The organism is Luteimonas padinae (assembly GCF_014652935.1).
GTDB classification, from domain to species: domain Bacteria; phylum Pseudomonadota; class Gammaproteobacteria; order Xanthomonadales; family Xanthomonadaceae; genus Luteimonas; species Luteimonas padinae.
In genome coordinates, this window is record NZ_BMZT01000008.1 from 1 (window position 1) to 113,556 (window position 113,556).

The following is a 113,556-nucleotide window of genomic DNA, read 5'->3' on the forward strand; positions in this document are numbered from 1 at the left end:
ATCCGCAACCCCGCCCCCTACGATGGTGCCAAGCTCTTCGCCACCCTGCAGGCTTGACCGAGAACAGAGTGTCTACAGGGAGGGGAAGAAGGGGGGAGAGGGCGAGAAAGAGAAGGCCCCCGGTGGGGGGCGTTCTGGTGGCTCAGTCGAGCCCGCGGTGCTGCAGCAGTGGTTCGACGCTTGGTTCCTTGCCGCGGAACTCGCGGTGGGCCTTCGCCAGGTCCTGCGAATGCCCGATCGAGAGGATCTTCTCGCGGAACACTTGGCCGTTCTCCCGCGTCAGGCCGCCGTTCTCGCGGAACCACTGGAAGGCGTCGTGGTCCAGCACTTCCGCGCCGAAGTAGGCGTAGTAGCCGGCCGCATAGCCGCCGCCCCAGATGTGGCTGAAGTAGCTGGTGCGGTAGCGCGGCGGCACCGCGGCCAGGTCGACCCCGTACTTCGCCAGCGCCTGCTTTTCGAACGCGTCGACGTCCTTCTTCGCGTCGTCGGCCGGCAGCGTGTGCCAGGCCATGTCCAGCAGCGCCGCCGACAGGTACTCGGTGGTCGCATAGCCCTGGTTGAAGGTGCGGGCGCGCACGATCTTCTCCACCAGTTCCTGCGGCATCGGCTCGCCGGTCCGGTAGTGCTTCGCGTAGTTCGCGAACACCTTCGGGTCGAGCGCCCAGTGCTCGTTGAACTGCGAGGGGAACTCGACGAAGTCGCGCGGCACGTTGGTGCCGGCCAGGCTCGGATACGTCGTCTTCGAGAAGATGCCGTGCAGCGCGTGGCCGAACTCGTGGAACAGCGTGGTGGTGTCGTCGAAGCTCAGCAGCGCCGGCTGGCCTTCCGCGGGCTTCGTGTAGTTCTCGACGTTGTAGATCACCGGGATGTCGCCGGTCAGGCCGTTCTGCTCGACGAAGTTGCCCATCCAGGCGCCGCCCTGCTTGCTCTCGCGCTGGAACGGGTCGAGGTAGAACAGGGCGAGCTGGGTGCCGTCGGCGTCGAAGATGTCGAACACGCGCACGTCGGGGTGGTAGACCGGCAGGTCGGTGCGTTCCTTCGCGGTGATGCCGTACAGCTGTCCGGCGGCGAAGAACACGCCGTCCTTCAGCACCCGGTCGAGCTCGAAGTAGGGCTTGATGGCCTCCGCGTCGAGGTCGAACTCGGCCTTGCGCACCTGCTCGGCGTAGAAGTCCCAGTCGGCGGCGCCGGCGCTGAAGCCGCCGCCCTGGGCATCGACCACGGACTGGATCTTCGCCAGCTCCGCCTTCGCGCGCGCGGTGGCGGCGGGCACGGTGTCGGTCAGCAGCTTCAGCGCGACCTCGGGCGTGCCGGCCATCTGGTCGGCGATGCCGTAGGCGGCGTAGCTCGGATAGCCCAGCAGCTCGGCCTTGCGCGCGCGCAGCTCGGCCAGGCGCTGGATGGTGGCGCGGGTGTCGTTGCCGTCGCCCTGTTCGGCGCGCGCCATCGACGCGGCCAGCACCTGCTCGCGCAGCCCGCGGTCCTTCAGCGAGGCCAGCACCGGCTGCTGGGTGGTGTTCTGCAGCACCAGCATCCACTGGCCGTCGTGGCCGGCGTCTTTCGCGGCGGTCGCGGCGGCGGCGATCGTGGCCTCGTCCAGGCCGTCGAGCCTGGCGACGTCGTCCACCAGCACGCCGCCGGCCTTGGTCGCGGCCAGCAGCTTGTTGGAGAACGAGGTGGTGAGCGAGGACTCCTCGCTGTTGAGCTTGCGCAGCTCGGCCTGCTTCTCCGCGTCCAGCTCGGCGCCGGCGCGGACGAAGTTGTCGTAGGTCCGCTCGACCAGGACCACCTGCTCGGGCGTCAGGCCCAGGTCCGCGCGCTGCGCGTACAGCGCCTTCACGCGCGCGAACAGCTTCGGATCCAGATGGATGGCGTCGGCGTGTTCGGCCAGCTTCGGCGCCAGCGCCTGTTCGGCGGCCTGCAGCGCCTCGTTGGTGTGCGCCGATGTCATGGCGAAGAACACCGACGCCGCGCGGGTCAGCAGCGCGCCGCTGCGCTCCAGCGCCTCGATGGTGTTGGCGAAGGTCGGCGGCTCGGCGCTGTCGGCGATGGTCCGCACCTCGGCCAGGTGCTGGCGCATGCCTTCCTCGATCGCCGGCTGGTAGTGCGCGTCCTGGATCAGGTCGAAGCGCGGCGCCTGGAAGGCGAGGGTGCTGGCGACCAGCAGCGGATTTTCGGACTGTGCGGGTGCGGCGGGCGCGGCGGCGGTGTTCGGCATCGGGGACTCGGTGGCGCTGCGATCGCAGGCGCCCAGGGCGAGCGCGATCGCGGCGGACAGCAGGAGGGGACGCAGCATGGAATGGGGCTCCGGAAGGGCAAGGGCAAGGCTGACAGTTCAGGATGCATCCGATCACGGGGCCGCAAACGTGCCGTTCGGCACTCCGGCCGGGTTCAGCGATAGGGCCCGGGACCGGTCCAGACCGGCTGGCCGCGGCGGTAGACCTGGTACATGGCGATCACCTCGCGGGCATCGCCGATGCCGGCCAGCTCCGGATCGTCCGGCTCGACCAGGCGGCAGGGCCCGGAGTCGCGGCGCAGCGCGGTTTCGAGGGGGCAGACCATGAGCTGGCGCACGCCCGGCAGCGGCAGGAAGACCTCGGTCATGCCTGCGTCGCGCCAGCCGCGCAGCCGGGTCTCGGCCATGAGGTCGTAGACCACCTGGAAGCCGCCGGCCTCCAGCGCGGCGCCGCTGGCCGTGCCCCGGGGGCGGGAACCTCGGCTGATCGACGGGCTGGGGGCGGAGCCGGCGTCCACCACCGCGAGCTGCGCCGGCTGCGTGCCCGGCGGCTGACCCCAGGTGCGCTGGCTGGGATGCGGGCGCTGCGGCACGGGCGGCGTCGGCGCGGCCGCGGCCTCGGGGCGGGGTTGGGGCGGTTGCGGCAGCGGCGCGTCGCCCCGCTCGACCTCGACCACCTGCAGGCGCGAGGGGTCGGGGCGTTCTGCGGGGTCGGGCTCGACCGGCCTGCGCGCGCTGCGCGGGGCGGATGGCGGCGGCGGCGGCGAGGGAATGTCCTGCGGCTTGTCGATGAAGGTGACGTCGAGCCTGCCCCCGGCGGCGGCGCCCGCCGGGTCCGAGGACGGCTGCAAGGGCTCGGCGGTCAGCGCCAGCAGCACGAGCAGCACATGCAACAGCAGGGTGGCCGCGGCCGCGCCGATGCGCTGCAGGCGCTCGCCGCGCGAGCGATCGGCGCGCGATGCGGCGGGCATCGCGCCGGCCTCGTGCGCGCTCACGGGGCTCGCAGACGCAAGCACCCCGGCCGTGGCCGGGGTGCGGGGGGCGCGGGGTGGCGCAGGCGGCTCGCCACGGATGATCCGCGCGGTCCGTCAGTCCTTCAGGTCGTCGGGCACCTTGCCGCCGTTCTCGGCCAGCTTGCGCATCACCGCCTTGTGCAGGGCGATGTTCTGCTCGGCGCTGCCGTGCGCACCGGCGTTGACGCCGAGTTCGGCGGCCAGCTCCTTGCGCGCGTCGAGGCTGGAGTCGAGGTCGAGCAGCTTCAGCAGGTCGACGATCGAGCGGCGCCAGTCGCTCTGGCCGCCCTTCTCCGCGGCCATGGCGGCTAGCACGGCTTCGACGTCGACGGGTTCGGGCGCAGCCGCCGGCGCGGCGGCCACGGGCGGGGCGGGATGCAGCGCGGGCGGCGCGACCTTCGGGTCGTCCTTGCCGCCGTCGAAGATGACGGGCGCGGGCTTGGCGCCCTGCGTGGTCGCGGCGGGTGACGCCGCGGATTCGGTCTTGCGACCCAGGATGCGGTCGCGGATCTTCGAAAACAGGCCCATGGGAAAACTCCTTGAGGAAAGCTGCGATTCTGCAGCGGTGGGGATGGAATTGCTTGACCGGATGCGACAGACCCCGGCGTGGACCGGGGCCTGTCGCGGATGAGGCCCGCGGAGCCGTTCGTGCGCTCCGCTGCGGAAATCAGCCCGCGTTCTTCATCGCGATCTTGCGGTTGCGCATGATGTCGTGGCACTCGGTGACGCGCGGCAGGTACTTCTGCGCCGCGGCACGCGCGGCGGCCGGGGTGTCGCTGTCCTCGAGGGTGTCCTTGAAGGCGTCGAGCAGGCGGTCCTCGAGCTCTTCGAGCTCGGCCACGTACGCGTAGTTCGTGTCACCCAGCGCGGCGCGCGCCTTGGCGTAGGTCTGGCGCACCGAGCCGACGATGGTGCCGTGGTCGGCAGGATCGCCACCGGTGGCGGCCACGTCCGCGCTCAGGCCGGTCACGATCTCGCGCTTGTGCTCGCCCATGCGGCGGAACAGCGTGGCGAGTTCGGCGCTCTCCACCTTGCCGGCGGCCTCGGCGTAGAACTCGCTGCCGTCGCGGGCGATCTCGATCAGGTCGTTGAGGCTGTGCTGGATCTTCTTGTCGGTCATGGAGGATTGTCCTGGGGGAAGGGGCGTCCACTCTGACCGCGCGGCCATGAAGTCCACGTGGAACGCGGGTCCGCAGCTGCGCCGCGGACACCGCGCATTGGCGTTTGTCGACGCGGCGTCGTTCTCCACGACGCCCGCGTCGTCGCCTTCAGCCGGCCAGCAGCCGGTTCACGCGCTGCAGGAACGCCGCCGGATCCGGCAGCGGCGCACCGGCTGCAAGCTCGGCCTGCTCCAGCAGCAGGTGGGCGAGATCGGTGGCGCGGGCGTCGTCGGCCTCGCCCTGCAGGCGGCGCAGGAGTGCGTGCTGCGGGTTGATCTCGAGCGTGGGATTCTGCTCCGGCACGTCCTGGCCGGCATCGCGCAGCAGCTTCGCCAGGTGCGGCGCCATCTCCCACTCCGACATCGCCAGGCACGAGGGCGAGTCGGTCAGGCGCGCGGACACGCGCACGTCCTCCACGCGATCGCCGAGCAGGCGCTTGATGCGCTCCAGCAGCGGGGCCGCGGCGCCTGCGGCGTCGGCCAGCTTCTGCTTCTCCGCCTCGTCCAGCGGCAGTTCGCCCTTGGCGACGTGCCTCATCGGCTTGCCGGCGTATTCGCGCAGGTGGCCGAGCATCCACTCGTCGATGCGGTCGGACATCAGCAGCACTTCGATGCCGCGGGCCTTGAAGGCTTCCAGCTGCGGGCTGCCGGCCGCGGCGCGATGGCCGTCGGCGGTGACGTACCAGATCGCGTCCTGGCCGTCCTGCATGCGGCCGATGTAATCGTCGAGCGACACGTCGCGCGCCTCGCCTTCGCCCTTCGTCGAGCTGAAGCGCAGCAGCTTCGCGATCCGCTCGCGGTTGCCGGCATCCTCGACGATGCCTTCCTTGAGCGTATTGCCGAAGGCCTTGAGGAAGGCGGCGAACTTCTCCGGCTCGTCACGCGAGAGCTTTTCGATCAGGTCGAGCACGCGCTTCACGCAGGCGCCCTTGATGCGCTCGAGCTGGCGGTTGTGCTGCAGGATCTCGCGGCTGACGTTGAGCGGGAGGTCGTCGGCGTCCACCACGCCGCGCACGAAGCGCAGGTAGTTCGGCAGCAGCTCTTCGGCCGCGTCCATGATGAAGACGCGCTTGATGTAGAGCTTCAGGCCCTTGCGCTCGTCGCGGCCGCCCATCATCAGGTCGAACGGCGGCTGCGACGGCAGGTACAGCAGGGTGGTGAAACTCTGGCTGCCCTCGACGCGGTTGTGGGTCCAGGCGGCGGCGTCGTTGAAGTCGTGGCCGAGCGCCTTGTAGAAGTTCTGGTACTCCTCGTCGCCGATCTCCGCCTTCGGGCGGGTCCACAGCGCGGAGGCGTCGTTGACCGTCTCCCACGCGGGCGCCGCCGCCTGGGCGCCGGCTTCGCCATCGGTGCCGGCGTCCGCGTCCGCGCCTGCATCGCCGTCCCCCGCGTCCTTCGGCATCCGGATCGGGAAGGCGACGTGGTCGGAGTACTTCGTGATCAGCGAGCGCAGCGTCCACGGCTCGAGGAACTCGTCCTCGCCTTCCTTCAGGTGCAGGATGACAGTGGTGCCGCGCTCGGGCAGGTCCACGGCCTCCAGCGTGTACTCGCCGCGGCCGTCGCTTTCCCACTTCACGCCCTCGCCGGCGGGCGCGTCGGCGCGGCGGGTGAGCACGGTGACGCGGTCGGCGACCACGAAGGCGGAATAGAAGCCGACGCCGAACTGCCCGATCAGGCGCGCATCGGCCTTCTGCTCGCTGCCCATGGCCTCGAGGAAGCGGCGGGTGCCGGAGCTGGCGATGCTGCCGATGTTCTCCACCACCTCGTCGCGCGACATGCCGATGCCGGTGTCGCGGATGGTGACGGTGCGCGCCTCGCGGTCGGCGCTGACGTCGATGTGCAGCTCGCCGGCGCCTGCCAGCAGGTCGGGCTGGGCGATCGCCTCGAAGCGCAGCTTGTCGCAGGCGTCGGAGGCGTTGGAGACCAGCTCGCGCAGGAAGATCTCCTTGTGCGAGTACAGCGAGTGGGTGACCAGGTGCAGCACCTGGGCGACTTCGGCTTCGAACTTGCGCGTTTCGGGCGTCGTGGTCATGGAGGGATCCGGACATGGCCAGGGGGGTCGGCCCACGGATATGCGCGCGCCGCCGCGGTTTTCAAGCCGGCAGGCCCGCGAAGCCCGTCGACGCCGCGCTGTCGCGGCCGGTCCAGGAAGCGCCGGCAGATGTGCCGGTCGAGGCGGCCCCTTCGCCCTGGGCGGCCTGGCCGACCGGGACTTCTGTCCCGCGCGAAGGGGGTGAGGGCGCGACTATGGTCGACGGTTTGCACCTCCGGAACCCGCCGCATGACCCGAACCACGCTCGCCCTTGCCCTGGCTGCTGCGCTCGCCTCCGCGCCCGCGCTTGCCCAGGACCCGCCGCGCCCCGCGCCGTCGCCTGCGCCGCAGCCGGCGCCGCCGGTGCGGCAGGATCCGGACCGCCGCGACAACGTCGAACTCGAGCAGGAAGCGCTCGACCGATCCGGCCAGGACCCGGCCCGGGCGCCGCTCGAAAGCGCGCGCGGCCTGCGCCAGGACGCCAACGGGACGGAAGGCGAGGCGAAGTGGAACGTCGAATCCGTGCAGGGCCAGGCGAAGACGGTGCGCTTCGAGACCAGCGAAGGCACGTGGATGGACGTGGACGTGTCGCCCGACGGCCGCGAGGTGGTGTTCTCGCTGCTTGGCGACCTCTACCGCATGCCGGTCACCGGCGGCGCCGCCACCCGCATCACCTCCGGCCGCGCCTGGGACGTGCAGCCGCGCTGGTCGCCGGACGGCCGCCGCATCGCGTTCACTTCCGACCGCAACGGCGCCAACAACGTCTGGACCGTGGCCGCCGACGGTGGCGACGCGCGCCAGGTGACCGACGAGGACTTCCGCCTGCTCAACAACCCGACCTGGACGCCGGACGGGCAGTACCTCGTGGCGCGCAAGCATTTCACCTCGACGCGCTCGCTGGGCGCTGGCGAGCTCTGGCTGTACCACGCCGCCGGCACCACCGCCGGCATCCAGCTGGTGGAAAAGCCGAACGAGCAGCAGGACCTGGGCGAACCCAGCGTGTCGCCGGACGGGCGCCACGTGTACTTCTCGCAGGACGTCAGCCAGGGGCCCAGCTTCGAGTACAACCGCGACCCGCACGGCGTGATCTATGCGATCAAGCGCTTCGACCGCCAGACCGGCAGGACCGAGACCGTGGTCGCCACGCCCGGCGGCGCGGTGCGGCCGCAGGTGTCGCCCGACGGGAAGACGCTGGCCTTCGTCAAGCGCGTGCGCGACGCCAGCGTGCTGCACCGTATGGACATCGCCAGCGGCGAGGTGCGCCCGGTGTGGGACGGCCTGAGCCACGACCAGCAGGAGGCGTGGGCGATCTTCGGGCCGTACAGCGGCTTCGGCTGGACGCCGGATTCGAAGTCGGTGGTGGCGTGGGCGCAGGGCGGCCTGTGGCGCGTGGACATGGCCAGCGGCGCGGCGGCGAAGATCCCGTTCACCGCGCAGGTCGAGCAGGTGGTCTCGCAGCCGCTGCGCTTCGAACGGCCGTTGCCGGAGGGGCACTTCAATCCGCGCATGATCCGCGACGTGGCCACGTCGGCCGATGGCGGCACCCTGGTGTTCCACGCGCTCGGCCAGCTGTGGCGCAAGTCGCTGCCCGGCGGCGCGCCGTCGCGCCTGACCGCGAACCGCGACGTATACGAATACCAGCCGAGCTTCAGCGCCGACGGCCGCCAGCTGCTCTACACGACCTGGTCCGACGAGGGCCTGGGCGCGATCCACGTGCGCGGCGCCGGCGGCACCGCCGAGGGCCGCAGGCTCACCCAGGAGCCCGGCTTCTACTACCACCCGCGCTTCTCGCCCGACGGGAAGCAGGTGGTCTACAGCCGCAGCAGCGGCGGCGGCCTCACCGGCAGCCTGTGGTCGGGCGAGCGCGGCATCTACGTGGTGCCGGTGGCCGGCGGCACGCCCGTTCGCGTGGCCGAGACCGGCCAGTCACCGCAGTTCAGCCATGACGGCACGCGCGTGCTGTACCTGGCCGGCGGCGGCATGGAGAAGAAGCTGATGTCGGTGGGCCTGCACGGCGAGGAGCCGCGGGCGGTGTTCGACCTGAAGTACGTGGATTCGGTGCAGATCAGCCCCGACGGCAGGTGGGTGGCCTTCACCGAGCTGTTCAACGCCTACGTGGCGCCGATGCCGGAGACCGGCCGCACCATCACCCTCGACCGCAAGACGAAGGCGGTGCCGGTGAGCGCGGTCAGCGCCGACGTCGGCAGCTACCTGCACTGGGCGGCGGACTCGAAGTCGCTGCACTGGATGGTGGGCGACCGCTACCACTCGCGCCGGCTCGACCAGACCTTCGCCTTCCTGCCGGGTGCGCCGGCGGAGATCGCCGCGCCCGCCCCGGGCGGCGGCATCGCCGTGGGCCTGGACGCGGAGGTCTATGCGCCGCGCGACGTCGTGGCCTTCACCAACGCGCGCATCGTCACCATGCGCGACGCCGAGAACGCGCAGGACGTGATCGAGGGCGGCACGATCGTGGTCGACGGCAACACCATCGCCGCCATCGGCGCGGGCGGCTCGGTGCAGGTGCCTTCGGGCGCACGCGTCATCGACGTCGCCGGCAAGACCATCATCCCCGGCATCATCGACGTGCACGCGCATGCGTCGAACTTCGGCCAGGGCGTGGTGCCGCAGCAGAACTGGGCCTACTACGCCAACCTCGCCTTCGGCATCACCACGCTGCATGACCCCTCGGCCACCACCGAGTTCGTGTTCTCGCAGTCCGAGCTGCTGCAGGCCGGGCGCATGGTCGGCCCGCGCATGTTCTCCACCGGCACGATCCTCTACGGCGCCGACGGCGGCTTCAAGGCCGAGATCGACTCGCTCGACGACGCCCGCAGCCACCTGCGCCGGATGCAGGCGCACGGCGCGTTCTCGGTGAAGAGCTACAACCAGCCGCGGCGCGCGCAGCGCCAGCAGGTCGACCAGGCCGCGCGCGAGCTCGGCATGCTGGTGGTGGAGGAGGGCGGCTCCACCTTCCACCACAACATGACCATGATCCTGGACGGCGTCACCGGCATCGAGCACAACCTGCCGGTCGCGCCGCTGTACGCCGACGTGGTCAACCTGTGGAAGGAAACCGACGTGCGCAACACGCCGACGCTTGTCGTGAGCTACGGCGGCCTGTCGGGCGAGTACTGGTGGTACGCGCGTGACAACGTCTGGGAGGACGTCAAGCTCAACCGCTTCTTCCCCCGCGAGACGCTGGACGCGCGCTCGATCCGCCGCGAGGTCGCGCCGGACTGGGACTACCACCACATCGACGTGGCGAAGTCGCTGAAGGTGCTGCGCGACGCCGGGGTCAAGGTGCAGGTCGGCGGCCACGGCCAGCTGCAGGGCATGGCCACGCACTGGGAGACCTGGATGCTGACCCAGGGCGGCTTCACGAACTTCGAGGCGCTGCGCGCGGCGACCATCGACGGCGCCGACTATCTCGGCCTCGCCGGCCAGCTCGGCTCGCTCGAGGTCGGCAAGCGCGCCGACCTCGTGGTGCTGGACGGCAATCCGCTGGAGAACATCCGCCACACTGCCGACACGCGCTATGTGATGGTGGACGGGCGCCTGTTCGACGTTGACGCCGACATGGCGGAAGTCGGCAACCAGGCGGTGCCGGCGCCCACGTTCTACTGGCAGCACCACGGCCATGGGCAGGCGTTTGGCGAATCGTTCGGGCCGACGTCCGTGTGCCACGGGGTGCATTGACGTCGGATTTCCGCCCCGGATCCACGCGGATGCCGCTGCCCGGGTGGTGGGCCTGCAGGAGCGGCTACAGCCGCGACCAGCCTCGCGGCGATCCCGGTCGCGGCTGTAGCCGCTCCCACACAGGCCGGGTCGCGGCTGTAGCCGCTCCTACAGGTGTGAGGTAAAGGCGGGGCTGGGCGAGGCGGGCCGGGTATGGGCCCGCCTCGTTGCATCAGGCGCTCAGCCGGCCTTCTTCGACGCGATCCAGCGGTCCACGCGCTGCTCCAGCAGGTCCAGCGGCATCGCGCCGCCGCCGAGGATGGCGTCGTGGAAGCCGCGGATGTCGAAGGCGTCGCCCAGCTCGGCCTCGGCCTTCCGGCGCAACTCCTGCATGCGGATCATGCCGATCTTGTACGCGGTGGCCTGGCCCGGGAACACGAGGTAGCGCTGGATCTCCGAGCGGATCGCGGCGTCGGGCACCGAGCTGTTCTCGCGGAAGTAGGCCACCGCCTGCTCCTCGGTCCAGCCCTTGGCGTGCATGCCGGTGTCGACCACCAGGCGGATCGCGCGCCACATCTCCGACATCAGCCGGCCGTATTCCGAATACGGATCCTGGTAGGTGTCGGGCATCTCCTTGGCCAGCCACTCCGAATACAGGCCCCAGCCCTCGTTGTAGGCGGTGTCGAAGGTCTGCGTGCGGAAGGTCGGCACGCCGGTGAGCTCCTGCGCGATCGAGATCTGCATGTGGTGGCCCGGCAGGCCCTCGTGGTACGCGATCACCTCCAGCTCGGTCTTCGGCATGGCGTTCATGTCGGAGAGGTGCGCGTAGTACACGCCCGGGCGCGAGCCGTCGGGCGAAGCCGGGTTGTAGTGCTGGGCGGCGCCGTCCTGCTCGCGGAAGGCCTCGACGCGCTTCACCACCAGGTCGGCCTTGGGCAGCAGGCCGAAGTACTGCGGCAGGTGCTTCTTGATGTTGTCGATCGCCTTCGTGGCGTCGTCGATGTAGGCCTGGCGGCCGGCGTCGGTGTTCGGATACAGCCGCTTGGGATCGGCCTGGACATGCTTGAAGAACGCCTGCAGGTTGCCCTCGAAGCCGATCTGTTCCTGCACCGCCTCCAGCTCGCCGCGCAGGCGCGCGACCTCGGACAGGCCGAGCTCGTGGATCTGGTCGGCGGTCATGTCGGTCGAAGTGTTCTCGCGCAGCTGGTAGGCGTAGTACGCGGCGCCGTTGGGGTGCGTCTGGCCCACGCCCGTCGGATTCGCGGCGGACTTGGGCAGCTCCTCGGCGGCCAGCGCGAGGATGCGTTCGTAGGCGGGCTTCACCTCGTCGACCAGGGCCTTGCGAGCCTCTTCCTTCAGCTCGGCCGCGCGTTCGGCGGTGATCTTGCCGGCGGTGGCCAGGGCGTCCGCCTTGGCCTGGGCGTCGGCCCAGAGCGCGCTGTCGGCGCCGTCGTCGAAGGGCGCACCGGTGATGATCTTCCGCGACTGGTCGGCCACGCCTTCCCAGGCGAACTTCGGCGGCCGTATGCCCTGCGCCGCGGACGCGCGCGCGCGCTCGATCAGGATGTCGAACGTGGCCGGCAGCTTGCGCAGGCGCGACACGTAGGCCTGGTAGTCCGACTCCTCGTCGACCTTGTGGAAATTGATCATGAAGGTCGGGGCCATCGTGTGCATGCCGTTCATCTGGTCGAACGGATAGCCGTCGAGCAGGAAGGGCATGCCGTCGCGCGCGCTTTCGTACTGCTTCTTCCACAGGTCCCAGGACAGCTGCGCTTCGGGCTGCAGGCGGTCGTAGTCGAACTCGGCCTCCATCTCCTTTACCGAAGCCTCCATCCACGCCAGCTGCTTGCGGATGCCGGCTTCGGAGGCGTCGTCGATCTGGTCGTAGAGCTCCTTGCGGCCGAGGAAGGTCAGGCGGATCGGGCTGAACTGCAGCTGCTCCTCGTACTTCGCTTCGAACCAGGCGTTCAGGCGCGCGGTTTCGGCCTCGAGTTCGGCGGGCGTGGCCTCCGCGGCCGCGGCGCCGGCGGGTGCGGACTGGCCTGCGGGCGCATCGCCGGGCGTGCGGTCGCAGGCGGCAAGGCCGAGGGGCAGGGCCAGCGCGAGGGCGATGGCCAGGGGCGAGCGTGCGGAAGCGGTGCGCATCGGGGAACTCTCCGGACAGGATGGTGGACGGTCGGGGCAGGCGCGGACGCCGGACGGCGCCGACTGTCCCACGAATCGGCACCGCCGATGTGGCCCATTCGTCCTGCCCGTGCGCCTGACCGCCTCCACCGCGCGCGGTACCATGGCGTTTTTCGGCGACAGGACGCAGGGCCATGGCCAATCCGGACGAACAGCGCAACGGCGTGGCCCGCGACGAGGCCGAGGCCGCCGTGCGCACCCTGCTGCGCTGGGCCGGCGAGGACCCCTCGCGCGAAGGCCTGCTCGACACCCCCAAGCGCGTGGTCGACGCCTATGGCGACTGGTTCAGCGGCTACGGCGACGACCCGCGCGAGTACCTGGAGCGCACCTTCGAAGAGGTCGCCGGCTACGACGAGATGATCGTGCTGCGCGACATCCAGTTCGAAAGCCACTGCGAGCACCACATGGCGCCGATCATCGGCCGCGCCCACGTCGGCTACCTGCCCGACGGCAAGGTGGTGGGCATCAGCAAGCTCGCGCGCGTGGTCGAGGCCTATGCCCGCCGCTTCCAGGTGCAGGAGAAGATGACCGCGCAGATCGCGGCCGTGATCGAGGACGTGCTGAAGCCCCGCGGCGTGGGCGTGGTGGTCGAGGCCAGCCACGAGTGCATGACCACCCGCGGCGTGCACAAGCGCGGGGTGAGCATGGTGACCTCGAAGATGCTCGGCGGCTTCCGCGACGACGCCCGCACCCGCCAGGAATTCCTGCGCTTCATCGGCGACCCGCGCGGCTGAACGCGGGCCCCTCGGGTCCGCCCCGGGTAGTCCCCCGCGGCACGCTGTCCTAGCGTCGGGCCGGTACAGGTCAGGGAGGCCCGGTCATGAGCGATGGTGCAGGCGGCGTAGGCGGCAGCGACGGTGGTTCGGGCGGCAGCAGCGGCGCGGACAGCGCCGGCACCAGCGCCGCGGCCGACAGCCTGGGCAGTGTCGCGGAATCGGTCTCGGAGTCCGTGGCCGAGGCCGTAGGTTCGGCGCTGGGCGCGATGGCCGACGCGGTCGGACTGGACGAGGCGCTCGGCTCGGTCGCCGATGCGCTGGGCGTCGACGCGCAGGACCTGCAGGGGCTCGTGGGCGCGGCGCTGATGGGCGCGATCACCGGCGGGCTGCCGGGCGCGGTGGCCGCGGTGGCGAACGCGGTGATCGGCGGCACGGTCGCTTCGGCGGCCCACGATGCGGTGGATTCGATGCCGGCGCCGATGCAGTCCCTGGCCCACCAGGCGGTCGACGCGCTGCTCGGCAGCGTGCCCGGCGGGTTCGCGTCGGCCAGTCCGCAGGGCGTGCTGGGTTCGCTCGCCAGCGGTGCGCTGACCAACGGCGTCGGGCCGTCGATCGGCGACCTCGGCGAAGTGGCCCGGTCGATGACCGGGCTGGCCGATGCCGCGCGCGACGTCTTCGGCGGCGTGGCCGCAGGCAACTACGCCGATGCGGTCGAAGCGGCCTCTGCCTTCGAGGGTGTGCTTGGTGCACAGCTCGCACAGGGCCGCGGGATCGCCGCCCAGGTGTCGGATGCGTTCGGCGCCGGCCATGACCTCCACGCCGACGGGGGCCTGGGCGCGGTCGGCGACGCGATGGAGCAGCTCGCGGTGTCCGCGGCCCGCCTGATGGCGTCGCGCTGAGCGGATTGATCACTTCGCCGGGACCGGCCAAGCTTCCGGTTCACCGGAACCGGATGCCGCCCATGCGCCTGCCAGTGACCGCCTGTGTCTTCTCCGCCCTGCTGCTCGCTGGATGTGCCGGGACCAGCGACTATCGCGACACCAATGCCGCCGTGGACGCGAATCCGCTGTGCGCTTCCCGCCCGGATCGCCCCGGCGAGCCGGTGGCGCGCGACTGCGAGCGCCGCAGCGAGGGCAGTTTCAGCACGCAGCGCGAGAGCCGTCCGGTCGATTTCCGCAAGGGTCGCGACGACTGACCCGCGCAGGGCCGCGGCGCCGTGACTACGGCGTCGGCGGCACCGGATCGGCGTCGTCTTCCAGCGCCGGATCCACCGGCGGCGGGCGCGTGGCCTCGTCGATGGGCGGCACCGGATCCAGCGACGGGGGCACTTCCGGGTCCATGGGGTCCACCGGGTCCGTCGGTAGCGGCGCGGGATCCATGGGGTCGACGCGGTCCACGGGATCCGCGGTGGCGTCGTCGTCGATCGGGGTGGTGGGCGGCGGCGTCGTGGCGGGCGGTGCGGCGTCGGGCGGAGTCGCCGAGGGCAGCTGGTCCACCGGCGTGTAGGCCTCCGACGGATCGCTGCAGGCGGTGAGGGCGAGCGCGAGCGTCGCGGCGGCGGGCACAAGGAGTCTGTTCATCGCAAGGGTCCCACGGAATGGGCGTGGCCCGAGTATCCCCGTGCGCCCGTCGTGGTCACGTCGGCGTGGCGTGAACGCGGCTGTCGCGCTCAGGCGTCCGGCGACGCCAGCGGCAGGACCGCCCAGAACGGCACGCCTTGGCCGGCATGCGCGCGCGCGGCCTCGTCGAGGATCTCGAGCAGGGTGGCGAAGTCCGCGGGCGCGGCCTCGCGGAGGTCGGCGCAGTGGTCGAGCAGCAGCAGGTAGCCCGGCGCGGACAGCCAAGACAGGTCGCCCAGGCTGTCGGCCAGCGCGTCCCAGTTGGCGCCGAAGCCGCCCGGGAATTCCAGCGCGGCGGCGATCTCCCGCAGCAGCGCCGCCTTGTCGCCGGCGTTCTCGAGGTTGGCGGCGGCGACGTGGAAGTCCAGCGCGTTCGCGGCCTCGACCAGCGCGGCGCGGTCGCGCGCGTCGACGAAATAGGCGGCCGCCTGGCTGGCGTCGGCGAGCAGCGCGCCGAGTTCGACGTCGATCATCGGGCCTGGCTCCGTTCAAAGCGCCGGAAGCTGCGGTAGTGGTCGGCGGTGTAGTACCACTCGGCGGGCGGGTCGCCGCCGGTGACGATGCGCCGCGCGCCGCGATGGTCCAGCCCGGGCGTGTCGACGGTGTACTCGCGGTAGTGTCCGCGCGGCTGCCGCGGCAGCAGGCGCTCGCGGTTCTGGAACACGCTGCCGTCCTGGCGGTGCGGGAACGGGCCGCCGCGGTCGATCAGGGCGAGGGTGGCGTGCGCCTCGGCCGGCAGGAAGGCCAGCGCGGGGTCCTGCGGGGCGCCGCCTCCGCCCGTGCGCGGAGGCGATTGCGGCGCGGCATCGGGTACGCGGTGGGTGTCGGCCACCGGCGGCAGGCTCGTGCCGGCCTGGCGCTCGAGTAGCTGCCACATGCCGAGCAGGCACAGCGCGGCAACCAGCCAGATCCAGCTGCGCGGCGAGCCCGGCTTCCCCCTGTTTCCCCGTGCCATGGCGTCAGCCGCAGCTGGCCTTGACGATGCGGCCGGCGTCGTCGAGCTCGAGGTTCAGGCGCCCGGCGCGGTAGTCCATGGTCACCGCTATGCCGGGCCGGATGATGCGCACGCCGCGCGCGCCTGCGGCGGCCTTGGCCTGCTCGGCCACCTGTTCGCTGATCGCCTGGCCGACGTAGGCGCTGGCGGCCTTGGCGTCGCAGGTGCCGCCGAGGTTGCCGTCGGTGATCACCGGCGCTGGGGTCCCGCCGCCGCCACCGGGCGTGGTCGAGGAGCAGGCCGCCGCCATGCAGACGAGCGGTGCGGCCAGCAGGGCGGCGGCGGTACGGGCAGTGGGAAGGGTGGGCATGGCGATTCCTTGGCGGTCGTGGGAGGGATGATGCCGCAGCGGCGGCGCGGCGGCCGTGCTCAGCGCGGGTTGCGGGGCGAGTCCTGGGTGCCCATGCGCCGCTCCAGGCGCCGGAACACCGCCAGCACGACGACGCACAGCAGCGAGGCGCCGAGTGCGAGCAGGTAGTGGCCGAGGCCGGCGGCGATGCCGATGGCCGCGGCCATCAGCAGCGAGCTGGCGGTGGTCAGGCCCGAGACCTGCTGTTCGCCGCGCGCGCGCAGGATGGCGCCGGCACCGACGAAGCCGACCGCCGCCACCACGGCCTCGATCAGGCGGCCGGGATCGATGCGCAGCAGGTCGCGGTACTGCTCCTGGGTGAAGTGCTGCGCGACGACGTCGCCCAGGCCCACGATCAGCGCGGCGGCGCCGGCGATCAGCATGTGGGTGCGCAATCCGGCAGCGTGGCGCCCGAGCTCGCGCTCGATGCCGAGCACGCCGCCGAGCGCCATCGCGGCGGCGACGCGCGCCAGGATCCAGAGCTCGCCGTTCTGCAGTGCGTCCATCGCGTGTCTTCCGGTGGTGGACGGCCGATGACAGCGCAGTCAGGGTCTGGCGGCCGTGAAATCGTGACGCCTCGTGCATGCAGGGGCGTGCCTACAATCCGGGCGAACCGATCCGGAGCCTGCGATGCGCCTGCCGACCATGTCCCTCCTGCTGCTGGCCCTGCCGCTGGGCGTGGCGTGTGCGCAACAACCATCCCCGGCCGCGCGGCAGCCTGTAGCAGCGCCGGCCGCGACGCCGGCCCCCGCGCCGGCTCCGGCCTCGTCGCCGGTCGCGCCGCCGCCCGTCACCGCGGCGGCGCCGCCACCCGCGCCCAGCGACGGCGAACTGGCGACCTACCGCCAATGCATGGCGCGGCTGCGTGGCGCGGCGACCGGCAAGGGCGTCGACGGTCCCGCCTTCGACCGCCTGACGGCGGGGCTCGCGCCGGACATGACGGTGCTGCCGCTGCTCGACCAGCAGCCGGAGTTCACCACGCCGATCTGGGACTACCTCGCCGCGCTGGTCGACCGGCAGCGCGTGGACGACGGCCTGGCCATGCTGCGCGAACACGCCGCGACGCTGCAGCGCGTGCAGGTGGACTACGGCGTGGACCCCGCGACGGTGGTGGCGGTATGGGGCGTGGAGAGCGACTACGGGCGCAGCTTCGGCAAGCGGCCGCTGCTCACGTCGCTGTCGACGCTGTCGTGCTTCGGGCGGCGGCAGCCGTTCTTCCAGGGCGAGTTGATCGCCACGCTGCAGCTGCTGGCGCGCGGCGACCTGCGCGATGCCGGCATCACCGGGTCGTGGGCGGGCGCGTTCGGGCATACGCAGTTCATGCCGACGACGTACCAGCGGATCGCGGTGGATGTCGACGGTGACGGGCGGCGCGACCTGGTCGGCAGCATTCCGGATGCGCTGGGGTCGACGGCGAACTATCTGGAAAAGTCGGGCTGGCGCAGCGGCGAGCCCTGGGGGTACGAGGTGAAGCTGCCGGCGGGGTTCAATGCGTCGCAGGCGGGACGGACGAACCGGAAGCCGCTGTCGGAGTGGGTGGCGCAGGGCGTGCGGCGGGTGGATGGCACGGCGTTCGATGGCGTGGCGGCGGATGCGCGCGCCGCGGTGGTGCTGCCGGCGGGAGCGTCGGGGCCGGCGTTCGTTGTGTTCAAGAACTACGATGCGATCTATTCGTACAACGCGGCGGAAAGCTATGCGTTCGCGATCGCGCATCTGGCGGACCGGCTGCGCGGTGGCGGGGCGTTCGCGACGCCGTGGCCGACGGATGATCCGGGCATCGGGCGGGCGGAGCGGCGGGAGCTGCAGGCACTGCTGCTGGCGCGGGGACATGCGATCGGGGAGGCGGACGGGATGGTGGGGACGCTGACGCGGCGGGCGATCGCGGTGGAGCAGGGGCGGTTGGGGATTTCGCCGGCGGACGGGCGTGCGGGGTTGCGGATCCTCGAGGCGTTGCGGGCGGAGGCGGCCAGTACGCTGCCGCCCACACCCGCCTCGTCGCCCGCCTCCACTCCCGCCTCGTCGCCTGCCTCCACGCTGTAGGAGCGGCTACAGCCGCGACCAACGGTCTGTGGATGGTCGTCGGATGGAGACCACGCCGGACGCGTATGAGGTCGCAGCGGCGGCGCGCGGCCTCCGCGACAAGTCGCTCCACGTGATTCGCTTGGTTGTCGCGGAGGCCACGCGCCGCTGCGGATCACCTCGGGGGCGGGAGGGAAGGTCAAGGACTCGCGGGCCGTGGGCTGCGGCTGGGCTCGCCGGGCGCGACGTGCCCATTCGCAGCCTGTGCTCGGTGGGCACGTCGCGCCCGGCAAGCCTGCGAGGCGCTCTGGCGGGGGGATGGATTGGAGCGGGGCTGCGTGGGGCTGGTTGGTGGGGTGGATGGGGTGGTGGGGTCAGGGGAGGCGTGGATGCGGCGGTGTGTGTCCGTGGGGGCACAATCGTGGCTCTTTGTACGGGGGTGATGCTCATGGCGCGCGCGGCGGGTCGGGTGGTGGGGTTGTTGGCGGTGGCGTCGGTGCTGTCGCTTCTTGTGGTGGGCTGCAGTGCCCGGTCCGCGGTGGGGCAGGGGGTGCAGGGGGCGGGTTCGGCGGTGGATGCGATCAGTGGCGACAGGCTGGCGGAGCATCTGCGCGTGCTTGCTTCGGACGGGTTCGAGGGGCGGGCGCCGGCGACGGTGGGGGAGGAGAAGACGGTTGCGTACATCAGCGGGCAGTTCGCGGAGGCGGGGTTGCGGCCGGCGGGTGATGCCGGGGGCTGGACGCAGGCGGTGACGCTGGCGCGGACGGAGATCGCGGGGCCGGTGGCGGCGTCGTTCACGGTCGGGGACGGCGGGGCCTGGTCGCTGGTGAACGGGGAGGACATCGCGCTGGAGACGCTGCATCCGGAGGGCGACGTGTCGCTGCGCGGGGTGCCGGTGGTGTTCGCGGGCTTCGGGATCACGGCGGCGGCGACGTACCACCTGCCGGTGCGCGGATGGATGCAGCGGGCGACGGCCGAGCGCCTGTTCGCGGAGGCGGGGCTGTCGTTCGAGGCGGCAAGGCGGGAGGCGCAGCAGGCGGGCTTCCGGGGGCGCGCGCTGGAGGGCGTGGCGTTCTCGGCGGGGTTCGCGGTGAAGCGCAGCCGGATCACCAGCCACAACGTGCTGGGGCTGCTGCCGGGTGCCGGGCGCGCGGACGAGACGGTGATCGTGTCGGGGCACTGGGACAGCTTCGGCATCGGCGAGCCGGATGAAACCGGCGACGCGATCATCAACGGCGCGGTCGACAACGCCACCGCCATTGCGTCGATGCTCGAGATCGCGCGGGTGATGGCGGCGGGGCCGGCGCCGGCGCGCAGCGTGCTGTTCATCGCGCTGACGGCGGAGGAAAGCGGGCTGCTCGGGGCCACGCACTACGCCGCGCATCCGCTGCGCCCGCTGGCGACCACCGCGGCGGCGATCAACATGGAGATGTGGAGCCCGGACGGGCCGACGCGCGACATCTCCAGCTGGGGGCTGGGCAAGGTCTCGCTGGAGCGCGCGCTGGAGGCGGCGGCGCGGGCGGAAGGGCGCACGTACTCGCCGGATCCGGAACTCGAGGCCGGCTTCTTCTACCGCGCGGATCACTTCGCGTTTGCGCAGGCGGGCGTGCCGGCGATCACCGTCGGCCCGGGCATGGACCAGCTCGACGGCGGCGTCGAGGGTGGCCGGGCGGCGCGGGCGGACTATTTCGCCAGGCGCTACCACCAGCCCGGGGACGAGTTCGACGAGGGCTGGGACATGCGCGGCCCCACCGCCGATACCGCGGTGGTGCTGCGGCTGGTGCGCGACGTCGCCGGCTCGGCGGCGTGGCCGGAATGGGACGCAGGCAGCGAGTTCCGCGCGATGCGCGAGTCGACGGCGGACATGCGTGCGCGCTGACCGGACGGCGCGCGGCGGGCGGGCGCTGGCGGGCGCGTCGATCGAAGGGCAGGCGCAGGCCACGCGCGCGGCCTTCCTGGTGCCGGCGCTGGCGCTGGGCGCGGTGCTGCTCGCCTTCGGCGCCGGCATGGGCGCGATGGACTGCACGATGAACATCCAGGCGGTGCTGGTGGAGCGCGATGTGGGGCGTCCGCTGATGTCGGGCTTCCACGCCTTCTACAGCGTCGGCAGCCTGGCCGGCGCCGTGGGCGCGGCGGGGCTGCTCACCGCCGGCCTGCCGGTGCTGGCGCTGGCGGCGGCGGTGGGCGCAGCGGCCTGCGCGCCCCGGCCACGCTAGCTCCCGCGTCGGCTCCTGCGTCGCGTCCGGCTGCGCGCGCAGGTCGCGCAGGTCGCGCTGGCGCCGGCGGCCGGCTTGCGGCACGGTGGCGCGATGGATCCTGTACCCGCCAGACCCCACGCGCCGGCCTGCGCCCGCAATCGCGACCCCATCCTTGCCGTGCTGAGTACGCGCTTCGCCGGCCGCCGCCACGTGCTTGAGATCGGCAGCGGCACCGGCCAGCACGCGGTGCATTTCGCGGCGGCGATGCCGTGGCTCGAATGGCAGTGCTCCGACGTTGCAGGGAACCTCCCGGGCATCCGCATGTGGCTCGACGGGGCCGCGCTGCCGAACACGCCGGCGCCGCTGGAGCTCGACGTGGCCCGCGGCCCATGGCCTGCGCGCGGCAGCATCGATGCGGTCTTCACCGCCAACACCCTGCACATCATGGGCTGGCCGGAGGTGGAGGCGTTCTTCGCAGGCGTCGGCGGGCTGCTGCGCGACGCGCCGGGCGGCATGCTGGTCGCGTACGGGCCGTTCAACTACGGCGGCGACTACAGCAGCGACAGCAACCGCGACTTCGACGCCTGGCTGAAGGCGCGCGACCCGCGCTCGGGCATCCGCGATTTCGAAGCGGTGGAGGCGCTGGGCGCGGATGCCGGGCTGTCCCTGGATGACGATGTCGCGATGCCGGCCAACAACCGCTGCCTGGTGTTTTCGCGCGCGGCTGGCTGAGCGCTCCGCACCACCGGGATTGCGCGTCTGGCCGGCCCGGGCCCCCGGGCCGGCCAGACGGAAGGCGAACGCCGCGCCGTGGTAGAACGTCGGCGCACCCGCCAGCGAGGACGTCCGCATGATCACCCGCCGCGAATACCTGAAGCTGTCCGCCGCCGCCGGCGTGGCCCTGGCGATCAGCCCGAAGCGGCTGCTCGCCGACGACAGTCCGCGCGCGCTGGTCACCCGCGCCATCCCCGGCACCAGCGAACAGCTGCCCGTGGTCGGCCTGGGCAGTTCGGCCTCGTTCGCGCGCGTGGCCGGCGAGGGCGACGCCGCGCGCATCCGCGACATCCTGCAGACGCTGGTGCGCGAAGGTGGCCGTGTGTTCGACACCGCGCCCGGCTATGGCGCCTCCGAAGAGGTCGCCGGCCGGGTCGCGCAGGAGGCCGGGATCGCCGACCGGCTGTTCTGGGCGACCAAGCTCAACGTCGCCGGCCGCGGTGGCGGCCAGGCCGATCCCGCGGCCGCGCGCGCCCAGCTGGACGCGTCCTTCGCGCGCATCGGCAAATCGCCCATCGACCTGGTGCAGGTCCACAACCTGGGCGACGTCGCCACCCAGCTCGCCATCCTGCGCGAGGCCAGGGCCGCCGGCCGCGTCCGCTACATCGGCCTGACCACCACCTTCGAGCAGCAGTACGCGGAGCTCGAACGGCACATGCGCGAAGAGGACATCGACTTCATCGGCGTCGACTACGCGGTCGACAACCGGACGATGGAGGAGCGCATCTTCCCGCTGGCGCAGGAGCGCGGCATCGGCGTGCTGGCCTATGCCCCGTTCGGGCGCCGGCGCCTGTGGGAACTGGTCGAAGGCAGGACGCTGCCGGACTGGGCGGCCGAGCACGACATCGCCACCTGGGGCCAGTTCTTCCTCAAGTTCGTGGCCTCGCACCCGGCGGTGACCGTGGCCACGCCGTCCACCAGCCAGCCGCGCAACCTGGTCGACAACCTGGGTGCGGCCACCGGCCGGATGCCCGACGCGGCGGTGCGCAGGCGGATGGTCGAATACATCGAAGCGCTGGGCTGAGCGCATTGGCCGGCCCGGGCTTGACCTGGGTCAGCGCGCCGCGGCGGGCGCGGCGCCAGCATGGGCCATGGGCGCCCGCGGGCGCTGCAGGCAGGAGACGGTGATGGAATTCCACGTGCGCGCGTCGCAGCCGCTGCCGCCGCTGGCGATCATCGAGGACGCGCTGCTGGCCTTCGATCCGGCGTCGGTGGTCGACCTGGACCTGGTGCAGGGCCTGCGCGTGAACGCGGCGATCGACGCCGCGGCGCTGGTGGAGCTGCTGAACGGCGCCGGCGCGCGGGTGCTGCCCGGCGAGGTCGAGCAGCAGCCTTCGGTGTGCTGCGGGGGGTGCAGCGGGTGAGGGTGAGGGTGCGGTTGCGGTGACGAGGGCGATCGCCGCCAAACCGCGGCGCAGCCCGCCCCTCAGGCCGCCTGCACGATCCGCAGCGGATTGCTCCATTCCCTGAGCAGATCCGCCTCGCGCGCCTTCGCTTTCTCCAGGTGCGCGTGCTTGACGTGGCCATAGCCGCGGATGTGCTCGGGAATCGAGGCGATCTCGGCCGCGAGGTCGACGTTGCCGCCGTCCAGCGTGTCCAGCAGGCCGCCGACGGTGCGTTCGTAGTCGGCGATCAGCCGGCGCTCCATGCGCCGCTCCTCCGTGTATCCGAACACGTCCAGCGGGCCGCCGCGCAGGCCCTTGAGCTTCGCCAGCACCTTGAACGCGCTGAACACCCACGGCCCGAAGGCCTTCTTCCGCAGCCGGCCCTCGGCGTCGCGCCTGGCCAGCAGCGGCGGCGCGAGGTGGAACTCCAGCCTGAAGTCGCCCTCGAACTGCTGCTTCAGCCGGCGCTCGAACTCGCCGCTGGTGTACAGGCGCGCGACCTCGTACTCGTCCTTGTAGGCCATGAGCTTGAAGAAGTAGCGCGACACGGCCTCGGTAAGGTCGGTGCTGCCCGGCGCGCGGGTGGCTTCGGCGCTGCGCACGCGGGCGACGAAGTCGGCGTAGCGCCTGGCGTACTTCGCATCCTGGTAGTCGGTGAGGAAGGCGGTGCGGCGGGCGATCAGCTCGTCCAGGCTGCGCGACAGGCGTGCGTCGTCCAGCGGCAGGAAGGCGATGTTGTCGCCGTCGGCCGTGCCATCGCTGCCCGCGCCGGCCGCGGCGCCGGTGGCGGACGCCGGCAGGTGGCGCAGCTCGTCCTCGCGGCGCTGCGGCTTGGGCGCGCTGGTCGCGCCCCATTCGTTGCCTTCCCAGTCGCCAGGCGGCAGCGGGTCGAGCAGCGAGGGCGTGGCCTCGGCCAGGGTGCGCGGGTTGCGCACGATGCCGGCGGCGTCGTACACCGCCTCGATATCGACCGCGGCCAGGCGGCCCCAGGCGAACGCGGTCTTGTTCATCTCGATCGCGGCGCCGTTGAGTTCGACCGCGCGCATCAGCGCGTCCAGCGACAGCGGCACCAGGCCGCGCTGCCAGGCGTAGCCGAGCATGAACAGGTTGGCGGCGATGGCGTCGCCGAGCAGCGCGGTGGCCAGCTGGGTGGCGTCGACCACGTTCAGGACGCGCGCGGCGGCGGCTTCGGCGCTCATCGCCGCCTCGTCGCCGCCGCCCAGCGCGTTCCGCACCGCGCTGATGATGTCGGTGGCCGGGAACTGCATGTCCGGCCGCGTGGTGAAGGTGCCGGGCATCGCCTCGTAGCTGTTGAGCACCACCTGCGAACGGCCGGCGCGCAGCTTCGACAGCGTCCAGTAGTCGTTGACCACCACCATGTCGCAGCCCAGCACCAGGTCGGCTTCGCCGGCGGCGATGCGCACGGCGTGGATGTCGGCCGGCTTCGGCGCGATGCGGATGTGCGTGGTGACCGCGCCGCCCTTCTGCGCCAGCCCGGTCTGGTCGAGCACGGTCGCGCCGCGGCCTTCCAGGTGCCCGGCCATGCCCATCAGCGCGCCGATGGTGACCACGCCGGTGCCGCCGACGCCGGTGACCAGGATGTTCCAGGGCCGCGTGCCGTCGCTGGCGAACACCGGCTCGGGCAGGTTGGCGAGCTTCGACAGCCCCGTGGCCGGCTTGCCCTTGCGCGGCTTGCCGCCGTGCACGGTGACGAAGCTCGGGCAGAAGCCCTCGACGCAGCTGAAGTCCTTGTTGCAGGCCGACTGGTCGATCTCGCGCTTGCGCCCGAACTCGGTCTCCTTCGGCAGCACCGAGACGCAGAACGACTTCACGCCGCAGTCGCCGCAGCCTTCGCAGACCAGCGAGTTGATCGCCACGCGCTTGTCGGGATCCGGCAGCTTGCCGCGCTTGCGCCGGCGCCGCTTCTCGGTGGCGCAGGTCTGGTCGTAGATCAGGACGCTGGTGCCCTTCACTTCGCGCAGGCGCTTCTGCACGTCGTCGAGCTCGCGGCGGTCGTGGAAGGTGACGCCGGCGGGGAAGATGGAAGGATCGCTCCACTTCTCGATCTCGTCGGACAGCAGCGCGATCACCTCGACGCCTTCGCTGCGCACCTGGTGCGCGATCTGCGGCACCGACAGCGTGCCGTCCACCGGCTGGCCGCCGGTCATCGCCACCGCGTCGTTGTAGAGGATCTTGTAGGTGATGTTGACGCCGGTCGCGACCGACTGGCGGATGGCCAGCGTGCCGGAGTGGAAATAGGTGCCGTCGCCGAGGTTCTGGAACACGTGCGGCGTCTCGGTGAACGGCGCCTGCCCGGACCAGGTGACGCCTTCGCCGCCCATGTGGGTGAAGGTGTCGGTGCTGCGGTCCATCCACGTGACCATGTAGTGGCAGCCGATGCCGGCCATGGCGCGGGAACCTTCCGGCACCTTCGTCGAAGTGTTGTGCGGGCAGCCGGAGCAGTAGTGCGGCACGCGCGGGAACTGCGCGCGCGGCAGCGCCAGGGCGCCTTCCTTCTCTTCCATCCAGCGCAGCACGTCGCGGATGTGTTCCGAGTCGTGGAACCGCTGGATCCGGCGCGCGATCACGCCGGCGATGGTGGCCGGGGTCAGCTCGCCGGTGGACGGCAGGATCCACTCGCCGGCCTCGTCGTGTTTGCCGACGATCGACGGCCGGCGGCCGCCGTCGAGGCCGAAGTCGAAGTTGTAGAACAGTTCCTTCATCTGGCTCTCGATGAAGGACAGCTTCTCCTCCACCACCAGGATGTCCTCGAGCCCGCGCGCGAACGCCCGGATGCCGACCGGCTCCAGCGGCCAGGTCATGCCGATCTTGTAGACGCGGATGCCGAGCTCCGCGCAGGCGCGTGCGTCCAGGCCGAGGTATTCCAGCGCCTGCAGCACGTCCAGGTAGCTCTTGCCGGTGGTGGCGATGCCCAGGCGCGCGTTCGGCGAGTCGATCACCACGCGGTCGATGCGGTTGGCGCGCGCGAAGGCCTGCGCCGCCTTGACCGCATAGCGGTGCAGGCGCATCTCCTGTTCCATCGGCGGGTCCGGCCAGCGGATGCCGAGGCCGCCGGGCGGCATCTCGAAGTCGTCGGGCGTCACGATCTGCACGGCGAACGGATCGACGTCCACCGACGCCGACGATTCCACGGTCTCCGCGATCGTCTTGAAGCCGATCCAGCGCCCGGTGTAGCGGCTCATCGCCCAGCCCACCAGGCCCATGTCGAGGATGTCCTGCACGCCCGCCGGATTGAGGATCGGCATCAGCGCGCTGGTGAACTCGCCTTCCGAACCGTGCGGCAGGGTGGACGAGCGGCAGGCGTGGTCGTCGGCGGCCAGCGCCAGCACGCCGCCGTGCTTCGAGGTGCCGGCGGCGTTGGCGTGCTTGAACACGTCGCCTGAGCGGTCCACGCCCGGGCCCTTGCCGTACCACATGCCGAACACGCCATCGACCTTCGCGCCCGGGAACAGGTTGGTCTGCTGGGTGCCCCAGACCATGGTCGCGCCGAGGTCCTCGTTGAGGCCGGGCTTGAAGTGCACGTTGGCGGCGTCGAGGTGCTTGCGGGCGCGCCACAGCTCGAGGTCGAACCCGCCCAGCGGCGAGCCGCGGTAGCCCGAGACGAATCCGCCCGTATTCAGGCCCGCAGCCTGGTCGCGCAGCCGCTGCATCATCGGCAGCCGCACCAGCGCCTGCACGCCGGACAGGTAGATGCGGCCCTGCGTGCGAGCGTACTTGTCGTCCAGCGTGTAGTCGGGATCGGTGACGCCGCGGGTGAGCGCCGTGCTGGCGGAGGCGGGCGAGGAGAGTTCGGCGGTGCTGGTCATGCGGGACCCCGTGCGGGCAAGGCGCTGGCTGAGGGCGCGGCCCGGCGGCCGGCGCGGGGCGCGGGGCGGATGGGGACGCGGAAGCGGCGCGGATTCTATCAGCGACGCCGTTTCCATGACTTTTTCTTAACTCCTGCGGGCGCTACATGGGCCGCGGGGCCGGTGGGGGAAGGAGGTGGCCGCCATGCAGGAGCGTTGCGCGGAAGCGCCGTCGGCGGACGGCGGCAGCAGCGCACGCAGGCACAACCAGGCGCTGGTCGCGCTGGCGCGGCAGTGCTGGACCGGGCGGCAGAGCCTGGAATGGGCGCTGGCCCGCATCTGCGAGACGTCGGCCGAGGTGCTCGAGGTCGACCGGGTCAACGTCTGGCGCCTGCATCCCGCGCATGGCGTGCTGCGCTGCATCCACGCCTACGACCGCCGCAGCGGCGAACACAACTGTCCGGGCTACGACGAGGCCCTGGACGCCGACTCCGAGTACGGCCGCCGACTGGACCAGGTGCGGGTGATCGATGCCGCCGACGTGCATCGGGATCCCGGGCTGTCGACGCTGCGGGCCTACTTCGGCCGCCACCAGGTCGCGTCCCTGCTCGACGCGCCGGTCCGCGGCGAGGGCGCGCTGGTGGGCGTGGTCTGCCACGAGCAGATCGGCCACCCGCGCGCCTGGAGCGAGGCCGAGCAGGCCTTCGCCGCCAGCATCGGCGACTACGTGGCGATGGTGACCGAGATCCATCGCCGCCACGACGCCGAGCGCCGCCTGCGCTACCTCGAACTGCACGACGCCCAGACCAACCTGCCCAATCGCGACCATCTGCTCGAGGTCGCCCACAGCGCGCTGCGCCCGGCCGGCGGCAGCGAGCCGGCGGTCACGGCCATCCACCTGCAGGTCGACCTCGGGGATGACGATCGCGGCAGCGCGCTGGTGGCCGTGGCCGCGGCGCTGCGCGGAGGCATGGGCGAGGAGGCGACGCTGGCGCGGGTGCGCGACGACGCCTTCGCCCTCGTGCCCCACCGCAGCCTGCGCGAGGCCGACGCCCTGGCCCTGGCCGGCCGCTGCGTCGAGCTGGTCGAGCGTGCGGGCGACGGCCGCGGCGGACTGCGCGCCGTGGCCGGGATCGCGTTCTCGCACGACCTCGCGGCGCCATCGGCGGACATGCTGCTGCGCAACGCCGAGCTCGCCAGCCACCGCGCGCGCAGCCTCGGCCGCCTGGACCGCTGCGAGGTCTTCGATGCCGGCCGCCACCGCGCGCTGGTGGAGCGCATGCACCTGGAGCGCGCGCTGCGCGAGGCGCACCAGGAAGGGCGGCTGCACGTGCACTACCAGCCGCTGGCGCGGCTCGCGGACGGGCGGATCCTGGGGGCCGAAGCCCTGCTGCGCTGGCGCGACGACGCCAACCAGTGGCGACCGACCGGCGAGGTCATCGACGTCGCCGAGGCCTCCGGCCTGATCGTGCCGCTGGGCCGCTGGCTGCTGGGCGTGGCCTGCCGTGCCGCCGCGGCCTGGCCACCGTCCGCATCCGGGCCGCTGACGCTGGCGGTCAACATCTCCGCCCGCCAGCTCGAACAGCCGGGCCTGGTGGCCGACGTCGCCGCGGCCCTCGAGGCCAGCGGGCTGGCACCCGGCCGGCTGTGGCTCGAACTCACCGAGACCGCCCTGCTGGCGGACGCGCCGTTCGCGATCGCCACCCTGGAGCGCCTGCGCGAACTCGGCGTCCAGGTCGCGCTGGACGACTTCGGCACCGGGCAATCGTCGCTGGCCCGGCTCAGGCACCTCCCGATCGACGGCCTCAAGGTGGACCGCGGCTTCGTCGCCGACCTGCCCGGGGATCCGCTGGACATGGCGATCCTGGCCGCGATCGCGACGGTGGCGGCCAAGGCCGGGCTGAAGGTGGTCGCGGAGGGCATCGAGCGCGCGGAGCAGGTGCAGGCGGTCATGGACTGCGGCATCGCCCTGGGCCAGGGCTATCACTTCGGGCGCCCGGTCCCGGAGGCGGAGCTGCGTGCCATCTTCAGCCGCCAGGGCTGAAATGCCGGGGTGGTGCCGCTACCATGGCGGCGGGGTACAGGGGCCCCGCTACCCGTATCGACGCAATGAACCATGCTTTCGCACGCCGGCTCGCCGCCCTCGTGCTTGCTTCGCTGTCCTTCGGCCTGTGCGCGCAGGACCTGCCCTGGCCCAAGGAGTTCTACTTCGAACCCGACACCGACGTCGCCCGCCCGCTGGAGCTCTATCCGGGCAGCGACGACGCGACGGTGGAGCGCCTGCTGCAGGCGCGCCGGGGCGGGCGCCGCAATGCCAACCTCGCGACCGCCCAGCTGGCACACCTGTCCTATGTGGCCGGCCGCACCGACACCGGCGCCGCGCTCTACCAGGAGGCCAAGCAGCGCCCGGACACTGCGCGCCAGCGTGACGCGCTGCACTGGAACCACGGCTGGGACCTGTACCGCAGCGGCGACGTCGCCGGCGCGCTGGAGCAGTGGCGGATCGCCGGCGCCGAGCGCCTGAGGGGACCGGCCTGGCTGCCGCCGACGCTCGCCCTGGGGCTGTGGCAGCTGGACCGCCGCGACGACGCCATCCGCTGGTACGCGGCCGCCGTGCGCACCGAGCCGACGCTGTGGACCTCGCCCGACCTGGTGCGCCTGCTGCCGGACTGGACCGACGAGGACCGCGCCGTGCTGGCGCGCGTGGCCGAAGCCTGGAAGCTCGCGCCGCCGCCCTGGCCCTGAGCCGGGCGTCGCGTGCCGCCCGTGGCGGGCGGTGCGCCGCGTTCAGCCGCCGCTGCCGGCTTCGAGCGGCACGTCGTGCGCGCGCAGCCAGGCGCGCACCGCCTCGCGTTCGTCGCGCGCCCGCGCGTTGAGCAGGGCCTCGCGCATCTGGAAGTAGTAGGGCTGGAAGGTCTCGCCGGCCGAATTGGTGGCGTGCGCCGGGGCGCCGGCCTCGAGCAGCTCCAGCACGATGCCGCCGGCATTGATCGACCCGGCCGCGTGCAGCGGCGTGGTGCCGTTGTGGTCGGCCGCGCCGGGGTCGGCGCCTGCGGCCAGCAGCATGCGCACCTGTTCGCGGCCGCCGCCGAGGATGGCGCGCACCAGCGGGGTCTCGCCGGTCACGCGGTTGGGCTGGTCGGGGTTGGCGCCGCGGTCGAGCAGCAGCTTCAGCAGCGCCGGGTCGTCGCCGAAGGCGGCCACGTGCACCGCGCTGCCGCCGCCCGGGGCCTGGCGATCGGGATCGGCGCCGGCATCGAGCAGCACCTCGACCACGTCGGCGCGCCCCGCGGCCACGGCCAGCTGCAGCAGGCTGCTGCCGTCGCTGCCCGGGGTGTCGGGGTGGACGCCGCCGGCCAGGCCGGCGCGCAGGGCGTCGGCATCGCCGCGCGCGACGGCGTCGGCGAGTGGGGCAAGCTGCGGATCAGTGAAGGGATGGTCCAAGGTGGGGGCTCGGCTGCACGCGGCCGCGCTCGCCGCCAGGAGGAGGATCAGGACACCGCTGCGCATGGCTCCCGATGGTGCCACAGGCGCGTGTTATCGACGGAACAGGCTGCCGACCAGGTCGAAGCCCGTCTCCAGCACGTTGCCGCCGAAGTCGGCCACGCCCTCGACCAGGCGGCCGCCGCCGGAGACCAGGCCCGCGGCGACGTCGCCGACCGGACCGCCCACGCTGTTGTCGATGCGCTCGGCCAGCGCGTCGGTGCCGGTGCGCACGGTGTCGCCGGTGGAGTTGAACACGCCCTCGACCACGTCGCCGGCGATGCGGATCCCGCCCTCGACCACGTTGCCGCTGGCGATGTTGGTCTCCCACTCGCCGGCGATGTCGTCTACCAGGTCATGCGTGTTGCGCGCGAAGTCGTCCTGCAGCACGTCCGGCACCGCATCGATCAGGCTGCCGGCCGTGCCTTGCGGCGGATTCTGGTAGCCGGGCTGCCAGGGCTGCTGCTGGATCATGGCCTCGGTCAGCAGCTCGGGACTGTGGCTGACCGCGCCGCGCACCAGGCCGGCGACGCCGCCCAGCACCGGCACGTTCAGCCGGTCCGCCGCCTCGAGCCCGACGCCCAGGACCCAGGCCACGGGCGTCGACAGGCCTGTTTCGGCGTCGAGTCCGCGCGGCACCAGGGTCAGGTCCTGCACGCCTTCGGGATCGACCACGATCTGCGTGCCCAGCGCGTCCGGCGCGGCCAGCGCGAACGGGCTGTTCTCCTGGAAGTTGGTCAGCAGGTCGTCGCCCATCGAGTAGCGGCGGATCAGGCCGCCTTCGGCCAGGTCGCGCGCGGCCTGCGGGTCGATGCCGAGGCGGTCGAAGGTGTTGGGATGGATGCCTGAGGCGTCGAAGGTGACCGCCGGCACGCCGGAGGCCAGCGAGGCCACCGAGGCCAGGCCGCCGCCCTGCGAGTGCCCGGTGATGGCGAGGTTGGTGGCGTTGCCGTCGGCGTCGGGCGTGCCGAAGCGGCGCTCGAACTCGACCGCGGTGCGCGTGGCCAGGCCGCTGAACTTGTCGATCTCGTCGCTGGTGGTGAAGCCCGCGCCCTGGCGGAAGTTGTTCATCCAGTCGGTGCCGCTGCCGTCGGTGCCGCGGTAGGCGAGGACGAAGTTGCCGTTGCAGTCCTGGTAGATCTCGGCCTTGAAGTGCTGGGCGGTGAGCTGGTCGCCGCCGTCGAGGTACTGGGCGCGCCAGGCGGCGGGATCGTCGATGCCGCGCGCGGCCAGGTCGGCGTCGGTGACTTCGGTCCAGCCGGCCGGCGGCGCGCCACGGGTGCCGTAAACAGCGGTGGCGAGTTGCGACAGCACGACGTCGAATTCCTGCGCCTGCTGGCCGCTGGCCAGCGCCGAGAGCTCGCCGGGGCCGACGCCGCCGGGGGCGCACTGCGGCGACTGCGACTGCGACTGCGGCCCCTGGGGCGCGGCGGGCGACAGCGCGCCCAGCTGCGGGTGGTAGCCGGGCTCGTGGCGGCCCTGCAGCGGCTGCAGCGCGGGGGCGTTGGCGGCTTCCGGCGGCGCGGGCGGCGGAGGCGACGGCTGCAGGCCGCGCAGATGGAGGGCGGAGGTCGAGTCGTTGTCCAGGCGCGCGTGCAACATGGGAGCGGTTCCGCAGGAGTCTGCGGCCAGTGGACCGCTCCCGCCGCCGCGGTTCAATCGGGGGCGCACCCTAGGTGGGCTTGCCAAGGTCGCGCTTCCGCCATCCCCGGTCCGCTTGCGAATGTCCCTGCAGCCACGCCTCCTCCTCGCCGCCCTGCTGTTGGCCACGGTGCCGGCCACCCATGCCGCCGACCGCATCACCGGCCAGCCCTTCGCCACCCGCAGCGAGGTGCATGCCCCGCACGCGATGGCCGCGACCTCCCACCCGCTGGCGACCCAGGTCGCGCTGGACGTGATGAAGGCCGGCGGCTCCGCCGTGGACGCGGCGATCGCCGCCAATGCCGCGTTGGGCCTGATGGAGCCGACCGGCAACGGCATCGGCGGCGACCTGTTCGCCATCGTCTGGGACCCGGAGACGCGCCGGCTGCACGGTTACAACGGCTCGGGCCGCTCGCCGCGCTCGCTCACCGCGGCCGAGTTCAAGCGCCGCGGGCTGACCGACATCCCCGCGCACGGCCCGCTGCCGGTGACGGTGCCGGGCACGGTCGACGGCTGGTTCGCGCTGCACGAACGCTTCGGGCGGCGCACGATGGCCGAAAACCTGGCGCCGGCGATCCGCTACGCGCGCGACGGCCATCCGGTGCACGAGACCATCGCCTACTACTGGGCGCGATCGGTGCCGCGGCTGTCGATGTGGCCGGGCTTCAGCGAGCAGTTCACCGTGGCCGATGCCGACGGCAGCCGCCGCGCCCCGCGCAGCGGCGAGACCTGGAAGAACCCGAACCTTGCCGACACCCTGCAGAAGATCGCCGATGGCGGTCGCGACGCCTTCTACACCGGCGACATCGCGCGCGTGATCGGCGACTACTTCGCGGCCAACGATGGCTTCCTCGCCTACGACGACCTGGCCGCGCACCGGGGCGAGTGGGTCGAGCCGGTGTCGACGAACTACCGCGGCCATGACGTGTGGGAGCTCCCGCCCAACGGCCAGGGCATTGCCGCGCTGCAGATCCTCAACCTGCTCGAACCGTACGACCTTGCGTCCTACGGCTTCGGCAGCCCCGAGCATGTGCACCTGTTCGTCGAGGCCAAGAAGCTGGCCTTCGCCGACCGCGCGCGCTGGTACGCCGACCCCTCCTTCCATCCGGCGCCGGTGGCGAAGCTGGTATCGAAGGACTACGCCCGCGAACGCGGCAGGCTGATGTCGCCCGACCGCGTGCTGCGCGAGGTGCAGCCGGCCACGCCGCGCGAGCTGGAAGAGGGCGACACCATCTACCTGACCACCGCCGACGCCGACGGCATGATGGTCTCGCTGATCCAGTCCAACTACCGCGGCATGGGCAGCGGCATGGCGCCGCCCGGGCTGGGCTTCATCCTGCAGGACCGCGGCGAGCAGTTCGTGCTTGGCGACGCCTCGCACCCCAACGCCTATGCCCCCGGCAAGCGGCCCTTCCACACCATCATCCCGGCCTTCGTGACCAAGGACGGCAAGCCCTGGCTGGCCTACGGGGTGATGGGCGGTGCGATGCAGCCGCAGGGCCACGTGCAGATCCTGCTCAACATGATCGATTTCGGCATGAACCTGCAGGAGGCCGGCGATGCGCCGCGCATCCACCACGATGGCTCCACCGAGCCGGTCGGGCGGGCCACGGTGATGTCCGATGGCGGATGGATCGAACTCGAGTCCGGCTTCCCGCAGGCGACGCTGCGCGCGCTGATGGATCGCGGGCACTCGGTGCGCTCGGCGCTCGGGCCCTTCGGCGGCTACCAGGCGATCATCGCCAACCCGCACGGCGGCTGGACCGGCGCCAGCGAATCCCGCAAGGACGGCCAGGCCGCCGGCTACTGAGGCCGCGCCTCAGCCCCGCGGCTGCACCGCGACGCCGTTGGCCTCCAGCCAGGCGTCGATCTTCCCGAGGTCGCGGCGCGTGCCTGCGTTGAGCAGCTTCGGGTCGCCCTTGAACAGGTAGTCCTGGAAGGTCGCGCCGGTGCGGTCGGTGGCGCGCGGATCGGCGCCGGCCTCGAGGAAGCGCAGCACCGCGCCGGTGTCCTTCACCATCGCCGCGTGATGCAGCAGGGTGGTGCCGTTGCGGTCGGCCACGTCCACGCGCGCGCCGGCGCGCAGCAGCACGCCCACGTTCTCGTCGCTGTCGGCGCGCAGCGCGTCGTACAGCGGCGTGGCGCCGGTGACGGTATTGGGCGTGTCGGGCGACATGCCGTGCTCGAGCAGGGCCTCCAGCCAGTCGCGCGACTTGCCCATCGCCGCCAGGTGCAGGGCGGTGCGGCCGTCGCGGTTGCCGCGCGCGGGGTCGGCGCCCAGCGCCAGCAGCAGGCGGAAGGCGCCGCGGTCGCCGCGCTTCATCGCCCACTGCAGCAGGGGCTGGCCGCGGTCGTCCTCGGCGTTGGGATTGGCGCCGGCGGCGATCAGTTCGCGCGCCAGCGCATCGTCGCCCGCCAGCACGGCGTCGGCGAGCTGGGCGCTGCCCGGGTTTGCAAAGGCCTGGCCTTGGGTCACGTCTGTCCCTTGCCGGGCGCAGCCGGCGGTGGAGGCGAGCATCAGCGACGCGGCCACCAGCAGGCGCACGCGACGCGGCGCCGTCCCGAGGGAGGGCGCCGCGACGGGCTGCGGTCTGGGGGCGTCGGACATGCGGGCCAACTTACTACGTCAGGGCCGCGCCTTGCGTGACCGGCGCGGCGGCTGCGGTCAGAACCAGTTCACCGGGTTGAGCTTCTCGCCCAGCCAGGTCGCGCCGTCGCTCACCGCCTGGCCGACGTCGCCGACAACGTCCGCGACGATCTCCACGCCGTCGCCGACCACGTCAGCCACGGTCTCGACCGCATCACCCACGGTGTCGGCCACGTCGCTCACGACCTGGCCGGTGCCCTCGACGAAGCCGGCCACGGCATCGAGCGGAGCCTCGAGCCCGGTGGCGTCGCCGATGTCACGCAGGAAGCCGCCGCCTGCGTTGGCCAGATTCTGCGTGGTGTCCCCGACCAGGCCGATGGCGCCGTCGGCCAGGCTGCCGACGGTGTCGATGGCGAAGTCGGCGACGTCGCCCACCGCCTGCGCGGCGGCGTCGACCACGTCACCCTGCAGGAATTCCTGTCCCGCCTGCGACAGGCCATCGATCATCTCGGAGCCGTTGCCGGCGACGTCACCGACGATCTCCTGGCCCTGGCGGATGATGCTGCCCAGCTGGTTGAGGTTGTACTCGCCGGCGCGCTCCAGGCCGTCGATGGCGATGTTGCCGGCGGTGCTGATGCCGGCGTCGAGGACGTCGCCGCCCACGTCGAGCAGCCCGTCGACCGCCCAGCCCAGCCCGGGCTTGCCGCCGGCGGTCAGCACGCCGTTGGCGAGGTCGCCCAGGCGGTCGAGGCCGGTGTTGACCGCGCCGCCGGCCTGCTCGGACACGGTGGGCCGGGTCGCGGGATCGTAGGCGGTGTTCTGGCGCAGGGCGTCGACGTAGGAGGCCCCGTCGCCGCCGCCGCCGTGCAGCGCGGCCAGGTCGCCCAGCCCGCCCATGCCGGCGGGCGGGTCGATGCGCAGCTCGTGGCCGACCGCGTTCGGCGGCGACATGTTGAGGATCGGGATCAGCGGCACGTCCTGTTGTGCGGCGTTGAGCGGGTCGCCATTCACGATGTAGCGGCGCAGCTGGCCGCTGTCGGCGGCGTCCTCACGCACGGCGTTGGGATTGAAGCCCAGCGATTCCAGGGTCTGGTCGCTGAGGCCCGAGGCGTTGAAGGTCACGCCCGGCACGCCGGTGGCCAGCGAGGCGGCCGAAGCCAGGCCGCCGCCCAGCGAGTGGCCGGTGAAGGCCACGTTGCCCTCGCCGAACGCCTGCTGCGCGGCCTCGGCCAGCGCCACCGCGTCGCGGTACTGCCCGCTTTCGAAGCCCAGGCCCTGCAGGGCGTTGTCGTCGGCATCGCCCGAAGGCGCCAGGCCCCAGTCGTCGGTGCCGCGGTAGGCGACCACGTACTGGCCCTGCTCGTTCTGGTAGATGGCAGCGTCGAAGCCCTCGGTGGTGCTGAGCAGGGCGGGATCGATCGGGATCTCGTTGCCTTGGGCGTCGACCAGCGCGGTGCCGTCGGCGCTGGGCTCGAGCCGCTGCCAGCCGGCGTCCTGCAGCGCCTGCTCGGTCTCCGGGTTGTCGGCGGCGTAGACGTCGTTGGCCATCATCGCCAACTGCAGGTCCAGGTCGGGCTGCGGCTGGGTGCCGGCCACCTGGCTGGCGAAACTGCCGTCGCCCTGCGGATACGCATTGGCCACCTGTTGCAGCGACGGGGGCGGCTGCAGCGCCTGCGTGAAGCGGTCGTCGATCCGCATCTGCTGGGCCATGGACAGCTGGCTGGCAATCGGGAGGCTCATGGCCGGACTCCGGGACAGGATGCCGCCAGCCTTGGCGAAACAGGGGCCGGTCGCCAGCTGGGACCGACCCTAGGCGCCGCACCGCGCGGCTGCGAAAGAGCGGCTGTGTGACAGCCGTTTCACCGGTCGCTTCGCCGGCCGTGTAGTCAGCCGTTTCGCCGGCCGTGTCGCCGGAGGTGTCGTCGGTTTTTCGCCGGTCGGTCCGCTGGCCGGCCCTGTGGGAACGGCTCAGTCGGCCGGGACGGTGCGGCCGCGCGCCCAGTCGCGCAGCGCCTGGACCGGTTCGGCCATCACCACCGAGAGCGGCCGGGTGCGCCGGAGCTCGGCGCGCAGGCCGAAGTCGTTGAGCGGCGTGCCGGCGGCGTGCGCGGCATACAGGCCGGAGACGATGGCCTGCTCGATCTCGGCACCCGAGAAGCCGTCGGCGGCCGCGGCCAGGCCGTCGAGGTCGTATCCCGCGGGATCGAGCTCGCGCTTGCGCAGGTGCAGCTCGAACAGTTCGCGCCGCGTGTCCACGCCGGGCAGGTCGACGAAAAAGATCTCGTCGAAGCGCCCCTTGCGCAGCAGCTCCGCGGGCAGCTCCTGCACCTGGTTGGCGGTGGCCACCAGGAACACGTGCGACTTGCGTTCGGCCATCCAGGTGAGCAGGTAGCCGAGCACACGCCGCGAAACGCCGCCGTCGCCGTCGCCGGCCGAGGACGCCAGGCCCTTCTCGATCTCGTCGATCCAGAGCACGCAGGGGGCCAGCTGTTCAGTCGATTCGAGCGCTGCGCGCAGGTTCTTCTCGGTCTCGCCGTGGAACTTGTCGTACAGCGTGCCGAAGTCCAGGCGCACCAGCGGCACGCCGAAGCCGCCGGCGATCGACTTGGCCAGGAGCGACTTGCCGCAGCCCTGCACGCCCAGCAGCAGCACGCCCTTGGGCGGGTCGAGTCCGGGCGGCGCGTCGCCGGACACGAACACCGCGCGTCGCTGGTCGATCCAGCGCTTCAGCGCCCGGGCGCCGGCGACGTCGGAGAACCGGGCGGTGTCGTATTCGTAGTGCAGGTGGCCGCTGCGGTTGAGCAGTTCGAACTTGAGCTTTGCCAGCCGCGGCAGGTCGTCGTGGCCGAGCACGCCGTCGCCGAAGATCAGCTGGCGCGCGATGCGACGGGCGTCGGGCAGCGACAGGCCGCCCAGGTTGCGCACGATCAGCTTCACCGCGTCGGCGTCGGCCTCGACCCGGCGGCCGCCGTGCTCGGCCTGGTAGCGAGTGGCCTCCTCGCGGACCATCTTCAGCAGGTCGTTGGCATCCGGCAGCCGGGTGCGGAAGCGCACCGCCTTGGCCTCGAGTTCGCCCGGCAGCTCGACCCTGTGGCCGACCAGCACCAGCACGTGCGGCAGGCAGCCGCGGCGCTGCAGCAGGTCGCGCAGCATGCGCTGGGTGCCGGCGTAGCCGAGGTAGGGGTGGAAGTCGAGCAGCAGGTAGACGCCGCGCTGCTCCGCGGCGTGGATCGCGCGCAGGGTGGAAGTGGCGTCGGGGGCGGCCTCGGCCGGGTCCTCGCCGTCGAGGTCGATGCGGCGCAGGCCTTCGGTGATCGTCCAGCGGTACAGCGCGCGCCAGACGTGCAGCAGCGACTGCCGGAACAACTCGACCACCCGCGGCTCGTCGGGCGTCTCGATGATGATCAGGGGGGTGTCCGCGCGGATCAGCGCGGCCAGGTCCTGCAGGTCGCTCATCGGTCGCATGCAAGGTTCGGGAGAGCGGGCATTCTATGTGCGCCAGGGCAGCCGGGGCGGTGTACCCTCGACTGCGATCGCGGGCGGACGTGACCGGAGAGCGGATGAAGACGGTGCTGGTGGCCAGTTCCAAGGGCGGCGCGGGCAAGACCACGATCGCCACCCACCTCGCCGCGCACGCGGCCCTGGAGGGCCGGCGCACGGCCCTGGTCGATGCCGATCCGCAGCAGTCGTCCACGCGCTGGGCGGAACGCCGCGCCGGGCACGACAGCGCGGTGCTGCCGATCCCGGGAAGCCGGCGCGCGAAGACGGCGTGGAAGTCGCTGCCCGACGATACCCAGCGCGTGGTGGTCGACGCCCCGGCGGGCGCGATGGCCGAAGACCTGGAGACCTGGCTCGAGCACGCCGACGCGGTCGTGGTGCCGGTGCAGCCCTCGGCGCTCGACCTCGACGCCACCGTGCATTTCCTCAACACGCTCGCGCAGCACCCGCGGGTGCGCCGCGGCGAACTGCGCGTCGGCCTGGTGGCCAACCGCATGAAGCCCTGGACCAATGCTTCGCAGGCCACGCTCGACCTGCTCGGCCAGTGGCCGTATCCGGTGGTGGCCACGCTGCGCGACAGCCAGGCCTACGTGCTGCTGGTCGGCCTGGGGCGCAGCCTGTTCGACTACCGTTCGGCCCAGGTCCGCGACCATCAGGCGGACTGGGCCCCGCTGCTGAAATGGCTGGGCAGGCCCTGACCGCGCCCGGCAAGGAGAAGGACACGATGGCGATCGACACCCGGGACATCCTGCTTTTGCGCCACGCCCACGCCGAAGCCGCCGGGCCCGGGCAGGCCGACCTCGACCGTCCGCTGTCGCCCGAGGGCCAGGCCGAAGCCGAGGCCGCCGGGCGCTGGCTGCTCGAACACCGGCTGTTGCCGGACCTGGTGCTGTGTTCGCCGGCACGGCGCACGCGCGAGACGCTCGAGGCCGTGCTCGCGGTGATCGGCTATGTCGACCAGCGCCTTGAACCAGCGATCTACGACGCCACGCCCGGGACCCTGGCGGCCCTGGCCGACGGCCATCGCGATCTCGGCCGGCTGATGCTGGTCGGCCACAACCCCGGCCTGGAGCGGCTTGCCGCGCTGCTGCACAGCGGCCAGTCCGGCGACTACCGCGGGATGCCACCCGGTGCGATCGCGCACCTGCGCTTGCCCGTGGGCGCCGAGGTCGAGCCGGGTGCCGCGAGCCTTGCCGACTTCTGGTGGCCGTGAGGCGTGCAAGCGTCATTGCATGGCTGTCCCTTGTCGCGGCCGCGCAGGTCGCGCTCCCGGTGCGTGCGACCGGGATCGACGCCGCCGCATCGCGGGTCGGCTTCCAGCTGGTCACCCGCTGGGGCGAGACGATCGATGGCCGCTTCCCGGTCTTCGACGGCGAGGTGACGCGGCTGCCCGACGGGCGGCAGCAGGTCCGGCTGTCGCTGTCGGCGGCCGACGTGGAGATCCTGGACAGCGCGCGCCGCTCGCAGATGACCCGCGGCGCCGGCTTCTTCGACGCCAGGCGCTTTCCCTGGATCACCTTCCTGTCCGACCCCTTCGATCCGGCCTTGCTCGAACTGGGCGGGCAGCTGCACGGCGTGCTGAGCATCCGCGACGTGCAGCGGCGCGAGGCCTTCACCGTGCTGGCATCGGCCTGTTCTAGCCCGGCGCTCGACTGCCCGGTGCTGGCTGCCGGCGTGGTCGACCGCACCGCCTACGGCATGAACCGCTGGCCGGTCGTGGTGGAGCGCAAGGTCCGCTTCGAGCTGCGCATCCGCATGGAGGGCGGCGGGGAGTGAAGCCGCTGCTGAAACTCCTGCTGCTGGCCTGGGTGCTGGCGACCGGCGCCTGCGCCACGCTGTCCGATGAACAGGCCGCTGCCGCGGCGCGCATCGCGGCCCAGGCGCGGCCGGTGCTGGTGGACTGCGCGCGCGACGACGCCTGCGCTTCGCCCTCGCCGCTGCGCGCGCTGGGCCGGGAGGCGATGTCGGCGAGCACGCCCGAAGCCCCCCGCCATCGCGCGCTGATCCTCGATTACGGCCAGGACGCGCTGCTGGCGCGGCTGAGCCTGATCCGCTCCGCGCAGCACTCGGTGGACCTGCAGACCTACATCTTCGACGAGGACGATGCCGGCCACCTGTTCCTCGACGAGCTGCTGGCCGCGGCGCGCCGCGGGGTGAAGGTGCGGGTGCTGGTGGACCAGCTGTCGGCCCTGCGCGAGGTGGAGACGCTGGCGGCGCTGGCCGGCGCGCATGCCAACTTCGAGATGCGGATCTACAACCCGCTGCTCGGGCGCGCGCGCATCAGCTATCCGCAGTACGTGCTGGCCGCGGCCTGCTGCTGGCGGCGGCTCAACCAGCGCATGCACAACAAGCTGCTGCTGGTCGACGGCCTGGTCGGCATCACCGGCGGGCGCAACTACCAGAACAGCTATTACGACTGGGACCCGGAGTACAACTTCCGCGATCGCGACCTGTTCGTCGCCGGCCCCGCGGTGGCCGGCATGGCCGCGAGCTTCGACGAGTACTGGGACGCGCGCCTGACCCGCACGCTGCCGGAGCTTGCCGACGTCGGCCGCCTGCTGCTGCGGGAGGGCGTGCCGAAGGTGCCGCACGCGCCGTTCGAACTGCCGGAGCGCGTGGAGCGGATCTCGCGCGACGCCGACGATCCGCTGCTGGTCGATGCGCTGGCCGCGGCGTCGATGCCGGTGGGTGCGGTCGACTTCATTTCCGATCCGCCCGAGAAGCATCGCTCGGGCTACGAGGGCGTGGCGCCCTCCACGCGCGGCCTGCTGGAGCTGATCGAAGGCGCGCGCGAGGAAGTGATCCTGCAGACGCCCTACCTGGTGCTGTCGCCCGGCGCACAGGACCTGTTCACCCGCCTGCACCGGCGCGACGACCCGCCGCGCGTGCTGGTGTCGACCAACAGCCTGGCGGCCACCGACGCCTTCATCACCTACGCGCTGTCGTACAAGTACAAGCGCCGCCACCTGCGCGAGTTCGGCTTCGAGATCCACGAGTTCAAGCCCTTCCCGCAGGACGCGCCCATCGACGTCGAGGCCACCGGCACCGTGGACCTGGGCGATGGCCGCGCGCAGGCGCCGCCGGCATCGGCCGACGGATCGCGCACGCCGCGCACACGGCCGCTGGAGCGGGAGTATTCCGCGCTGCGCTGGTCGGGCTTCTCCGCGCACGAGCGCGTGCCACTGCATCGCGGCGGCGTGCGCTTCGGCCTGCATTCGAAGTCGCTGGTGGTGGACGAGCGCATCGGCGTGGTTGGCACCCACAACTTCGATCCGCGCGGCGACGACTACAACACCGAGTCCGCGGTGGTGATCGAGGACGAGGGCTTCGCGCGCGCACTCGCCGACAGCATCCGTCGCGACATGGCGCCGGCGAACGCCTGGGTGGTCGCGCCGCGCGACCGGCCGGTGGTGTTCTCCGGCCTCGACTATTCGCTGGGCAAGGTCTCGGAGTCGCTGCCGGTGTTCGACCTCTGGCCGACGCGCTATGCCACCGCCTACGAGTTCCGTCATGGGCCGGACTGCCCCATGCCCTTGCCGCCCGGCGATCCGCGCTTCCGCGACTGCCACGAGCCGGTGGGCGACTTCCCCGAGGTGCGCATCGGGCTGAAGGCGATCCTGACCCGCATCTTCACCGCCTTCGGCGCGGGCCTGGCGCCGATTCTCTGAGCATCCCCGGATCGACCGTTCGTCGGCGCGCAGGCCCGGCACGGGCGGGCGTGACCTTTGACATATTGCAGTAGGTGGGTGGTGTGGTAGTTTACCAGCACACCAAGTCACAACCCCCGCAGGAGATCGCCATGTACCGCACCGACACCCACGCCGCCTCCACCCGGACGACCCCCGCCGCCCGTCTTCCGGTCCCCGCCCCCCGCTACCGCTCCCGTGACTTCGGCACCGGCTACGGCAGCAGCAGCGGCTACGCGGCCAGCCGCCGCTACACCCCGGGCAGCCAGCCTGCGGCGCGCTTCCGCCTCGCCTGACGGCCTGATTGACCCGGGGGGGACCCGGTCCTAGGCTGGCGCGCCCCGGCGCCAGCCCGGGACACCGGAGCCCAGCATGACCCCCCAGCCTTCGATCTTCCGCCGCGGCCTCGACCTGGCCGCCCTCAACGCCCTGTCGAAGGGCACGGCGATCGAGGCCCTGGGCATTGAATTCGTGGACATCGGCGACGACCGCCTGGTCGCGACCATGCCGGTGGATCCGCGCACCGTGCAGCCCTACGGCCTGCTCCATGGCGGCGCTTCGGTGCTGCTGGCCGAAACCCTGGGCAGCAGTGCGGGCAACATGTGCGTCGCCGAAGGCGAGGTCTGCGTCGGCCTCGAGATCAACGCCAACCACGTGCGTGCCGTGCGCGAGGGCCGCGTCACCGGCACCGCCAGGCCGCTGCACATCGGTCGCAGCACCCACGTCTGGGAGATCCGCATCGAGGATGCGCGCGGGCGGCTGGCCTGCGTCTCGCGGCTCACGCTCGCGGTCGTCCCGGCGGGCTGAGCGGCCGCGCCGCTACCGGCGCGCGACCCCATCCGGTATCTTGCCGCCATGCGTTCGACCACTGTTCCCAGCGTGCGCGCCGGAGGCCGCCTGGCGCGCGCGGGCCGCTATGTCCTGCGCGTGCCGATGCTGCTCTGGCATGCGCTCGTCCACCTGCCGCCGGTGATGCTGGGCCTCATGCTGCCGGGCGACCTCCGTGACCGTGGCGGCAAGGGATGGCATGCCGGGCTCGTGCGCCTCTGGCAAGGCGGGCTGATGCGCGTGTTCGGGATGCGCATGCGGCGCGTGGGAGAGCCGCTGCCCGGCGCAACCCTGTTCGTGGCCAACCATGTCAGCTGGATGGACATCTCGGCGCTGCACAGCCAGCGCATGATGGGCTTCGTGGCCAAGCAGGAAATCGACGGCTGGCCGGTGGTCGGGCGCATGGCGCGCCGCGGCGGGACCATCTTCCACCGGCGCGGAAGCCAGGAATCGCTGGGCGGCGTGCTCGACGCGATGATCGCGCGGCTGCGCGAGGGGCGGTCGGTGGGCGTGTTCCCCGAAGGCCGCACCCGTGACGGCGTCGAGGTCGGGCCCTTCCATGCCCGCATCTTCATGGCCGCCGTCGAGGCCGGGGTGCCGGTGCAGCCGGTGGCGCTGCGCTACGGCACCGGCGGCGAAGGCCAGCGCGCGGTGGCGTTCCAGCCGCGCGAGAACTTCCTGCAGAACTTCCTGCGCCTGCTCGGCGAGCCGGCGCGCCCGGTCGAGGTGGTGTTCCTCGAACCGGTGATGCCGGGCGAGGCCGACGGCCGCGCGGCGATCGCCAGGATCGCGCGCGAACGCATCGTCGAGGCGCTGCGCGCGCCGTGAGCCAGGCCGCGCCCAGCGACTACCGGCCGCCGCGCTGGCTGCGCAACGCCCATCTGCAGTCGGTGCTGGCGGGCAGCCCGCTGCGTCGTCGCCGCGCCCTGTCCGCGCTGGCAGCGGCCGACGCGGAGACCCGCCAGGTGATCGTGGACGGCGGCGACGGCGTGCGCCTGCTGGGCCTGCATACGGCACGACCCGGCGTGGAGCCGCAGGGCATGGCGCTGCTGCTGCACGGCTGGGAGGGCAGCGCGGAGTCGGCCTATGTCTGCCTGGCCACGGCCGGCTTCCTGGCGCGCGGCTGGGACGTGTTCCGGCTCAACTTCCGCGACCACGGCGGCAGCCACCACCTCAATCCGGACATTTTCCACTCCGCGCGCATCGACGAGGTGGTGCACGCGGCGGTCGATGTCGCACGGCGCATGCCACGGCCGCGCCTGGTGGTGGCGGGCCACTCGCTGGGCGGCAACTTCGCGCTGCGCCTGGCGCTGCGCGCGCCCGCGGCCGGGCTGCCGCTGGACGCCGTGGCCGCGGTCTGCCCGGTGCTGGACCCCGCGCGCACGATGGCGTCGATGGAGCAGGGCCCGCCGCTGTACCTGCGCCACTTCGAGCGCAGCTGGCGGCGCTCGCTGGTGCGCAAGCGAGCGCTGTTCCCCGGGCACGTGGACGTCGACGACCGCGTGCTGCGCCTGCGCATGCGCGCGCTCACCGAATGGCTGGTGCTGCGGCACACCGACTTCGGCAGCCTCGAGGCCTATTTCGACCGCTATTCGATCGCCGGCGACCGCCTCGCCGGGCTCGCGGTGCCGGCCTCGATCCTGACCAGCGCCGACGACCCGATGATTCCGGTCGACGACTTCGAGCGGCTGGTGCTGCCCGCCGGAACCCTGCTCGAGATCGCCCGCTGGGGCGGCCACTGCGGGTTCCTGGAGGGCCGCGGCCTGGACGGCTATGCCGAACGCTGGGTGGTGGAGCGGCTGACGGGCGGCGCCTAGGCGCAGGCTACAATCGGCGTTTTGGGCGCCATCGCGCCCGGCAGGACGCATCATGCAGGAACAGATTCTCCAGACCTTGTACAGCGGCAACATCGAGAAGGGGCTGGAGCTGGCCCGCGAGTTCGTCGCGCGGTCGGCCCACGATCCCGTGGCCCAGCGCATGCTCGCGCTCGCCCTGCGCGCCAACGGTGACGAGGCGGGTTCGCGCGCGGCGCTCAAGCGCGCCATCACCCTTGCGCCCGAAGATGCGCGGATGCACCTGGAGCTTGCCGGCCTGCTGCTCGACGAGCACGACCTCGAAGGCGCCCAGCGCTCGCTCGACGCCTCGGCGGACGCCGATCCCAACAGCGTGCCGGCGTATGTGATGCGTTCGCACCTGGCGATCGCCCGCGGCGACCTGGTCGAGGCCGGACGCCAGGCGGTGCTGGCCGAACGTGCCGGTCCCGGGCTGCCTGCGGTGCTGGCGCTCCGCGGCATGCTCAGGCTTCACGAAGGCAACCTGGCCGAAGCCGTGCGCCTGCTGTCGGACGCGGTGCGGCTGGCGCCCAACGACGCGGTCGCGCTGCACGGCCTGGGCATGGCGTACGCCGCACAGGGCCATCTGGCGTTCGCCGAGCAGACGTTCCGGAAGTTGATGGGCGTTGCCAGCAACGCCGCCGCGGTGCGGCTTGCCATCGCGCAGGTGCAGCATGCGCAGGGCCGCTCGGCCGAGGCCGCGGACGAACTCGCGCCCGCGCTGGCCGATCCCGCGCTGGCGACGCCACAGATGCGGCGCTTCGTCGGCGAGCTCGAGCTCGCCGCCGGCCGCCACGCGCAGGCGATCGAACACTTGCGCCAGGCGATGGCCGAGCAGTCGTCGGACCGCAAGACCGTCGCGTCGCTGGCCGAGGCCTGGCGCCGGAGCGGCCAGCTCGAGGATGCGCGACGCACGCTGGACAGCGCGCTGGCCTCGACTCCCGACGACGACGAGCTCTGGCGCGTCCGGCTGGGCTTCGAGCCGGCTGGCGAAGGCGCGGCACGGCTGGTGCAGCAGTGGCGGACCCGGCTGCCGGAGTCGACCTCGGCGATCGAGGCGGCGATGGTGCTGCATGCGAGCGAGGGGCGCCCCGCGGAGGCCGAGGCTGCGGCGCGCGAACTGCTGGCGCTCGCGCCCGGACATGCACGCGCCGAAATGCAGATCATCGACGCGCTGCTCGTCCGCGATCCCGCGGAGGCCGCGAAGCGGCTCGAGGCGCGCATCAGTGGGACGTCGAACATCGGCGAAGCGCTGTCGCTCGAAGCCTGGCGCGACCTGGCCCGCCATCGGGCCGGTGATTTCAGCGGTGCCCGGAAGGGCTGGAGCGACCGCCACGCCGCCCTCGCGCGGGGACGCCTGGCGCTTCCGGCCGGAAGTGCCGCGCCCCCGCAGTGGCCGGAGGCCGTGTCCGCGCCGGCCGGGTCGGCGCGGGCCATCTTCCTCGTCGGCCTGCCGGGTTCGGCGGTGGAACGCGCGGCGAACATGCTGGCGACGGTGTTCCCGGGCTTCCGGGCCGACCGCTACAGCCCGCAACCCCCGGTCGACGCCTTCCAGGACATCCAGGCCTGGGCGCGGATCGCGGCCGCCGACCCCGGCACCCTGGCCGAAGCGGCGCGCACCTGGCGGGCCGCCCTGCCGGGTCGCCGGGTTGGCGGCGACTTCATCGACTGGCTGCCGTGGTGGGACAACAGCTATGCCTCGATCATGCGCGCCGGGATCCCGGAGGCGCGGCTGGTGGTGATGCTGCGCGACCCGCGGGACATGTTCATGGACTGGATGGCGTTCGGCTCACGCACGCCGTTCGCGGTGTCCTCGCCAGGCGAAGCGGCCGACTGGCTGGCGGCAGCGCTGGAGCAGCTGGCCGAAGTGCACGAGCAGGAGCTCGTGCCGCACGCCCTGGTCCGGGTCGACGACACCGCGGAGGATCCGCGCGCGATGGCCGCCCAGCTCGGCGCGGCACTCGGAATCGAGCTGCCCGAACCCCCGGCGGGTTACTTCGGTGCGCCGCGGCTCGCGCCCGGCAGCTGGCGCGAGCACGCCGCCGCGTTCGCCGGCCCGCTCGCCGCCCTGGAGCCGGTGGCGCGCCGCTTCGGCTACCCGGCCGCCTGACCTCAAGGAGCACGACGATGCACATCGCCAGCGAAAGCTTCGGCCACGGCCAGCCCATCCCCGCGGAGTTCGCCCTCGGCGCGCCCGGCGGCGGCTTCGGCGGCAATCGCAATCCGCAGCTGTCCTGGGGCGATGCGCCCACGGGCACGCGGTCGTTCGCGCTGCTGTGCATCGATACCGACGCGCCGACCGATCCGGCACTGGTCGCCAACGACCAGGCCGGGATTCCGGTCGAGCATCCGCGCGGGGACTTCGCGCACTGGGCCATGGTCGACATCCCGGCCACGGTGACGGCCATCGCCGCGGGAAGCTGCAGCGACGGCGTCAGCAAGGGCGGCAAGCGCGCGCCGTCCGGACCCGAAGGCGCTCGCCAGGGGCTGAACGACTACACGGGCTGGTTCGCCGGCGACGCGGAGATGGGCGGGGACTGGCTGGGCTACGACGGCCCGTATCCGCCGCCGCACGACCTGCGCGAGCACCGCTACTTCTTCCGCGTCTTCGCCCTCGACGTGGAGCGCCTGGCGGTGCCGGAGCGCTTCACCGCCGGCGACGTGCTGCGCGCGATCCAGGGCCACGTGCTGGCGGAAGCGGCCACCTGGGGCAGCTACACGCTGTCGCCCGGCGCCGCCTGACTCCGCAGAGCAGCGATGTAGGAGCAGCTACAGCTGCGACCCGCGCCGCATCACAACCCGGTGGTCGCAGCTGTTGCTGCTCCTACAGGAGGAGCGGAAGGGTGCGGAGGTCTCAGTTGCCCGCAGCGGCCGGGCCGGTCTCCACCACCATGTCGAGCACGTAGGCCACCGACGAGGCGTCGGCCGGCACGTCCTGACGCCGGTAGCGGTCCAGGCGCAGCACGCTGCGGGTGCCGGGCTTGTGTTCGAAGCCCTCGATTTCCTCGTACAGCGGGCCCCATTCGCCGGTGCCCTGCTTCAGGCCGCGGTCGTCGTAGCGCACTTCGCGCACCCGCAGGCAGCGGTGGTCGGGCATCAGCGGGTGCCGGCACTCGATGCGCTCGGCGGCGACTTCAAGGAACACCCGTTCGGGCGCGCTGCCGTGACGCGTCTGCGCGGTGGGCGCGCCGCTGAACACCAGGGTGTCGCCCAGCGCGTTGACCAGGCGCAGCCGCGGGGGCTCGCCCGGCTCCAGCTGGACCTGGTGGCGGCCCGCCAGGCGCGTGTGGGCCTCGCGTTCCATGGCCATCAGCGGCTCCGCGCAGGCCATCTGCGTGCTGATCATCGGCCCCAGGCCAAGCTCGCCCGCATCGAGCGTGAAGTCCGCGCCCATGGCGTTGCAGGCGTTGCTCACCGACACCCGCCCGTCGCGGAAGTCGAGCTGCAGCGGCGCGTCAGGGTTGCCGGACAGCGCGTCGATGCGGCCGCCGTCGGCAGCGCTGGCCGACTCCAGGCGCCAGTGGTGGCCGGCGAGCGTCGCGGACAGGTCCGGGGCGGGCGCGCGGCCGGGAGGCGAGGGGGCCGCGTCCGGCTGGTTCGCCGCGTGGCCACGGGCCTCGGCGGACAGGCTGGCGTCGGCGGCGGGTGCGGGCGCGTCCGGCGTGTCGCGCGGCGAGCAGGCAGCCAGGGCCAGGGCCACGGGGAGCGCGAGCGGGACCAGGTGCTTCATGGGGACCTCCGGGGGCAGGGCGGGGACCCGGATCAACGCGCGAGCGCCCTGGACGGGGTCGCGGGACTCACTCGCCGATCGGGATCCAGAGCAGCAGGGCGGCGCCCAGCAGGATGCGGTAGATGGCGAAGCCGGTGAACCGGTGGTGTTCGATATACCCCAGCAGCCATTTGACGACCATGAAGCCGGTGATCGTGGCCGCCGCGAAGGCGATGCCGACGTCGGCCCAGGTCTCGCCGCCCAGTCCGCCGTCCATGGCCAGTTCGAGGAAGGTGTAAGCGCTGGCGGCGAACATGGTCGGGATGCCGACCAGGAACACGAACTCGGCGGCCGCTGTGCGCCGCGTGAGGCCGGCGAGCATGGCGATGAAGATCGCCGCGGCCGAGCGCGAGGTGCCGGGGAAGATGCCGGCCACCACCTGCGCCAGGCCCACCAGCACCGCGATCGTCCAGGTGACCTCGGCGCCGTCGGGGCTGCGGCGCTCGGCCACGCGCTCGGCCACGATCATCCAGGCGCCACCGATGATCAGCGCCCAGGCGATGGGGGTCACGGTCTCGGGCAGCTCCCAGCCGAGCAGGCGCACCGGCAGGCCGACCAGTGCGGTGACCAGGAACGCCACGGCGAGCTTCATCGCGTAGTCGCGGTTGCGGGCCTCGCCCAGGCCGGTGGCCAGCGCCGTGATGCGCTCGCGGAACACCAGGGTGATGGCGAGGATCGCGCCGGCCTGGATGACGATGTTGAAGAAGTCGGAGCGCGCGCCGAGCCAGCGCTGCGCGATGAGCAGGTGGCCGGTGCTGGAGATCGGCAGGAATTCGGTGAGGCCTTCGAGGATGCCCAGCAGGAGGGCGGCCAGGGGGTCGGTCATCGGCAAGGTTCCGGAGCGGGGTCGTCGGCCGTGGCCACGCGGCCGTCAGGCGGTCGCGTGGCGCTGGGCGGGGCAGCGCGGCAGCATAGCCGATGACGCGACTGCACCGTCGTGGTGCCTTGTGCCAAAGAATCGCACCATAACGGTGCATCGTCGCTCTGCGTTTTGCACTGACACCATTGAATTCAATGGTTTGCGAGATGGCACGGCGCTTGCGAAATCGCACTGCGATCCCCGGCATCCGCCCGGGCCCGAATCCCACTGCAATCCGGAGCCACCCATGTCTGTCGAGAACGTCGAAAAGCTGATCACCGACCACCGCGTCGAATTCATCGACCTGCGCTTCGCCGACATGCGCGGCGTGCAGCACCACGTCACCTATCCGAAGTCGATCATCGAGCCCGGCCTGTTCGAGGACGGCAAGATGTTCGACGGCTCCTCGATCGGCGGCTGGCGCGGCATCCAGAACTCGGACATGGTCCTGCTGCCCGACCCGTCCACCGCCTTCCTCGACCCGTTCACCGCCGACCCGACCCTGGTCCTGACCTGCGACGTGCTCGACCCGGCGACGATGCAGGCCTACAACCGCGACCCGCGCGGCATCGCGCGTCGCGCCGAGGCCTACCTCAAGGCCAGCGGCATCGCCGAGCAGGCCTTCTTCGGCCCCGAGCCCGAGTTCTTCATCTTCGACTCGGTGCGCTACGCCAACGAGATGGGCCACACCTTCTTTCACGTCGACTCGGAAGAAGCCGCGTGGAACTCCGGCCGCGAGTACGCCGGCGGCAATACCGGCTACCGCCCGGGCGTGAAGGGCGGCTACTTCCCGGTGGCGCCGCTGGATTCGCTGCACGACATCCGCGCCGACATGTGCAAGACGCTCGAAGCCGTCGGCATCGAGGTGGAAGTGCACCACCACGAGGTCGCGAACGCCGGCCAGTGCGAGATCGGCACGAAGTTCAGCTCGCTGGTGCAGAAGGCCGACGACCTGCTGACCATGAAGTACGTCATCAAGAACGTCGCCCACCGCAACGGCAAGACCGCCACCTTCATGCCCAAGCCGCTGGTGGGTGACAACGGCAGCGGCATGCACGTGCACCAGTCGCTGGCCAAGGGCGGCGTGAACCTGTTCTCCGGCGACGGCTATGGCGGGCTCAGCCAGACCGCGCTGTGGTACATCGGCGGCGTGTTCAAGCACGCGCGCGCGATCAACGCCTTCGCCAACTCCAGCACCAACAGCTACAAGCGCCTGGTGCCGGGCTTCGAGGCGCCGGTGATGCTGGCGTATTCGGCGTCGAACCGCTCGGCCTCGTGCCGCATCCCGTACGTGTCGAACCCGAAGGCGCGCCGCGTCGAGTTCCGCTTCCCGGATCCGATGAACTCGGGCTACCTGATCTTCACCGCGCTGATGATGGCGGGCCTGGACGGCATCCGGAACCAGATCGACCCGGGTGGCCCCAGCGACAAGGACCTCTACGACCTGCCGCCGGAAGAGGCCAAGGGCATCCCGACCGTCTGCCACTCGCTTGACCAGGCACTGGAAGCGCTCGACGCCGACCGCGAGTTCCTCAAGGCCGGCGGCGTGATGAGCGACGACTTCATCGACGCCTACATCGCGCTGAAGATGAAGGAAGTCACCGCCTTCCGCGGCGCGGTGCATCCGCTGGAGTACCAGCTGTACTACGCGATCTGAGCCAATCCGCGCCACGCCCCCTGTAGGAGCAGCTACAGCTGCGAGCGGAGTTCCGGCGAGACCGGGTCGCCGCTCTAGCTGCTCCTGCAGGTTGTTGGCGGTGGCGCGGTGGCGACGGGCGCTTGCATTGCCCGCGCACGCAGGCTGCAATGCGCTTCATGAAGAAGCTCGTCGCCGCGGCCCTCTGCGCCGCCCTGTTGTCCGCCTGCGCCCACCAGGCGCCGCGCAACCCGATCGCGGAATGGGTGCCGTCGCCCAACTTCGACGAACGCCGCCCGGTCGTCATCGTCCTGCACTACACCGAGCAGGAGTCCGTCGAACAGAGTCTGCACACGCTGAGCACCGCCAACAGCGGCGGGCCGGTGAGCTCGCATTATCTGGTCGGCGACGACGGCGCGATCTACCAGCTGGTCGCCGACGCGCATCGCGCCTGGCACGCCGGTGGCGGCCGCTGGGGCACGATCACCGATCTCAATTCGGCGTCGATCGGCATCGAGATCGACAACGACGGCCGCGAACCCTTCAGCGAGCCCCAGATGCAGGCTCTGCTGCGCCTGCTGGACGACCTTGCCACGCGGCTGCGCATCCCGCGCACGCAGGTGATCGGCCACTCCGACCTCGCGCCCGCGCGCAAGATCGATCCCGGCGCGCTGTTCCCGTGGCGGCGCCTGGCCGAAGCGGGCTTCGGCATCTGGCCGGCGGACGACGCGCCGCTGGCGCCCGCGGGCTTCGACGCGATGCGCGCGCTGGAGCAGGTCGGCTACGACACCTCGCACGGCGACGCCACCATCCGCGCCTTCCGCCTGCGCTTCCGCGGTGACGCCGGCACCGTGCTGGACGACGAGGACCTGCGGATCCTGCATGCGCTCACCCTGCCCGGCGGGGCGGGGCTGCTGGAGCCTGTGCCCCGGTAACACTCCCTGCCCGGCAGCGGGCGCTCCCGCCGCGACGGCGGCGATGACCAGTGCGAACGGCTTCGTGCCCGTGGAGATGCCCGGCGGCACGCCGCGCAACGCGGTGCTGGTGCTGGCGCCGCGCAACTGCCCCTCGGACCAGGCGCAGCGCACCGAAGCCCTGGTCGCTGCGCTCGGCCGCGCCGGCATCCCGGTCGTCCGCGGCGACGGGTTCTCCTTCGACGTGGCCAATCCCACGCGCGAGCAGATGCAGGCGATGGAGCGCACCGTCGAGGTCTTCAAGCGCGGCGCGCCCGCCGTCTACGTCAATGGCATGGGCATGTCGAACCCGAGCGCGGCGCAGGCGATCGCGGAATACCGGGCGCTGAGGACGCGTCGATAGGCGCGGTCGGGGCGACATTGGGCACACTGCCCGAGTTCGTCAAACGGGGAGATAGAAGTCGGTGAGCTGACGTCCAGTAGCCCTACAGACTACCCCCTAGAAAATCCCGAGTAATCTGGCATTTCCTTAAAGATCAGTAGCTTGCCCATCTCCTTACCTGCGCTCTTCTTCAGGGAAGTTTGTCAGCGAGGGTGGTTCGAAGGTCAGTCCGAGGCTGAAGCGCACTCGCCCTGCGAAACAATGCAGGTGGGCCTGAGAAGTGCCCCTTCTATTCCGGGGATCCCCAGATCGACACCTTCTCAACATCGGGGAGTGGGCGACCAGAAAGTGGGCGAGGGGCGATCAAGCTCGAGCGTGAACGTCGGCGCGTGGACGGTGTAGTTGCATCTACCGCGTTGTCACCCAGCTGCTCCAGGCGTCGCAGGGGTGACATGACATTGAATCGGGACATGATGAAAGTAGCGCGGTCCAAGTCTTCGGTGGTCACCGCGAAGACGATATCCCGTAAGAGTTCCTCGGCGATCAAGAAGGGGATCTCAGCTGCCGAGGGGCTCGAGTAGGCCATGAGCTTGAACACCTCTGTCACGGTGATCGCGTGATCGGCGATCAGGACCCAGGTGCCCTTCTTGTAACGGATTCTCCGACCCTTGGCTTGAAGCCCACGAACAAAGGCATGCCCGCACAGGTACCACAGCTGCTCAGATGCGGAGCGACGGTACGGGCAAGCAGCAAGGGTGAGTAGAGCCTTTGCCAACTCGCCTGCAGATGTGAGCGCGGCCTCTGAAAGCCCACCGTCAATCGCAGCGCGAAGTGCAAGGACTCTGGCAGAGACCTCATCCAGTCCTGATCCCAATGATGGCGGCCGGTCATCATAAAATCGCAGCAACAACTCGCTGACGGAGCATGAAGACCTGCTGATCCCAAGCTCTTCATGGAGACGCCCTGAAGTACTGAGAGGCGAGCGGTCCAGTTCGAGAAATTCCCAAACGTCAGACCGCCACACCTTGGCAGCCTCCGGGAACTCGCTGGTCAACTCATCAAGCAGACCGCGACCAATACGGCCTTCGCCTGAAAGATAGCGTGCGCGTCGGTCGGCGCGGATCCCGAGCCAAGGATTGGCCACCTCTCGTTGCCGCGTGGATCGCCCACGCGCCAGTTCACTAGCGGCCTCGACGGCCCCAAAGAATCCGATACGACGTGCTCGAAGAAGCGCGTTTTTCACCTGGGAGCGCCAAAAGTCGCCAATTGCACCTTGTTGCGCATCGCCCTAAGCAGATCATCAACTTAGAGGGAACTGAATGCCGAAAAACACGGTAGCCGCCACGTGGACAGGCAAATAGGATTGATGGCCTATCAAGATGCAGAAGGAGCGCCCCCAAAGAGCCGCCAGCCATCCCACGCGTTGAAACCGTCTTAAGAGAGGAAAAGCAGAAAGCCCAAGGGTTGCACCCCCTGGGCCTTCAAAGCGCTGACTTGCATCGCCACGCGTAGCTTATCCCCTCCTTGACCCCTTTTGTCAATGGCCCGGCGACGGGGTGGGGAAGTACTGCCCACCGTCCTTCCGGGGCATGGAACGTGGAGCAACCAACATGAGCACGCAGCTAAGCAAGTGCCTGGGTCACAGTGTGTGTGGAAGGAAGGCATGACCGGGATCCCTCCTTCAGTCGATCCGGCCGTCTTCCTCGAAGCCGAAACTGAGGAACTGCTTACTTCGGCGTTACGCGCGAGTGTCTATGAACGGCTAGGACTCGCACAGTCTCAGCGCGACGAGCTGGAAGCGATGATCGAGGAGTCCCCCGCTCGGAAAGTGGCGCAGGCTGCGCTGAAGAACATCCGGGCGGCAGTCTGGTCAAAGAAGAATGGGGCAGTACGTATCGTCGAAAGCCATACCTGTGAGCTCGCCTTCCTATACAAACTAGAGCTGGACCCCGATGTGATTGGGTATTACACCCAAGTGTGCTGCAGTGGGATTGTCCGAGAACGCAATGGAAAACCACATGTCGGCGCTGCCACACTGGACTTCTTGGTCTTCAGAACCAACTCAATCGAACTGGTTGAGTGCAAGTACCAAGACTGGCTCAACGAAGAATGCGAGAACACGAAATCGGACTACAAAAGGTCCGATTTAGGCTGGACTCATGCTCCATATTCAGAGCGAGCAGAGGCACTTGGGGTCCGCCTCAACATCTGGGCTCAGCGAACCCCGATGGGCATGTACCTGCAGAATCTGGAGGCGTGTTACGCGCTTCTAGGAGAGACGATCACGCGAGAAGAGCTTGCACTCTCCAAGCGCGTTAGTCGACTACTCAAGCACTACCCATACTCCATTGAGACTCTCAATGCAGTCTATCCAAACTTCAACGAGCGGACGGTTCTGTGGATGCTGGCGAACCGCCATGCATTCGGTCTGATGCGTAGCTCTACCCCGATCGAACGGGATCGTTTCTTTCTTTTTAAGAACGAGTCGCATGCTTTGGCCGCCGATGCTGCATGCTACTCAACGCTTCGGGACGAGTTTGATCAACCACAGATTACCGATCCCGTCTTGACAGCAAGTGCCACCGATCTTGCTCATGCGGAACGGAGACTCAATCGACTCGAAGAAATAGCGAAGCGGCCAGAACTCGCGACGGTGAGGATGGCGCAGCTCGCAAAAGCGGTGGCAGAAAAGGTGGCCGGCGGAATGTCGCCACTCGCTGCATGTCTTACGCAGTACCACAACTGTGGAAGCTCCACGCCGTCGCCGCTAACCAGTAAGCAGCGCCAAGGCATCCGCTATGTAATCAGCGATATCTGGAACAAGGGAAAAAGAAACTCAATTACCGAACTTCGTCGCGACCTGAAGGATTGGTGCGATGCCGAGGGCGAGCGCACGCCCTGCGCTACAACATTGGCCAATTACGTTGCCCGTGAGGATCCTCGAGTTCGCGCACTTTCGCGAGGTGGCTTCCGGAGCTACCACGCCGTTCGCCCACGAGCAGGCAGTGATAAGCGATCTCTTCCTCCCTTGGGATATGGCTATCTTCTGATCATTGACTCCTCAGGCTTCGACGCCCGCTGTGCACCAAACATACTCACACAGTTTCCCGCCGAGAAGCCCCGGTTCTACCTCGGAATTGACGGAGCCACCGGCGATGGGATGGCTCACTCGTTCATCTTTGGTGCGGCGAGAACTGATGGTATGGCCATACTGTTGCGCGAGTATGTTCAGCGCCACGGCTTTCTTCCGAGGGCCATACAGGTGGATCGCGGGCCTGAGAACACATCAGATTGGCTCAAGCGCTTTTGTCGAGTTAAGGGAATTACCCTGCGCCACACGCCAACGGGCGGTAGCCAATTCAATGGCGCGGCTGAGAACGCAATTAAGCAAGTCAATACACAGATTGCTCATCGGATCGCGGGAAGCTCTGAGCCAGACATGGCAGGACGAAAAGTAGACGGACGATTCAAGAGCCGCAAGACGGCACGTCATACCTTCGAGTGGATCCATACCGAATTTCTCGCATATGTCTATGGGGATATTCCAAAGACGCCAGACGCAGAGGGCGTCACCCCAGAGGAGAAGAGAGAGGAAGTTCTAGCGACCGTAGGCTGCTTCGGTACGACGTGTGAATTCGATGACGCGTTCCTGGTACACACCTCGATCACGTTTGATAAGAAGGCGAACGCTTCAGAGCGTTCCGGAGTGCGAACTGGAAGCGGCTACTTCACGAGTGATGCCATGCAGCGTGCGCTGCGAGATGATCCCGTAGAAGAAGTTCGGTCTGATTGTGTTAACCCCTCCGTCCTGTGGGTAAAGGTAGGACAGCGTTGGTGGAAAGCATTCCATCGCACTAGCCAGGCCTTGGCAGTACGTAGTCCGGTCTCACGTCTATTCGAGCTGCTGTTCAAACCCTATGCCCGTAAGAAGTGGCGTGAGGAACGCGAGGATGTCGCGTACGCACGCCACACGCGCCAGAAGAACGCGCTCGAAGCCGCCGCAGCGACGTCTCATCTTGGGCCCGATAGCACCTCAAGCCCGGAGAGCCAGCCGGAGCCTGTGCGCACGGGGCGTCGAAAGGCGGTCGATTTCAGTTCCGCGCCCAAGTACTAGAGAAGAAGAGATGCTTGAAATCATTCCGCACCGGAACTTCCTTGCCGCCCAAGCGAGGCTTCGTCGCGCCCTGACTGACCACCGGCCCGGGCGCCTTATAGTGGTGATCGGGGTAGGTGGAGTCGGGAAAACCACGCTGCGTTGGTCAGTCCTGCGGGAACTCTACGGCAACCCCAGGCACTGGGGGATTGGAAAGATACCCGTCATTGAAGTAATGGCCATTCTGGGTGCGAAGGCATACTTCAATAGCAAGGCGTTGGCTGAAGAAAGCCTCGACCAGTTGCATATGCCCGATCTCTCGTGGTTGACCAGAGGAGCCAAGACCACGCCCGAGATTGAGATGATCGAGGAGGCTTTGGCGGCATCGCGTGAATTCTGGAAGGGCGCCTCCAGAAACCTGACCGAAGCGGGGTCATGGAATGCATTCAAGAAGAATGCACGCGAGCGTGACATGAAGATCTTTAGTCTCGAGCATGCCTCCGCATTGTGCATCAACCATAAGGACACGCGGCCTGCTCAGCACATCATCAACCTGATGTCGATAATGGAAGCGACCGGGGCGATGGGGGTACTCACGACAATTCAGGATGGGGCCGCTCTTTGGAAGGGGCGCTCGGAAGTTCGGCGCCGCATGGATGTGATATGGATGGCTCCCTATGATGTCTCGAAGCCCGAAGATCTCAAATGTTACCTCGGGCTTCTAAAGCGTATTGCAGCACCCTACTCCTTTAACCCTCAGAATCTACTTGAGCGCTTGGCGCCAGAAATCGCGGCCGCAACAGCCGCTGTGTACGCGGAGATGGTGAATCTGTTCCAGAGAGCAGAGGAGAGCGCGCACGACGCCGGCCGGACAGAGTTAATCGAGGCGGACTTTCATGAGGCCTACTACAGTGCCGATGATCTTGAAACGCTGTGGAGCGATGTGGCCAGGTTCTGGGAAGTAAAGCGTTCCGACAAAGCGTCTGCAGTCACAGAGCGCGCCGACAAACTGTGGCCAACAGAAGATGAGTGAGCGATACAGCGCCGGCAGCGAAGAAATGTCGAACGCTCTTGATCGAGCATGCGTTTGCATACATCTGTTGACAGCACGATGAGTGCCGTAAGCTCGAGCATTCCGAACTGGACCGCGCTGCCGCCACTGCGACTGAGGGGGGTGGAGACGGGTCTTGTGGAGTCGCTTGATCACTACGCGCTGCGAATGGCGGATACGTGCGGTATCACACGGCCCGTGCTGGTGTCTCTCCTAAGAAGAAGCAAGGGGCTTCCTGCTGACGGTCAACATTCCCAGTATTTGTCCAGCTGGACGGGACCGCGTAGCGACTACCTCAAGCTTTTGGAGCCTCTCGCTGAAAAGAGCGGGCAAAGCGACCTATTTCGCGGAACATTCCACAACGTAGCAGAGGTTCTTGGAAGAGGCGGCCTTGCTTCGCGTACCGGTCGTGAATCCAGGCGGAGATGGTGTCCGCGCTGCTATTTGGATTGGGACGATGAATACAGCTATGAGCCTCTTGCGTGGGCGTTCAACATGCTGGCGGCCTGTCCTATCCACAACGTCTTTCTTGAAGGGGCGTGCCGTAACTGCGGACGGGAGCAGTCCTTTAATCGCAACTATTCCTCCCGTCGCAGTTGCATGGGCTGCGACCGGCCACTTGGAGGTAAGGGTGAGGTCGCTCCGTTGATAGGGGAGCAATCGTGGATCGACGCACGGCTGGTAAGGTTCTCCCATTTCGTGGCGCGGTTGGACGAGAGCATCGAGCGTGCAACGTATGACGTGTTCTTGACAGCAATGCTGGAACGCCAGGAAGCTGGCGAGGTATTTCCGCCCGCTATTCGGCAGTACGTCAACGAGCAGCTAAGAACGCGTAAGTTGCGAGCATCGATTCCCACTATCACTCAGTACCTGAATATATGTGCGTTCCAGGGCACAGAGATTGAAGATCTGCTACTGGCACCCCGGGAAGCTGCGGCAATGCCATTGTTTGGCTGGGGAGAAGATTTTGGTCGTGTGAGGTTCGGGCGTCGGATACTGGCGCCTAAACTGCTGGAGATTGGCGCCTGTATGGAGGCACTTCTTGCGGACCCATCGATCCGACTACTGCCCATGGGCTTGTTAAGCCGCCACTTTGGACTATGGGGCGACGTTGTCCGTGACAACTTTCCAGATACACACCGCATGTACGTTGAAAGGCACGCTGCGCAGATGGGTGAGTTCACAAGAGTTTACGAGCGCGCTGCCTTCGAGTGTGCCTTTCATATGCTTGATCACTGTAAGGACAAGGGGATCAGTGCTGCGACGGTGAAGAAGATTTGTGCCTCGGTTGCGGCGTTAACGAACGTCTCTCCATCGACAGCGGTTGAGTGTGTCAAGGCTGTAGTTCTTCTTCATAAGACGAGAAGGCGCATCAATTTGCGTGATTCGTGATCGGGTCTGCCTACGAGCCGGTCGCAAACTGGAGTCATTCGCCTCATTGGGGTCAGAGATGGCGCGGCTCGGTACACCTAGAGGGGCATACCTGCGATCTTCTCGACCGATGCGACCACCCGATCTCCCAGACCTAACAGGCTGGGCGATTTGACACCGTCCCGAACGGTTCGGATCTTGTAAGTTCCGGACGCCACCATTTGATAGGCCTTTGCCTCATCAGTCACGTGAATTGCGTTCTCTGAGCGGTGCATCTGCGCACCGCGTCGACTGAGCCTGAAGGCGCCATCGCCATACCGAATCGGGTAGATGTGCTCACCGCGGTATCCGCGAAGCACGAACGTTCTTGCCAGGCGATCTGAAGTGGCTCGCCGCCCTTTGCCTGTTGGGACGTCCCTCGGAGGGAAGGAATCAGTATTCGTCTGGACTGCGGGGGGCGACGCAACCTGAGAAACAGTGCCGAGCTTGCGGAGCAGAATCCGCCGCCGTTCGTCAAGATCATCTGCATTGGTCTTGACCGAGAGTGCGTCCCGAGACTTCTTTCCGAGAAAGTAGGCAATGCGCTCGCTGTTCGTACCCGAGGGGTGCGGTAGCCCGTCCAGGCAGCGCTCGCGCGGTATCAGTCCAGCGTCTGCCAGCGTCAGCAGGACAGCGCGAGCCTCCTTTCCCAGAGCGATCCACCAAGCATTATTGAGCTGCCGCACCTCTTCAACAAGCCAGAGTTCGGACATCTGGCGCAGAAGTGACGTCGACAGGATGGATGGGGCTCCTTGGTAGTCCTTCCCGTCGAGGAAGACCGGATAGCGCAGCGCTGAGGTGAAATGCACCAGGTCTGTGCGGTCTCCGAACAGTTCGCTGCAGGATGCGATGCCCAGCTTGCCCTGCAGTCCGATGCTGTCTAGCAGGGCAACCAGGCTAGTGCGCATCTGGCCTGAAAAGCTGGCGGTGGCTTTGGCAATGGCGAGGGCGTTGCTCTCACTATGGCCCGTGGCCAGGGCATCTCGCAGAGCGTCCAGAGCCTTTCTGGCTTGCTGTGTTCCCGGTGTCATCCCCAGCAGGACGACGCGTGCGTGGGGGTTGATATGGTCGAACGGAGCGTAATGGCAGCTGAGGGTGCCCGAGCGCTCGATCAGAAGCGCTGGATCAGTCGGTGCAAGGCTTCGGTTGGACATGATAGTCGTGCGGAAGCGCCTGAGCAGTGAGGTCGTGGTCATGTTGAAGTCCCCCTGTATTCTGATGTTGGCCTAGTGGATGCTGTCGAGATCGGCACTGGCACGTGCGTCGGCGTGGGCAAGTGCGAGCAGTCGGTAGGTCTGTCTGGCGAACTCACCCGGCTGTGGCATGCCAGTGAATTCGGCGAACTGCTTGAGTAATGCTGGCGAAAGCGCCGTGAATGCAGCCTCGGGCTTGCGCGCCGCAATTGCAGCGAGTGCGTGCGTCACCTCCGCTGGCCACCCGTTCGTGCTGGCAAGAGTGGTGGCGTCGGTACCTGCGTGCTCTAACCAGCACTTGCAGGTCTGGGCCAGGGTCGCCGTATCGGTGATGAGCGGCTGATCGGGGCCATCGCCCCGAAATCGGGTGGGTTTGAAGTCCGGCCGGCGCGAGAGCCATGCCAAGGCATCTTCCGCCTTGATCCAGGCGCGATGCTTGCGGTTCTCCACGGGAATGGGGTTGGAAGCGCCTCGACTTGTGGCCGCACGTATTGTCTTTTCCGCGACGCCTGCAAGTGCGGCGAGCCACTCGATGCTCAACTCCTCATCGTCGTCGAGTGCGTGTCTCGCATGCGCCGCGTTGATCAGACGTTCCAGCGCCTGCTTCTGGCGGATGTCGATCAGATCGGTGCCATCCGGATGCATGAAGCCGGCCGGGAGCAGCTCGCTGATCGTGCCCACTTCATGGAGTGCCGTAGCCAGCTGGCTCTGGCTACCGCGCCATTCGCCCTCCCAGGCGTAGACCGCTAGATCGCCGACGGTAGTAATGAGGTTCGTAAGGGAGTCCTCAGGGCTCTCGACGAGCACGGGACGCTTGCCGGTGATGACGCCCAGAACCTGAGTCATGGCGGACGCGAGTTCTTGGACGAGGGACTCAGCTTCGGAGCGGCTAAGGATGGTCATTGAGGATATCCAGAATTGCTGTGTGACCACATTAGGCCCAGCGAGGCGGATGGTCAAGCGGGATATCGATGATGCCCATTCTCTCGCCAAGGATGGCACCTAGGACGCGCAAATTCATAGACTTACGCCGTGACGGATGGGATGACGTGCGGGCAGGCTAAAAAAGTTCAGGTTATAGCACCAAAAGTATTGAACTACTGCACGCGATGAAGGATAGTACCCTCAAGCGAGGAGGGCGATGTGATGTTCAAGAAGACCAGGCATATCGAGAAGCGCATGTCCCAGCGTGGCATCAGCCAGGCAATGGTGGATCTGGTCCTGCGCTACGGAGAAGAAGGTCGCGCTGGGCGCGTCTTTCTCAATCGCAAATCCGTTTCCCAGCTGCTTCGGGACTACCGGGAGCTGATGCGGATCCTGGACAAGGGTGGCCTTGAGGTTGTGGTGGAAGGCGAGTCTCTGATCACGGCCTACAACCATCACGGCCGGGGGCGCGCCTGACATGAAGACTGAAAGTGCTGGTCCCGTTCTCCGGCAGGTCCAAGACCCTCTTCGGGAGGCGGGCTTGCCTGTGCCTGCGAGCAGCATCGTTGCGCTCCAGCTGATCATCTGGTCCTACCTGTCTGAGGTTCAGCCGGCTCGAATTCCGGAAGGAACCCGGCTTCCAGAGGTTCTTCCGCATGGTCTCGCGGGTATCACCGAGGCTCTGGGCAAGATGGCAGCTGCCGGTGGTCTGCTCGGCCAGGCCTTCAACGAAGCGCCGGCATATGTGCGCATGGCAAGGGAGTCGCTGGTAACCGCTGCCGGCACGGCGGCTCGCTTGGCCAACAGCGGCATGTTCTCGCGGTTCCCCGCGGAAGAGATTCTGCACGTCGTGCTGGGGGATTCCCGTGAGTACCCGATGGTTTCATCCGAGCTCGCGACGCTGATGGCGAGCCTCGCCGTCGCCCCAGAGCATCAGACCGTCTATTGCCCTTGGGAAAGCACCGGACAACTCGTCGGCGAGTTGGCCGGGTACGACGCCCGTCTGCTTGTTGAGGCACCGTGGCAGACGTCGTTGCCGGCACTGATGGCATTGCTGCGTGTTTCCAGCACATCGGTTGTGCGGACCGACCCGTTGCGCAACCCCACGGCCGTGAAGGAAGGCCGCCTGGAGAAGTTCGACGCATGTCTCTCGTTCCCGCCAATGGGAATGAAAGTGAACGATGATGTCGCCCAAGACCTCTTCGGTCGGTTCACGGTAAGTAGGGCAACGAGCACGGGGCTCATGATCCAGCACATCGTTGCCCAGACCCATGGTCGAGCTGCGATCGTCGTTCCCAATAGCTTCCTGTTCGGACCAGGAAAAGATCGTGAGCTCCGCGAGCACCTGATCAGCCAAGGAATGGTTGAAGCAGTGATCGCGCTTCCCGCAGGCATCCATCAGACAACTTTGGTCCCCACGGCGTTGCTGCTGCTGAACACCACGGACAGGTTCGGACAGATCCACTTCGTTGACGCTAGCTTGCCCTACTTCCTTGCAGACCCGGTGCGGGGGCGCCCCGTCCTCACTAAAGTCCATGAGATTCGGCGCTACTGCTTGTCGTCTGAGTCTAGTCCGTCGCCTGGGGTCTCGGAACTCGACGATGATCCGAGCCTTGCAGTCGTGGTCGGGACAAATGAGGTGCTGGCGAACGACGCCTCCCTCCAGGTGGATCGCTACGTGATGTCTGCAGAGCAACGCGATCTCAAGGCACAGATTGGATCCTTGCCTACGATCCCATTGGACGACATTGCGACGTTCGTTCAGCCCGTTTCCAACAAGGACCGGGCGGCGGATAGCCCGACGGCCATTACGGTGTTCGAGGTGGGTGCAGCGGACATTCCAGAAACGGGTTATATCCGCAAGCCCGAGAAGGCTATCAGTATCCAACTATCCCCCCGGCGTGGCGGCGACCCCGAAGACGTGTTCCTGCGTCCTTACGATCTTGTGCTGATCGTCAAGGGAAGCGTGGGCAAGATCGGCGTGGTTCCCCGCAATGTGCCTCCAGCGGGTCCTGGTGGCTGGGTAGCGGGGCAATCCGCAGTTGTTCTTCGGAGCAAGTCCGCGACCAGCGACCTGCGCGGCCTTGCACTCTGGTTGCGGTCTCCGATGGGGCGCAAGCTCCTTGACACCATTCGATCCGGTGCGGCGATTCAGATGCTGTCGATCAACGAGCTGAGGCGCCTCGGGTTCATCTCGGGGCTCGACTGGTGGAACGACGTGGCCGTTCAAGTGCTTGAGCAGGAAGACGAGCTACAGCATCAGATCGAAATCCTCCAGGACAAGCAGACCAGCATCGCGGAAGACCTTTGGGGAAAGCTCAGAACTTCTGCTAAAGAACTCGCGAGCAAGTAGTCGGCACCGCGGCCCGCACGACATCAACTAGAGAACAGAAAGAAGACATGCCTCTTACCCTGCCTCAGCTCGAACGACACCTCTTCAAGGCCGCTGACATCCTGCGCGGCAAGATGGACGCCAGTGAGTTCAAGGAATACATCTTCGGCATGCTGTTCCTCAAGCGCTGTTCGGACGTATTCGACCAGCGCCGCGAAGAAGTCGTCGCGGAACGCATGGCTGCAGGCGAATCCGACCAGCAAGCGCGAGAATCGGCCGAGAACCCCCGATGGTACCGGCGCGCCGGCTCGTTCTGGGTGCCGCCGCAGTCGCGCTACCCCTACCTGCTCAATGAAGCCCACCAGAACGTCGGTGACTTCCTCAACAAGGCACTGACGGGCATCGAATCCGGCAACGTCAGCCTGGCCGACGTGCTCGAGCACATCGACTTTACCCGCAAGGTTGGCCAGAGCAAGATTCCCGACCAAAAGCTGCGCCAACTGATCACGCACTTCGGCAAGTATCGGTTGCGCAATGAGGACTTCGAGTTTCCCGATCTGCTCGGCGCGGCCTACGAGTATCTGATCGGTGAGTTCGCTGACTCCGCCGGCAAGAAGGGCGGCGAGTTCTACACTCCGCGCTCGGTGGTGCGGATGATGGTGCGCCTGCTCAAGCCGCAGGTGGAGCACCACATCTATGACCCCTGCGTCGGCTCAGGCGGCATGCTGATCCTGGCCAAGGAATACATCGATGAACACGGCCAGGATGGTCGCAAGGCAAACCTGTACGGGCAGGAGTTCAACGGTACAGTCTGGTCTATCGCCAAGATGAACATGCTGCTGCACGGCATCGAGAACGCATCGCTTGAGAACGACGATACGCTGGAAACTCCGCGTCACGTTGTAAATGGGGAGTTGCAGCGCTTCGACCGCGTGCTCAGCAATCCACCGTTCTCGATTAACTGGGGCACCACGGACACTGGCGCGGACGGTCAGCCGGTGTGGGCGCCGAGGTTCCCGGAACGCTTCCGCCATGGGCAGGTCAAGCTTGGCAGCAAGAAGGCCGACCTGATGTTCCTGCAGCACATGCTGGCGGTCACCCGTGACGGCGGCATGGTCGCCACGGTGATGCCGCATGGCGTTCTGTTCCGCGGTGGCGAGGAAGCGGCCATTCGAAGGAGCATCGTTGAAGATGACCTGCTGGAAGCGGTGATTGGCGTAGCGCCCAACCTGTTCTACGGTACCGGCATCCCGGCCTGTATCCTGGTACTGCGCCAGCAGGTGGCGGAGGGTGCCAACCGGGTCAGCGGCAAGCCCGAAGCGCGACGGGGCAAGGTGCTTTTCATCAACGCCGACCGCGAGTTTTGCGAGGGGCGCGCGCAGAACTTCCTACTGCCGGAGCACATCGAGAAGGTCGTCAGCACCTTCGACCAGTTCGCGGGAGTGCCTGGGTTCTCCGCCATTGTCGACAACACCACGCTGCTGGATAACGGCTGCAACCTCAATATCCGCCGCTATGCCGACAACGCACCGGAGCCGGAACCGCACGATGTGCGCGCGCACCTGATCGGCGGAGTGCCGAAGGCGGAAGTGCAGTCCGAGGCCAAGGTAGCGTTGTTTCAGGCACATGGTCTCGATCCCACCGACATGTTCATCGAAGTCGACGCGAAATACTTTGATTTCCGACCCGAACTACAGAGGCGCGACGACCTCAAGCTCGCCATCGATGGGAACGCTGGCGTGCTGGCCAAGGAACAGGAAATTCGCGACGCATTCGAGAGCTGGTGGGCGCAACACAGTCCACGCATCGTGTCATTGGCCGGGAAAGCGGAGGATGCGACCGGCCTCGTCAACCTGCGCAACGATCTGTTAACCAGCTTCAGCCAGTCGCTGGAGGAGGTGGGCATGCTCGACCCGTTCCAGGTGCGCGGCATCGTGGCCGGGTTCTGGAACCAGAGCCGATACGATCTTCTCACTCTGATGGCGCGCGGAAGCCGCGGGGTAGCCGATGCCTGGCGGACCAGTATCGTCACCGCACTGGAGGACAAGGCGAGCAAGGAGAACCCGCTGGAGCACAGGCTGGTGCGCTTCCTGATGGGCGACTTTGTTGCCGAACTCACCGAGCTGGAAGGAAAGAAGGCAGAGCTGGATGCCCAGATCAAGGCAGCGAGTCCTAAGGATCCAGACGAAAACGGCGAAGACGCGGAGGCTTCGGGGGATGAAGACGGTGAAGAGCCCGTCAGCGAGGAGCAGTTGAAGGCGTGGAAAAAGGATCTTGCCGCAGTTAAGAAGGCGCTTAAGGCGAAGCGCGAAACATTCACCACGGAGCTTGGTGCACAGGTGGATGGCTTGTCGGCGGAGGACGCTGGTACGTTGTTGTTAAGGATCCTGCATGACGATATGCGTGGAATCGTAGAGCGTTATGTCACTTCGCAACGCAAGCTAGTGGTGGCGACGTTCGAGACCTGGTGGAACAAGTATCGTGTAACACTGACAGAGATCGAGCAGACGCGCGATGGCGCGGCGAAGAAGCTGCATGGATTCCTGAAGGGGTTGGCGTATGTCTGATCTCGTTGCACTCGGGGATCACGCAACTGTTCAGAAGGGCAGGCCGCCAGCAGGCGAGGTCGGATACTCGGGCTGTGATGCACTGCCATACCTAAGTCCCGAGTATCTGCGTGGCAACGCAGGCGCGGAACTGGTCAAGCCTTCGTCGGATTCCGTTCTTGCTCAGGATGGCGAAACCATTTTGCTCTGGGATGGATCGAACGCAGGTGAGTTCTTCAAGGCCAAGCGTGGCATCGTTGCCTCGACCATGGCCCGGATTACGCCTGATCAGACGTTCTCTCCAGCGTACTTCCTACACGTAGCGAAGCACTCGGAGCGACGTCTTAAGGGCAAGACGAACGGTACGGGAATACCCCACGTCGATCGCGAGATTCTGGAGACTGCCCTTCTCTTCCGGCCGCAGTTGGACCAGCAGGTCAAGATCGCACAAGTACTCGACACCTTCGACATCGCGATTGCGCAAACCGAGGCCATCATCGCCAAGCTCAAGCTGGTCAAACGGGGCCTGCTGCACGACCTGCTGACCCGCGGTATCGACGCAAATGGTGAACTGCGCCCGACGCAATGCGAGGCACCGCAGCTTTACCAACCGTCGCCATTGGGTTGGCTTCCTAGGGAGTGGGATACCAAGCAGATTGCAGAGTTGCTCGGCGATTTTGATCCGGCTATGCGTTCAGGCCCTTTCGGAAGTGCGCTACTAAAGCAGGAGTTGGTTGAAACTGGGATTCCACTTCTTGGAATCGACAACGTTCACACCGAACGATTCGTTGCTAACTACACACGTTTCGTGACGCAAAGAAAGTTTACGCAGCTGGTGCGCTATGCCGTTCGCCCGAACGATCTGATGATCACGATCATGGGAACAGTTGGGAGATGTTGTCTTGTGCCGGAGGGCATCGGTCACGCTCTTTCATCAAAACACACTTGGTCGCTCTCTCTCGATCAGAATGCGTACTCGCCGTACTTGGCGATGCTGCAAGTGAACTACTCACCTTGGGTAGTTGAACATTTTTCTAAAGATCAGCAGGGCGGAACCATGGCTGCTATTCGAGCTGAAACTCTAAGATCCACTCGGCTTCCTGTTCCCCCACGCGAGGAGCAGCGACTCATGGAGGAGCGACTTCGAGAACTGAGCAATCGGATTACTTCTGAGGTTGACTCTCTTGCAAAGCGTCAATTGCATAAAGCTGGTCTCATGGATGACCTCTTAACCGGCCGCGTCCGTGTCACGCCGCTGCTGGCGAAATTGGAACAAGCGACGGGGCGCCTCTGATGGGCTGGGAACTGGATTACGTCGAAAGGCCCTTTGTTGAACAGCTGAAGCTGCTTGGCTGGACCCACGTCGAAGGCGATCTCGATAACCCAGCCGCCACTGGTCGCAGTGACTTCCGGCAGGTTGTGCAGGAAGGCGCTTTGCGAGAATCACTTCGCGCCATCAACCTGGACAACAGTGATCAGCTTTGGCTGGACGACGAACGCCTGAGTGAAGCTGTCGCGGCCATCACTCGGTTCGGCGCGCGTACGCTCATCGAAGCGAATGAAAGGACCACCGAGCTACTGACTCGCGGTATTACCGTGGACGGCCTCCCTGGCTGGGACGGCGGTCGCGGGCAGACCATCCAGTACATCGACTGGGCAAATCCGGCCAATAACCGTTTCGCCGTCGTGAACCAGTTCCGTGTCGACTGCCCGCCGGGCTACGACACAGGCAAGGGCTTTATCGTCCCAGATCTGGTGCTGCTGGTGAACGGAATTCCGCTGGTCGTGGTGGAGTGCAAGAGTCCCGCCTGCCAAGAGCCGCTTGCCGAGGCCGTGGATCAACTCCGCCGCTACAGCAATCAGCGCAAGGCTGCCCTCGAAGTGCAGGATAACGAAGGCAACGAAGCCCTGTTCGCCACCAACCAGCTGCTGGTCGCCACCAGCTTTGACGAAGCGCGCGTCGGTAGCATCGGTGCCGCCTTCGAGCACTACGCGCAGTGGAAGACCGTAGTCGGGCCTGATGGCAGTGGCAGCGAGCAGGCCGTGGCCGAAGCGTTGGGCAAGCAGACGTTGTCCGAGCAGGAGCGCCTGATCGCTGGCCTGCTGACGCCAGCGCACCTGCTGGACGTGATCTACAACTTTAGTCTGTTCATGCAGGCCGGCGGCCAGACCATCAAGACCGTCTGCCGGTACCAGCAGTACCGCGCGGTCAACAAGGCCATCACCCGGCTCAAGAACGGAAAGACCCGAGCGCAGCATGGTGAGCACGACGAGCGCGGCGGCATCGTCTGGCATACCCAAGGAAGTGGAAAGTCCCTGACCATGGTGTTCCTGGTGCGCAAGATGCGTGCGGACACGCAGCTGCGGAAGTTCAAGGTGATTGTAGTCACCGACCGCAAAGACCTGCAGAAGCAGTTGTCGCTTACCGCCAGCCTGACCGGAGAGATGGTCGAGGTCGCCGCCAGCACCGAAGGCGTTAAGGCGCTCGCTCGGCGCAAGGGACCGGGTCTGGTGTTCGCCACTATTCAAAAGTATCGCGAGCCCGACACTGAGAACGATGCTCCTCTGAAGGCCGAGGACCTGCCCACGGCCGCCATCTCTGAAACTGGCGGTGAAGAACCCTCCAAGTCGGCTGCAAAACCCAAAGATGGGCCGTTCGAGGTGCTGAATGAGGACGAAAGCATCCTGGTGCTGTTCGACGAGGCGCACCGTACCCAGGCCGGCGACCTTCATGCCAACCTGCGTGCAGGCCTGCCCAATTGTGCGCGCATCGGCTTCACTGGCACGCCGATCATCATGGGCGAAAAGAAGCGCACGCACGAAATCTTCGGCGAGTTCATCGACCGTTACACCATCAAGGAGGCCGAGGAGGACGGCGCGATCGTGCCGATCCTGTACGAGGGACGGACCGCGAAGGGCGCGGTGAAGGAAGGCGCGAGTCTCGACGAACTGTTCGAGGATCTGTTTCGCGAGCGCAGCAAGGAAGAGCTGGAAGCTATCAAGCAGAAGTACGCGACCCGAGGTCACATCTTCGACGCGCCCCGGCTGATCCAGGAGAAGGCGCGCGACATCATGCGTCACTACGTGACCAACATCCTGCCCAATGGTCTGAAGGCACAGGTGGTGGCCTATAGCCGCCTGGCGGCGGTCCGGTATTACAGTGCGCTGAAGACGGCGCGTGACGACCTGCTGGTCCAGGCGCATGCGCTTTCGCCAGAGGACAAGGCGATGGACGACGAAGCGCTGTGCCAGCGGCCACCAAGGGTGCAGGCCGCGGTTCAGGCTTGGCGTTATCGCGATCTGCTTGCGGGAATCGCCTTCGCGCCGATCATTTCCGGTAGCAACAATGATGACCCGGCGTGGAAAGCCTGGACCGATGGCCGAAAGCAGGAGGCACTGATCGAGCGGTTCAAGAAACCGCTGAACCATCCCGATCAGGCCAAGGCCGATCCGTTGGCCTTTCTGATCGTGAAGTCGATGCTGCTGACCGGATTCGATGCGCCGATCGAGGGCGTGATGTACTTGGATCGGCCTATCCGCGAGGCGGAGCTGCTGCAGGCCATCGCGCGCGTCAATCGTACCGGCCATGGCAAGACCTGCGGCATCGTGGTCGACTACTACGGCGTGGCCCGGCATTTGGGCGAGGCGCTGAAGGCCTATGCGGATGAGGATATCGAGGGCGCACTGAGCAGCCTGAGAGACCAGGTCCGGGTGCTTCAGGACCGACACCTGCGGGTGGTCGACGTGTTCCGTCAGCAGGGCATTGATTCCATCGAGGACACCGAGGCGTGCGTGCTGGCGCTGGCCGACGAGAAGCGGCGTGCGGAGTTCACGGTCAAGATGAAGGCGTTCATGTCCCTGCTGGACACGGTGCTACCGCGGCCGGAGGGGCTGCCGTTCACGAAGGACGCCAAGAAGCTGGCCTACATCCACGCCCGCGCCCGCAACCGTTACAAGGACACGCCGGTGCTGGGCAAGGACGTAGGAGCCAAGGTACGCAAGTTGATCGACGACCATGTCATCTCGCTTGGTATCGACCCGAAGGTTCCGCCGATCCAACTGTCCGATGCGGATTTCGATCGTCACGTGGCTCGCGCGCCCAATACGCGAGCCAAGGCCTCCGAGATGGAGCACGCGATCCGGTCCCATGTCCGCAAGCATCAGGACAAGGACCCGGTTCTATACCGGAAGCTGTCGCAGCATCTGGAGCAGCTGCTCAAGACCTTGGACGGCAACTGGGATGAGCAGGTGAAGCAGCTGCAGGCGTTGATTGACCAGATTCGCGCCGGCACCTTGGGCGAAGAGCAAGCGCCGGCCGAGCTGCCCACGCACTACCTGCCGTTCCTGCGCACGCTTCTGACGGATGTCTGCGGTGAGAAGGAACCGACCCAGGAGCAGCTGATGCAGCTGAAGGATGCCACTGTGGACCTGGTCGACCTGCTGGTTCAGGAGCTCCAAGCCAACCCCAGCATCTGGCAATCGCATCGTCGCGCGGACCAGGAGGCGCTTAACGGCACGGTGTTCGAACACCTGATGGGCCTGCGGCCGCCGCTCGTGGATACACCTGGTGCAGAAGCGCTGGCTGACAAACTGCTGCAACAGGCACGGGCGAATCACGAAAGTTTGCTGCAGGCATGAGTACGACCCTGAAAATCGACGACCTGAGCTTTGAAGTGCGCCACAGTTCGCGTCGTAGAACCTTGCAGATCACCGTCGAGCGAGATGGCAGCCTGTTGCTAAGTGCCCCTTCGGGGATGGGTGAGGCCGCCTTGCGCGAGTTCGCCACCGAGAAGCGGCTCTGGATTTACACCAAGCTAGCGGAAAAGGAACTCATGCGTCGGGCTGTGCCGCGAAAGGAGTTTGTCGACGGCGAGGGCTTCCTGTACCTGGGTCGGAACTATCGGCTCAAGCTGGTTGAGGATCAGGATGTTCCCCTGAGGTTCTCAGGCGGCCGGTTCCGGCTCCGTCGTGACATGATCGACTCCGGCCGAGATCACTTTGTGCGCTGGTACTCGGAACGGGCAAGGGAAAAGCTGAGCCTGTTTGTCGACGAATTGCAGGCCCGGATGGAGGTGCAGCCGTCTGCGGTGAAGGTCCAGGACCTGGGCTATCGCTGGGGGTCCTGCGGGAAGGGTAATTGCCTGTACTTCCACTGGAAAACCATCCTCCTTCCGTCGCGCATCGTCGAGTACGTGGCCGCCCACGAGATGGCTCACTTGCACGAGCCTCACCACACGCCGGAGTTCTGGCTGAGACTGGAACGTGCAATGCCTGATTACGCCCAGCGCAAGGCATGGCTGGCGGAACGGGGCGTTTGTGTAGAGGGGTTGTGACAACAAGTGCGCCGCATGCGATGGGTCGCCAGCAGGTGGGTCGTCTAAGTGCTTGATTTACGTCGTTACGAGCGTTGTTTTTCTTCAGAAGTAGATGGGAGGATGCAGGTGGGGAGGGTGAAAGGTTGGAAGGCCGTGGGCTTCATGCTGGCCCGGCCTGCATGGCTGTTGGTGGCGCCTACGGCGGTACTTGTCCCCCTCATCCTGTCCTACGTTCAACGAGGTGAGATGGCGGAAGGGGCGGCGCTCGGCTGGGGTATTGGCATTGTGCTGTTGGCGATGATGTCGGACAGCACTGAGGCAAAGCGAGGAACGACACACGGCGCGAGGTTTGAGTACGTCGGCATGCTGGCCATCATGGGAGGTTTCGTCGGTGTTCCAACGCTCCTACTTGGACTCCCGGTCCTCTGGCTATCTGGCATGCACTACAGCGAGCATGCGATGGCGATCAGCTCGGCGATGGGAGGAGTGATCGCATTTGTTGGACTCATCATCTACACATACAAGTATGGGGTCCGCCATGGGCGGAGGTCAGGCGGCGGCACGAGTGTCTATTTTGACAACGGGTACGACGGGCGTGACTAGCTGACGCGTCATCTATGTGGTCTATGTGGGCGCAAGGATCGCGTTGCGAGTGGCCTTCTGGAAAGCTCTTACCGATCAATCCGGAGAAAGCCTACTCTGACGTGGGCAATCTCTGATCACTAAAGCCTGACTGATCGGAGATGCTGCTTCCGCGGTTCAGGCTAACTGCCCACCCGGGTGGGCCGGGAGATTGCCTTCTCCCCTTGTGCCGATAAGCCTTCAGCGCCCTCATTCTGGGGGCGTTCTCGTAGAGGCCTTATCGGAACTGCTTGAGGAACGGCCAAGTCATCACCCTCTACGCCTTCGCCCAGCCACCGCAGCAATGACTTTGCGGCACCCGTCGGGATCCATCCGGCCTATGTGAGCCTCGCTTTCAGACACTCCTAGTTCCTCCGCCAGCCACCGATACACCGACGAGCGGGACTCCTGTCCCCGTTGCCATAACGGGTCCAAGGCCCGGTGAGCCAAGTGGCGCCAGTGCCGCGTGTCGGCGTCGGCCAACATGCCCAAGGGGGTCACGGTGCCGTAATAGCAGCGAATGTAGGCATCACAGGATGCGCACTTCCATGCCGGGCCCCAATCGGCAGGGTAGGGATAACCAGCCTCCTGCCAGCGCAGCAACGAGGCCTGACGCTGGCAATAGGGGCACGCTACGCTCAAGGGCGCTGAATCAGCTGATCCGACCATTCAGGCGGCACCGCATATCCGGCGTCATCGCAGTCAGCAGTGAGTTCCAGAAGTTCGTCACGCAGCGCCTCTTCATCCTCGGATGAGGCCTGGGCCAGCAGGGCCTGCTCCTGTGCAGAGAACCACCGCCAGAACTCCCGGTAGGTCCTGCCATACCAGTGCTCATGTCGGGTGCCAAGCTGGAATGCGCGCAGCGCTGACTTGAGAGCGTCGTCCATATGCCTACTATAGACCCGCAACCATCGCTTTGGAGGACCCTATGGTCACGCTCGAGGCGCTCACGGCCCAACTTGACGAACTCGAAAACCGAATGCCTCAGCTCATCGAGGACTATCCCGATGACGGGGGCTTCTGGATGGCGTTCGCCGGCGAGGCCGACGTCATTGAAGACCAGGCGGGTGTGCATTCCCAGATGGTTGGGAAGCGACTGGAGGCGATGCTGGCTGAATACGGACGCTATATGTCTTACATGGAGCTTGGCGGCGAAGAGTCGTAACGCAATGCTGTCCGCGGGGGGCGGAATGGATGAGGTATTCGAGGGCCTGGTTCGAGAAGGAATGGCCCGGATGCGATGGAGCCGGAAGAAGGCAGAAAAGGCTGCACACCGCTACCTGAAGCGGCGTGGGGAAGATAAGGCCAAGGCGGGGCTGAGTGCTCTGGCGGAGCAAGGAGTTCCAGCAATCAGGCCCGCGCGAAAGGTTCGTTTGGTCAAGGCCAATGCCAAGCCGACGGTGCGGCCAGTCCTTACACCAGAGGAGGCCGCCGAACGTGAGGCTGCCAAGGCAAAGCGTGTGCTGGGGAAGAGGCTGCGCAAGACGGCGAAGAAGGCTCGCGCCAAGCAAGTGGGTGTCGCCGCCACGGGCGTCCAGCCGGCTGCAAAGCCAAAGAAGAAGCCATTGACGCGCGCCCAACGCGTAGCACGGGCTCTGGGGCCGGACGACGGGCGCCGCCGTGGCGGCAGTCCGTTTCTCCAAGGAGGCAGTCCGGGACTGGGGCGGAGGCGCTGACACCTCGGCGTGGGCGCAGTAAGGTGGAGTCGGGTCCCTTCAGGCCGCCGCCATGTGCTACTCCGCCCAGGTTCTAGCCGGGTTCCGCAAGTTCCAGCGCCAGACTGGCTCAAAGATGGCCATCCGGGACTACGTGAAGCTGTTTTGGCGGGATCTGGGCAAGGATCCCCACGCCAAGCGCCCGAAGGTGCCCCGGGCCATGGAAATCGACTTCCTCCAGTCCGGGCCTGAGGAAATCGCGGAGCTCATTCGGGCCTGGGATGCGGACGAGATGACGGAACTGTCCCAGGAGTTGTTCAAACAGAAGAAGCGGGTGGCCGACGGGCAGCGCAAGCTGCTGGAAAAAGTCACCAAGAAAGCCCAAGAAGACGTACGCATTGGCACGGACAAGATGGCCCGGATCCAGGCTCGGATGGATGCCCTCAAGCGCACCGAGCCCAAGCCCAGCGACTCGCGGATCTTCCCCGGCTACTTCGTACCCGTCATGGTCATGGAAGACGGGCAGCGGATGGTCAAGCCCATGCGCTACCAGTGCCGGCCCGCCGGCAAGCCCGCGATCTACGACACCAAGTTCCCGGGCACCTACAACGCCCGGCGGGACAATCTCGACGGGTTCTGGAAGGATATCTTCGGCCAGCAGCACGCCATTATGGTGGCCGACGTGTTCTACGAGAATGTGGAGCTGGACGGAAAAAACCAGGTGCTGGCCTTCACCCCGCGCGACAACGAGCCCATGCTCATTGCTTGCCTGTGGTCGAAGTGGACGGATCCGAAGGGCGAGCAGCCCGACCTGCTGTCGTTTGCCGCCATCACCGACGAACCTGAGCCCGAGGTGGCCGCGGCAGGCCATGATCGCACCATCATCAACATCCGGCCCGAGCACGTCAATGCCTGGCTCAACCCCAGCGGAGACCTAACGGCGATGCAGGCCATCTTCGATGACAAGCGGCACCCGTACTATGAACACCGAAAGGCGGCGTAATCGTCCCCTTGGTGCCGTTCCCGACGCGACGTTTGGTACATGACGAATATCGAGAATCTGAGCCTGTCAGAGATTGAATCGCTTTTACTCGCGGCGGAGAAGCGGAAAGCGTTCTTATCTCGTCGACGTCCGCCTTCTGTAGTCCGGAATGAACTCATTGCGCTGGCCGATTCCTATGGCTATGCGATTTCTGAAGTATTTGACGTCTCTCATGCTCCTCGTGCAGTTGCAAAGCGCACCCGGACGCAGAAGCAACGGAAGGCTCCACCAAAGTACCGGGATCCAGAGAACAGGCGGAACACTTGGTCGGGCCGTGGGCGGGTGCCGCGCTGGCTTGCCGACAAGGTACGGCACGGCGCGCGGATTGCGGACTACCTCATCCCCGGGCTCGCGCGGCCGACTGTGAAGAATGTCAGATCGATCGGCCGGCGGACCGTCTACAAAGCAGAAGCGCATTCGGGTTGATTTATGCCCGAATGCGTTGCAACAAGAGAGTGCGTGAACTTGGGATGTCTATCGGGGGCAGGGTATGGCAGCGTCCGACCTAAAGCGACAGTTCGTCGCAGTGATGCCGCCGCGCGAGCCCCAACCGCGTTGAAATCGCGACCACAATCGGTCCGCACCAAGTGCGAATGGTACCCGCTGCAGGTGCCTTCGCAGGAATGCATTGCTGAGCTCAGTTCACTTCTCGCGGTGACTTGAGTCTGCCCAGGTAGGCCACAATACTTAGGGGGTGCCGCAGCGGCGGCACGACCGGGGACAAGACGACATGGCAAAGGACAAGGCGGCTTCACCGAAGCTCCAGCTCACGCTGCCTGAGTACAATCGCATCTACGAAGTCATCTATTCCGTGCTTGAAGGAAGGGCAAACACACCCTTCGCGTGCACCTTCTTTGCTACCGCAGGGGCGCTGATCCTTAACAAGCACTATAAGATTCCAGCTCGTGCTGTAGCAGGCGCTTTCCTACTGTGCACTGATCCGGCGCCTTCGGTAATCAGCATTGCGAAGAACGAAAATGGCATGGTCGCGTCTGATCGTGATGGGTTCCATATGTGGGTCCAGACCGAAACCTATGTGATTGACTTCATGGCACCGATCTTCCGCGAGTCCGTTGGTGGCAAGGGCTATTCCATCAGCGTGCCACGCAGAATGTTTCAGCGCCCGTTGTCTACGGAAGCGGAGTCCATCGACAAGCTACACGTGCCTGGCGACTACTTCACGATTCCCAGCATCGAGCTGACTGACGAACTTGTTGATTCACTACTTGATCGAGATGGAAGCGTGGATCTTCTGAAAACAGTCGATCGTTGGTTCAAGAAGTACCCAAAGAAGCTGGATGACATGAGCCTGTTGAATGATCTCGGGGAAGTGCACAGGCTGACTTTGAGAGCACCCAGGATTTCGGGGGCTTGGTAAACGCATGATCACACTCAACAGTGAGCGGGGTCTTGTTCGCATCATGTCTTGGGATGACATCGAGTCTGTCCCTGGATTCACTTCGGACATCGACCCCAAGACAGTGAAGCTCAAAGAGATTATCGGCAGCTACACGTTCGATGCTCTCATCCCATGTGGGCTTTCGACTTGCCACCAGCCTCACGGTAACGGATTCCTTGTTGCGGCGGCAGACGGCAGAGTTACGAATATTGGGCGCATTTGCGGCAAGAAGCACTTCAACGTTGAGTTCACACATATGAGCCGCATCTTCCTTGCGGCTGTTAGGGCGCAGCAGAGCCGCGAGTTCCTGGGAGAGCTGAAGAATCGACTTCCCGGCATCTCAGCAGAAGTCGCCACAATCAAAAATGGGCAGCATGGCGCGGCGTGGATCAACGCCCGTGTTAATCAGCTCACTGGAAGTTCAGCCGCTCTTCCGACGTCGATCGTCAACGCGGTTCGCCAAGCGGTCCGGCGCGGCGATGGCACCCTTATTATTGAGCGGGCGGCGACCAAGAAAGAGCGCGAAGAACGATTTGCAGCAATGGACGTAAAGGGTCTTGAGCATCTGCGCCGGAATGTCCCATTTGTTGTAGAGGATCGCGTCGGTCAGCTAGATGGATTCCCCGCGCTTGCCCCTGGCAATGGACTTCGGGAAGTCCTCGGGACCATCGAGCCGTTCCTAACAGCTCTTAAGGAAGCGGATATTGAGAGCCTGTCGGATAAGCAGCTACGGGAGCTGACGAAGGCAGGCGGCGAGCTTGATGCGAACCTCGAGCGGCTTCGCAGCATTATCACCGCTGGAAGGCGCTTGCTGAAACGACGGAACATTCAGCAACTCACGCGGTTCGCCACTAGCAGTACGGACAATCGCTTGTTTGTGGCATTCCTTCGAGACCTTCCCAACTGAGTCATGATCGTAAAGATTCACGACGCATTGCTAGCCTCGCTCCTGAGGCCGCTTTCGACCCGAAGCAGACATGCGGTGCACTAGAACGGGTGCCTGAAGCGCGCGGGCGACGGGCACCGGCAAGCCTCGCTGAGAAAGGACGGCCTCAGGCGCGCTTTTCGGCGCGCAGCAGCGCGACCTGCAACTCGAGGCGCTTGAGTTCCCGCAGCATGCGGTTGGCCTGCATGTGGCTACCCATGAAGCTCTTTGTCAGTGTGGTCATCTGGAAAAGAAGCAGCGCGCCCACGCCCCACTTCACGGCCGCCACTACGTCAGTCGTCGTGACCATTTGCCAGAATGCGTAGGCACCCATGACAAAGGCGACTGCACCCGCGGCGTAGGCGACCCACAGCGCCCATGCCATCGGCCCCCGGAACATCCCAAATGCTTGCGCCACGTATCCGGGCTCGCCGTGACGGGCAAGCAGTTCGCGGTCTTCCTCGGTCAGGGCCCGTCCGATCATTTCATCAAGCTTGTTCATGGCTTCATCCTTCCAGTAGAGCGCGAACCTTGCGCCGCGCGTGCATGAGCCGGGTCTTGACCGTTCCCGGCGGTATGTCGAGGGCAATGGCGATCTCCGCCACGCTGAGGTCCTCGGTATAGAAGAGCGCGAGTGCAGAGCGCTGGGCAGCCGGAAGCGTTGCAACCGCCTCCATGACTCGCGAGAGCTCGAAAGCGAACTCGGCCGAATGGTGGTCGGGTGTCTGGATTGCGACGCCGTCGCCAGCCTCTTCTGGCTCGAATGGCTCCCGAGTCGATCGGTGGAATAGGCGCTGGCAGCGGCGGGTCACGATCCGGTAAGCCCAAGCCGGAAAAGCTGCCGGGTCGTCCAGTCCAGCCAAGCTGCGAAGGATCTCGACCCAAGCCTCCTGCGCCATGTCCCGTGCCCGCTCCGCGTCACCGATGACGCGCCATGCATGACGCAGGAGACGGGGCTGCCACCGGGCGACGAGACGGGCGAGCGCGTCCCGGTCGCCAGCCTGGGCGGCTGTGACCAGGTACTCGTCGAAGATACGTTCACTATCGCGATTCATTGCCCACCGTCGCCCCCATCCTTCAATGCATCTTAGGTGCGCTGAAGCGGCGGATCGGTTCAAAGTGCGTGGGGGCGGCGCAGCCGGCAAGGTCTGATCGCCCGCCTTTTGTAGACGGACCGAAGTCCCGGTCCAGGTGTGTCCGCTTCTCGCCGAAAGGGGGCCCGGCAAGTGATTAGGGAGCATTATCGAGGGTAGGGAAAGCAGCGTCCGACCAATACGGATGAGGCAGATTCTGGGTTGACGTCACTACCTAGACGTCCGGCGATTGCATGACTTGACACTGTTGTTGAGCAGTCTGCATAGCGCGAGCTGAGATCTTCGCAGGAGGGGAGCTTGATGGCAAAGATTGACGGGTCCTTGCTGGGCGGACGTGCTGCAAGATCTTGAACGCGAGGTGGAGCGCCCGACCGCGACCGGAACCCTAGCGCGTTATGGACGAACTCGACGGTGAGGGTCTGCTTCACGTCGGCCACGGTGGCCTGCGAGATCTTCCCGGCGCGCGGTGAATCAACCTAGCGCGATACACTGAACCCATCGGATTGAGGAATGTCAGCGCATGAGTGAACCCAACCAGCCGGCTGCGCTTTTTGGCTTACTGCTTATCACGGCTGTCGCCACTGCCTCGCATAGCAAGGAAGGTGAGCAAGCGGCCCTGACTGAGGTTGAGCGCTGTAGCGCTTGGCTAGCGCAACGTACATCGTCTGACCCGCCTGCGATCGAGGCCGTTGGGCTGCGCACCATATGCGCTGACCTTGGGAGTGGGATGAGTCGCGAGATCGCGCAGCGGTTCGTTGATCATATCAATCGCATTCCGCACGGCCACTCGCCGCAGGTTGTCGTGCGTTCCCTCGGCGGTGAGGTCGACAATGGTTTGAAGATGGGAGAGGCGGTTCTCAATCGTGGCGCCGCTGTTCACGTTTTCGACTTTTGCGCGTCGTCATGCGCAAATTACCTGTTCCTAGCCGGTTCAAAACGTTACGTCATGCCCGACTCTGTAGTGCTCTTTCACGGAGGGATAGTCGCGCAGAGCCTTCTTAGTGCAGAGCTAAGTGATGCTGGACGCGCAAAGCTAGGGCGATCGCTTGAGCGTCAATCGCAGTTTTTGAAGCGCGCAGGCATTAGTGCCGACTTCTTCGAGACGATGGACGGACTCAATGCAGAAGGCGTGGCGGCACGTGCTTGCCCTGAGAAGCACTCGATTGCAGCCGTGGTCTTGTCTGACGAGAAGCTCGCCGATGCTGGCGCACACGTTGCAAGCAACATGGGCCCCCAGTCGCAGGATGAGGTTGAACGCGTCATGGTGCGCTACGGAATGGAGGAATCAACATGTTTCTGGCGTTAGTGGAGCGTGGAACATCTTGTGCAGTGGTGCATACGCAAAGAATGGCCATCACACTTTGGCAATCACGTTGCCTTCACTTGTGATGGGGCCCTCACAATCGCTTCTTCACGGTCCGTTTGCTCAGGCGATGTGATATCAGGGACATGCCTGATGCGGCGGTGGACTGATCACCGCATCCAGCGGCAATCTCAAGATGCGTCGCGGGAAGCAGGAAGCAGGTTCATGCACTTCGCATCAGTGCGTGGAATCCATTCTCAGAAAAGGAAGACGTAAATGAAGAAGATGAAGATCGGTATGGCTGGTCTGCTCGCTGCGTGTGCACTGGCAATCTCGGTCCCTGCGCTTGCTCAGGCTCCTGCAGCTGCGCCTGGTACAAATGCGCAGACAGACGCAGAAGCACAGGGGCGCGAAGTACGCTGCGGCGTCCGTTCCGACGGCGTTGTCTACTGTGAGATCGTTATCGTCTGGTAAGAAGCGTGGGGGTGCTTGGCGAGCGCCAAGCCCCCCCACCATGCCGCTTTGCATCACGAAACGGTGTTTGGGAGAGGATGGTTTCCGAAATGAAATTACTGAAACTTGTAGCTGCTTGTGGAGCCCTCGCCATTATGGGCGGATGCGCAACCACAGACGGTCCTGAGACTGTCTTCATGCAAGACGCCACTGCGGACTGCCGGCCGAGCGCTGGGGCGAATGCACCGGTTTGTAAGACTACGTATTGGTCGTCTAAGGACGGTCGGCTCGATAAACCGCGCCGGGACGACTGAGCGTGGCGATGCGTCCTAGTGTCAGCTTACGTCGCCAGTTCGCATGAGGATCGCCTTGGGATTGGCGCTGATGCGCCTGCGCGAGAAGCCGTTTCGAATTATCTACCTGGTTGCCTCGCTCATCATCGCGGTGGTCAGCTGGATTATCTTACACACCGTTGCTCAGCAGTTCTCCAATGCGAAAGGTGTGCAGCGCGACGCAATCACGGTGTCCGCTGAGCGGGTCGGACAGAGCCTGCCGATGCGATACGTCGAGCAAGTTCGGCACATGGATGGCGTTGCCGACGTAGCGTTCATGAACTTCCTGCCCGTCCTTTGCAATGCGCCATCGACCGCGGCGACGCTCAATGCCTGGTCCATCCCCCCTGGTCGCGCGCAGGCTCTTGGTCAATCAGTAGCACCAGGCGTTATGGACGCTTGGGCGAGTGGTGAAAGCAACATCCTTGTGGGTGCACAACTTGCGCAGACCTGCGGCTGGGCGGAGGGCATGACTCTCGAACCGCTGGATCTTTTCAGTCAGCGCCCCGTACAAATCCATGTGGCCGGAATCCTGCCTCAGAGCGAGAGCGGGAGTGCGGATCACGTCGGCTTTGCACACTATGCCTATGTCAATCGCCTTCTTCCTCCGGAGAGTCAAGATCGCGTCCTGATGATGCGCGTTTATGGCGAAAGTGGCGTTGACCCGTCTGTGCTAGCGAACGAAATCGAACGGATGTTCGCGACTGACACGCAGCCGGTTGAGGCCAGTGAATCCGCTGAGGCTGAAAGCATGCTGAGCCGGTTCGGAAATGTCTCTGCATTGCTCTGGCTGGTGATGGCGGCGGTTAGCATCTGTGCGCTTTTGGTTTTTGTAAGCACTTGGGCGCATTCCGCAGCCGAGCGCAGAGCGTCGATGGCAACGCTGCTCGCCATGGGATTTCAGCGATCCCAGATATTCTTTGGCTTGGCGATGGAGCTTGCGCTGGTCACGCTGGCTAGCGCCGTGTTAGGCGCGGCATTGGGGCAGGCGTTGATTCATTTCTTGGATCCTCAGGTTTCCCTGTATTTGGGGCGCCTTCGCACCGCTGCCGACTCCTACTTCATGTTGGGAGGGGGGCTGCTCTTCCTGGTCATCGCGTCTGCGGCGCTACCAGCCCGCACAATTGCACGCGTCTCGCCGCACGATCGCCATGCGCTGTGAGTGAACTATGAAGCAAGTCCTCTCACTCCTTGCGTTGTCAGTCCGGACTAGTTTGGCCCGGCCTCGAGATCCGGTGCTGATCGCGGCTGGATTTTTCCTCTCGGCTGTTGTTCTGACCGTGCTGCTCGCGGTTCCCACGGGTCTTCGATCGCTGGCGACGAGCACAGGGCGAGATGACGTAGCAATGGTCCTGAGTGCAAGTGCACTTGATGAAGGCAGCAGCAGCATAGGGCCCCAGGAACTCCACCTCATCCGCACGCTGCCGTTGGTGGCGAAGAATACTCTGGGCGAGCCTGCGATTGCTGCACAGCTCATCGGCACTGCAAAGTTCGAGCGACCAAAGGGCCCACCCGCCACCGTGCAGGTACGAGGCGTTGATTCGGCGAGTTGGGAAATGCTTGGCGTCGAGCGGTCAGGCGTGCTGGCGGGCGACGGCGATGTGCGGGGGATCTGGGTTGGGGCGTTTGCGGCACGTCATATCTCGGAACTATCTGCGGAGACGGCTCGGTTTAGAAATGCGGACTGGAACGTCTTGGGACAGTTCTCAGACGGAGGCTCTCTCTGGGACTCTGAGATCTGGGCAGAACTCCCAACGCTAAAGGCGTCCTACCAAGCGGAATCGCGCTGGTCCACGGTGCTCGTCAAGCTCGAACAACCCGAAAGCTTTGAATCCTTCCGGGACGCTTTGGAGGCAGACCCGCGCCTCAACGGCGTGCGCACGATTCGTCAGAGCGATTACTACCGCTTGCATACGGGCTGGATCGCGGACTTGATGTTCAAGGCTGCATTGGCCATATCAGTGCTTCTTGGTGCAGGGGCAGTCCTCACGATCGCAAATGCGCTCAGCGCCTCGCTTGAGCGCCGCCGGGGGGAAGCCGCCACGTTGCGTGCGCTTGGCTTCGGGAGCAGGAGCGTCGCAGGCGCCTCATTGCTGGAGGTAGTGATGATTGGCCTTGCCGCAAGCGGAGTCGCGGTGGTGGGGCTTGTTCTCATCCTGAACGGAAGAGAATTTGGAACCTCGTCGGGAACGCACATCATCTACGCCCAGTTTCGAATGGACCTCTACGTCGTGCTCACGGTGTTGGGGTACAGCTTGGTTCTCGGCGTCATCGCGTCGCTGTGGCCAGTGCGTCAATTGGCGTACGGGAAGCTGATCGATGGACTCCGGGCAGACTAGGTCGGCAAAGCAGCGACATGCGGCGCTGCCGAACGCGCCGGCAGGCGGGTCAGAGGTACTCCGTAGCAATGCAAGTGAGGATTTGTGCATGTCAATGGTCTCCGTTCAGCGCCTCAGCAAGTCGTATCGAAGGGGGCCTGAGAAAGTCGAGGTGCTACACGGCGTCGATCTGGAAGTCCCGGAGGGCGACTTCCTGGCGCTGATGGGGCCCTCTGGCTCGGGTAAGACGACGCTGCTAAATCTGATCGGCGGACTCGACTTGCCCAGTGCGGGCGAGATCAGCGTTTCAGGCGAGCGCATCGATCGTATGGATGGCGGCCAGCTTTCCTCTTGGAGAAGCCGAACGGTCGGCTACATTTTTCAGTTCTACAACCTCATGCCAGCGCTCACGGCGCAAAAGAACGTCGAGTTGCCGCTTCTCCTAACGAAGCTTTCGGGGAGCCAGCGCAAGCAGAACGCGCGAATAGCACTTGAGCTCGTTGGATTGGCGGACCGTAGGGCACACAAGCCCAATGAGCTCTCAGGAGGGCAGCAGCAGAGAGTTGCGATTGCCCGCGCCATTGTCTCGGACCCGAGCATTCTCATCTGCGATGAGCCAACGGGTGATCTGGATCGTCAGTCCTCAGAGGAGATCATGGGGCTACTGCGCACCCTGAATCGCGACCAGGGAAAGACGATCGTCATGGTGACCCATGACCCCAGGGCGGCGGAATATGCGAGTCGCACGTTGCACTTGGATAAGGGCACCTTAGTCGACGGGGGAGGGGTTGCCGCCCGGTGCTAGCGGATTTTCGTGAAGTGATCGCTTCGCATCAGTGAACTAAACTGACGTGAAGTGTCGCAAACATTGGCCGGGTGATACGTCATCCTTTGTCAAACAGACGCGTTCGGCGCTAGTGGCCCGCTCATTGGAGATGCGGAGCTGATGGGCACCAAGCTGCACGGTGCGCCATAGCCCTCCGCCGCCCTGCGTGCCCTTAGCGTGGAAGCGTTTCAAAGCGATCGCCAGAGCGCCAACCCGGTCGCTAGCGAGCGCAGAACAGCGCTTGGATGCCGGCAGTGGCTGCGTCAGGCGTGGCGTCTCCAGCCACTGGATCCTCTTCCACGAGGGGCGATTCTGTAGGCACGACCTGGGCAGAGGGATTTCAAGTCCCGGGGAATCTCGACGTCCGCCTGCACCCCGGGCATGTAGCGTCCGCATCCTTCCGCATTTGCGTGGCAGCGGGCGGCATTCCGAACTGGGTACGGAGAAGATTAGGGGCCGTTATCGCGGGTAGGGCAGATGGCTGCTTCCGACCCGAAGCGGACATCCAATGCGGAACTGTGCGGCACGCCGACTTGCAGACCGACGTGGACGACCTGGCCGCCGCACGGCTGAAAGCCCGGCAGGGGAGGCTGCATGGATGCTTCCAGCAGGCGTGTCTACTATCATGGCTCAGCCCAAATTTCGATAACTGGCGATCATGGAAAGCGACAAAAAGCGCGTCGCCAAGTGGCGGACCAAGCAACAGCACCGACGAAACGATGATCGGGCCCAAGCCGCCAAGCAGACCTATCGAAGCCTGTTCGCCATCGACGATGACGAGCTGATCGATCCCCCTGAGCTCCAGGAATACCTGGTCCGCCAAAACTTGGCCAAGGGCAACCTCTCCCGCCGGATGAGCAGCGGTGAGGTCCGGTTGGCACTGAACACTTGGGGCTTGGACGAACTGAATCAGCTCTGGAGCATGCGCCGAGAAAAGCTCACTTACGTCGAAGACGCTGCACTGCTGCTGGCCCACATCCGCCACCGGTCCCGGATTGATGCGCACCTGCGCCCAGTTGCAGAGCTCCTTGAGTACGACGCCATCCGAACCCTCCAAGGCGTTCTGGAAGAGAATGGACGGTCGCAGGTTGAGGAGCCGTTGCCTCCAACGGTGGAAGCGGTAGCGACCGAGGGCAAACGCGTGGAGCAAGTGCTCCGGGTCATCCGCGAGGGTCAAGCGGAGTTCCGCAAGCGCTTGGTAGCCCATTATGGAGCGGTGTGCATGGTAACGGGGACCGCCCATGCGAGCGTCATCGACGCAGCCCACATCCTCCCTTACAACGGGGCGGCCACCAACACGCTGACCAACGGGCTGCTACTGCGAAAGGACATCCACGCATTGTTCGATGCGGGCTTGCTGATCATCGGGCCGGACTTGGTCGTCTACGTCGGCGCAGGGCTTGAGGATCCGTTCTACCGCTCCCTGGATGGCAAGGAGCTGACGCTGACAGCCGCGCCCAAGATGTCGCAGAAAGCTCTGCGGCGGCGACTAGCCGGCGATGAATGGTCCGAGCTGAGAGTGAGTTCAACGCCGTAGGATTGCTCCGCACATCTCTGCCTTCCCGTGCATGGTCTCGTAGATCTAGGCGCTCTGTCACTCAGTACTGAGAGCCACTCCTCACCTCGCGCCTCGAAAGCATGCTCAAAGGTCATGGGCTTGATGGGTGCTCGTTCTTGGCCGAAGGCGGACATCGGTGGCCGTGTTCCGCCTTTCGCGCCCAGAGCCTGCGCAGTCGGGGAGCGTCAAGGCGACGTTCGCGTGGTGCAGCTAGGGCCACCCCGAAGCCCTTGCCGCTACTTGGGCGACAGGAGTGCGTTCAATGCCTTGAAGGCTTGCTCAAAGCGATCAAGCGATTCATTTACTGCGGCTGTGTCTTTCGACAACAGATCTTGATTGTTGAGCAGCCAAGACGCAGGAGTGAAGTGATCGAATTCAGGAGTGGAGCTGTCCATCAAGTTGAACAGCGCTTCGGCTTGCTTGACCTGCCTTTCAAGTGCGCCTTCCTTCGTGAAGTCTCCCACCTTCAGAGTTGCTTTTCCCTTCAGTCCATATGCGCCGTTCACAACGTCGGCGAACAACTCAGGACTGAAGAAGTCTTCGATGTCGCTTTCATTCTTTCCTGTGTAGTCGGTCGCAACAAGAATCCCTTCAGACTTCAAGATCTGCGATGTGCGCAGGCGCTGAACCTTGCTCTTGTCGCCGCTACCGTAGTCACAAAGTGCAGCGATGTTGATTCCTTTTCCACTAAACAGCGATGCGAACGACTGCACCTTGTCGATGCCACCAGACGGACAGATCGTCCATCGGGTATCCAAACCTTCGCGCTTGCGTGTTTTCAGCGCATGTGAAGCCACTTGTAGGTACAGAATGTCTGATGGTCCCTCGACCAGTAGAGTGTTCGCGCCGACGAATAGCGCTTGAGTAACTTCGTAACCGAGGTGGGCTTGGAGCGGGAATAAGGTGTCCTTGTCAACAGTAAGTACGTCTGCTGATACCTTCGTACCCTTGATAACCGGCCTGTTGCGCTCGTCGCGTTCAACAACGTCTTCAACCACGCGAACATCCTCAAGTCGATCCGCGGGCACCATGAACGGCGAGTGCGTGCTGTAGATGACCTGATGTTGCGGGAGAAGTCGTTCAATGATGTAGCGGAGCAGGTCGGCTTGTGCCTTGCCGTGCAGCGTGAGCCCCGGCTCGTCTAGAAGAATGACGGCGCCCGGAGCCTTCTTGCGCATCTGCTTGAACTGGGCAAGGAAGGAAAAGAACCAAACGAATCCGGCGCTGCGCTCAGACAGCGGCACGTCGACCTTGTGATTGGCATTGTTAATACGAATCTTGACCACGGTGCCACTGTTGAACGGAGGTGGGTCGTTCTTCAAGCCTTGCGCCATTTCGATATTCACGGCCAGCGCATCGTTCTGACTCCAGAACTCAAAAATCTCGTCCGTAATATCGTTCGACGCGCCCTGACACTTCGCCTTCAGCTCCTCCAGCCGCGTGCTTGCCTGTAGCTCGTCAATTGACGTGCCCGCGTATTCCAAGAAGTCCAAGAAAATCTGGTCTCCCGGTGAGACCTTACGACCGTGTTGTTTATCGTCCTGTAGTTTGACGACAGAAATCTCGCCGGACATGCGGTCGTAGTGTGACGTGTAGAAAAACTTCGGCTGCCTCTTGTGGAGTACATCGATGGCCACAAGTGTCGGGCGGCCATCTCTGTATGTAGCAATTTCCGCGCGAACCGCCTTCAGAGCATCTGAAGCTTCTGGCGTGGCATCGATCTCGACTGCAAGGTTCTTGAATTCAACCTTGCCGAACTTGGTGAGTTCAGGACCTTTGACTCCATGCTTGGCGAGCAGGTGTTTTGCAACCTTCGCATCGTCAACCTGGATGGTCCAAGTGTTCCTGGACGTGTCGAATCGACTCTCAATGGCAACTTTATCGGAAGTAAGGCTTCCGTCACCAATCTTGAGTGCTACTTGCCGCTTGTCTTCGGCCGACAACTGCCATTCGGTTGATGCTACTGGAGCTTCACCATCTTCGTGTCGTTCGTCATAACGAACGAGGTGACGGCGCGGGTAGTCACGAATCCTGTCGTACTCAAAATCAGTGAACGAATTGACTCCATGCAGGGCTGACAGCACTGCGGTCTTTCCGGCCTCATTCTTGCCCACAAGACAGGTGAGCTGCCCGATCTCGAACCAGCCCGTGTCCTCGGCAGAGCGAAAATTGCGTACCCTCGCTTTGATCAGCTTCATGTAGCCCCCTGTGGGATATTCGGTCGTCGTGACTTCCCCTGTTCCCTTTCAAGGTAGGGTTGGTCGTGGAGGTATTCAACAGCGGGCGGGTCTCACCTTGTGAGACAGCTTGTGGACATGCTCAAAGTTTCTTGGATGCGGGGGGAGGGGTGGGTATGAATCGCTGGGACTGGATGGCGGTGCGGGCGTTCGTTCCCGCCGCTTTTGCGCTTGTCTTGTCGCTGGGGTCGATGTGGATTGTTTCCGGCTGGCAGTCCAGTCCGTACTTGGCGGGCATAGTGCCCACGGCTCGGTGGATACCCGTGGCGGCGATCGCGTTCGCCGTGGTGCATGGCGCATGGGTCAGCTATCGCCTGTGGCAGGCAGAACGTGGCGAGGGGCTGCTGTGCGAGTGCGGCGGCCTGCTGAGTGCAGAGCGTGACGGGCGCTATGGCCCCTACAGGCGTTGCCTTGCCTGCTCGCGCAACGTCGCGCGCCGCCACTACGAGTAGCATCGCGTAGCGGCCGCTACGGGTGGTGGCCGACTGCGCAAGACAAAAGGCTAGGCAGCGAAGCCTAACCTTTTGTTTTTACTGGTGCCGGAAGAGGAACTCGAACCCTCGCGGGGATTAATCCGGCGGATATTGAGTCCGATCTGTCCGCTTCTGGCCGACAGCGGACGATGCGGCCTGGAATCCCTCCTTCAACGTAGCGACCATGTGGCTGCTTGATTGGAAGGAGCCGCTCCTTTTACATGAGTCTGTAAATTTACGAATCCGTGTAAATTGCTGTAAACGCGCATCTGCAACCGCTTCAATCCGCGCAGAGATCGCCTCAAGGAGCACCAGCGTCACCCGGCCCGGGTGGATCGCGTGAAATTCAGCGCGTTGGCGATCTGCGACTCGTGAAAGGCCAAGGCCCGTGGCGGACCCACCAACCAGCCACAGCCCCAGGTCTCAGCTAGGGGCGACGCCGCACCATCATCGACATCAAGCCCGAGAAGGTCTTGGTAATGGGCAGCCGGCTCGATCATTCACCAGCGCGAGGACTGGGTTGCTGCGTCAACCGGAGGGATGTCGTTCGACTACGCGGCCCAGGACCGGGGTCAACGGAATTGGCACGGATCTCGATCCCTCTCGCTAAGTTCTAGCTCGACGCAGCTAGGTCCATGAATTTAATCAAGTTTCGGCGCGTGCCGCGCTGTGGTGCCCGCGTGGGTCTAGCGAGGCGACGCGCAGAGGGGCGATTCAGGCGCCCGCGGGGACGAGACGGCTCTAAAAAACACCGAAGTCTGTGTTTTGAGCACAAACTTCGGTGTTGTGCCCAACATGCCAGGTCGCGATGGGCGGGACTGACAGGATGCACGCCTTGCACTAGATTGGTGCAATGTCGCCCACCTTCGATCCTGCCTTCGACCAGCTGAGCACGCCGCTGCTCGCGGTTTCGCCCGTGGGAACGGTCGAGGCCGGCAACCTGGCCAGCGGCCAGTGGTTCGGGGTCTCGCTGCGCCGGCTGGCGGGACTGCCGCTGGCGGCACTGGAAGTGGACGGGGAGGCGCTGGCCGGCGCGCTGTCGCTGGATGCCGGTGCAGCGGCGACGCCGGGGTCCGCTGCGTCCGTGGCGGCGCCGGAAGCATTCGGCGTCCTGTGCCTGCCGCGCCTGGCGCTGGCCTGTCCGGGAGGCCCCGTGCGCTTCGCCGAGGCTTGGCTGACCCCGCGCGCGGACGGCGGCTGGCTGCTCGAGCTGCATCCGGTCGACGAGTTCCCCGGCGGCGATCCGCTGGCGGCGCTGCCGCTGGCGCTGTCGGCCGCGCTCAAGGGCCTGGCCCACGAGCTGCGCAATCCGCTCGCCGGCCTGAAGGGTGCGGCCCAGCTGCTGGCGCGGCGCATTCCCGGCGACGACGCCTCCGCGCGCGAGCTGGTCGCGCTGGTCGATTCCGAGGTCGCGCGCCTGGCGCAGCTCGTCGACCGCCTGCTGGATCCGGCGCCGCCGAATCCTCACATCCGGCTCAACCTCCACGCCGTGCTAGAACGCGTGCTGCGCCTGGCCGAGGCCGACGCCGGCTGGGCGGTGAAGCTGGTGCGCGACTACGATCCCAGCCTGCCGGAGCTGCAGGGCGACGCCGACCGCCTGGTCCAGGCGGTCTGGAACCTGGTGCGCAACGCCATCGAGGCCGGCGCCGGCGAGGTGGCGCTGCGCACCCGCGCCGAACACGGCGTCCGGATCGGCAGCGAGCTGCATGCGCTGGCGCTGCGCCTGGACATCGTCGACGACGGCCGTGGCGTGCCCGACGAGCTGGCCGGGCAGGTGTTCGTGCCGCTGGTGTCGGGGCGCGCGGACGGCAGCGGCCTCGGCCTGGCGATGGCGCAGCAGGTCGCGCGCGAGCACCGCGGCAGCATCGCCTTCCGCTCGCGCCCGGGGCACACGGTGTTCACCCTGCTGCTGCCGTACGCGGCTGCGGCCGCAGCGGATGCGATTCCAGCCGAGGCCGAGGCCGGCACCGAAGCCAGCCCCGAAGCCGTCGCGCATGACATGGACAATGGCGCTGCGGCGGGCGGCTCCGGTGGCAACGCCGGCAGGCGGCGTGACGACAGGAAGGAGTCCGGCGATGGCCGACGCTGAGGGCGCCCGCATCTGGGTGGTCGACGACGACCGCGCCGTGCGCTTCGTGCTCGCCACCGCGCTGCGCGAGGCCGGCTTCGAGGTCACCGCATTCGAGTCCGCCGCGGACGTGCTGTCCACCCTCGACCGCGGCGCCGCGCGCCCCCGGCTGCTGTTCACCGACGTGCGCATGCCCGGCGACGACGGCCTGGTGTTGCTCGACGCGCTCAAGCGCCGCCTGCCGGCGCTGCCGGTGGTGGTGATGAGCGCGCACACCGATATCGCCAGCACCGCCGGCGCCTTTCGCGGCGGCGCGCAGGAATTCCTGTCCAAGCCCTTCGACCTCGACGACGCCGTGGCCCTGGCCGAGCGCGCGCTGGGCGGGGGCGACGCCGCCGCCGCGGACGTGCCCGCGCCCGGCGGCGACGATGCCGACGGACGCCCCGACGACGACACCCTGATCGGCGATGCGCCGGCCATGCAGCAGCTGTTCCGCGCCATCGGTCGGCTGGCGCAGGCGCCGCTGTCGGTGCTGGTCACCGGCGAGACCGGCACTGGCAAGGAGCTGGTGGCGCGCGCGCTGCACCGCGAATCGCCGCGCGCGCGCGCGCCCTTCGTCGCCCTCAACACCGCCGCGATCCCGTCGGAGCTGCTGGAGAGCGAACTGTTCGGGCACGAGGCCGGCGCCTTCACCGGCGCCACGAAGCGCCACGTCGGCCGCTTCGAGCAGGCGCATGGCGGCACGCTGTTCCTGGACGAGATCGGCGACATGCCGCTGGCGCTGCAGACGCGGCTGCTGCGGGTGCTGGCCGAGGGCGAGTTCTTCCGCGTCGGCGGCCGCGAACTGATCCGGGTCGACGTGCGCGTGGTCGCCGCCACCCACCAGGACCTGGAGGCGAAGGTGCGCGACGGCGGTTTCCGCGCCGACCTGCTGCATCGCCTCGACGTGGTGCGCCTGCGCCTGCCGCCGCTGCGCGAGCGCCGCGGCGACGTGTCGCGGCTGGCCGAACGCTTCCTGCAGCGTGCGGCCGCGCGCTTCGACGCGCCGTCCAAGCGGCTGTCGCGGCAGGCGCTGGCTCAGCTCGAGGCCCACCACTGGCCGGGCAACGTGCGCGAGCTGGAGAACCTGTGCTGGCGGCTGGCCGCGCTGGCCCCGGGCGAGGTGGTGGACGCCGGGGACCTGCGCGAAGCCTGGGGCGTGGCGGCTGCTCCGGCCGAGGGATCCGACGCCGCAGGCGCCACCGCGGCCGCGGGCGCCGGGGTGGACGGCGTCCCCTGGGAGGCAGCGCTGCGCGACTGGGCGGCGGCCCGCTTGGCCGCCGGGGCGCCGGGCATCCACGCCGAGGCCCGCGACCGCCTCGACCGGGTGCTGCTGGAGGCCGCGCTCGAACAGACCGGCCAGCACCGGGGCGAGGCCGCCGCGCGCCTCGGCGTCGGGCGCAACACCCTCACGCGCAAGCTCGGTGCACGCCGTTCGCCGCGCTGACATGGCTCACGCATCCGCAACCCCGGCGAGGCTACCCTTGTCGTTCCACCGGATCCCATCGGAAGGCATGCGACGCATCTCTGCCGCCCTGGCGGCCACCACGCTGCTGGCCGCCTGCGCCAGCGCCCCGCCGGCGCCGCGCGCGCCTGGCCCTGCAGCGCCACCTCCGCGCGCCGAGGCCGGCACCGCCACCGCCGCGCGCGCCAACCTCGCCGCCGCCTCCGCCACCCTCGCCAGTGGCCGCATCGACCTGCGGGCCGAGTCCGGCGGGGTGCGCCTGTCGGGCGAAATCGGCGGCCTCAGCCGCCACGGCGCCCACGTACTGCAGGTGCATGCGCGCGGCGACTGCAGCGCGGTCGACGCCTCCAGCGCCGGTCCGTATTTCGACGCCAGCGGCCAGGGCGCGCCCGACGGCGGCAGCGACCGGATCGTCGCCGACGCACGCGGCGTGGCCCGGGTCGACCAGCTTGTCCGCGGCGCCGTGCTCGGCGGCGGCGCCGGCAACGACATCGCCGGGCGTTCGCTCGTCGTGCTCGGTTCCACCCCCGGTGCGACCGGCGCGCGGATCGCCTGTGGCGTCATCACCCTTGCGCCCGACGGCGCGCCCTAGGAAGGAGTAGCACCCATGCGCACGATTCCCATGACCCTGCTGGCCGCGTCGCTGGCCCTTGCCCTGGCGGCCTGTGCCGACCGCAGCGACGACGCCGGCGCGTCCACCACGCCGTCGGCCGATGCCGCCACCGCGGCCGGCGCCGTCGACGCGCCGGCGGACGGCATGCCGCCCCCCGCGGCGTCCGACATGACCACCACGCCGGCGCCGCACACCGTCGCGGTGCTGGCGGCCACCGAAGGCAATTCGGTCACTGGCGAGCTGGCGTTCGAGGCCGTGGACGGCGGCGTCGCCATCACCGGCCAGGTCAACGGCCTGACGCCGGGCAGCGAGCACGGCTTCCACGTGCACGAGACCGGTGACTGCAGCGCGCCCGACGGCACCAGCGCCGGCGGCCACTTCAACCCGGTGGGGACCGCGCACGGCCGCGTCGGCTCCGGCGAGCACCACGTGGGCGATACCGACAACATCACCGCCGACGACACCGGCGTGGCGGTGGTCAACACCCGCCTCGAAGGCGCGACGCTGGCCGATGGCGCGCCGACCGACGTCCTTGGCCGCGGCGTCATCGTGCACGCCGATCCCGACGACTACGCCACCCAGCCCACCGGCAACGCCGGCGCGCGCCTGGCGTGCGGCGTGATCACCCAGTCCGGCGCCCAGGCGCAGTAACCGGGCGCCGTCAGCGCGCGGGCAGGGCCGCCAGCTCCGCCCGCGCGTCGTCCCGGCAGTGGATGAACTCCACCGCCAGGCCATGCGCGCGCAGCAGGCTGGCGAGCTGGCGCTGGCGCGCCTCGAAGTGGGCGTAGAGGCGTTCGAGGCGGGCAAGTGACGCCGCGTCCCCGTCTTCGGCGGACGCGCCTGGCGCGTAGTGCGCATGCCAGGCCGCCGGCGCGAACAGCGCCATGCGTACCTGGCCGCCGCCCGCGTAGTGCAGCAGCGGTTCCGGCGGCGCATCCATCCAGGCCTCGCGCGCCGGCGACAGCAGCGCGGTCTCCAGCAGCGGCCACAGCGCCTCAAGGCCGGCATGTTCGTACTGCATCGCGGTCATCGCGCACAGGTCGTGCACGGTGAGGTAGCGCGCGTGCTCGACCCGCATGCCGAAGGCTTCCTGCGCCGCCAGCGCGGTGCCGGCGCCGGCCATGCCTTCTTCCATCAGGTCGGCTTCGAAGCGCGCGGAGACGCGGGCCACGACCGCGGCATCGCCGTCGAGCACGAAGGGCAGCAGGCGCAGCGGCCCGTCGGCATGTTCCGGTGCCGGCGACAGCGCGCCGGGCAGCTGGCCCTCGTGGCTGCCGAACGCGAGGATCCGGGCGCCGCCGCCGGGCGCGCGCGGCGCCTTGGCCGCGAGCTGCCACAGCTCCTGGTGCAGCGGCCAGCCGGGCCGCAGCAGCTCCACCGGATCGAAGTGCGCGGCGACCAGGGTGCAGTCCAGGCCCGCGGCCTCGGGTGCGAAGCCGGCCAGGTCGGCCGCGACCAGCGCGGCCAGCGCTCCGGCGTCGGCCTGTGCGATCGCATCGCGGCCGATGCCGCTGCCCGGCGAACGTTCCAGTGCGAGCGCGCCGAGCACGCGCGCGGGTCCCTGTCTGCTGGTCGTGGTCTGGTTCATTGGCCCTGCGCATGAGCGGCGCTAAACTCGGATCCATTATGCCTGCCACGGTCGGCGGGCCGCCTGCGAGGTTCCCGATGCTGCATGGTCGTCCCGTCGCCGTCCTCGGCGGCGTCCGCATCCCCTTCTGCCGCCAGAACACCGCCTATGCGGACGTCGGCAACCTCGGCATGTCGGTGCGCACGCTCGGTGCCCTGGTGGAGAAGTTCGGCCTGCACGGCCAGCGCTTGGGCGAGGTCGCGATGGGGGCGGTGATCAAGCACTCCAGCGACTGGAACCTCGGCCGCGAGGCGGCGCTGTCGTCCGGGCTGTCGCCGCTGACGCCGGGCATCACCCTGCAGCGCGCCTGCGGCACCTCGCTGGATTCGATCATCACCATCGGCAACAAGATCGCCGCCGGCCAGATCGACAGCGGCATCGGCGGCGGCAGCGACACCACCTCCGACGTGCCGATCGTGTACGGCAAGTCGCTGCGCCGCCGCCTGCTGGCGGCCAATGTGGCCAAGACCCCGCGCGACCGGCTGGCGCAGTTCCGCGGCTTCCGCCTGCGCGAACTGAAGCCTGAATTCCCCGGCGTGGCCGAGCCGCGCACCGGCAAGTCGATGGGCGAGCACTGCGAGGACATGGCCAAGGAGTGGAGCATCTCGCGCGACTCGCAGGACGAGCTGGCGGTGGCCTCGCACCACAGGCTGGCCGCGGCCTACGAGCGCGGCTTCTTCGACGACCTGGTGGTGGCTTTCCGCGGGGTCTCGCGCGACAACATCCTGCGCGCCGATTCCACGCTGGAGAAGCTGGCGACGCTGAAGCCGGCCTTCGACAAGGTCTCCGGCCGCGGCACGCTCACCGCCGGCAATTCCACGCCGCTGACCGACGGCGCCGCCGCCTGCCTGCTGTCCACCGACGAATGGGCCGCCGCGCACGGCCACGAAGTGCTGTGCCACATCCGCGACGCGCACGTGGCCGCGGTCGACTTCGTCCATGGCGAAGGCCTGCTGATGGCGCCGACCGTGGCCGTGGCCGAAATGCTGGCGCGCAACGGCCTCACCCTGCAGGACTTCGACATCTACGAGATCCACGAGGCCTTCGCCGCCCAGGTGCTGTGCACGCTGCGCGCCTGGGAGAGCGAGGGCTACTGCCGCAACCGCCTTGGCCTGGACGCGCCGCTGGGCCGCATCGACCCGGCGAAGATCAACCCGGTCGGCTCGTCGCTGGCCACCGGCCACCCCTTCGCCGCCACCGGCGCGCGCGTGGTGGCCACCGCCGCCCGCCAGCTGCAGGAACGCGGCGGCGGCCGCGCCCTGGTGTCCATCTGCACCGCCGGCGGCATGGGCGTGGTGGCGATCCTCGAGCGCTGAGGGTTCTGCGCTCCGGGTGGGGCAGGTGGTTTTGCCACGGATTTACGCGGATGGGCGCGGATTTACGCGGATCTGGCCGAGGCCAGTGCACGGACCACGCCTTGCACGGGGCCTCTCGTTCCGAGAGGTGTTCCCCCGCGAGGCGGAAGATCCGGTCAGTTGTTGAAAGGATCCGTACGAGCCGCGGATCCATACTTCTGCTTCGCGTTTGCTCTATCCGTGTAAATCCGCGCCCATCCGCGTAAATCCGTGGCAAAAGCTTTTCCGCCCAGCCCCCCGTCGCCTTACAGCGGCGGAGGCAAGGACGCGGCGGGTTCGACGAAGGGGGCGGGCGGCTCGCCGCGCTGCATGCGCAGGGCGTTGGCGTAGGCGATGCGGGCGCGGCTGTCGTCGCCGGCGGTGGCGTAGCCGTCGCCCAGTTCCTCCCAGGCGTCGGGGCCGGCGCCCTGGGCGATCGCGCGCTGCAGGTGGTCCTGGGCCTGCGGCCAGTCGCCGCGGGCGCGGGCCAGGCGGGCGAGGGTGAGCAGCAGGGCCGGGCTGCCCGGATGCTGCTGCAGCCAGCGCCGGGCGGTGGCTTCGCGGTGCTCGACGCGCTCGATGGGCAGGCGGCCGTAACGGTTGGCCAGGGTTTCGTCCCAGCGCTCGTCCAGGGCGTTCTCGATGCTCGAGGTGGCGGCTTCTTCCCAGCGCAGGTCGGCGGCGCGGTCGGCGTAGGCGGCGACCACCCGGGGCTCGCTGCGCAGCGGCTTGGGCAGGGTTTCCCAGCGGTCGGCCAGGGCGTTGCCGTCGGCGGCTTCGGCCAGGGCCAGCGCGGCCCAGTCGCGCTCGCGCTCGGCGAGCACGGCCTCGGGCAGGGCCTGCTGCTGGCGCAGGGCGCCGAGCAGGGCATAGGCCTCGGCGGACTGGCGCGAGGCGGCCAGGGCGTCGGCACGCAGGGCCAGGCCGCGCGGTGACAGCGGCTGGGCGGCGGGGTCGTCCAGCGCGACCAGCGCGTCGGTGGGGCGATCCTCGGCCAGCGCCAGTTCGGCGCGGCCGATGGCGCGGGTCAGCGCGTGGCTGGCGTCGATCGCGTCGAGGTGGCTGCGCGCGGCGGCGTGGTCGCCGCGCGCCATGGCGGCGCGGGCGGCGGCCAGGCGCGCGACCGCGGCATCGCTGTCCTCGGCCGCCTGCGGCAGCAGCTTCTCCGCGCGGGCGTAGTGGCCCTGGTGCAGGGCCTCGAGGCCGGTGCCCAGGCGCTCGCGCGACTGGCGCTCGCGGCGGCTGCGCCAGGCGCGCAGCGGCAGCGCCACCAGCGACCACAGCAGCCACAGCACGAGCAGCCCGGCCACGACGGCCACCGAGACCCACAGCAGGTTGGTGGTGTAGTCCCAGCCGCGGTAGCGCACCAGCACATAGCCGGGATCCTGCGCGAGCAGGTGCCAGGCCATGGCGCCGATGATCGCCAGCAGGATCCAGACAAGCAGGTTTCGGAACAGGTTCATGGCAGCCTCCGATGTCGCCGCCACCCTAGCGGCGGCGATGTCGCGGCCGTGTTCACATTGGCGCGCGGGCGTCGTCGCGGCGGCCGCGCTGCAGGCGCAGCTGGTCGAGCGTGGTGCCCAGCGTCGGCAGTTCGACCGCCAGCGGCAGCGCGGCGATGGCGTCCAGCTCGCGCAGGCGGGCGTCGCGCGCCGCCGACCGCGGCCACAGCCGCGGCACCAGGGCGCGGACGCGGGCGAGGGCGGCGGCGTAGCCGGCGTGGTCGCGGCGTTCGGCCGCCATGCGCGCCAGCGACAGCTCCAGGCGCAGCGAGGCCAGGCCGGCCGCCCGCTCGCCGGCGTCGACCACCAGCACCTGGTCGCTGCGCCGGACATGGACGATGCGGCTGGCCACGCGCTGCCACCAGGGCTGCGCCGACGTCGTGGCGCCGCGCTCCGGCGTGGCCGCGGCCACGACGGGCGCGCCGGCCGCGGCGTCGAGGCCCGCCTCGAACGCGTCCAGGCGCGCGACCGCGGCGACGCGCGGGTCCGCGCCGAGTGCGTCGAGCATGGCGCGCTCGTCGGCCAGCACCTGGCGCAGGTCGATGTCGGCCGGGGCGTCGAGGGCGTCGAGCAGGCGCGCGGCCAGTGCATAGGCGCTGCGCGCGCCCTGCAGGTCGCCGGCGAGCAGCAGCCGCTGCCGGCCCTGCGCCAGCAGCAGTTCGATCTCGTCCAGGCGCAGCGCGCGCGCGGCATCCTGCGCCGGGTCGGCCAGGCGCTGCACGCTGTCCTCGAGCAGCGCCGCGCGCTGGCCCATCGCCAGCAGCTCGTCGCGCAGCAGGCGGTTGGTGGCCTCGGCCTGCTGCAGGCGCATGCCCTGGGCCTGCTGGCCCTGGCGCAGGGTGGCCACGCGCTGCTGCAGGGCCTCGATGCGCACGGTTTCCTCGGCGTCCGCGGCGCGGCGTTCGTCGCGCTCGGACTGCCACGCCCGCCAGCCCAGCGCACCGGCCAGCGGCAGCGCCACCAGCAGGAGCAGCCAGGCCAGTGCGGAGGTGCGGCGGCGGGGTGCCGCGGAAGACTCGGGGGCGTTCAAGGGCGCGCGCGGAAAGGAGCCGGGGCGCACATGTTAGGGCGTCGCGGACGCCTCCGTGCAGGCCGCGAGCATGTCCGGGATGCGCGCGCTGGCGGCGACCGCGGCCACGTGCAGGCCGTGGTCGCGTGCCAGGTCCGCGAGGCGGTCGCTGGCCGCGACCACGCGGGCGCGGCGGAGGCCGGCCAGAGCGTCGGCGGGCAGGGTCGTGAGCACCCTTTCCAGCGCTTCGCCGCTGCTCGCCAGCAGCCATGCCGGCGCGTCCAGCGCACGCAGCGCCGCGATTGCGCGCGGCGAAGGTGGCACCGGCACGCGCGCGTAGACGTTGGCGCGCAGCACCCGCGCGCCGCGCCCGGCCAGGGTGGCGGCGATCACGCCGCGACCGCCGGGCGCGGTCACCAGGCCGACGTCGAGGCCGTCGACGTCCTGCAGCTGCGGCAGCGCCAGCAGCCCCTCGCTGTCCATGCGCTGCGGCGAGGCGACATCACCCGCGCCCGCGCGGCGCAGCGCACGCGCGGTGCCGGCGCCAACCGCCACCCACGCCTGCCCATCGGCTGGCCGCAGCGCCTGCAGGCGGCGCGCGGACGCCACCGCGGCCGGACTGGTGAACACCACCTTGGGCGCCGCCAGTGACCGTTCCAGCGCGCGTCGTGCGTCGTCGTCATCGAGATCCTCGATGCGCCAGGGCGACAGCGCGAGGGTGCGCGCGCCCAGCGCGGCAGCGGCACGCCGCACGCCGCCGTGGCCGCCGACCGGCCGCAGCGAGATCACGTAGCATCCGGACAGCGGCCCGGTGGAGGCGTGCGCAGGCATCGCGCCAGCTTGGTGCCTGGCGCCCGCACCCGCAAGGCACCGGCCCCCGAAGACACTGGAACGCGACACATGCAACTGGACGACGAACTCCGCGCGCTGGATGCGCACTACCGCTCGATGCCGCCGGTGGCGGCCATGGACATCGCCATCGCCGGCCGCGACGTCGAGGCCGACACGCTGACCCTGCGCGCGCCGCTGGCGCTCAACGTCAACGACAAGGCCTGCGCCTTCGGCGGCAGCCTGGTGTCGCTGCTGACGCTGGCCGGCTGGGGCCTGGTGACCCTGCGCTGCCACCAGCTGGGCATCGACGCCGACGTCTTCGTGGCCGACAGCGAGATCCGCTACCTGGCCCCGCTCTACGCCGACCTGCGCGCCACCGCGGCGCTGGCCGACGGCAGCGGCTGGGCGCCGTTCGACCAGGCGCTGCGCAGCCGCGGCCGCGCCCGCGTGCGCATCGCCGCCAGCGTGCCGCTGCCCGATGGCGGCATCGCCACCACCCTGCGCGCCGGCTACGCCGCGATCGCCAGGGGTTAGGATGGCCGCCGCCATCCCCGGGAACCCCGACATGCGACCGATGCACGCCCGCAACGCCCTCGTCCTCCTCGCGCTGCTGGCCTGCGCGCTGCTGCTGCCCGGCTGCGCCAGCACCGGCAAGGGCGAGGCGCTGCAGCGCGCGCAGTATGCCTGGTCGGCGGCGATCCGCTGGGGCGACTTCGAGGGCGCCTGGAACCTGGTCGACCCGGAGTTCCGCGAGCAGCACCCGCTGACCGACGTCGAGCTGGAGCGCTATGCCCAGGTGCAGGTGTCCCATTACCGCGAGCTCGGCGTGCAGCCGGCCACGGACGGCACGGCTGTCCGCGACATCGACATCGGCGTGATCAACCGCCACACCATGGCCGAGCGCGGCATGCGCTACCGCGAATCCTGGCGCTGGGACGAGGCCGCGGGCACCTGGTGGAACACCGGCGGCCTGCCCGACTTCTGGCGCGGCGAGTAGCCGCCGCGCGCTTTGCGCCGCCGGCGGCACTGGGAGACAATCGCCGCCCGCCGCAGGATGGCCGACCAACGTGAACTTCGAAGAACTGTGGGCCTTCCTCGGCCGCAACCCCATGCTGTCGCTGGCCCTGGCCGGCATCACCGTGGCGATCGTCTACACCGAGCTCATGCGCGTGTTCCGCGGCTTCAAGGGCCTGCGCCCGGCCGAGCTCACCGCGCTGGTGAACCGCGAGGACGCGCTGGTGGTCGACCTGCGCCCGGCCGCCGAGTTCGAGAAGGGCCACATCCCCGGCTCGAAGAACGTGCAGATGGCCCAGTTCGATCCCGAGAACAAGGCCCTGGCCGGCGCGAAGTCGCTGCCGGTGGTGGCCGTGTGCAAGACCGGCGTGACCGCGGTCGACGCTGCCAAGCGCCTGCGCAAGGCCGGCTTCGAGAAGGTCTACGTGCTCGAAGGTGGCATCGGCGCGTGGCAGCAGGCCGACCTGCCGCTGGCCAAGGGGCGCGGCAAGTAGCCGTCGGCCCCGTGCGATAATCCTCTCCTTAACCCGAATTCCGCTGGAGCAACACGAGATGTCCGACCAGGAAGCCACCAACGCCAACGGCGCCGCCGGTGCGCAGCAGCCGAACGGCCCGCAGTTCACCGTCGAGAAGATCTACGTCAAGGACGTCTCCTTCGAGGCCCCGAAGACCCCGCAGGCCTTCGGCGAGCAGGGCCAGCCGCAGCTGCAGATGAACCTCAACCAGCGGGTCACCCGCATCGCCGACAACTCGTTCGAGGTGGTGCTGGGCATCAACCTGACCTGCAAGCTGTCGGACGAGAAGACCGTGTACCTGGTCGAAGTGCAGCAGGCCGGCCTGTTCAACCTCTCCGGCTTCGACGACCAGTCGCTGGACGCGATGCTCGGCACCCACTGCCCGACCATCCTGTATCCCTACGCGCGCCAGATCGTCGGCGACCTGATCCAGGCCGGTGGCTTCGCGCCCTTCCTGCTGCAGCCGATCAACTTCGAAGCGCTGTACGCCGAAGGCCTGCGCCAGCGCGCGCAGCAGTCCGCGCAGGGCGTCGACCTGGCCAGCGGCGAGACCAGCGGCAACGCCTGAGTGTCCGCGAAGCTTTCCATCGCACCGCCGGGCAAGCCGGCGGTCGCGGTGCTCGGTGCGGGCTCCTGGGGAACCGCGCTCGCGGCGCTGATCGCGCGCCACGAACATCCGACCCTGCTGTGGGGTCGCGACCAGGCGGTGGCCGATGCCGTCAATGCCGGCGGTGGCAATCCGCGCTACCTGCCGGGCATCGACCTGCCGACGGCGCTGCGCGCGACCACCAGCCTGGCCGAGGCCCTGGCCGGCGCGGACCTGGTGCTGGTCGTGGTGCCGTCGCATGCGTTCACCGACACCCTGCAGGCGCTGGCGCCGCTGCGCCCGGCGCACGCCGGCGTGGCCTGGGCAACCAAGGGCTTCGAGCCCGGCTCCGGCCGCTTCCTGCATGAGGTCGCGGGCGAGGTGCTGGGGCCCGACGTGCCGCTGGCGGTGGTCACCGGGCCGTCGTTCGCGAAGGAGGTCGCGGCCGGCATGCCGACCGCCGTCACCGTCCATGGCGATGACGAAGGCTTCGCGCAGTCGGTCGCCGACGTGCTGCACGGGCCGGCCTTCCGCGCCTATACCGGCAGCGACATGCGCGGCGCCGAACTCGGCGGCGCGATGAAGAACGTGCTGGCCGTGGCCACCGGCGTGGCCGACGGCATGGGCCTGGGGCTCAACGCCCGCGCCGGCCTGATCACGCGCGGGCTCAACGAGATGCTGCGCCTGAACATCGCCATCGGTGGCCAGCCGGAAACCCTGATGGGCCTGGCCGGCCTCGGCGACCTGGTGCTGACCTGCACCGGCGACCTGTCGCGCAACCGCCGCCTGGGCCTGGCGCTTGGCCGCGGCCAGAGCCTGGACGACGCCGTGCGCGGGATCGGACAGGTGGTGGAATCGGTGCAGACCGCGGACGAGGTGATGCGCCAGGCCGACGCCCACGGCGTGGAGCTGCCGATCTCCAGCAACGTCCGTGACGTGCTGCACGGCGACATCACCCCGGCCGAAGGCCTGGCCCGGCTGCTCGCGCGCGAGCAGAAGGCCGAGTACGCCGGCAAGCTGATCGCCTGACGCCTGACGCCTGACGCCTGACGCCTGACGCCTGTGCTGCACGCGGGTAGGGAAAAAAAAGAAAGGTTCTTCTCCCAACTGCGGGGAAGAACGCGGGCGGGGGCATCGCCGCGCTTCGACGCATGGCCTGCTGCCGCTCATGTCCCCCGATGCCGGCCCGCCGGGCCGGCATCTCCTCCTTGACTTCCCGTCAGCAGGCCACGCGCCGAAGCCGTGCAGGGTTCTGGCGGCCCGTTGCAAAAAGAGCAGCCGCGCGTCGTTGGCACTGCATGACCCGCAACGTACAACAACGTTCCGCCGCCTTTCTCCAGTGGTTGCAGGTGGACCGCTTCCACCTTCCCTCCAGCAACCGACACCCGTCCGGACTGCGGTGCGATGCCTGCTGGCGGGAAGTCAAGGAGGAGGCTGTGGCCGCAGGCCGCAGCCGGGGGACATGAGCGGCAGCAGGCATCGCACCGCAGCACGACCACCCTCCCGCCGGCCGCGTCCGGGATCAGCGCAGCGCGCGATCCCTCACTTGGGAGAAGAACCAAAAGAAAACCCCGGCCTTGCGGCCGGGGTCATGTCGCGGAGCGGGGAGAGAGGTCGCCCCGCGACCCGGGGACTACCCGTGTTACCAGGTGAAGCGCGGGCCGATGAACCACTCGGTCACGTCGCCGTTGAACTTGACGTCGCCGTTGAGGCCCCAGTTGGCGTTGAAGGCCACGTTGGCACCCAGGCGGCCGTAGAAGTCACCGTCGATGCCGCCGTCGTAGTCCTCATAGCCGACCAGCGCGTAGCCGTCGAAGTTGCGCGCCAGCAGGCCGCGCACGCCGACCTCGGTGCTCCAGCCGTCGAAATCCAGCTCCTGGCCGAGCACGCGGCCGGCATCGAGCTTCTGGTAGGCCACGCGTGCGAGCAGGTCGGTGCGCGGCGCGATCTCGAGGTTGTAGCCGACGCCGATGCGGTAGTCGTCGATGTCGAGGTTGGTGTTGTCGATCTCCTGGCTGCCGAAGCCGCCGAAGACGTGGAAGTTGGGGTGGAAGGCGACCGAGCCGTTGACGTCGTAGCCGTCGGCGTCGACATCGCCGCTGGTGGCCTGGTAGCCGGCCTGCAGGTAGTTGTAGGTGACGCCTTCGGCGGCATTCGCGGCGAACGGCATCGATGCCGCCAGCGCCATGGCGATCAGGGAACGCTTCATCAGGGGGGATCCTCTGTTTCGTTCTTGCTTTAGGAAGAGGACCGGCCACGGGGGCAGGGGAGGGGAGAGAACCGATCGGGGAAATCGGATACCGCCCGTGGCCGGTCCGAGCATTCTCCCAGCGTGAAGGCAACGCCACCTGAATATTGAACCGTCTGGTGCAGGAACCTTTTGCGATGCTGCGTGTCGCGCATGCAACGACGACGCGCCCTCAGCCCGCGCCGGGAAAATCCGCCTGCCGCCAGGCCTCGTACGCCACCACCGCCACCGCGTTCGACAGGTTGAGGCTGCGGTTGCCGGGCCGCATCGGCAGCCGCAGGCGGCGTCCGGCGGGGATGGTGTCGAGCACCGCGTCCGGCAGCCCGCGCGTCTCGCAGCCGAACAGGAAGGCGTCGCCGTCGGCGTAGCGCGGCAGGTCGTAGCGCACCTGGCCGCGCGCGCTGAGCGCGAACAGCCGCGCCGGTGCGATCGCCGCCAGCGCCGCGTCCAGGCCGTCGTGCACCGCGACGCGGGCGTACTCGTGGTAGTCGAGGCCGGCGCGCCGCAGCTGCCGGTCCTCCATGTCGAAGCCCAGCGGCCGCACCAGGTGCAGGCGCGCGCCGGTGTTGGCGCACAGGCGGATCACGTTGCCGGTGTTGGGCGGGATCTCCGGCTGGTGGAGGATGATGTCGATCATCGGGCGCTGGTGGCTGCGGCGGGCGGGAAGGATAGCCGGCCGGCCCGGCTCACCAGGGCAGCGCGGCCCCGCGCCAGTCGAGGAAGCGCCCGCTGTCGCCTTCGACGAGGCCGTCGATGACGTCGAGCAGGCCGGCGGCGGACTCGCCGACGCTTTCGGTGGCCTGCTCCCCGCCCATCTCTGTCTGCACCCAGCCTGGATGCAGCGCGACCACCGTGATGCCGCGGTCGGCCAGCGCATGCGCCAGCAGCGCGGTCGCCATGTTCTGCGCCGCCTTGCTGATGTTGTAGCTGGGGGTGCCGAAGCGGCCGCAGCCGGCGATCGAACCCAGCTGCGAGGACAGGTTGGCGACCGTGGCGCCGTCGGCCAGCAGCGGCGCCAGCGCCTGCGCGAGCAGCAGCGGGCCCATCGCGTTGACCCGGAAGCTGTGCTCGAGGTTGGCCTCGCCCAGGTGTCCGAAGCGTTCGCCGGAATGCAGCACGCCGGCGTTGTTCACCAGCAGGTCGATGCCGCCGGCCTCGCCCAGCACCAGCGGCAGTTCGGCGGCGAACGCCGCGCGGGAGCGGGCGTCGGCCACGTCCAGCGGCAGGACGTGCAGGCGCCCGGGATGCTCGCCGGCGAGACCGTTGAGCGCGGTGGCGCGGCCCGGGATGCGGCATGCGGCGACGACGTGGTCGCCGCGGTCGAGCAGGCGGCGGGCCAGCTCCAGGCCCAGGCCGCGGTTGGCGCCGGTGACGATCGAGGTGCGGATGCGGGTGTCCATGCCCCGAGGATGCACCAGTCGCGGTGGCGGCGCCGTGCGGACCGGGACCAATGACCCGCTCGGGCGGCCCCGCGGCGCGCCTACCATGGCGGTTTCGATCCCGCAGGAAGCCCCATGCCGACCTCCAAGCCCCAACCGCGCCGCGCCACCGTCCTCGCCATCGCGCTTGCCGCCGCCCTCGGCGTGGCGGCGCCCCTGGCCTGGGCCGCGGCGCCGCCGGCACCCGCGGAGGCCGGCGTCGACATCGCCTACGAGGAATTCACCCTGCCCAACGGCCTGCGCGTGGTGGTGCATACCGACCGCAAGGCGCCGATCGTGGCGGTGAACCTCTGGTACCACGTCGGCAGCAAGGACGAGCCCTCCGGGCGCAGCGGCTTCGCGCACCTGTTCGAGCACCTGATGTTCCAGGCGTCCGAGAACCATGACGGCGAATACTTCGCGCCCTTCAAGCAGGTCGGCGTGACCGACCAGAACGGCACCACCAACACCGACCGCACCAACTACTTCCAGAACGTGCCCACCACCGCGCTCGACACCGCGCTGTGGATGGAGTCCGACCGCATGGGCCACCTGCTGGGCGCGGTCACGCAGGCGGCGCTGGACGAGCAGCGCGGCGTGGTCCAGAACGAGAAGCGCCAGGGCGAGAACCAGCCCTACGGCCAGGCCTGGACCAGGCTCATGAAGGCCCTGTACCCGGCCGGCCATCCGTACAACCACACCGTGATCGGCTCGATGAACGACCTCGACGCCGCCGCGCTCGAGGACGTGCACGCCTGGTTCCGCGCCTGGTACGGGCCGAACAACGCGGTGCTGGTGCTGGCCGGCGACATCGACCTGGCCACCGCGAAGGAGAAGGTGGCGAAGTACTTCGGCCACATCCCTGCCGGCCCTGACATGGCGCAGCCGGAGGTGGACGTGGCGCGCCGCGCGGAATCGACGCGCGAGATGATGGAGGACAAGGTGCCGCAGCCGCGCATCTACCGCGTGTGGAACGTGGCCGAAGTGGGCAACCCGGACCTCGACCGCCTGCAGCTGCTGGCCCAGGTGCTGGGCGGCAGCCGCTCCTCGCGCCTGGACGCGCGCCTGCTGCACCGCGACCAGCTGGTCGACAGCATCAGCGCCGGCACCTACGGCAAGCAGCTGGGCTCGAACTTCATGGTCATCGCCAACGTCAAGCAGGGCGTGGACCCGGCGAAGGTGGAGGCCGCGATCGACGAGGAGATCACGCGCCTGCTGGCCGAAGGCCCGACCGCCGAAGAGCTGGAGCGCGCGCGCGCCGTGTTCCGCGCCGGCTTCGTCCGCGGCATCGAGCGCATCGGCGGCTTCGGTGGCAAGGCCGATGCGCTGGCCGAGTGCGCGGTGTACGCCGGCGACCCGGGCTGCTTCCGCGAGTCGCTGCGCATCATCGACACCGCCACCGCCGCCGAGCTGCAGGCCACCGGCCGCGAATGGCTGGGCAAGGGCGAGCACACCCTGGTGGTGATGCCCGGCGAACGCACGCCGCTGGCCGAGGAGCCCGCGGGCGTCCCGCAGCCCTGGGACCTGCCGGAGGTCGATGCCCGCTACTCCACGCTCGCCCCCGCGGTCGACCGCAGCCAGGGCGTGCCGATGCCCGAGGCCTTTCCCGAGCTCAAGTTCCCGGCCGTCGAGCGCGCCACCCTGTCCAACGGCAGCACGGTGGTGCTGGCGCGGCGCAGCGGCGTGCCGGTGGTGCAGCTCGACTACCAGTTCCCGGGCGCGGGCTACAGCGCGGACGGCGAAGGCCGCATGGGCACCGCCAGCTTCGCGATGGGCATGCTCGACGAGGGTGCCGCCGGCGTCGGCCCGCTGGAGTTCGCCGAGCGCGCCGAAGCGCTGGGTGCGCAGCTGGGCGCGGGCGCGTCACTGGATGCCGGCACCGCCTGGCTGTCGGCGCTGAGCGACCGGCTCGACGCGTCGGTGGCGCTGTTCGCCGACATGCTGCGCCGGCCGGACTTCGCGGCCTCCGAGATCGAGCGCGTGCGCGCGACCTGGATCGCCAACATCGCCCAGGAGAAGGCGCGGCCGCAGACCGCGGCGCTGCGCGTGCTGCCGCCGCTGCTGTACGGCGAGGGCCACCCCTATGCGATGCCGTTCACCGGCAGCGGCACCGAGGCCTCGATCGCGGCGCTCGATCGCGACGACCTCGTGGCCTTCCACCGGGCCAGCGTCCGTCCCGAGGGCGCGACCCTGGTCGTGGTCGGCGACACCACCCTGGGCGAGCTCGTGCCGGTGCTGGAGAAGCATCTCGGCGACTGGCGCGGCAGCGGCACGGTGCCGGCCGCCGCCGCGGCGATCCCGGAGGTGGCGCGCCCCGCGAAGGCGCGCGTGTTCCTGATCGACCAGCCCGGCGCGGTGCAGGCCAACATCTACGCCGGCCTGCTGGTGCCGCCGAGCACCGATGCCGGCGCGGTGCGCCTGGACATCGCCAACGGCGTGATCGGCGGCGACTTCACCGCGCGGCTCAACATGAACCTGCGCGAGGACAAGCACTGGTCCTACGGCGCGCGCAGCGGCGCGTCCGGTGCCCTGGGCCAACGCCCGTGGCTGGCCTCGGCGCCGGTGCAGATCGACCGCACGGCCGACGCCATGGCCGAGATGCAGCGCGAGATCGCCGCGTTTGCCGGCGGCGAGGCGCCGCCGACGGCCGAAGAGGTCGACCGCATCCGCGCGATCAACACCCTGAGCCTGCCCGGCGCCTACGAGACCGCGGCGTCGGTGGCGTCCACCATCGCCGGCAACGTGATGTACGGGCGCCCGGACGACTACGTGGCGCGCCGCAAGGCCGAGATCGAGGCCATGACCCCGGCGCAGGTGGCCGCGGCCGCGAAGGCCCTCGATCCGGACGCCCTGACCTGGGTGGTGGTCGGCGACCTGTCGCAGATCGAGGCCCCGGTGCGCGCGCTGGGGCTGGGCGAAGTGACCATCCTCGACGCCGACGGTCAGCCCGTCGCGCGCTGAGCCTCCGTCATCTCCTCCTCCCCTCCGCCTCCCCTGCACTGCCCTGACCTGTAGGAGCAGCTACAGCTGCGACCCGCAAACCCGCAAACCCGCGAATCCTGAACCGGGCTCGCACACCGGGTCGCAGCTGTAGCTGCTCCTACAGGTCAGGGCAGGGCAGGGCAGGGCAGGACAGGGCAGGACAGGACAGAGGGGATGGGGAGCGGCGGGGTGATTCTTGGCACAATCGGGTATTCGCCACGGAGCTGATCCATGCGTCCACTGCTGCTGATTCCCCTGCTCGCCACGCTGTCCGCCTGCACCTGGGTGCACATGGCGCCCGGTGCGTCCTCGGTGCGGGTGGCGGCCTCGCCGCCGGCCGGCTGCGAGAAGCGCGGGGAAGTGGAGGTGGCGGTGAAGCACAGCATCGCCTTCATCGACCGCAACCCGCTGCGGGTGCGCGAGGAGCTGGAAACACTGGCCCGCAACGAAGCCCCCGGCCTGGGCGCCGACACCATCCACGCGCTGGGCGATCCGCTGCGCGGGGCGCAGCGCTGGGCCGCCTGGCGCTGCGGCGGCTGAGCCCAGGCCCCCGGAAAGGGCCTCCGGCCCCGGAAAAGTGCGCGCCGGGGCCGAAGCCGGTACCCTAGGAAATCTTTTGTTCCTGTTACTGGCGGCACGCCCATGTTGTTCCAGCACGTAGCCATCGCCGGCCTCGCCCACATCGACGCCCCGCGTCGCCTGTCCTCGGACGAGATCAACGCCCGCCTGAAGCCGACGCTCGACCGCCTCGGCATCAAGACCGATGTCCTCAAGGACATCGCCGGCATCCACGCCCGCCGGCTGTGGGACGGCGACATGCAGGCCTCCGATGCCGCCACCCTCGCAGGCGTCAAGGCGCTGGCCGACGCCGGCATCGACCCGGACAAGGTCGGCCTGCTGGTCAACACCTCGGTCAGCCGCGACTACCTCGAGCCGTCCACGGCCTCGATCGTCAGCGGCAACCTGGGCCTGCCCGACACCTGCCAGAACTTCGACGTCGCCAACGCGTGCCTCGCCTTCATCAACGGCATGGACATCGCCAGCCGCATGATCGAGCGCGGCGAGATCGACTACGCCCTGGTGGTGGACGGCGAGACCGCCGACCTCGCCTACGAGAAGACCATCGAGCGCATGACCCGCGCCGACGTCACCGACGAGGACTTCCGCAACGAGCTGGCCACGCTCACGCTGGGCTCCGGCGCCGCCGCCATGGTGCTGGCCCGCGCCGAACTCGCCCCCGGCGCTCCGCGCTACAGGGGCGGCGTGACCCGCGCGGCCACCGAGTGGAACAAGCTCTGCCGCGGCAACCTCGACGGCATGATCACCGACACCCGCCTGCTGCTGATCGAGGGCATCAAGCTCGCCACCAAGACCTTCGAGGTCGCCAAGCAGAAGCTGGGCTGGGTGGCGAGCGAGCTCGACGAGTTCGTGATCCACCAGGTCAGCAAGGTGCACACCGCGGCCTTCACCAAGGCCATGGGCATCGACCCGAAGAAGGTCATGACCATCTTCGGCGAGCACGGCAACATCGGCCCGGCCTCGGTGCCGATCGTGCTGTCGAAGCTGCGCGAGGAGGGCCGCCTGAAGAAGGGCAACCGCATCGCGCTGCTGGGCATCGGATCGGGGCTGAACTGCTCGATGGCCGAGGTGGTCTGGTAAGTCCGGGCCACATCGCAGCGTGACCGGGGCCGGCCTGTCCGGCCCCGCGTCGTTTCAGGGGCGCGCGTGCGCCGCATCGACTGGCACCGCGGCATGGGGGTGGCGCCGGCCATCACTGCGTCGGAGAGGCCAAGGTCTGCCATGGAATTCGGTTTCGAGGTCTTCGCCCTGCTGGCGCTGGCGGCGTTCGTCGCCGGCACCATCGACGCGCTGGCCGGCGGCGGCGGGCTGATCACCATCCCCGCGCTGATGGCTGCCGGCATCCCGCCGGTGCAGGCCATCGCCACCAACAAGCTGCAATCGAGCTTCGGCACCACCAGCGCCGTGCTGGCGTTCGCGCGCCAGGGGCGCATCGACTTCCGGCGCTTCCTGTGGCCCGCGGTGGGCGCGTTCGCCGGCTCGGTGGGCGGCGCGATCGCAATCCAGCTGGTGGATCCCTCGTTCCTGGCCGGCCTGGTGCCGGTACTGCTGGTGGCGATGGCGTCCTACTTCCTGCTGGGCCCGAAGGCCAGCGAAGCCGAACGCCACGCGCGCCTGGGGCAGGCGGCGCTGGTCACGATCATGTTCGCGCTGGGTTTCTACGATGGCTTCTTCGGCCCCGGCACCGGCTCGTTCATGGCGACCATGCTGGTGGCGCTGTTCGGCTTCGGCCTGGTGTCGGCCACGGCGCATACCAAGCTGCTGAACCTGTCGAGCAACATCGCGGCCCTGGCGACCCTGGTCATCGGCGGCCAGGTGCTGTGGACGGTGGGCCTGGTGATGGCGGTGGCGAGCATTGCCGGCGGCCAGTTGGGTGCGCACCTGGCGCTTGGCAAGGCCGGCGCCCGCCTGATCCGGCCGTTGCTGGTGGTGATGTCGCTGGCGCTGACGGCGAAGCTGCTGATGGAGCCGGGGAATCCGCTGGTGGGGTGGGTGAGGGGGCTGGTGGGCTGAGGGCGGTTTGTGCCGGATTCCGGCCAACCGTTACCTAGCCGGATCCGCGTCCGGCTAAGTAACGCTGCGAGTCACTTTGACAACAGATGTTGATCTAAGTAACGATTCAGCGACTATCAGTTCCCTGGAGGGCTCCATGGTCAGGAAGACCGGGCATTACGTCACCAGCACACTGAATGGGCAGTCGTACCAGGCATTCGTACCTGCGCCCTTGCCGCCCGATCCACCGCTCCAGCTCAACCACGATCTGGCCAACCTGCGCGACAAGGCCCTGGTGGCGCTGGGCGAGCTCAAAGGCATCACGCGCATCCTCCCGGACGCACGACTGTTCCTTTACCAGTACGTGCGCAAGGAAGCCCTCCTGTCCTCGCAGATCGAGGGCACGCAATCCTCGCTGTCGGACCTGCTGCTGTTCGAGTTGGATGAAGCGCCGGGCGTACCGCTCGACGATGTGCGCGAAGTTTCGAATTACATCGATGCCCTGGAACATGCGTTGCAGCGCGTGCGCGATGGTTTCCCGCTGTCCCTGCGCCTGCTGCTGGAGATGCACGAGCACCTGCTCCGTCGTGGGCGCGGGGCAGGAAAGGCGCCCGGACAGTTCCGGCGCACGCAGGTGTGGCTGGGAGGACCCAGCCCGGACCGCGCGCAATTCGTGCCCCCGCCCGCCAATCATCTCGACACATGCCTTGGCGAGCTGGAACGGTTCCTGCACGCGACCGAGGACGGCATATCACCGCTGGCGCGCGCTGCCCTTGCGCACGTGCAGTTCGAGACGATCCATCCCTTCCTGGACGGCAACGGCCGGCTTGGGCGTTTGTTGATCGTGCTGATGCTCTTCGATGCCGGACTGCTGGAGGAGCCCTCCCTCTATCTCAGCCTCTATTTCAAATCCCGTCGTGAGGAGTACTACCAGCGACTGGACGCCGTCAGGACGCAGGGTGACTGGGAAGGGTGGCTCGGTTTCTTCTTCGATGGCGTGGCCGCGACCTCGGGCCAGGCCGTGGATACGGCGCAACGGCTGCTGCGCCTGTTCCAGGACGATCGCGACCGTCTCCGCGGTGCCGGCCGCATCGCCGGCACCGCGTTGCAGCTGCATGAAGCGTTCACGCGCAATCCCCTGAGGACAACGGCGCGGCTGTTGCAGGAAACCGGTCTGTCGAAACCGGCGATCGCCCGAGGGCTGGACGCGATGCAGGCACAGGGCGTGATCCGCGAGATCACCGGGAAGCAGCGCTACAGGATCTTTGCCTACCAGCCCTATCTCGACATCCTCAGCGAAGGCGCGCAACCGCTGTGAGCAACGTCAAGGTCAGCCTGTAGGGCCCGTGCCTTGGGCGTTTGCGCATCGTTGGGCCATGCAGATGATAACGCTGGTCCGAGGCTCTGCTTGAACCCGTCGCATGCTACTGCTCAACGCGAAAGCTCCCGCAGCAAATCCCGATGGAACCGCGCCGGGTCCTGGATATGCGGCGAATGCCCCAGATCCTCGTACTCCACCAGCACGGCGCCGGGGATTTCTTCCGCGGCCCGACGTCCCAGCGCCCGGTAATCCCCAAGCTTCGCCTGCACCTCCGGCGCCGCCGCGCCCTTGCCCAGCGCGGTCCGGTCATGCACCCCGATGAACAGCGTCGTCGGAACCCGCAGCAACGGAAGCTCGTACACCACCGGTTGCCCCATCAGCATGTCGAACGTCAGCGCCTGGTGCCATGCGACGACCTCGCGGCCCGGGCCCGCGTACATGCCGGCCTGCATCCTCGCCCAGCGCTCGAACTCCGGGCGCCATTCGCCTGCGTAATACACCGTGGTCTGGTAGTCGCGGATGCTGTCGTAGCTCGTGCGCAGTTCCGATGCGTAGACCTGCTCCACCGGCTGGTAGGGCACGCCCTCCGCCTTCCAGTCCTCCAGGCCGATGGGGCCGACGAGGGCCAGGTGTTCGACGGTGTCTGGATACATCAGCGCGTAGCGCATCGCCAGCATCCCGCCCATGGAGTGGCCGACCACCACGCTGCGCTCGATCCCGAGCGATGCGAGCAGGCCGCGGGTGTTGTGCGCCAGGCCCGCGAGCGCGTACTGGTAGCCGTCGGGCTTGCTGGATTTGCAGAAGCCGATCTGGTCGGGCGCGATCACGCGGTAGCCGGCGTCCGCCAGCGCGGCGATGGTCTGCTCCCAGGTGGCGGCGCAGAAGTTCTTGCCATGCAGCAGCAGCGCGGTGCGGCCGTTGGCCTCGCCGGTCGGCGGCACGTCGAGGTAGGCCATCTCCACCTGCTGGCGCTGCGACGCGAACGCGTGCGTGCGCACCGGATGCGGGTAGTCGAAGCCTTCCAGCCGCGGGCCGTAGCCCGCGGCGTCGTCAGCCGTCGCGGCGGCGGCGATGCCGACCGTACCGAGGAGACTGGCGATCAGGATCACCGCGCTGCTCATCCGGACCCGCTTGCCCATGTCCTTCTCCTGGTCGATGGCGCTACCGGGCGTCAGTGCGTCCCGCAGCACTTCTTGTACTTCTTCCCGCTGCCGCAGGGGCAGGAGGCGTTGCGCTCCGGTGCCGCGTCGCGGCGGATCGGCGTGCGCGGGGTCAGCGCCTCCACCCGGTGGTGGTTGAGGTCGGCCATCATCCCGGGGATGTCGATGACGATGCCCAGGCGTTCGCGGTAGCCGACGGGCATCGCTTCGGCGGTGGGGTCCTCGGGATTGATGGCTTCGCCGCTGGCCAGCCGGTCCAGGCCGTCGAAGATGTCCTCGATCCACTCGTGTCCATCCAGCCATGCATCCCACTCGGCTTCGCGCAGCATCACCGCGGAGAAGAAGCCCTGGGCCCAGTCGGCGCCGACGTCGAGTTCGTCTTCGTGCAGCGCGTCCTCGCCGGTCAGCTCGGGGTCCTCGGGCAGCCACATCAGCGGCGCCAGGTGGTCGGGCAGGTCGCCTTCGTCGTAGCGCACGCGCGCGGTGCACATGTTCAGGTGGCCAAGCAGCAGCTGCTGGACCTCGTCCGCCTCGGCGGCGTCGTCCCAGGTCGGCGCCTTGCCGCCCCAGACCACGGGCTGCCATTCCTCCGGCGGCACGGCCGAAGGCGAGACCGCCAGCGCGGTCAGGAAGCCGTCCAGCGCTTCGAGGTTGAAGCCCTTGAATGGCACGGCGCGCCGGTCGAGGAGGTCGGACAGGCGCTCGATGTCGGCTTCGTCGAGATACGTCTTGGCGTGGGATGGGGACATGGACGTCGGGTGCGGGAAGTGAACGTGCATGGTAGTCGCCCCTTCGCGCGCCCGGGACGCATCGGGCATCAGCCCCCGGCGACCGCGGCCTACAATGGCGGCCGCCGTCCGCCAAGGTGTCCACGATGCAGTTTCCGGGCTATCCCGCCACCCGCCACCGCTTCCAGGTCCGCCCCGGCATCGAGCTGAGCTATCTCGACGAAGGCCCGCGCGATGGCGAGGTCGTGGTCATGGTCCACGGCAATCCGTCGTGGAGCTATTACTGGCGCACGCTGGTGGCCGGCCTCTCGGACCGCTACCGCTGCATCGTGCCGGACCACGTCGGCATGGGGCTTTCCGACAAGCCCGACGACGCGCCCGACGCGATCCCGCGCTACGACTACACCCTGCAGTCACGGGTCGATGACCTCTCCGCGCTGCTCGAGCACCTGGGCATCGACGGCCCGGTGACGCTGGCGGTGCACGACTGGGGCGGGATGATCGGCTTCGGCTGGGCGCTGTCGCACCAGGCGCAGGTGCAGCGGCTGGTGGTGCTCAACACCGCGGCCTTCCCGATGCCCGAGGCCAAGGCTATGCCCTGGCAGATCGCGCTGGGCCGCGACTACACCATCGGCGAGATGGTGATCCGCGGCTTCAACGCGTTCTCGTCCGGCGCGTCGTGGCTGGGCGTGGAGCGCAGGATGCCGGCCGCGGTGCGCCGCGCCTACGTGGCGCCCTACGACAGCTGGAAGAACCGTATTTCCACGGTGCGCTTCATGCAGGACATCCCGCTGTCGCCGAAGGACCGGGCGTGGCCGCTGCTGGAGGAATCCGGCCGGCGGCTGCACGAGTACGCGGGCCTGCCGGCCTTTATCGGCTGGGGGCTGAAGGACTTCGTGTTCGACCATCACTTCCTCGAGCGCTTCCAGGCCGAACTGCCGGGTGCCGAGGTCATGGCGTTCGACGATGCCGGGCACTACGTGCTGGAGGACAGGCACGAGGTGCTGGTGCCCGCGATCCGCGACTTCCTCGACCGCAATCCCATTCCGTCCCCCAGCCCCTGAAGCCTCCCCGCCCCTGCCCCTCTTGTAGGAGCAGCTATAGCTGCGACCCGGGGCATCTGGTCGCAGCTATAGCTGCTCCTACAGGAGGGTGGCGGGGTCGGGTGGCGCGGGTCAGGGGGCGTCGGTCAGACGGCCATCAGACGGCGATCAGGCCGCGATCGGCGGCGGCAGCGCGGGCGGCGGGGTGCCGCGGTCGTTGGGGTTGTCGCTGCCGTCGGGATTGCCGTCGCGGTCGTTGGCCGCGGCTTCGCGCCAGATCCAGTCGGCCGGGGTCAGCGGCGGCAGGCCGTGGGCGAGGCGGGCCTGGTCGCACTGGCGGCTGGGCTGGCCGGATTCCCAGGAGGCCGCCACGTCGCGGCAGGCCTGCGGACGCACCGGGTGGATGCTGCAGCGCGAATATCGGCCGATGTCCGCATCCAGGGCCACGCAGCGCGGATCGCCGCCGCCTTCGGTGCCGTGCATGGCGCGTTCGTGGCTGCGCAGCGGGACGGTCAGCTCCGCGGGCACCAGGCCGCCCAGCGCGGGCTCGGCTTCGGACCAGTGGAAGCTGACGCGGTAGTGGGCGCAGCAGGCGCCGCAGCTGAGGCAGGGATGGGGCACGCGGGCGATTCGCGGGGCGGCGGGCGCGGAATTCTTCGGCAAGCCGCGGTGGTGTGCAAGGGGAGGACGTTCGCCGGTGCCGCTCGGCAGCGGCGACACCTCGCCCAACCCATGTGCCTGGTGCCGTCCGCGCTGGTCGCTTCCCGGCTTCCTGTAGGAGCAGCTACAGCTGCGACCCCCTGGACTCAGGCACCAGCGCGCGCCGCCTCCAGGCCCTGCTGCCAGAAGTCCGCCTCGAGGCGGGCGGCCTTGCCGAAGATGCCGACCAGCTCGCCGAAGCGGGCGTCGCTGCCGTAGCGGCGCCCCAGGTCCTCCAGCCAGTCGTGCGCAGCCTTGCCGGCCTGCTGGAAGGCGTCGCCGGAATACTCCGCGATCCAGTCGCGGTAGGGATGGTCGGCGCGGACCGCATCGATGCCGTCGGGCGCGAGCCTGCGTCCGATCTCGGCGTAGCCCAGGGTGCAGGGGATCAGCGCCACCTGCAGGTCGA

The 113,556-nt window shown here is 68.1% G+C and carries 102 protein-coding genes (1 of these 102 only partly in view); 64 read left to right on the plus strand and 38 right to left on the minus strand.

Annotated features, from left to right (window positions below; genetic code table 11):
• Nucleotides 1–142 precede the first annotated feature (142 nt).
• The 5 genes from dcp to htpG all read right to left on the minus strand — a co-directional run bounded on the left by dcp (nt 143) and on the right by htpG (nt 6,440).
• Nucleotides 143–2,296 (minus strand): peptidyl-dipeptidase Dcp, encoded by a 2,154-nt coding sequence (dcp, locus tag IE168_RS10035; RefSeq protein WP_189497853.1) that lies wholly within the window; start codon nt 2,294–2,296, stop codon nt 143–145.
• Between the two features lie 95 nt (nt 2,297–2,391).
• A complete protein-coding gene (locus tag IE168_RS10040) occupies nt 2,392–3,231 on the minus strand; it encodes a hypothetical protein (protein WP_189497856.1) in 840 nt (279 codons plus the stop codon).
• A gap of 93 nt (nt 3,232–3,324) precedes the next feature.
• The gene (locus IE168_RS10045) at nt 3,325–3,777 is read right to left on the minus strand and encodes a DUF3597 domain-containing protein (protein WP_189497858.1); all 453 of its coding nucleotides are present in this window, start codon (nt 3,775–3,777) and stop codon (nt 3,325–3,327) included.
• A gap of 139 nt (nt 3,778–3,916) precedes the next feature.
• Nucleotides 3,917–4,369, minus strand: coding sequence for a PA2169 family four-helix-bundle protein (locus IE168_RS10050; protein ID WP_189497860.1), 453 nt, complete (start codon nt 4,367–4,369; stop codon nt 3,917–3,919).
• Nucleotides 4,370–4,517: 148 nt separating this feature from the next.
• Nucleotides 4,518–6,440, minus strand: a complete 1,923-nt coding sequence (gene htpG, locus IE168_RS10055; RefSeq protein ID WP_189497862.1) for a molecular chaperone HtpG — start codon at nt 6,438–6,440, stop codon at nt 4,518–4,520.
• A 249-nt stretch (nt 6,441–6,689) separates the two neighbouring features.
• Between htpG and IE168_RS10060 the strand changes: the two genes are divergently transcribed.
• Nucleotides 6,690–10,136, plus strand: a complete 3,447-nt coding sequence (locus tag IE168_RS10060; protein ID WP_189497864.1) for an amidohydrolase family protein — start codon at nt 6,690–6,692, stop codon at nt 10,134–10,136.
• A 219-nt stretch (nt 10,137–10,355) separates the two neighbouring features.
• On the opposite strand, the gene IE168_RS10065 is transcribed toward IE168_RS10060, so the two are convergent.
• Complete coding sequence (locus IE168_RS10065) at nt 10,356–12,260, minus strand: DUF885 domain-containing protein (protein WP_189497866.1); 1,905 nt, start codon at nt 12,258–12,260, stop codon at nt 10,356–10,358.
• 173 nt (nt 12,261–12,433) lie between these two features.
• Here IE168_RS10065 and folE point away from each other — a divergent pair, with 173 nt between their 5' ends.
• The 3 genes from folE (at nt 12,434) to IE168_RS10080 (ending at nt 14,210) form a co-directional block, all read left to right on the plus strand.
• Entirely contained in the window at nt 12,434–13,033 is a 600-nt protein-coding gene (folE, locus tag IE168_RS10070) for a GTP cyclohydrolase I FolE (protein ID WP_189497868.1), read from the plus strand.
• 86 nt (nt 13,034–13,119) lie between these two features.
• Nucleotides 13,120–13,914, plus strand: coding sequence for a hypothetical protein (locus IE168_RS10075; protein WP_189497870.1), 795 nt, complete (start codon nt 13,120–13,122; stop codon nt 13,912–13,914).
• A gap of 62 nt (nt 13,915–13,976) precedes the next feature.
• Nucleotides 13,977–14,210, plus strand: a complete 234-nt coding sequence (locus tag IE168_RS10080) for a hypothetical protein (protein WP_189497871.1) — start codon at nt 13,977–13,979, stop codon at nt 14,208–14,210.
• Between the two features lie 25 nt (nt 14,211–14,235).
• Here IE168_RS10080 and IE168_RS10085 read toward each other — a convergent pair whose 3' ends face one another.
• From IE168_RS10085 to IE168_RS10105, 5 genes are all read right to left on the minus strand, one after another.
• On the minus strand, nt 14,236–14,595 hold the full coding sequence (locus tag IE168_RS10085; protein WP_189497872.1) for a hypothetical protein: 360 nt from the start codon (nt 14,593–14,595) through the stop codon (nt 14,236–14,238).
• 89 nt (nt 14,596–14,684) lie between these two features.
• Complete coding sequence (locus tag IE168_RS10090; RefSeq protein WP_189497874.1) at nt 14,685–15,107, minus strand: barstar family protein; 423 nt, start codon at nt 15,105–15,107, stop codon at nt 14,685–14,687.
• The gene (locus IE168_RS10095; protein WP_189497876.1) at nt 15,104–15,589 is read right to left on the minus strand and encodes a guanyl-specific ribonuclease; all 486 of its coding nucleotides are present in this window, start codon (nt 15,587–15,589) and stop codon (nt 15,104–15,106) included. Before IE168_RS10095 ends, IE168_RS10090 begins: the two co-directional genes overlap by 4 nt.
• A 4-nt stretch (nt 15,590–15,593) precedes the next feature.
• On the minus strand, nt 15,594–15,938 hold the full coding sequence (locus tag IE168_RS10100) for an I78 family peptidase inhibitor (protein WP_189497879.1): 345 nt from the start codon (nt 15,936–15,938) through the stop codon (nt 15,594–15,596).
• A 59-nt stretch (nt 15,939–15,997) separates the two neighbouring features.
• Entirely contained in the window at nt 15,998–16,483 is a 486-nt protein-coding gene (locus IE168_RS10105; protein WP_189497880.1) for an MgtC/SapB family protein, read from the minus strand.
• A 124-nt stretch (nt 16,484–16,607) separates the two neighbouring features.
• Between IE168_RS10105 and IE168_RS10110 the strand changes: the two genes are divergently transcribed.
• The 6 genes from IE168_RS10110 (at nt 16,608) to IE168_RS10135 (ending at nt 22,332) form a co-directional block, all read left to right on the plus strand.
• On the plus strand, nt 16,608–18,017 hold the full coding sequence (locus tag IE168_RS10110; protein ID WP_229823393.1) for a lytic murein transglycosylase: 1,410 nt from the start codon (nt 16,608–16,610) through the stop codon (nt 18,015–18,017).
• Nucleotides 18,018–18,477: 460 nt separating this feature from the next.
• The gene (locus IE168_RS10115) at nt 18,478–19,875 is read left to right on the plus strand and encodes a M28 family metallopeptidase (RefSeq protein WP_425490153.1); all 1,398 of its coding nucleotides are present in this window, start codon (nt 18,478–18,480) and stop codon (nt 19,873–19,875) included.
• A complete protein-coding gene (locus IE168_RS14840; protein WP_386659493.1) occupies nt 19,865–20,212 on the plus strand; it encodes a hypothetical protein in 348 nt (115 codons plus the stop codon). The genes IE168_RS10115 and IE168_RS14840 overlap by 11 nt, the downstream gene beginning before the upstream one ends.
• Before the next feature lie 93 nt (nt 20,213–20,305).
• The gene (locus IE168_RS10125; RefSeq protein ID WP_189497883.1) at nt 20,306–20,926 is read left to right on the plus strand and encodes a DUF938 domain-containing protein; all 621 of its coding nucleotides are present in this window, start codon (nt 20,306–20,308) and stop codon (nt 20,924–20,926) included.
• Between the two features lie 118 nt (nt 20,927–21,044).
• On the plus strand, nt 21,045–21,992 hold the full coding sequence (locus IE168_RS10130) for an aldo/keto reductase (RefSeq protein ID WP_189497885.1): 948 nt from the start codon (nt 21,045–21,047) through the stop codon (nt 21,990–21,992).
• A gap of 103 nt (nt 21,993–22,095) precedes the next feature.
• Nucleotides 22,096–22,332 carry a hypothetical protein gene (locus IE168_RS10135; protein WP_189497887.1) on the plus strand — a complete coding sequence of 79 codons (237 nt, stop codon included), beginning with the start codon at nt 22,096–22,098 and terminating at the stop codon, nt 22,330–22,332.
• Nucleotides 22,333–22,394: 62 nt separating this feature from the next.
• On the opposite strand, the gene IE168_RS10140 is transcribed toward IE168_RS10135, so the two are convergent.
• The gene (locus tag IE168_RS10140; RefSeq protein ID WP_189497889.1) at nt 22,395–26,180 is read right to left on the minus strand and encodes an indolepyruvate ferredoxin oxidoreductase family protein; all 3,786 of its coding nucleotides are present in this window, start codon (nt 26,178–26,180) and stop codon (nt 22,395–22,397) included.
• Between the two features lie 184 nt (nt 26,181–26,364).
• Between IE168_RS10140 and IE168_RS10145 the strand changes: the two genes are divergently transcribed.
• On the plus strand, nt 26,365–28,203 hold the full coding sequence (locus IE168_RS10145; RefSeq protein ID WP_189497891.1) for a putative bifunctional diguanylate cyclase/phosphodiesterase: 1,839 nt from the start codon (nt 26,365–26,367) through the stop codon (nt 28,201–28,203).
• Nucleotides 28,204–28,268: 65 nt separating this feature from the next.
• Nucleotides 28,269–28,904 carry a tetratricopeptide repeat protein gene (locus IE168_RS10150; RefSeq protein WP_189497893.1) on the plus strand — a complete coding sequence of 212 codons (636 nt, stop codon included), beginning with the start codon at nt 28,269–28,271 and terminating at the stop codon, nt 28,902–28,904.
• A 42-nt stretch (nt 28,905–28,946) separates the two neighbouring features.
• Here the strand turns inward: IE168_RS10150 and IE168_RS10155 are convergent, their stop codons facing one another.
• Together IE168_RS10155 and IE168_RS10160 are read right to left on the minus strand one after the other, a co-directional pair.
• Complete coding sequence (locus IE168_RS10155) at nt 28,947–29,603, minus strand: ankyrin repeat domain-containing protein (RefSeq protein WP_189497895.1); 657 nt, start codon at nt 29,601–29,603, stop codon at nt 28,947–28,949.
• Between the two features lie 93 nt (nt 29,604–29,696).
• Nucleotides 29,697–31,244 carry a Tle-like phospholipase domain-containing protein gene (locus tag IE168_RS10160; RefSeq protein WP_189497897.1) on the minus strand — a complete coding sequence of 516 codons (1,548 nt, stop codon included), beginning with the start codon at nt 31,242–31,244 and terminating at the stop codon, nt 29,697–29,699.
• Between the two features lie 121 nt (nt 31,245–31,365).
• Between IE168_RS10160 and ggt the strand changes: the two genes are divergently transcribed.
• On the plus strand, nt 31,366–33,093 hold the full coding sequence (gene ggt / locus IE168_RS10165) for a gamma-glutamyltransferase (RefSeq protein WP_189497899.1): 1,728 nt from the start codon (nt 31,366–31,368) through the stop codon (nt 33,091–33,093).
• A 9-nt stretch (nt 33,094–33,102) separates the two neighbouring features.
• Here the strand turns inward: ggt and IE168_RS10170 are convergent, their stop codons facing one another.
• The 3 genes from IE168_RS10170 to IE168_RS10180 all read right to left on the minus strand — a co-directional run bounded on the left by IE168_RS10170 (nt 33,103) and on the right by IE168_RS10180 (nt 37,326).
• Nucleotides 33,103–33,891, minus strand: a complete 789-nt coding sequence (locus tag IE168_RS10170; RefSeq protein WP_189497901.1) for an ankyrin repeat domain-containing protein — start codon at nt 33,889–33,891, stop codon at nt 33,103–33,105.
• A gap of 57 nt (nt 33,892–33,948) precedes the next feature.
• The gene (locus tag IE168_RS10175; protein WP_189497903.1) at nt 33,949–35,610 is read right to left on the minus strand and encodes a Tle-like phospholipase domain-containing protein; all 1,662 of its coding nucleotides are present in this window, start codon (nt 35,608–35,610) and stop codon (nt 33,949–33,951) included.
• Between the two features lie 228 nt (nt 35,611–35,838).
• Nucleotides 35,839–37,326 carry an AAA family ATPase gene (locus IE168_RS10180; protein ID WP_189497905.1) on the minus strand — a complete coding sequence of 496 codons (1,488 nt, stop codon included), beginning with the start codon at nt 37,324–37,326 and terminating at the stop codon, nt 35,839–35,841.
• A gap of 104 nt (nt 37,327–37,430) precedes the next feature.
• Between IE168_RS10180 and IE168_RS10185 the strand changes: the two genes are divergently transcribed.
• From IE168_RS10185 to IE168_RS10230, 10 genes are all read left to right on the plus strand, one after another.
• The gene (locus IE168_RS10185) at nt 37,431–38,066 is read left to right on the plus strand and encodes a ParA family protein (RefSeq protein ID WP_189497907.1); all 636 of its coding nucleotides are present in this window, start codon (nt 37,431–37,433) and stop codon (nt 38,064–38,066) included.
• Nucleotides 38,067–38,092: 26 nt separating this feature from the next.
• Nucleotides 38,093–38,581, plus strand: a complete 489-nt coding sequence (locus tag IE168_RS10190) for a SixA phosphatase family protein (RefSeq protein WP_189498188.1) — start codon at nt 38,093–38,095, stop codon at nt 38,579–38,581.
• Nucleotides 38,578–39,144 carry a YceI family protein gene (locus IE168_RS10195; RefSeq protein ID WP_189497909.1) on the plus strand — a complete coding sequence of 189 codons (567 nt, stop codon included), beginning with the start codon at nt 38,578–38,580 and terminating at the stop codon, nt 39,142–39,144. Before IE168_RS10190 ends, IE168_RS10195 begins: the two co-directional genes overlap by 4 nt.
• Complete coding sequence (locus IE168_RS10200; RefSeq protein ID WP_189497911.1) at nt 39,141–41,036, plus strand: phospholipase D family protein; 1,896 nt, start codon at nt 39,141–39,143, stop codon at nt 41,034–41,036. The genes IE168_RS10195 and IE168_RS10200 overlap by 4 nt, the downstream gene beginning before the upstream one ends.
• Before the next feature lie 131 nt (nt 41,037–41,167).
• The gene (locus IE168_RS10205; RefSeq protein WP_189497913.1) at nt 41,168–41,350 is read left to right on the plus strand and encodes a hypothetical protein; all 183 of its coding nucleotides are present in this window, start codon (nt 41,168–41,170) and stop codon (nt 41,348–41,350) included.
• Nucleotides 41,351–41,426: 76 nt separating this feature from the next.
• Nucleotides 41,427–41,861, plus strand: coding sequence for a hotdog fold thioesterase (locus tag IE168_RS10210; protein ID WP_189497915.1), 435 nt, complete (start codon nt 41,427–41,429; stop codon nt 41,859–41,861).
• Between the two features lie 48 nt (nt 41,862–41,909).
• The gene (locus tag IE168_RS10215) at nt 41,910–42,710 is read left to right on the plus strand and encodes a lysophospholipid acyltransferase family protein (RefSeq protein WP_189497917.1); all 801 of its coding nucleotides are present in this window, start codon (nt 41,910–41,912) and stop codon (nt 42,708–42,710) included.
• Nucleotides 42,707–43,699, plus strand: a complete 993-nt coding sequence (locus tag IE168_RS10220) for a YheT family hydrolase (protein ID WP_189497920.1) — start codon at nt 42,707–42,709, stop codon at nt 43,697–43,699. Before IE168_RS10215 ends, IE168_RS10220 begins: the two co-directional genes overlap by 4 nt.
• A 52-nt stretch (nt 43,700–43,751) precedes the next feature.
• A complete protein-coding gene (locus IE168_RS10225) occupies nt 43,752–45,824 on the plus strand; it encodes a tetratricopeptide repeat protein (RefSeq protein ID WP_189497922.1) in 2,073 nt (690 codons plus the stop codon).
• A gap of 17 nt (nt 45,825–45,841) precedes the next feature.
• Nucleotides 45,842–46,456 (plus strand): YbhB/YbcL family Raf kinase inhibitor-like protein, encoded by a 615-nt coding sequence (locus IE168_RS10230; protein ID WP_189497924.1) that lies wholly within the window; start codon nt 45,842–45,844, stop codon nt 46,454–46,456.
• A 112-nt stretch (nt 46,457–46,568) separates the two neighbouring features.
• Here IE168_RS10230 and IE168_RS10235 read toward each other — a convergent pair whose 3' ends face one another.
• Nucleotides 46,569–47,444, minus strand: a complete 876-nt coding sequence (locus IE168_RS10235) for an META and DUF4377 domain-containing protein (RefSeq protein WP_189497926.1) — start codon at nt 47,442–47,444, stop codon at nt 46,569–46,571.
• Between the two features lie 67 nt (nt 47,445–47,511).
• Entirely contained in the window at nt 47,512–48,309 is a 798-nt protein-coding gene (locus tag IE168_RS10240; protein WP_189497928.1) for an undecaprenyl-diphosphate phosphatase, read from the minus strand.
• A gap of 280 nt (nt 48,310–48,589) precedes the next feature.
• On the opposite strand from IE168_RS10240, the gene glnA reads away from it, so the two are divergent.
• From glnA to IE168_RS10255, 3 genes are all read left to right on the plus strand, one after another.
• Entirely contained in the window at nt 48,590–49,999 is a 1,410-nt protein-coding gene (gene glnA / locus IE168_RS10245; protein ID WP_189497930.1) for a type I glutamate--ammonia ligase, read from the plus strand.
• Between the two features lie 158 nt (nt 50,000–50,157).
• Entirely contained in the window at nt 50,158–50,913 is a 756-nt protein-coding gene (locus IE168_RS10250) for an N-acetylmuramoyl-L-alanine amidase (RefSeq protein WP_229823403.1), read from the plus strand.
• A gap of 43 nt (nt 50,914–50,956) precedes the next feature.
• Nucleotides 50,957–51,295, plus strand: coding sequence for a hypothetical protein (locus IE168_RS10255; protein ID WP_189497935.1), 339 nt, complete (start codon nt 50,957–50,959; stop codon nt 51,293–51,295).
• Between the two features lie 268 nt (nt 51,296–51,563).
• Here IE168_RS10255 and IE168_RS10260 read toward each other — a convergent pair whose 3' ends face one another.
• Complete coding sequence (locus tag IE168_RS10260; RefSeq protein ID WP_189497937.1) at nt 51,564–52,418, minus strand: hypothetical protein; 855 nt, start codon at nt 52,416–52,418, stop codon at nt 51,564–51,566.
• A gap of 519 nt (nt 52,419–52,937) precedes the next feature.
• On the opposite strand from IE168_RS10260, the gene IE168_RS10265 reads away from it, so the two are divergent.
• From IE168_RS10265 to IE168_RS10275, 3 genes are all read left to right on the plus strand, one after another.
• Nucleotides 52,938–55,388, plus strand: coding sequence for a hypothetical protein (locus tag IE168_RS10265; RefSeq protein ID WP_189497939.1), 2,451 nt, complete (start codon nt 52,938–52,940; stop codon nt 55,386–55,388).
• 10 nt (nt 55,389–55,398) lie between these two features.
• Nucleotides 55,399–56,400, plus strand: a complete 1,002-nt coding sequence (locus tag IE168_RS10270; protein WP_189497941.1) for a hypothetical protein — start codon at nt 55,399–55,401, stop codon at nt 56,398–56,400.
• A gap of 78 nt (nt 56,401–56,478) precedes the next feature.
• A complete protein-coding gene (locus IE168_RS10275) occupies nt 56,479–57,810 on the plus strand; it encodes a TniQ family protein (RefSeq protein WP_268245212.1) in 1,332 nt (443 codons plus the stop codon).
• Between the two features lie 77 nt (nt 57,811–57,887).
• On the opposite strand, the gene IE168_RS10280 is transcribed toward IE168_RS10275, so the two are convergent.
• Nucleotides 57,888–59,024 (minus strand): hypothetical protein, encoded by a 1,137-nt coding sequence (locus tag IE168_RS10280; RefSeq protein WP_189497945.1) that lies wholly within the window; start codon nt 59,022–59,024, stop codon nt 57,888–57,890.
• Nucleotides 59,025–59,054: 30 nt separating this feature from the next.
• Nucleotides 59,055–59,924, minus strand: a complete 870-nt coding sequence (locus IE168_RS10285) for a hypothetical protein (protein WP_189497947.1) — start codon at nt 59,922–59,924, stop codon at nt 59,055–59,057.
• Nucleotides 59,925–60,167: 243 nt separating this feature from the next.
• Here IE168_RS10285 and IE168_RS10290 point away from each other — a divergent pair, with 243 nt between their 5' ends.
• From IE168_RS10290 to IE168_RS10320, 7 genes are all read left to right on the plus strand, one after another.
• Nucleotides 60,168–60,422: a DUF4258 domain-containing protein gene (locus tag IE168_RS10290; RefSeq protein WP_189497949.1), complete on the plus strand. Its 255-nt coding sequence runs from the start codon at nt 60,168–60,170 to the stop codon at nt 60,420–60,422.
• Between the two features lies 1 nt (nt 60,423).
• Complete coding sequence (locus IE168_RS10295; RefSeq protein WP_189497951.1) at nt 60,424–62,298, plus strand: N-6 DNA methylase; 1,875 nt, start codon at nt 60,424–60,426, stop codon at nt 62,296–62,298.
• A 47-nt stretch (nt 62,299–62,345) separates the two neighbouring features.
• Nucleotides 62,346–64,844, plus strand: coding sequence for a type I restriction-modification system subunit M (locus IE168_RS10300; RefSeq protein WP_189497954.1), 2,499 nt, complete (start codon nt 62,346–62,348; stop codon nt 64,842–64,844).
• Nucleotides 64,837–66,117 carry a restriction endonuclease subunit S gene (locus IE168_RS10305; protein ID WP_189497956.1) on the plus strand — a complete coding sequence of 427 codons (1,281 nt, stop codon included), beginning with the start codon at nt 64,837–64,839 and terminating at the stop codon, nt 66,115–66,117. Before IE168_RS10300 ends, IE168_RS10305 begins: the two co-directional genes overlap by 8 nt.
• A complete protein-coding gene (locus tag IE168_RS10310) occupies nt 66,117–69,461 on the plus strand; it encodes a type I restriction endonuclease subunit R (protein WP_189497958.1) in 3,345 nt (1,114 codons plus the stop codon). The genes IE168_RS10305 and IE168_RS10310 overlap by 1 nt, the downstream gene beginning before the upstream one ends.
• Nucleotides 69,458–70,156, plus strand: coding sequence for a M48 family metallopeptidase (locus IE168_RS10315; RefSeq protein WP_189497960.1), 699 nt, complete (start codon nt 69,458–69,460; stop codon nt 70,154–70,156). Before IE168_RS10310 ends, IE168_RS10315 begins: the two co-directional genes overlap by 4 nt.
• Nucleotides 70,157–70,273: 117 nt before the next feature.
• A complete protein-coding gene (locus tag IE168_RS10320) occupies nt 70,274–70,741 on the plus strand; it encodes a hypothetical protein (protein ID WP_189497962.1) in 468 nt (155 codons plus the stop codon).
• A gap of 288 nt (nt 70,742–71,029) precedes the next feature.
• Here the strand turns inward: IE168_RS10320 and IE168_RS14845 are convergent, their stop codons facing one another.
• Together IE168_RS14845 and IE168_RS10330 are read right to left on the minus strand one after the other, a co-directional pair.
• Entirely contained in the window at nt 71,030–71,428 is a 399-nt protein-coding gene (locus IE168_RS14845) for a zinc-finger-containing protein (protein ID WP_386659510.1), read from the minus strand.
• Complete coding sequence (locus tag IE168_RS10330; protein WP_189497966.1) at nt 71,398–71,646, minus strand: hypothetical protein; 249 nt, start codon at nt 71,644–71,646, stop codon at nt 71,398–71,400. The genes IE168_RS14845 and IE168_RS10330 overlap by 31 nt, the downstream gene beginning before the upstream one ends.
• A gap of 41 nt (nt 71,647–71,687) precedes the next feature.
• On the opposite strand from IE168_RS10330, the gene IE168_RS10335 reads away from it, so the two are divergent.
• The 5 genes from IE168_RS10335 (at nt 71,688) to IE168_RS10355 (ending at nt 75,762) form a co-directional block, all read left to right on the plus strand.
• On the plus strand, nt 71,688–71,924 hold the full coding sequence (locus IE168_RS10335; protein ID WP_189497968.1) for a hypothetical protein: 237 nt from the start codon (nt 71,688–71,690) through the stop codon (nt 71,922–71,924).
• 563 nt (nt 71,925–72,487) lie between these two features.
• The gene (locus IE168_RS10340) at nt 72,488–73,417 is read left to right on the plus strand and encodes an SOS response-associated peptidase family protein (protein ID WP_189497970.1); all 930 of its coding nucleotides are present in this window, start codon (nt 72,488–72,490) and stop codon (nt 73,415–73,417) included.
• Nucleotides 73,418–73,456: 39 nt separating this feature from the next.
• Nucleotides 73,457–73,882, plus strand: a complete 426-nt coding sequence (locus IE168_RS10345; RefSeq protein ID WP_189497972.1) for an H-NS histone family protein — start codon at nt 73,457–73,459, stop codon at nt 73,880–73,882.
• 304 nt (nt 73,883–74,186) lie between these two features.
• Nucleotides 74,187–74,834 carry a DUF2026 family protein gene (locus tag IE168_RS10350; RefSeq protein ID WP_189497974.1) on the plus strand — a complete coding sequence of 216 codons (648 nt, stop codon included), beginning with the start codon at nt 74,187–74,189 and terminating at the stop codon, nt 74,832–74,834.
• Nucleotides 74,835–74,838: 4 nt separating this feature from the next.
• Nucleotides 74,839–75,762, plus strand: coding sequence for a hypothetical protein (locus tag IE168_RS10355; protein ID WP_189497976.1), 924 nt, complete (start codon nt 74,839–74,841; stop codon nt 75,760–75,762).
• Nucleotides 75,763–75,907: 145 nt separating this feature from the next.
• On the opposite strand, the gene IE168_RS10360 is transcribed toward IE168_RS10355, so the two are convergent.
• Complete coding sequence (locus IE168_RS10360; protein ID WP_189497978.1) at nt 75,908–76,282, minus strand: DUF6768 family protein; 375 nt, start codon at nt 76,280–76,282, stop codon at nt 75,908–75,910.
• 4 nt (nt 76,283–76,286) lie between these two features.
• Nucleotides 76,287–76,835 carry an RNA polymerase sigma factor gene (locus tag IE168_RS10365; RefSeq protein WP_189497980.1) on the minus strand — a complete coding sequence of 183 codons (549 nt, stop codon included), beginning with the start codon at nt 76,833–76,835 and terminating at the stop codon, nt 76,287–76,289.
• A gap of 559 nt (nt 76,836–77,394) precedes the next feature.
• Between IE168_RS10365 and IE168_RS10370 the strand changes: the two genes are divergently transcribed.
• The 6 genes from IE168_RS10370 (at nt 77,395) to IE168_RS10395 (ending at nt 83,643) form a co-directional block, all read left to right on the plus strand.
• A complete protein-coding gene (locus IE168_RS10370; RefSeq protein ID WP_189497982.1) occupies nt 77,395–78,180 on the plus strand; it encodes a hypothetical protein in 786 nt (261 codons plus the stop codon).
• Nucleotides 78,181–78,453: 273 nt separating this feature from the next.
• Entirely contained in the window at nt 78,454–78,651 is a 198-nt protein-coding gene (locus IE168_RS10375; protein ID WP_189497984.1) for a hypothetical protein, read from the plus strand.
• A gap of 336 nt (nt 78,652–78,987) precedes the next feature.
• Nucleotides 78,988–80,124 (plus strand): ABC transporter permease, encoded by a 1,137-nt coding sequence (locus IE168_RS10380; RefSeq protein ID WP_189497986.1) that lies wholly within the window; start codon nt 78,988–78,990, stop codon nt 80,122–80,124.
• A 7-nt stretch (nt 80,125–80,131) separates the two neighbouring features.
• Nucleotides 80,132–81,301, plus strand: a complete 1,170-nt coding sequence (locus IE168_RS10385; protein WP_189497988.1) for an ABC transporter permease — start codon at nt 80,132–80,134, stop codon at nt 81,299–81,301.
• Between the two features lie 88 nt (nt 81,302–81,389).
• A complete protein-coding gene (locus IE168_RS10390; RefSeq protein WP_189497990.1) occupies nt 81,390–82,085 on the plus strand; it encodes an ABC transporter ATP-binding protein in 696 nt (231 codons plus the stop codon).
• Nucleotides 82,086–82,764: 679 nt separating this feature from the next.
• Complete coding sequence (locus IE168_RS10395) at nt 82,765–83,643, plus strand: HNH endonuclease (protein ID WP_189497993.1); 879 nt, start codon at nt 82,765–82,767, stop codon at nt 83,641–83,643.
• A 257-nt stretch (nt 83,644–83,900) separates the two neighbouring features.
• Here IE168_RS10395 and IE168_RS10400 read toward each other — a convergent pair whose 3' ends face one another.
• Complete coding sequence (locus tag IE168_RS10400; RefSeq protein ID WP_189497995.1) at nt 83,901–85,862, minus strand: AAA family ATPase; 1,962 nt, start codon at nt 85,860–85,862, stop codon at nt 83,901–83,903.
• A gap of 155 nt (nt 85,863–86,017) precedes the next feature.
• Here IE168_RS10400 and IE168_RS10405 point away from each other — a divergent pair, with 155 nt between their 5' ends.
• The 5 genes from IE168_RS10405 to IE168_RS10425 all read left to right on the plus strand — a co-directional run bounded on the left by IE168_RS10405 (nt 86,018) and on the right by IE168_RS10425 (nt 91,210).
• A complete protein-coding gene (locus IE168_RS10405) occupies nt 86,018–86,353 on the plus strand; it encodes a hypothetical protein (RefSeq protein WP_189497999.1) in 336 nt (111 codons plus the stop codon).
• Between the two features lie 874 nt (nt 86,354–87,227).
• Entirely contained in the window at nt 87,228–88,463 is a 1,236-nt protein-coding gene (locus IE168_RS10410; protein WP_189498001.1) for a two-component system sensor histidine kinase NtrB, read from the plus strand.
• Nucleotides 88,450–89,928 carry a nitrogen regulation protein NR(I) gene (ntrC, locus tag IE168_RS10415; RefSeq protein ID WP_189498002.1) on the plus strand — a complete coding sequence of 493 codons (1,479 nt, stop codon included), beginning with the start codon at nt 88,450–88,452 and terminating at the stop codon, nt 89,926–89,928. Before IE168_RS10410 ends, ntrC begins: the two co-directional genes overlap by 14 nt.
• 67 nt (nt 89,929–89,995) lie before the next feature.
• Nucleotides 89,996–90,538 (plus strand): superoxide dismutase family protein, encoded by a 543-nt coding sequence (locus IE168_RS10420; RefSeq protein ID WP_189498004.1) that lies wholly within the window; start codon nt 89,996–89,998, stop codon nt 90,536–90,538.
• A 15-nt stretch (nt 90,539–90,553) separates the two neighbouring features.
• Nucleotides 90,554–91,210, plus strand: coding sequence for a superoxide dismutase family protein (locus IE168_RS10425; protein ID WP_189498007.1), 657 nt, complete (start codon nt 90,554–90,556; stop codon nt 91,208–91,210).
• Nucleotides 91,211–91,220: 10 nt separating this feature from the next.
• Here IE168_RS10425 and IE168_RS10430 read toward each other — a convergent pair whose 3' ends face one another.
• Entirely contained in the window at nt 91,221–92,147 is a 927-nt protein-coding gene (locus IE168_RS10430; protein WP_189498009.1) for a hypothetical protein, read from the minus strand.
• Between the two features lie 77 nt (nt 92,148–92,224).
• On the opposite strand from IE168_RS10430, the gene IE168_RS10435 reads away from it, so the two are divergent.
• Nucleotides 92,225–93,502, plus strand: coding sequence for an acetyl-CoA C-acetyltransferase (locus tag IE168_RS10435; RefSeq protein ID WP_189498190.1), 1,278 nt, complete (start codon nt 92,225–92,227; stop codon nt 93,500–93,502).
• A 284-nt stretch (nt 93,503–93,786) separates the two neighbouring features.
• Here IE168_RS10435 and IE168_RS10440 read toward each other — a convergent pair whose 3' ends face one another.
• From IE168_RS10440 to IE168_RS10450, 3 genes are read right to left on the minus strand one after another with little or no spacing between them, the layout of a single operon-like run.
• Nucleotides 93,787–94,983, minus strand: coding sequence for a heme biosynthesis protein HemY (locus tag IE168_RS10440; protein WP_189498011.1), 1,197 nt, complete (start codon nt 94,981–94,983; stop codon nt 93,787–93,789).
• 52 nt (nt 94,984–95,035) lie between these two features.
• Nucleotides 95,036–96,052 (minus strand): uroporphyrinogen-III C-methyltransferase, encoded by a 1,017-nt coding sequence (locus tag IE168_RS10445; protein ID WP_189498014.1) that lies wholly within the window; start codon nt 96,050–96,052, stop codon nt 95,036–95,038.
• 33 nt (nt 96,053–96,085) lie between these two features.
• Nucleotides 96,086–96,862 (minus strand): uroporphyrinogen-III synthase, encoded by a 777-nt coding sequence (locus IE168_RS10450; RefSeq protein WP_189498016.1) that lies wholly within the window; start codon nt 96,860–96,862, stop codon nt 96,086–96,088.
• Between the two features lie 69 nt (nt 96,863–96,931).
• Here IE168_RS10450 and IE168_RS10455 point away from each other — a divergent pair, with 69 nt between their 5' ends.
• From IE168_RS10455 to IE168_RS10475, 5 genes are all read left to right on the plus strand, one after another.
• Nucleotides 96,932–97,396 carry a YiiD C-terminal domain-containing protein gene (locus IE168_RS10455; RefSeq protein WP_189498018.1) on the plus strand — a complete coding sequence of 155 codons (465 nt, stop codon included), beginning with the start codon at nt 96,932–96,934 and terminating at the stop codon, nt 97,394–97,396.
• A gap of 31 nt (nt 97,397–97,427) precedes the next feature.
• The gene (locus IE168_RS10460; protein ID WP_229823406.1) at nt 97,428–97,859 is read left to right on the plus strand and encodes a hypothetical protein; all 432 of its coding nucleotides are present in this window, start codon (nt 97,428–97,430) and stop codon (nt 97,857–97,859) included.
• Nucleotides 97,860–97,929: 70 nt separating this feature from the next.
• Nucleotides 97,930–98,370: a rhodanese-like domain-containing protein gene (locus IE168_RS10465; protein WP_189498020.1), complete on the plus strand. Its 441-nt coding sequence runs from the start codon at nt 97,930–97,932 to the stop codon at nt 98,368–98,370.
• A 58-nt stretch (nt 98,371–98,428) separates the two neighbouring features.
• Entirely contained in the window at nt 98,429–98,959 is a 531-nt protein-coding gene (gene secB, locus IE168_RS10470) for a protein-export chaperone SecB (RefSeq protein WP_189498022.1), read from the plus strand.
• Between the two features lie 18 nt (nt 98,960–98,977).
• On the plus strand, nt 98,978–100,006 hold the full coding sequence (locus IE168_RS10475) for an NAD(P)H-dependent glycerol-3-phosphate dehydrogenase (protein WP_189498194.1): 1,029 nt from the start codon (nt 98,978–98,980) through the stop codon (nt 100,004–100,006).
• A gap of 613 nt (nt 100,007–100,619) precedes the next feature.
• Here IE168_RS10475 and IE168_RS10480 read toward each other — a convergent pair.
• From IE168_RS10480 to IE168_RS10490, 3 genes are all read right to left on the minus strand, one after another.
• Nucleotides 100,620–101,186, minus strand: coding sequence for a porin (locus IE168_RS10480; protein ID WP_189498023.1), 567 nt, complete (start codon nt 101,184–101,186; stop codon nt 100,620–100,622).
• 211 nt (nt 101,187–101,397) lie between these two features.
• Entirely contained in the window at nt 101,398–101,862 is a 465-nt protein-coding gene (locus IE168_RS10485) for a tRNA (cytidine(34)-2'-O)-methyltransferase (RefSeq protein WP_189498026.1), read from the minus strand.
• A gap of 49 nt (nt 101,863–101,911) precedes the next feature.
• Nucleotides 101,912–102,625 (minus strand): SDR family oxidoreductase, encoded by a 714-nt coding sequence (locus IE168_RS10490; protein ID WP_189498028.1) that lies wholly within the window; start codon nt 102,623–102,625, stop codon nt 101,912–101,914.
• 114 nt (nt 102,626–102,739) lie between these two features.
• Here IE168_RS10490 and IE168_RS10495 point away from each other — a divergent pair, with 114 nt between their 5' ends.
• From IE168_RS10495 to IE168_RS10515, 5 genes are all read left to right on the plus strand, one after another.
• Nucleotides 102,740–105,604 (plus strand): M16 family metallopeptidase, encoded by a 2,865-nt coding sequence (locus IE168_RS10495; protein ID WP_189498030.1) that lies wholly within the window; start codon nt 102,740–102,742, stop codon nt 105,602–105,604.
• A 252-nt stretch (nt 105,605–105,856) separates the two neighbouring features.
• Entirely contained in the window at nt 105,857–106,165 is a 309-nt protein-coding gene (locus IE168_RS10500; RefSeq protein WP_189498032.1) for a DUF4156 domain-containing protein, read from the plus strand.
• 102 nt (nt 106,166–106,267) lie between these two features.
• A complete protein-coding gene (locus tag IE168_RS10505) occupies nt 106,268–107,284 on the plus strand; it encodes a 3-oxoacyl-ACP synthase III (RefSeq protein WP_189498034.1) in 1,017 nt (338 codons plus the stop codon).
• 141 nt (nt 107,285–107,425) lie between these two features.
• Nucleotides 107,426–108,217, plus strand: coding sequence for a TSUP family transporter (locus IE168_RS10510; protein ID WP_189498036.1), 792 nt, complete (start codon nt 107,426–107,428; stop codon nt 108,215–108,217).
• Between the two features lie 136 nt (nt 108,218–108,353).
• A complete protein-coding gene (locus IE168_RS10515) occupies nt 108,354–109,514 on the plus strand; it encodes a Fic family protein (RefSeq protein ID WP_189498038.1) in 1,161 nt (386 codons plus the stop codon).
• A 113-nt stretch (nt 109,515–109,627) separates the two neighbouring features.
• Here IE168_RS10515 and IE168_RS10520 read toward each other — a convergent pair whose 3' ends face one another.
• Both IE168_RS10520 and IE168_RS10525 read right to left on the minus strand, forming a co-directional pair.
• Complete coding sequence (locus IE168_RS10520) at nt 109,628–110,656, minus strand: alpha/beta fold hydrolase (protein WP_229823409.1); 1,029 nt, start codon at nt 110,654–110,656, stop codon at nt 109,628–109,630.
• A 32-nt stretch (nt 110,657–110,688) separates the two neighbouring features.
• On the minus strand, nt 110,689–111,426 hold the full coding sequence (locus tag IE168_RS10525; protein ID WP_189498040.1) for a UPF0149 family protein: 738 nt from the start codon (nt 111,424–111,426) through the stop codon (nt 110,689–110,691).
• 125 nt (nt 111,427–111,551) lie between these two features.
• On the opposite strand from IE168_RS10525, the gene IE168_RS10530 reads away from it, so the two are divergent.
• Complete coding sequence (locus IE168_RS10530) at nt 111,552–112,469, plus strand: alpha/beta fold hydrolase (RefSeq protein ID WP_189498042.1); 918 nt, start codon at nt 111,552–111,554, stop codon at nt 112,467–112,469.
• Nucleotides 112,470–112,616: 147 nt separating this feature from the next.
• Here IE168_RS10530 and IE168_RS10535 read toward each other — a convergent pair whose 3' ends face one another.
• Complete coding sequence (locus tag IE168_RS10535; RefSeq protein ID WP_189498044.1) at nt 112,617–113,069, minus strand: YkgJ family cysteine cluster protein; 453 nt, start codon at nt 113,067–113,069, stop codon at nt 112,617–112,619.
• Between the two features lie 185 nt (nt 113,070–113,254).
• On the minus strand, nt 113,255–113,556 hold the 3' end of the coding sequence (locus tag IE168_RS10540; RefSeq protein WP_189498046.1) for a TenA family protein. It continues 373 nt past the right edge of the window; only the last 302 of its 675 coding nucleotides appear in the window; its start codon lies off the right edge, out of view; it ends in the stop codon at nt 113,255–113,257.

Excerpts from the sequence above, each read along its gene's own strand:
- dcp (WP_189497853.1), bottom strand. The coding sequence starts at position 2,296 with ATGCTGCGTCCCCTCCTGCTGTCCGCCGCGATCGCGCTCGCCCTGGGC.
- IE168_RS10045 (WP_189497858.1), bottom strand. The coding sequence starts at position 3,777 with ATGGGCCTGTTTTCGAAGATCCGCGACCGCATCCTGGGTCGCAAGACC.
- IE168_RS10050 (WP_189497860.1), bottom strand. The coding sequence starts at position 4,369 with ATGACCGACAAGAAGATCCAGCACAGCCTCAACGACCTGATCGAGATC.
- htpG (WP_189497862.1), bottom strand. The coding sequence starts at position 6,440 with ATGACCACGACGCCCGAAACGCGCAAGTTCGAAGCCGAAGTCGCCCAG.
- IE168_RS10060 (WP_189497864.1), top strand. The coding sequence starts at position 6,690 with ATGACCCGAACCACGCTCGCCCTTGCCCTGGCTGCTGCGCTCGCCTCC.
- IE168_RS10065 (WP_189497866.1), bottom strand. The coding sequence starts at position 12,260 with ATGCGCACCGCTTCCGCACGCTCGCCCCTGGCCATCGCCCTCGCGCTG.
- folE (WP_189497868.1), top strand. The coding sequence starts at position 12,434 with ATGGCCAATCCGGACGAACAGCGCAACGGCGTGGCCCGCGACGAGGCC.
- IE168_RS10075 (WP_189497870.1), top strand. The coding sequence starts at position 13,120 with ATGAGCGATGGTGCAGGCGGCGTAGGCGGCAGCGACGGTGGTTCGGGC.
- IE168_RS10080 (WP_189497871.1), top strand. The coding sequence starts at position 13,977 with ATGCGCCTGCCAGTGACCGCCTGTGTCTTCTCCGCCCTGCTGCTCGCT.
- IE168_RS10085 (WP_189497872.1), bottom strand. The coding sequence starts at position 14,595 with ATGAACAGACTCCTTGTGCCCGCCGCCGCGACGCTCGCGCTCGCCCTC.
- IE168_RS10090 (WP_189497874.1), bottom strand. The coding sequence starts at position 15,107 with ATGATCGACGTCGAACTCGGCGCGCTGCTCGCCGACGCCAGCCAGGCG.
- IE168_RS10095 (WP_189497876.1), bottom strand. The coding sequence starts at position 15,589 with ATGGCACGGGGAAACAGGGGGAAGCCGGGCTCGCCGCGCAGCTGGATC.
- IE168_RS10100 (WP_189497879.1), bottom strand. The coding sequence starts at position 15,938 with ATGCCCACCCTTCCCACTGCCCGTACCGCCGCCGCCCTGCTGGCCGCA.
- IE168_RS10105 (WP_189497880.1), bottom strand. The coding sequence starts at position 16,483 with ATGGACGCACTGCAGAACGGCGAGCTCTGGATCCTGGCGCGCGTCGCC.
- IE168_RS10110 (WP_229823393.1), top strand. The coding sequence starts at position 16,608 with ATGCGCCTGCCGACCATGTCCCTCCTGCTGCTGGCCCTGCCGCTGGGC.
- IE168_RS10125 (WP_189497883.1), top strand. The coding sequence starts at position 20,306 with ATGGATCCTGTACCCGCCAGACCCCACGCGCCGGCCTGCGCCCGCAAT.
- IE168_RS10130 (WP_189497885.1), top strand. The coding sequence starts at position 21,045 with ATGATCACCCGCCGCGAATACCTGAAGCTGTCCGCCGCCGCCGGCGTG.
- IE168_RS10135 (WP_189497887.1), top strand. The coding sequence starts at position 22,096 with ATGGAATTCCACGTGCGCGCGTCGCAGCCGCTGCCGCCGCTGGCGATC.
- IE168_RS10140 (WP_189497889.1), bottom strand. The coding sequence starts at position 26,180 with ATGACCAGCACCGCCGAACTCTCCTCGCCCGCCTCCGCCAGCACGGCG.
- IE168_RS10145 (WP_189497891.1), top strand. The coding sequence starts at position 26,365 with ATGCAGGAGCGTTGCGCGGAAGCGCCGTCGGCGGACGGCGGCAGCAGC.
- IE168_RS10150 (WP_189497893.1), top strand. The coding sequence starts at position 28,269 with ATGAACCATGCTTTCGCACGCCGGCTCGCCGCCCTCGTGCTTGCTTCG.
- IE168_RS10160 (WP_189497897.1), bottom strand. The coding sequence starts at position 31,244 with ATGTTGCACGCGCGCCTGGACAACGACTCGACCTCCGCCCTCCATCTG.
- ggt (WP_189497899.1), top strand. The coding sequence starts at position 31,366 with ATGTCCCTGCAGCCACGCCTCCTCCTCGCCGCCCTGCTGTTGGCCACG.
- IE168_RS10170 (WP_189497901.1), bottom strand. The coding sequence starts at position 33,891 with ATGTCCGACGCCCCCAGACCGCAGCCCGTCGCGGCGCCCTCCCTCGGG.
- IE168_RS10175 (WP_189497903.1), bottom strand. The coding sequence starts at position 35,610 with ATGAGCCTCCCGATTGCCAGCCAGCTGTCCATGGCCCAGCAGATGCGG.
- IE168_RS10180 (WP_189497905.1), bottom strand. The coding sequence starts at position 37,326 with ATGAGCGACCTGCAGGACCTGGCCGCGCTGATCCGCGCGGACACCCCC.
- IE168_RS10185 (WP_189497907.1), top strand. The coding sequence starts at position 37,431 with ATGAAGACGGTGCTGGTGGCCAGTTCCAAGGGCGGCGCGGGCAAGACC.
- IE168_RS10190 (WP_189498188.1), top strand. The coding sequence starts at position 38,093 with ATGGCGATCGACACCCGGGACATCCTGCTTTTGCGCCACGCCCACGCC.
- IE168_RS10205 (WP_189497913.1), top strand. The coding sequence starts at position 41,168 with ATGTACCGCACCGACACCCACGCCGCCTCCACCCGGACGACCCCCGCC.
- IE168_RS10210 (WP_189497915.1), top strand. The coding sequence starts at position 41,427 with ATGACCCCCCAGCCTTCGATCTTCCGCCGCGGCCTCGACCTGGCCGCC.
- IE168_RS10215 (WP_189497917.1), top strand. The coding sequence starts at position 41,910 with ATGCGTTCGACCACTGTTCCCAGCGTGCGCGCCGGAGGCCGCCTGGCG.
- IE168_RS10225 (WP_189497922.1), top strand. The coding sequence starts at position 43,752 with ATGCAGGAACAGATTCTCCAGACCTTGTACAGCGGCAACATCGAGAAG.
- IE168_RS10230 (WP_189497924.1), top strand. The coding sequence starts at position 45,842 with ATGCACATCGCCAGCGAAAGCTTCGGCCACGGCCAGCCCATCCCCGCG.
- IE168_RS10235 (WP_189497926.1), bottom strand. The coding sequence starts at position 47,444 with ATGAAGCACCTGGTCCCGCTCGCGCTCCCCGTGGCCCTGGCCCTGGCT.
- IE168_RS10240 (WP_189497928.1), bottom strand. The coding sequence starts at position 48,309 with ATGACCGACCCCCTGGCCGCCCTCCTGCTGGGCATCCTCGAAGGCCTC.
- glnA (WP_189497930.1), top strand. The coding sequence starts at position 48,590 with ATGTCTGTCGAGAACGTCGAAAAGCTGATCACCGACCACCGCGTCGAA.
- IE168_RS10250 (WP_229823403.1), top strand. The coding sequence starts at position 50,158 with ATGAAGAAGCTCGTCGCCGCGGCCCTCTGCGCCGCCCTGTTGTCCGCC.
- IE168_RS10255 (WP_189497935.1), top strand. The coding sequence starts at position 50,957 with ATGACCAGTGCGAACGGCTTCGTGCCCGTGGAGATGCCCGGCGGCACG.
- IE168_RS10265 (WP_189497939.1), top strand. The coding sequence starts at position 52,938 with ATGACCGGGATCCCTCCTTCAGTCGATCCGGCCGTCTTCCTCGAAGCC.
- IE168_RS10270 (WP_189497941.1), top strand. The coding sequence starts at position 55,399 with ATGCTTGAAATCATTCCGCACCGGAACTTCCTTGCCGCCCAAGCGAGG.
- IE168_RS10275 (WP_268245212.1), top strand. The coding sequence starts at position 56,479 with ATGAGTGCCGTAAGCTCGAGCATTCCGAACTGGACCGCGCTGCCGCCA.
- IE168_RS10280 (WP_189497945.1), bottom strand. The coding sequence starts at position 59,024 with ATGACCACGACCTCACTGCTCAGGCGCTTCCGCACGACTATCATGTCC.
- IE168_RS10285 (WP_189497947.1), bottom strand. The coding sequence starts at position 59,924 with ATGACCATCCTTAGCCGCTCCGAAGCTGAGTCCCTCGTCCAAGAACTC.
- IE168_RS10290 (WP_189497949.1), top strand. The coding sequence starts at position 60,168 with ATGTTCAAGAAGACCAGGCATATCGAGAAGCGCATGTCCCAGCGTGGC.
- IE168_RS10295 (WP_189497951.1), top strand. The coding sequence starts at position 60,424 with ATGAAGACTGAAAGTGCTGGTCCCGTTCTCCGGCAGGTCCAAGACCCT.
- IE168_RS10300 (WP_189497954.1), top strand. The coding sequence starts at position 62,346 with ATGCCTCTTACCCTGCCTCAGCTCGAACGACACCTCTTCAAGGCCGCT.
- IE168_RS10305 (WP_189497956.1), top strand. The coding sequence starts at position 64,837 with ATGTCTGATCTCGTTGCACTCGGGGATCACGCAACTGTTCAGAAGGGC.
- IE168_RS10310 (WP_189497958.1), top strand. The coding sequence starts at position 66,117 with ATGGGCTGGGAACTGGATTACGTCGAAAGGCCCTTTGTTGAACAGCTG.
- IE168_RS10315 (WP_189497960.1), top strand. The coding sequence starts at position 69,458 with ATGAGTACGACCCTGAAAATCGACGACCTGAGCTTTGAAGTGCGCCAC.
- IE168_RS14845 (WP_386659510.1), bottom strand. The coding sequence starts at position 71,428 with ATGGTCGGATCAGCTGATTCAGCGCCCTTGAGCGTAGCGTGCCCCTAT.
- IE168_RS10330 (WP_189497966.1), bottom strand. The coding sequence starts at position 71,646 with ATGGACGACGCTCTCAAGTCAGCGCTGCGCGCATTCCAGCTTGGCACC.
- IE168_RS10335 (WP_189497968.1), top strand. The coding sequence starts at position 71,688 with ATGGTCACGCTCGAGGCGCTCACGGCCCAACTTGACGAACTCGAAAAC.
- IE168_RS10340 (WP_189497970.1), top strand. The coding sequence starts at position 72,488 with ATGTGCTACTCCGCCCAGGTTCTAGCCGGGTTCCGCAAGTTCCAGCGC.
- IE168_RS10345 (WP_189497972.1), top strand. The coding sequence starts at position 73,457 with ATGACGAATATCGAGAATCTGAGCCTGTCAGAGATTGAATCGCTTTTA.
- IE168_RS10350 (WP_189497974.1), top strand. The coding sequence starts at position 74,187 with ATGGCAAAGGACAAGGCGGCTTCACCGAAGCTCCAGCTCACGCTGCCT.
- IE168_RS10355 (WP_189497976.1), top strand. The coding sequence starts at position 74,839 with ATGATCACACTCAACAGTGAGCGGGGTCTTGTTCGCATCATGTCTTGG.
- IE168_RS10360 (WP_189497978.1), bottom strand. The coding sequence starts at position 76,282 with ATGAACAAGCTTGATGAAATGATCGGACGGGCCCTGACCGAGGAAGAC.
- IE168_RS10365 (WP_189497980.1), bottom strand. The coding sequence starts at position 76,835 with ATGAATCGCGATAGTGAACGTATCTTCGACGAGTACCTGGTCACAGCC.
- IE168_RS10370 (WP_189497982.1), top strand. The coding sequence starts at position 77,395 with ATGAGTGAACCCAACCAGCCGGCTGCGCTTTTTGGCTTACTGCTTATC.
- IE168_RS10375 (WP_189497984.1), top strand. The coding sequence starts at position 78,454 with ATGAAGAAGATGAAGATCGGTATGGCTGGTCTGCTCGCTGCGTGTGCA.
- IE168_RS10380 (WP_189497986.1), top strand. The coding sequence starts at position 78,988 with ATGAGGATCGCCTTGGGATTGGCGCTGATGCGCCTGCGCGAGAAGCCG.
- IE168_RS10385 (WP_189497988.1), top strand. The coding sequence starts at position 80,132 with ATGAAGCAAGTCCTCTCACTCCTTGCGTTGTCAGTCCGGACTAGTTTG.
- IE168_RS10390 (WP_189497990.1), top strand. The coding sequence starts at position 81,390 with ATGTCAATGGTCTCCGTTCAGCGCCTCAGCAAGTCGTATCGAAGGGGG.
- IE168_RS10395 (WP_189497993.1), top strand. The coding sequence starts at position 82,765 with ATGGAAAGCGACAAAAAGCGCGTCGCCAAGTGGCGGACCAAGCAACAG.
- IE168_RS10400 (WP_189497995.1), bottom strand. The coding sequence starts at position 85,862 with ATGAAGCTGATCAAAGCGAGGGTACGCAATTTTCGCTCTGCCGAGGAC.
- IE168_RS10405 (WP_189497999.1), top strand. The coding sequence starts at position 86,018 with ATGAATCGCTGGGACTGGATGGCGGTGCGGGCGTTCGTTCCCGCCGCT.
- IE168_RS10410 (WP_189498001.1), top strand. The coding sequence starts at position 87,228 with ATGTCGCCCACCTTCGATCCTGCCTTCGACCAGCTGAGCACGCCGCTG.
- ntrC (WP_189498002.1), top strand. The coding sequence starts at position 88,450 with ATGGCCGACGCTGAGGGCGCCCGCATCTGGGTGGTCGACGACGACCGC.
- IE168_RS10420 (WP_189498004.1), top strand. The coding sequence starts at position 89,996 with ATGCGACGCATCTCTGCCGCCCTGGCGGCCACCACGCTGCTGGCCGCC.
- IE168_RS10425 (WP_189498007.1), top strand. The coding sequence starts at position 90,554 with ATGCGCACGATTCCCATGACCCTGCTGGCCGCGTCGCTGGCCCTTGCC.
- IE168_RS10430 (WP_189498009.1), bottom strand. The coding sequence starts at position 92,147 with ATGAACCAGACCACGACCAGCAGACAGGGACCCGCGCGCGTGCTCGGC.
- IE168_RS10435 (WP_189498190.1), top strand. The coding sequence starts at position 92,225 with ATGCTGCATGGTCGTCCCGTCGCCGTCCTCGGCGGCGTCCGCATCCCC.
- IE168_RS10440 (WP_189498011.1), bottom strand. The coding sequence starts at position 94,983 with ATGAACCTGTTCCGAAACCTGCTTGTCTGGATCCTGCTGGCGATCATC.
- IE168_RS10450 (WP_189498016.1), bottom strand. The coding sequence starts at position 96,862 with ATGCCTGCGCACGCCTCCACCGGGCCGCTGTCCGGATGCTACGTGATC.
- IE168_RS10455 (WP_189498018.1), top strand. The coding sequence starts at position 96,932 with ATGCAACTGGACGACGAACTCCGCGCGCTGGATGCGCACTACCGCTCG.
- IE168_RS10460 (WP_229823406.1), top strand. The coding sequence starts at position 97,428 with ATGCGACCGATGCACGCCCGCAACGCCCTCGTCCTCCTCGCGCTGCTG.
- secB (WP_189498022.1), top strand. The coding sequence starts at position 98,429 with ATGTCCGACCAGGAAGCCACCAACGCCAACGGCGCCGCCGGTGCGCAG.
- IE168_RS10480 (WP_189498023.1), bottom strand. The coding sequence starts at position 101,186 with ATGAAGCGTTCCCTGATCGCCATGGCGCTGGCGGCATCGATGCCGTTC.
- IE168_RS10485 (WP_189498026.1), bottom strand. The coding sequence starts at position 101,862 with ATGATCGACATCATCCTCCACCAGCCGGAGATCCCGCCCAACACCGGC.
- IE168_RS10490 (WP_189498028.1), bottom strand. The coding sequence starts at position 102,625 with ATGGACACCCGCATCCGCACCTCGATCGTCACCGGCGCCAACCGCGGC.
- IE168_RS10495 (WP_189498030.1), top strand. The coding sequence starts at position 102,740 with ATGCCGACCTCCAAGCCCCAACCGCGCCGCGCCACCGTCCTCGCCATC.
- IE168_RS10500 (WP_189498032.1), top strand. The coding sequence starts at position 105,857 with ATGCGTCCACTGCTGCTGATTCCCCTGCTCGCCACGCTGTCCGCCTGC.
- IE168_RS10505 (WP_189498034.1), top strand. The coding sequence starts at position 106,268 with ATGTTGTTCCAGCACGTAGCCATCGCCGGCCTCGCCCACATCGACGCC.
- IE168_RS10510 (WP_189498036.1), top strand. The coding sequence starts at position 107,426 with ATGGAATTCGGTTTCGAGGTCTTCGCCCTGCTGGCGCTGGCGGCGTTC.
- IE168_RS10515 (WP_189498038.1), top strand. The coding sequence starts at position 108,354 with ATGGTCAGGAAGACCGGGCATTACGTCACCAGCACACTGAATGGGCAG.
- IE168_RS10520 (WP_229823409.1), bottom strand. The coding sequence starts at position 110,656 with ATGGGCAAGCGGGTCCGGATGAGCAGCGCGGTGATCCTGATCGCCAGT.
- IE168_RS10525 (WP_189498040.1), bottom strand. The coding sequence starts at position 111,426 with ATGTCCCCATCCCACGCCAAGACGTATCTCGACGAAGCCGACATCGAG.
- IE168_RS10530 (WP_189498042.1), top strand. The coding sequence starts at position 111,552 with ATGCAGTTTCCGGGCTATCCCGCCACCCGCCACCGCTTCCAGGTCCGC.